At 64.3% G+C, this 113,750-nt stretch carries 105 protein-coding genes and 1 tRNA gene (1 of these 106 running past the window's edge); 46 read left to right on the top strand and 60 right to left on the bottom strand.

Annotated elements, in window-relative coordinates; translation table 11 throughout:
- Positions 1-989, bottom strand: the 5' portion of a protein-coding gene (locus FJ986_RS25695) for a CoA-acylating methylmalonate-semialdehyde dehydrogenase (RefSeq protein WP_140517525.1). Its footprint begins 508 nt before the window's first position; 989 of the gene's 1,497 nt are visible here — the first part of the coding sequence; it begins with the start codon at positions 987-989; the stop codon falls past the left edge of the window.
- Positions 990-1,211: 222 nt separating this feature from the next.
- Here FJ986_RS25695 and FJ986_RS25690 point away from each other — a divergent pair, with 222 nt between their 5' ends.
- The gene (locus tag FJ986_RS25690) at positions 1,212-2,093 is read left to right on the top strand and encodes a LysR family transcriptional regulator (protein ID WP_140676242.1); all 882 of its coding nucleotides are present in this window, start codon (positions 1,212-1,214) and stop codon (positions 2,091-2,093) included.
- Between the two features lie 224 nt (positions 2,094-2,317).
- Here FJ986_RS25690 and FJ986_RS25685 read toward each other — a convergent pair whose 3' ends face one another.
- From FJ986_RS25685 to rsfS, 10 genes are all read right to left on the bottom strand, one after another.
- Positions 2,318-3,574, bottom strand: a complete 1,257-nt coding sequence (locus tag FJ986_RS25685) for a D-amino acid dehydrogenase (RefSeq protein ID WP_140493047.1) — start codon at positions 3,572-3,574, stop codon at positions 2,318-2,320.
- 122 nt (positions 3,575-3,696) lie between these two features.
- Positions 3,697-4,284: a nucleoside-diphosphate kinase gene (locus FJ986_RS25680; protein ID WP_246681835.1), complete on the bottom strand. Its 588-nt coding sequence runs from the start codon at positions 4,282-4,284 to the stop codon at positions 3,697-3,699.
- On the bottom strand, positions 4,253-4,675 hold the full coding sequence (gene rnk / locus FJ986_RS25675; RefSeq protein WP_140493045.1) for a nucleoside diphosphate kinase regulator: 423 nt from the start codon (positions 4,673-4,675) through the stop codon (positions 4,253-4,255). The genes FJ986_RS25680 and rnk overlap by 32 nt, the downstream gene beginning before the upstream one ends.
- Positions 4,676-4,950: 275 nt before the next feature.
- On the bottom strand, positions 4,951-6,090 hold the full coding sequence (alr, locus tag FJ986_RS25670; RefSeq protein ID WP_140676239.1) for an alanine racemase: 1,140 nt from the start codon (positions 6,088-6,090) through the stop codon (positions 4,951-4,953).
- Positions 6,091-6,182: 92 nt separating this feature from the next.
- Entirely contained in the window at positions 6,183-6,704 is a 522-nt protein-coding gene (locus FJ986_RS25665; RefSeq protein ID WP_140517610.1) for an RNA pyrophosphohydrolase, read from the bottom strand.
- Positions 6,705-6,734: 30 nt separating this feature from the next.
- Positions 6,735-7,910, bottom strand: a complete 1,176-nt coding sequence (locus FJ986_RS25660) for a divergent polysaccharide deacetylase family protein (RefSeq protein WP_140525019.1) — start codon at positions 7,908-7,910, stop codon at positions 6,735-6,737.
- 198 nt (positions 7,911-8,108) lie between these two features.
- The gene (locus FJ986_RS25655) at positions 8,109-9,440 is read right to left on the bottom strand and encodes a S41 family peptidase (protein ID WP_181165202.1); all 1,332 of its coding nucleotides are present in this window, start codon (positions 9,438-9,440) and stop codon (positions 8,109-8,111) included.
- 1 nt (position 9,441) lies between these two features.
- Complete coding sequence (locus tag FJ986_RS25650) at positions 9,442-10,821, bottom strand: murein hydrolase activator EnvC (RefSeq protein ID WP_140662830.1); 1,380 nt, start codon at positions 10,819-10,821, stop codon at positions 9,442-9,444.
- 167 nt (positions 10,822-10,988) lie between these two features.
- Positions 10,989-11,471: a 23S rRNA (pseudouridine(1915)-N(3))-methyltransferase RlmH gene (rlmH, locus tag FJ986_RS25645; RefSeq protein ID WP_140517517.1), complete on the bottom strand. Its 483-nt coding sequence runs from the start codon at positions 11,469-11,471 to the stop codon at positions 10,989-10,991.
- 84 nt (positions 11,472-11,555) lie between these two features.
- Positions 11,556-11,933 carry a ribosome silencing factor gene (gene rsfS, locus FJ986_RS25640; protein WP_135902362.1) on the bottom strand — a complete coding sequence of 126 codons (378 nt, stop codon included), beginning with the start codon at positions 11,931-11,933 and terminating at the stop codon, positions 11,556-11,558.
- 242 nt (positions 11,934-12,175) lie between these two features.
- On the opposite strand from rsfS, the gene FJ986_RS25635 reads away from it, so the two are divergent.
- On the top strand, positions 12,176-13,027 hold the full coding sequence (locus tag FJ986_RS25635; protein ID WP_140670702.1) for a mechanosensitive ion channel domain-containing protein: 852 nt from the start codon (positions 12,176-12,178) through the stop codon (positions 13,025-13,027).
- On the opposite strand, the gene FJ986_RS25630 is transcribed toward FJ986_RS25635, so the two are convergent.
- From FJ986_RS25630 to obgE, 5 genes are all read right to left on the bottom strand, one after another.
- Positions 13,028-14,326: an MFS transporter gene (locus FJ986_RS25630; protein ID WP_140676236.1), complete on the bottom strand. Its 1,299-nt coding sequence runs from the start codon at positions 14,324-14,326 to the stop codon at positions 13,028-13,030.
- A gap of 101 nt (positions 14,327-14,427) precedes the next feature.
- The gene (locus tag FJ986_RS25625) at positions 14,428-15,015 is read right to left on the bottom strand and encodes a nicotinate-nucleotide adenylyltransferase (RefSeq protein WP_140493506.1); all 588 of its coding nucleotides are present in this window, start codon (positions 15,013-15,015) and stop codon (positions 14,428-14,430) included.
- Positions 15,016-15,263: 248 nt separating this feature from the next.
- The gene (locus FJ986_RS25620; protein ID WP_140676233.1) at positions 15,264-16,550 is read right to left on the bottom strand and encodes a glutamate-5-semialdehyde dehydrogenase; all 1,287 of its coding nucleotides are present in this window, start codon (positions 16,548-16,550) and stop codon (positions 15,264-15,266) included.
- 3 nt (positions 16,551-16,553) lie between these two features.
- On the bottom strand, positions 16,554-17,693 hold the full coding sequence (proB, locus tag FJ986_RS25615; protein ID WP_140566918.1) for a glutamate 5-kinase: 1,140 nt from the start codon (positions 17,691-17,693) through the stop codon (positions 16,554-16,556).
- A gap of 7 nt (positions 17,694-17,700) precedes the next feature.
- Positions 17,701-18,732: a GTPase ObgE gene (gene obgE, locus FJ986_RS25610; protein WP_140580121.1), complete on the bottom strand. Its 1,032-nt coding sequence runs from the start codon at positions 18,730-18,732 to the stop codon at positions 17,701-17,703.
- Positions 18,733-18,861: 129 nt separating this feature from the next.
- Here obgE and FJ986_RS25605 point away from each other — a divergent pair, with 129 nt between their 5' ends.
- A complete protein-coding gene (locus FJ986_RS25605; RefSeq protein WP_140493018.1) occupies positions 18,862-19,731 on the top strand; it encodes an endonuclease/exonuclease/phosphatase family protein in 870 nt (289 codons plus the stop codon).
- Between the two features lie 194 nt (positions 19,732-19,925).
- Here the strand turns inward: FJ986_RS25605 and FJ986_RS25600 are convergent, their stop codons facing one another.
- The 3 genes from FJ986_RS25600 to FJ986_RS25590 form a co-directional block, all read right to left on the bottom strand.
- Entirely contained in the window at positions 19,926-20,513 is a 588-nt protein-coding gene (locus FJ986_RS25600) for a GNAT family protein (RefSeq protein ID WP_140729415.1), read from the bottom strand.
- 137 nt (positions 20,514-20,650) lie between these two features.
- Positions 20,651-20,920, bottom strand: coding sequence for a 50S ribosomal protein L27 (gene rpmA / locus FJ986_RS25595; protein ID WP_140493012.1), 270 nt, complete (start codon positions 20,918-20,920; stop codon positions 20,651-20,653).
- Positions 20,921-21,020: 100 nt separating this feature from the next.
- Positions 21,021-21,689: a 50S ribosomal protein L21 gene (locus FJ986_RS25590; RefSeq protein ID WP_140525010.1), complete on the bottom strand. Its 669-nt coding sequence runs from the start codon at positions 21,687-21,689 to the stop codon at positions 21,021-21,023.
- 574 nt (positions 21,690-22,263) lie between these two features.
- Between FJ986_RS25590 and FJ986_RS25585 the strand changes: the two genes are divergently transcribed.
- A tRNA-Ser gene (locus FJ986_RS25585) sits at positions 22,264-22,353 on the top strand.
- A 159-nt stretch (positions 22,354-22,512) separates the two neighbouring features.
- Here FJ986_RS25585 and recQ read toward each other — a convergent pair.
- Positions 22,513-24,354, bottom strand: a complete 1,842-nt coding sequence (gene recQ / locus FJ986_RS25580; protein WP_140676230.1) for a DNA helicase RecQ — start codon at positions 24,352-24,354, stop codon at positions 22,513-22,515.
- A 187-nt stretch (positions 24,355-24,541) separates the two neighbouring features.
- Between recQ and FJ986_RS25575 the strand changes: the two genes are divergently transcribed.
- Positions 24,542-25,963, top strand: coding sequence for a coniferyl aldehyde dehydrogenase (locus FJ986_RS25575; protein WP_140676227.1), 1,422 nt, complete (start codon positions 24,542-24,544; stop codon positions 25,961-25,963).
- Positions 25,964-26,201: 238 nt separating this feature from the next.
- Here the strand turns inward: FJ986_RS25575 and FJ986_RS25570 are convergent, their stop codons facing one another.
- From FJ986_RS25570 to FJ986_RS25540, 7 genes are all read right to left on the bottom strand, one after another.
- On the bottom strand, positions 26,202-26,540 hold the full coding sequence (locus tag FJ986_RS25570) for a cupin domain-containing protein (protein WP_140676224.1): 339 nt from the start codon (positions 26,538-26,540) through the stop codon (positions 26,202-26,204).
- Positions 26,541-26,550: 10 nt separating this feature from the next.
- Positions 26,551-27,315, bottom strand: a complete 765-nt coding sequence (gene kduD / locus FJ986_RS25565; RefSeq protein ID WP_140670691.1) for a 2-dehydro-3-deoxy-D-gluconate 5-dehydrogenase KduD — start codon at positions 27,313-27,315, stop codon at positions 26,551-26,553.
- Positions 27,312-28,163, bottom strand: coding sequence for a 5-dehydro-4-deoxy-D-glucuronate isomerase (kduI, locus tag FJ986_RS25560; RefSeq protein ID WP_140670689.1), 852 nt, complete (start codon positions 28,161-28,163; stop codon positions 27,312-27,314). Before kduI ends, kduD begins: the two co-directional genes overlap by 4 nt.
- A gap of 22 nt (positions 28,164-28,185) precedes the next feature.
- Positions 28,186-28,962, bottom strand: a complete 777-nt coding sequence (locus tag FJ986_RS25555) for a FadR/GntR family transcriptional regulator (protein ID WP_140670687.1) — start codon at positions 28,960-28,962, stop codon at positions 28,186-28,188.
- Positions 28,963-28,970: 8 nt separating this feature from the next.
- Positions 28,971-30,251: a TRAP transporter large permease gene (locus tag FJ986_RS25550; protein ID WP_140560745.1), complete on the bottom strand. Its 1,281-nt coding sequence runs from the start codon at positions 30,249-30,251 to the stop codon at positions 28,971-28,973.
- Positions 30,252-30,803: a TRAP transporter small permease gene (locus FJ986_RS25545; protein ID WP_140628806.1), complete on the bottom strand. Its 552-nt coding sequence runs from the start codon at positions 30,801-30,803 to the stop codon at positions 30,252-30,254.
- Between the two features lie 79 nt (positions 30,804-30,882).
- Entirely contained in the window at positions 30,883-31,860 is a 978-nt protein-coding gene (locus FJ986_RS25540) for a TRAP transporter substrate-binding protein (protein ID WP_140492983.1), read from the bottom strand.
- A 363-nt stretch (positions 31,861-32,223) separates the two neighbouring features.
- On the opposite strand from FJ986_RS25540, the gene FJ986_RS25535 reads away from it, so the two are divergent.
- Complete coding sequence (locus tag FJ986_RS25535) at positions 32,224-33,714, top strand: mannitol dehydrogenase family protein (RefSeq protein ID WP_140676221.1); 1,491 nt, start codon at positions 32,224-32,226, stop codon at positions 33,712-33,714.
- A 53-nt stretch (positions 33,715-33,767) separates the two neighbouring features.
- Here the strand turns inward: FJ986_RS25535 and FJ986_RS25530 are convergent, their stop codons facing one another.
- The 7 genes from FJ986_RS25530 to FJ986_RS25500 form a co-directional block, all read right to left on the bottom strand.
- Positions 33,768-34,175: a F0F1 ATP synthase subunit epsilon gene (locus FJ986_RS25530; protein ID WP_140492977.1), complete on the bottom strand. Its 408-nt coding sequence runs from the start codon at positions 34,173-34,175 to the stop codon at positions 33,768-33,770.
- Positions 34,176-34,287: 112 nt separating this feature from the next.
- Positions 34,288-35,874 carry a F0F1 ATP synthase subunit beta gene (gene atpD / locus FJ986_RS25525; protein ID WP_181181921.1) on the bottom strand — a complete coding sequence of 529 codons (1,587 nt, stop codon included), beginning with the start codon at positions 35,872-35,874 and terminating at the stop codon, positions 34,288-34,290.
- 70 nt (positions 35,875-35,944) lie between these two features.
- Positions 35,945-36,829 (bottom strand): F0F1 ATP synthase subunit gamma, encoded by an 885-nt coding sequence (locus FJ986_RS25520; RefSeq protein ID WP_140492974.1) that lies wholly within the window; start codon positions 36,827-36,829, stop codon positions 35,945-35,947.
- A 46-nt stretch (positions 36,830-36,875) separates the two neighbouring features.
- Positions 36,876-38,405 carry a F0F1 ATP synthase subunit alpha gene (gene atpA, locus FJ986_RS25515; RefSeq protein ID WP_140492971.1) on the bottom strand — a complete coding sequence of 510 codons (1,530 nt, stop codon included), beginning with the start codon at positions 38,403-38,405 and terminating at the stop codon, positions 36,876-36,878.
- On the bottom strand, positions 38,405-38,965 hold the full coding sequence (locus FJ986_RS25510) for a F0F1 ATP synthase subunit delta (protein WP_140492968.1): 561 nt from the start codon (positions 38,963-38,965) through the stop codon (positions 38,405-38,407). The genes atpA and FJ986_RS25510 overlap by 1 nt, the downstream gene beginning before the upstream one ends.
- Positions 38,966-39,200: 235 nt before the next feature.
- Positions 39,201-39,596, bottom strand: coding sequence for a DUF4345 family protein (locus tag FJ986_RS25505; RefSeq protein WP_140518245.1), 396 nt, complete (start codon positions 39,594-39,596; stop codon positions 39,201-39,203).
- Positions 39,597-39,691: 95 nt separating this feature from the next.
- Positions 39,692-40,387 (bottom strand): aspartate/glutamate racemase family protein, encoded by a 696-nt coding sequence (locus FJ986_RS25500; protein WP_140525000.1) that lies wholly within the window; start codon positions 40,385-40,387, stop codon positions 39,692-39,694.
- A gap of 62 nt (positions 40,388-40,449) precedes the next feature.
- Here FJ986_RS25500 and FJ986_RS25495 point away from each other — a divergent pair, with 62 nt between their 5' ends.
- Positions 40,450-40,656 (top strand): type II toxin-antitoxin system prevent-host-death family antitoxin, encoded by a 207-nt coding sequence (locus FJ986_RS25495; protein WP_140492958.1) that lies wholly within the window; start codon positions 40,450-40,452, stop codon positions 40,654-40,656.
- A gap of 6 nt (positions 40,657-40,662) precedes the next feature.
- Here FJ986_RS25495 and FJ986_RS25490 read toward each other — a convergent pair whose 3' ends face one another.
- The gene (locus FJ986_RS25490; protein ID WP_140676218.1) at positions 40,663-42,846 is read right to left on the bottom strand and encodes a primosomal protein N'; all 2,184 of its coding nucleotides are present in this window, start codon (positions 42,844-42,846) and stop codon (positions 40,663-40,665) included.
- Positions 42,847-42,936: 90 nt separating this feature from the next.
- On the opposite strand from FJ986_RS25490, the gene fsa reads away from it, so the two are divergent.
- Positions 42,937-43,593 carry a fructose-6-phosphate aldolase gene (gene fsa / locus FJ986_RS25485; protein ID WP_140518241.1) on the top strand — a complete coding sequence of 219 codons (657 nt, stop codon included), beginning with the start codon at positions 42,937-42,939 and terminating at the stop codon, positions 43,591-43,593.
- A gap of 73 nt (positions 43,594-43,666) precedes the next feature.
- Here the strand turns inward: fsa and FJ986_RS25480 are convergent, their stop codons facing one another.
- From FJ986_RS25480 to leuS, 3 genes are all read right to left on the bottom strand, one after another.
- Positions 43,667-46,228: a DNA translocase FtsK gene (locus FJ986_RS25480; RefSeq protein WP_140676215.1), complete on the bottom strand. Its 2,562-nt coding sequence runs from the start codon at positions 46,226-46,228 to the stop codon at positions 43,667-43,669.
- Between the two features lie 263 nt (positions 46,229-46,491).
- Entirely contained in the window at positions 46,492-47,070 is a 579-nt protein-coding gene (gene lptE, locus FJ986_RS25475; protein WP_140676212.1) for an LPS assembly lipoprotein LptE, read from the bottom strand.
- Entirely contained in the window at positions 47,057-49,681 is a 2,625-nt protein-coding gene (leuS, locus tag FJ986_RS25470; protein ID WP_140676210.1) for a leucine--tRNA ligase, read from the bottom strand. The genes lptE and leuS overlap by 14 nt, the downstream gene beginning before the upstream one ends.
- Positions 49,682-49,834: 153 nt before the next feature.
- Between leuS and FJ986_RS25465 the strand changes: the two genes are divergently transcribed.
- The 3 genes from FJ986_RS25465 (at position 49,835) to FJ986_RS25455 (ending at position 52,016) form a co-directional block, all read left to right on the top strand.
- A complete protein-coding gene (locus tag FJ986_RS25465; RefSeq protein WP_140676207.1) occupies positions 49,835-50,497 on the top strand; it encodes a YggS family pyridoxal phosphate-dependent enzyme in 663 nt (220 codons plus the stop codon).
- A 182-nt stretch (positions 50,498-50,679) separates the two neighbouring features.
- Complete coding sequence (locus tag FJ986_RS31000; protein WP_246681834.1) at positions 50,680-50,829, top strand: type II toxin-antitoxin system Phd/YefM family antitoxin; 150 nt, start codon at positions 50,680-50,682, stop codon at positions 50,827-50,829.
- Between the two features lie 137 nt (positions 50,830-50,966).
- Positions 50,967-52,016 (top strand): aldo/keto reductase, encoded by a 1,050-nt coding sequence (locus FJ986_RS25455; protein WP_140566741.1) that lies wholly within the window; start codon positions 50,967-50,969, stop codon positions 52,014-52,016.
- Positions 52,017-52,170: 154 nt separating this feature from the next.
- Here the strand turns inward: FJ986_RS25455 and FJ986_RS25450 are convergent, their stop codons facing one another.
- Positions 52,171-53,076 carry a LysR family transcriptional regulator gene (locus FJ986_RS25450; RefSeq protein ID WP_140492931.1) on the bottom strand — a complete coding sequence of 302 codons (906 nt, stop codon included), beginning with the start codon at positions 53,074-53,076 and terminating at the stop codon, positions 52,171-52,173.
- 124 nt (positions 53,077-53,200) lie between these two features.
- Between FJ986_RS25450 and FJ986_RS25445 the strand changes: the two genes are divergently transcribed.
- Both FJ986_RS25445 and FJ986_RS25440 read left to right on the top strand, forming a co-directional pair.
- The gene (locus FJ986_RS25445; protein WP_140560737.1) at positions 53,201-54,382 is read left to right on the top strand and encodes an MFS transporter; all 1,182 of its coding nucleotides are present in this window, start codon (positions 53,201-53,203) and stop codon (positions 54,380-54,382) included.
- Between the two features lie 58 nt (positions 54,383-54,440).
- Positions 54,441-55,475 carry an aldo/keto reductase gene (locus FJ986_RS25440; RefSeq protein WP_140676204.1) on the top strand — a complete coding sequence of 345 codons (1,035 nt, stop codon included), beginning with the start codon at positions 54,441-54,443 and terminating at the stop codon, positions 55,473-55,475.
- A gap of 231 nt (positions 55,476-55,706) precedes the next feature.
- On the opposite strand, the gene FJ986_RS25435 is transcribed toward FJ986_RS25440, so the two are convergent.
- Positions 55,707-55,979, bottom strand: coding sequence for an usg protein (locus tag FJ986_RS25435; RefSeq protein WP_140492921.1), 273 nt, complete (start codon positions 55,977-55,979; stop codon positions 55,707-55,709).
- A 304-nt stretch (positions 55,980-56,283) separates the two neighbouring features.
- Between FJ986_RS25435 and acs the strand changes: the two genes are divergently transcribed.
- From acs to FJ986_RS25410, 5 genes are all read left to right on the top strand, one after another.
- A complete protein-coding gene (acs, locus tag FJ986_RS25430; protein ID WP_140518231.1) occupies positions 56,284-58,239 on the top strand; it encodes an acetate--CoA ligase in 1,956 nt (651 codons plus the stop codon).
- An 8-nt stretch (positions 58,240-58,247) separates the two neighbouring features.
- On the top strand, positions 58,248-58,988 hold the full coding sequence (locus FJ986_RS25425; RefSeq protein WP_140676202.1) for an MOSC domain-containing protein: 741 nt from the start codon (positions 58,248-58,250) through the stop codon (positions 58,986-58,988).
- 605 nt (positions 58,989-59,593) lie between these two features.
- On the top strand, positions 59,594-60,067 hold the full coding sequence (locus FJ986_RS25420; protein WP_140676199.1) for a hypothetical protein: 474 nt from the start codon (positions 59,594-59,596) through the stop codon (positions 60,065-60,067).
- A 17-nt stretch (positions 60,068-60,084) separates the two neighbouring features.
- Positions 60,085-60,813, top strand: coding sequence for a hypothetical protein (locus tag FJ986_RS25415; protein ID WP_140676196.1), 729 nt, complete (start codon positions 60,085-60,087; stop codon positions 60,811-60,813).
- Entirely contained in the window at positions 60,806-61,555 is a 750-nt protein-coding gene (locus tag FJ986_RS25410; protein WP_140676193.1) for a hypothetical protein, read from the top strand. The genes FJ986_RS25415 and FJ986_RS25410 overlap by 8 nt, the downstream gene beginning before the upstream one ends.
- Positions 61,556-61,622: 67 nt before the next feature.
- Here the strand turns inward: FJ986_RS25410 and FJ986_RS25405 are convergent, their stop codons facing one another.
- The 3 genes from FJ986_RS25405 to FJ986_RS25395 form a co-directional block, all read right to left on the bottom strand.
- Positions 61,623-62,888: a cyclopropane-fatty-acyl-phospholipid synthase family protein gene (locus tag FJ986_RS25405; RefSeq protein ID WP_140676190.1), complete on the bottom strand. Its 1,266-nt coding sequence runs from the start codon at positions 62,886-62,888 to the stop codon at positions 61,623-61,625.
- A 365-nt stretch (positions 62,889-63,253) separates the two neighbouring features.
- The gene (locus FJ986_RS25400) at positions 63,254-64,732 is read right to left on the bottom strand and encodes a TadE/TadG family type IV pilus assembly protein (RefSeq protein WP_140676187.1); all 1,479 of its coding nucleotides are present in this window, start codon (positions 64,730-64,732) and stop codon (positions 63,254-63,256) included.
- A 291-nt stretch (positions 64,733-65,023) separates the two neighbouring features.
- A complete protein-coding gene (locus FJ986_RS25395) occupies positions 65,024-65,893 on the bottom strand; it encodes a transglutaminase family protein (protein WP_140676184.1) in 870 nt (289 codons plus the stop codon).
- A gap of 181 nt (positions 65,894-66,074) precedes the next feature.
- Here FJ986_RS25395 and FJ986_RS25390 point away from each other — a divergent pair, with 181 nt between their 5' ends.
- A complete protein-coding gene (locus tag FJ986_RS25390; RefSeq protein ID WP_140676182.1) occupies positions 66,075-66,749 on the top strand; it encodes an HAD-IA family hydrolase in 675 nt (224 codons plus the stop codon).
- A gap of 60 nt (positions 66,750-66,809) precedes the next feature.
- On the opposite strand, the gene FJ986_RS25385 is transcribed toward FJ986_RS25390, so the two are convergent.
- On the bottom strand, positions 66,810-67,028 hold the full coding sequence (locus tag FJ986_RS25385; RefSeq protein WP_140518225.1) for a DUF1674 domain-containing protein: 219 nt from the start codon (positions 67,026-67,028) through the stop codon (positions 66,810-66,812).
- 118 nt (positions 67,029-67,146) lie between these two features.
- On the opposite strand from FJ986_RS25385, the gene htpX reads away from it, so the two are divergent.
- The 4 genes from htpX to purH all read left to right on the top strand — a co-directional run bounded on the left by htpX (position 67,147) and on the right by purH (position 73,220).
- Entirely contained in the window at positions 67,147-68,160 is a 1,014-nt protein-coding gene (htpX, locus tag FJ986_RS25380; protein WP_140518224.1) for a zinc metalloprotease HtpX, read from the top strand.
- Positions 68,157-69,539, top strand: a complete 1,383-nt coding sequence (locus FJ986_RS25375) for an RsmB/NOP family class I SAM-dependent RNA methyltransferase (RefSeq protein ID WP_246681833.1) — start codon at positions 68,157-68,159, stop codon at positions 69,537-69,539. Before htpX ends, FJ986_RS25375 begins: the two co-directional genes overlap by 4 nt.
- A gap of 249 nt (positions 69,540-69,788) precedes the next feature.
- Positions 69,789-71,513 (top strand): heparinase II/III family protein, encoded by a 1,725-nt coding sequence (locus tag FJ986_RS25370; protein ID WP_140518222.1) that lies wholly within the window; start codon positions 69,789-69,791, stop codon positions 71,511-71,513.
- Positions 71,514-71,603: 90 nt separating this feature from the next.
- Positions 71,604-73,220 (top strand): bifunctional phosphoribosylaminoimidazolecarboxamide formyltransferase/IMP cyclohydrolase, encoded by a 1,617-nt coding sequence (gene purH, locus FJ986_RS25365; protein ID WP_140676176.1) that lies wholly within the window; start codon positions 71,604-71,606, stop codon positions 73,218-73,220.
- 136 nt (positions 73,221-73,356) lie between these two features.
- Here purH and FJ986_RS25360 read toward each other — a convergent pair whose 3' ends face one another.
- Positions 73,357-74,733, bottom strand: coding sequence for an MFS transporter (locus FJ986_RS25360; protein WP_140676173.1), 1,377 nt, complete (start codon positions 74,731-74,733; stop codon positions 73,357-73,359).
- 233 nt (positions 74,734-74,966) lie between these two features.
- Complete coding sequence (locus FJ986_RS25355) at positions 74,967-79,799, bottom strand: NAD-glutamate dehydrogenase (RefSeq protein WP_140676170.1); 4,833 nt, start codon at positions 79,797-79,799, stop codon at positions 74,967-74,969.
- Positions 79,800-79,935: 136 nt separating this feature from the next.
- Between FJ986_RS25355 and FJ986_RS25350 the strand changes: the two genes are divergently transcribed.
- Together FJ986_RS25350 and FJ986_RS25345 are read left to right on the top strand one after the other, a co-directional pair.
- Entirely contained in the window at positions 79,936-80,499 is a 564-nt protein-coding gene (locus FJ986_RS25350) for a peroxidase-related enzyme (RefSeq protein ID WP_140518063.1), read from the top strand.
- A 126-nt stretch (positions 80,500-80,625) separates the two neighbouring features.
- Positions 80,626-80,949, top strand: a complete 324-nt coding sequence (locus FJ986_RS25345) for a YciI family protein (RefSeq protein ID WP_140566705.1) — start codon at positions 80,626-80,628, stop codon at positions 80,947-80,949.
- A gap of 3 nt (positions 80,950-80,952) precedes the next feature.
- Here the strand turns inward: FJ986_RS25345 and FJ986_RS25340 are convergent, their stop codons facing one another.
- A complete protein-coding gene (locus FJ986_RS25340; RefSeq protein WP_140493494.1) occupies positions 80,953-81,567 on the bottom strand; it encodes a LysE family translocator in 615 nt (204 codons plus the stop codon).
- Positions 81,568-81,965: 398 nt separating this feature from the next.
- Between FJ986_RS25340 and FJ986_RS25335 the strand changes: the two genes are divergently transcribed.
- The gene (locus tag FJ986_RS25335; RefSeq protein ID WP_140676167.1) at positions 81,966-82,592 is read left to right on the top strand and encodes a DUF1062 domain-containing protein; all 627 of its coding nucleotides are present in this window, start codon (positions 81,966-81,968) and stop codon (positions 82,590-82,592) included.
- A gap of 61 nt (positions 82,593-82,653) precedes the next feature.
- On the opposite strand, the gene typA is transcribed toward FJ986_RS25335, so the two are convergent.
- Complete coding sequence (typA, locus tag FJ986_RS25330; RefSeq protein WP_140492867.1) at positions 82,654-84,483, bottom strand: translational GTPase TypA; 1,830 nt, start codon at positions 84,481-84,483, stop codon at positions 82,654-82,656.
- 199 nt (positions 84,484-84,682) lie between these two features.
- Here typA and FJ986_RS25325 point away from each other — a divergent pair, with 199 nt between their 5' ends.
- Complete coding sequence (locus FJ986_RS25325; RefSeq protein ID WP_181174415.1) at positions 84,683-84,964, top strand: hypothetical protein; 282 nt, start codon at positions 84,683-84,685, stop codon at positions 84,962-84,964.
- Positions 84,965-85,052: 88 nt separating this feature from the next.
- On the opposite strand, the gene FJ986_RS25320 is transcribed toward FJ986_RS25325, so the two are convergent.
- The gene (locus FJ986_RS25320; protein ID WP_140880322.1) at positions 85,053-86,336 is read right to left on the bottom strand and encodes an MFS transporter; all 1,284 of its coding nucleotides are present in this window, start codon (positions 86,334-86,336) and stop codon (positions 85,053-85,055) included.
- 74 nt (positions 86,337-86,410) lie between these two features.
- Between FJ986_RS25320 and FJ986_RS25315 the strand changes: the two genes are divergently transcribed.
- Together FJ986_RS25315 and FJ986_RS25310 are read left to right on the top strand one after the other, a co-directional pair.
- The gene (locus FJ986_RS25315; protein ID WP_140524978.1) at positions 86,411-87,028 is read left to right on the top strand and encodes a TetR/AcrR family transcriptional regulator; all 618 of its coding nucleotides are present in this window, start codon (positions 86,411-86,413) and stop codon (positions 87,026-87,028) included.
- A 44-nt stretch (positions 87,029-87,072) separates the two neighbouring features.
- A complete protein-coding gene (locus tag FJ986_RS25310) occupies positions 87,073-87,666 on the top strand; it encodes a hypothetical protein (RefSeq protein WP_140554860.1) in 594 nt (197 codons plus the stop codon).
- A gap of 115 nt (positions 87,667-87,781) precedes the next feature.
- On the opposite strand, the gene FJ986_RS25305 is transcribed toward FJ986_RS25310, so the two are convergent.
- Positions 87,782-87,949 (bottom strand): hypothetical protein, encoded by a 168-nt coding sequence (locus tag FJ986_RS25305; protein ID WP_140492852.1) that lies wholly within the window; start codon positions 87,947-87,949, stop codon positions 87,782-87,784.
- Positions 87,950-88,257: 308 nt separating this feature from the next.
- On the opposite strand from FJ986_RS25305, the gene FJ986_RS25300 reads away from it, so the two are divergent.
- Positions 88,258-89,175, top strand: a complete 918-nt coding sequence (locus tag FJ986_RS25300) for an SMP-30/gluconolactonase/LRE family protein (protein ID WP_140518068.1) — start codon at positions 88,258-88,260, stop codon at positions 89,173-89,175.
- A gap of 23 nt (positions 89,176-89,198) precedes the next feature.
- A complete protein-coding gene (locus FJ986_RS25295) occupies positions 89,199-89,405 on the top strand; it encodes a 4-oxalocrotonate tautomerase family protein (RefSeq protein WP_013892236.1) in 207 nt (68 codons plus the stop codon).
- Positions 89,406-89,408: 3 nt separating this feature from the next.
- Here the strand turns inward: FJ986_RS25295 and FJ986_RS25290 are convergent, their stop codons facing one another.
- From FJ986_RS25290 to FJ986_RS25255, 8 genes are all read right to left on the bottom strand, one after another.
- The gene (locus FJ986_RS25290) at positions 89,409-89,939 is read right to left on the bottom strand and encodes an NADPH-dependent FMN reductase (protein WP_140492845.1); all 531 of its coding nucleotides are present in this window, start codon (positions 89,937-89,939) and stop codon (positions 89,409-89,411) included.
- A 30-nt stretch (positions 89,940-89,969) separates the two neighbouring features.
- Positions 89,970-90,590, bottom strand: coding sequence for a pyridoxamine 5'-phosphate oxidase family protein (locus FJ986_RS25285; RefSeq protein WP_140676164.1), 621 nt, complete (start codon positions 90,588-90,590; stop codon positions 89,970-89,972).
- Positions 90,591-90,614: 24 nt separating this feature from the next.
- Positions 90,615-91,289 carry a septation protein A gene (locus FJ986_RS25280; RefSeq protein ID WP_140559284.1) on the bottom strand — a complete coding sequence of 225 codons (675 nt, stop codon included), beginning with the start codon at positions 91,287-91,289 and terminating at the stop codon, positions 90,615-90,617.
- 51 nt (positions 91,290-91,340) lie between these two features.
- On the bottom strand, positions 91,341-93,176 hold the full coding sequence (gene ftsY, locus FJ986_RS25275; protein WP_140676161.1) for a signal recognition particle-docking protein FtsY: 1,836 nt from the start codon (positions 93,174-93,176) through the stop codon (positions 91,341-91,343).
- A gap of 12 nt (positions 93,177-93,188) precedes the next feature.
- On the bottom strand, positions 93,189-94,514 hold the full coding sequence (gene mtaB / locus FJ986_RS25270) for a tRNA (N(6)-L-threonylcarbamoyladenosine(37)-C(2))-methylthiotransferase MtaB (RefSeq protein ID WP_140524972.1): 1,326 nt from the start codon (positions 94,512-94,514) through the stop codon (positions 93,189-93,191).
- Positions 94,514-95,398 carry a diaminopimelate epimerase gene (gene dapF, locus FJ986_RS25265; protein WP_140676159.1) on the bottom strand — a complete coding sequence of 295 codons (885 nt, stop codon included), beginning with the start codon at positions 95,396-95,398 and terminating at the stop codon, positions 94,514-94,516. Before dapF ends, mtaB begins: the two co-directional genes overlap by 1 nt.
- A 72-nt stretch (positions 95,399-95,470) precedes the next feature.
- Complete coding sequence (locus tag FJ986_RS25260) at positions 95,471-95,632, bottom strand: DUF1328 family protein (RefSeq protein WP_140492827.1); 162 nt, start codon at positions 95,630-95,632, stop codon at positions 95,471-95,473.
- Positions 95,633-95,721: 89 nt separating this feature from the next.
- Complete coding sequence (locus tag FJ986_RS25255; RefSeq protein WP_140676157.1) at positions 95,722-96,741, bottom strand: MBL fold metallo-hydrolase; 1,020 nt, start codon at positions 96,739-96,741, stop codon at positions 95,722-95,724.
- 129 nt (positions 96,742-96,870) lie between these two features.
- Here FJ986_RS25255 and FJ986_RS25250 point away from each other — a divergent pair, with 129 nt between their 5' ends.
- The 3 genes from FJ986_RS25250 (at position 96,871) to zapE (ending at position 99,277) form a co-directional block, all read left to right on the top strand.
- Positions 96,871-97,314, top strand: a complete 444-nt coding sequence (locus FJ986_RS25250) for a hypothetical protein (protein WP_140676155.1) — start codon at positions 96,871-96,873, stop codon at positions 97,312-97,314.
- 136 nt (positions 97,315-97,450) lie between these two features.
- The gene (locus tag FJ986_RS25245) at positions 97,451-97,990 is read left to right on the top strand and encodes a protease inhibitor Inh/omp19 family protein (protein ID WP_140676152.1); all 540 of its coding nucleotides are present in this window, start codon (positions 97,451-97,453) and stop codon (positions 97,988-97,990) included.
- Positions 97,991-98,017: 27 nt separating this feature from the next.
- The gene (zapE, locus tag FJ986_RS25240; RefSeq protein WP_140676149.1) at positions 98,018-99,277 is read left to right on the top strand and encodes a cell division protein ZapE; all 1,260 of its coding nucleotides are present in this window, start codon (positions 98,018-98,020) and stop codon (positions 99,275-99,277) included.
- Here the strand turns inward: zapE and FJ986_RS25235 are convergent.
- Complete coding sequence (locus FJ986_RS25235; protein WP_246681832.1) at positions 99,213-99,725, bottom strand: GNAT family N-acetyltransferase; 513 nt, start codon at positions 99,723-99,725, stop codon at positions 99,213-99,215. The genes zapE and FJ986_RS25235 overlap by 65 nt on opposite strands.
- 234 nt (positions 99,726-99,959) lie before the next feature.
- On the opposite strand from FJ986_RS25235, the gene mdh reads away from it, so the two are divergent.
- From mdh to lpdA, 12 genes are all read left to right on the top strand, one after another.
- The gene (gene mdh, locus FJ986_RS25230) at positions 99,960-100,928 is read left to right on the top strand and encodes a malate dehydrogenase (RefSeq protein WP_140492808.1); all 969 of its coding nucleotides are present in this window, start codon (positions 99,960-99,962) and stop codon (positions 100,926-100,928) included.
- A gap of 30 nt (positions 100,929-100,958) precedes the next feature.
- Positions 100,959-102,152 (top strand): ADP-forming succinate--CoA ligase subunit beta, encoded by a 1,194-nt coding sequence (gene sucC / locus FJ986_RS25225; protein WP_140676147.1) that lies wholly within the window; start codon positions 100,959-100,961, stop codon positions 102,150-102,152.
- Positions 102,153-102,156: 4 nt separating this feature from the next.
- Positions 102,157-102,528: a cupin domain-containing protein gene (locus FJ986_RS25220; RefSeq protein ID WP_140518078.1), complete on the top strand. Its 372-nt coding sequence runs from the start codon at positions 102,157-102,159 to the stop codon at positions 102,526-102,528.
- A gap of 4 nt (positions 102,529-102,532) precedes the next feature.
- Positions 102,533-103,030, top strand: a complete 498-nt coding sequence (locus FJ986_RS25215; RefSeq protein WP_140518079.1) for a DUF1579 family protein — start codon at positions 102,533-102,535, stop codon at positions 103,028-103,030.
- Positions 103,031-103,113: 83 nt separating this feature from the next.
- Entirely contained in the window at positions 103,114-103,419 is a 306-nt protein-coding gene (locus FJ986_RS25210; RefSeq protein WP_140492797.1) for a hypothetical protein, read from the top strand.
- The gene (locus FJ986_RS25205) at positions 103,346-103,762 is read left to right on the top strand and encodes a PIN domain-containing protein (protein ID WP_033838548.1); all 417 of its coding nucleotides are present in this window, start codon (positions 103,346-103,348) and stop codon (positions 103,760-103,762) included. The genes FJ986_RS25210 and FJ986_RS25205 overlap by 74 nt, the downstream gene beginning before the upstream one ends.
- A gap of 26 nt (positions 103,763-103,788) precedes the next feature.
- Positions 103,789-104,691 (top strand): succinate--CoA ligase subunit alpha, encoded by a 903-nt coding sequence (gene sucD, locus FJ986_RS25200; RefSeq protein ID WP_140676144.1) that lies wholly within the window; start codon positions 103,789-103,791, stop codon positions 104,689-104,691.
- A 137-nt stretch (positions 104,692-104,828) separates the two neighbouring features.
- Positions 104,829-107,813 carry a 2-oxoglutarate dehydrogenase E1 component gene (locus FJ986_RS25195; protein WP_140662759.1) on the top strand — a complete coding sequence of 995 codons (2,985 nt, stop codon included), beginning with the start codon at positions 104,829-104,831 and terminating at the stop codon, positions 107,811-107,813.
- Between the two features lie 47 nt (positions 107,814-107,860).
- On the top strand, positions 107,861-109,147 hold the full coding sequence (gene odhB, locus FJ986_RS25190; protein WP_140676141.1) for a 2-oxoglutarate dehydrogenase complex dihydrolipoyllysine-residue succinyltransferase: 1,287 nt from the start codon (positions 107,861-107,863) through the stop codon (positions 109,145-109,147).
- An 86-nt stretch (positions 109,148-109,233) separates the two neighbouring features.
- Complete coding sequence (locus FJ986_RS25185) at positions 109,234-109,692, top strand: hypothetical protein (protein ID WP_181181922.1); 459 nt, start codon at positions 109,234-109,236, stop codon at positions 109,690-109,692.
- A complete protein-coding gene (locus tag FJ986_RS25180; RefSeq protein ID WP_140676135.1) occupies positions 109,689-110,444 on the top strand; it encodes an SDR family oxidoreductase in 756 nt (251 codons plus the stop codon). The genes FJ986_RS25185 and FJ986_RS25180 overlap by 4 nt, the downstream gene beginning before the upstream one ends.
- Positions 110,445-110,470: 26 nt before the next feature.
- Complete coding sequence (gene lpdA, locus FJ986_RS25175) at positions 110,471-111,874, top strand: dihydrolipoyl dehydrogenase (RefSeq protein ID WP_140518085.1); 1,404 nt, start codon at positions 110,471-110,473, stop codon at positions 111,872-111,874.
- Positions 111,875-112,436: 562 nt separating this feature from the next.
- On the opposite strand, the gene FJ986_RS25165 is transcribed toward lpdA, so the two are convergent.
- Positions 112,437-113,504, bottom strand: coding sequence for a TraB/GumN family protein (locus tag FJ986_RS25165; RefSeq protein WP_140559275.1), 1,068 nt, complete (start codon positions 113,502-113,504; stop codon positions 112,437-112,439).
- Positions 113,505-113,750 lie beyond the last annotated feature (246 nt).

The raw sequence follows: 113,750 nt of genomic DNA, 5'->3' as shown, positions 1-113,750 counted from the left end.
AGCGCCTGAGCGGTGACCAGCGGGCCAAAATCGGCGGCGGAATCCGTCGAGGGGCCGACCTTCAGGCTTTCGACGCGCGGCACCAGTTTTTCCATCAGCCGGTTGGCGGTGTCGTTGCCGACAGGGACCGCCACCGAGATCGCCATGCAGCGCTCGCCGGCCGATCCGTAGCCCGCGCCGATCAGTGCATCGACGGTCTGGTCCATGTCGGCGTCGGGCATGATGATCATGTGGTTCTTGGCGCCGCCGAAGCACTGCACGCGTTTTCCCGACGCAGTGCCGCGCGAATAGATGTAATGAGCGATCGGCGTCGAGCCGACGAAGCCGATAGCCTTGATATCGGGGTCGTCAAGGATGGCGTCGACGACTTCCTTGTCGCCGTTGACGACGTTGAGGATACCGGCAGGCAGGCCCGCCTCGATGAACAGCTCGGCGATGCGGATCGGCACGCCCGGGTCGCGCTCGGAAGGCTTCAGGATGAAGGCGTTGCCGCAGGCGATCGCCGGCGCGATCTTCCACAGCGGGATCATCGCCGGAAAGTTGAACGGCGTGATGCCGGCGACGACGCCGAGCGGCTGGCGCATCGAATAGACGTCGATGCCGGGGCCGGCACCGTCGGTGAATTCACCCTTCATCATGTGCGGCGCGCCGATGCAGACCTCGACCACTTCGAGGCCGCGCTGGATGTCGCCCCTGGCATCGGCGATCGTCTTGCCGTGCTCTCGCGCCAGGATGTCGGCCAGTTCGTCATAGTCGCGGGCGACCAGTTCAAGGAACTTCATAAGGACGCGCACGCGGCGCTGCGGGTTGGTCGCGGCCCATTTCGGCTGCGCCGCCTTGGCGTTCTCGACCGCCGCGCGCAGTTCCGCCTGCGAGGCCAGCGCCACCGTGCCGCGCACAGAGCCGTCCATCGGCTGCATCACGTCCTGCTTGCGACCGCTGGTGCCGGCGACACGCTTGCCGCCGATGAAATGACCGTATTCGATCATGATGTCTCTCCCTGGGTTTGTGATGGTGCATTGTCCGCCTTTGGCACGCCGATGGCAACGCGAGGGAGAACGCAACCGTTGTGCGGAAAATAGACAACGGTTGACGGGAGAGCATCAATTCTCGCAAATGGGAAGGATCACGAAGACGACGCCCAAGGATTGGCAGGTTGAGTTCCTTCACCACAGAACGCGACATTGAAAATTGTCATCCGGACCATCCCCATGAACTGGGATGACGTCCGCATCTTTCTCGCCGTGGCGCGCGCCGGGCAAATCCTTGCCGCGGCGAGGCGCCTGGAACTCAATCACGCCACCGTCTCGCGCCGCATCGCCGCACTTGAAGACGCGCTGCGCACGAAACTCTTTCGCCGGCTGACCACCGGCAGCGAGCTGACGCCCGCCGGCGAGCGCTTCCTCGACATTGCCGAGCGCATGGAGGGCGACATGATCGCCGCCCGCTCGACAATATCAGGCGAAGGCGACGACGTTTCGGGCACGGTGCGGATCGGCGCGCCGGACGGGTTTGGCGTCGCGTTCCTCGCCCGGCGCCTCGGCGCACTGACCGCGCTGCACCGTGAATTGACGATTCAGCTCGTACCGGTGCCGCGCTCCTTCTCCCTGTCTCGCCGCGAGGCCGACATTGCCATCACCGTCGAGCGCCCGACCGAGGGCCGGCTGGTAGCGGGCAAGCTGGTCGACTACTCGCTCGGCCTGTTTGCCTCACGTGCCTATGCTGAAGCCCACGGCCTGCCCCAGACCGCTGCCGAGCTGGGACGGCACACATTGATCGGCTATGTGCCGGACCTCATCGTCAGCCCATCGCTCGACTACGCCGCCGAATTCAGCGCGGACTGGCGCACCAGCTTCGCCATTTCCTCCGCGCTCGGGCAGGCCGAAGCGGTGCGGTCGGGCGCCGGCATCGGCATCCTGCACACTTTCGTCGCCCGCTCGATGCCGGAACTGGTGGCCGTCGACGTGGTGGCGCCCATCCGCCGTGCCTACTGGCTGGTCTATCACGAATCGGTCAGGCCGCTGCGCCGCGTCCAGATCGTTGCCTCCTTCATCACAAAGGCGGTGGAGCGGGAGAGAAATCTTTTCGTCTGACGCATGTCGGCCATCGCAGCTTCTTCCACGACACCGAGAACGGCATGATGGTGCTCGACCCCGCCTTCTTCGCCAGATGACGAGTATCTCCCCCATTCCAATCGGTCGCCACCGAAGTGACCATCCGGTGGGCTTACCGGCTGCTGTTCGACGAGGGCTGGGTGAAACAGGCGTTCTGACGCGATATCCGCTGGCCGCGCCCGCCGATGGCGAGCGGGCGGCGTCTATTTCAGATAGCGCTCCTGTGCCAGCGCGCGGGCGTCGATATCGGGCACTTTGTTCGAGATGATGTCGGCCAGCACCTTGGCCGAGCCGCAAGCCATGGTCCAGCCGAGCGTTCCATGGCCGGTGTTGAGGTAGAGATTGGAAAGCTCCGTGCGCCCGATCAGCGGCGGCCCGTCCGGCGTCATCGGCCGCAGGCCGCACCAGAACGTCGCTTCCCGCATGGCGCCGGCTCCTGGGAACAGGTCGCCGACCGAGTGTTCGAGCGTGCGCCGTCGCGATTCGTGCAGCCTGAGGTCGAAGCCGGAAATCTCGGCCGTGCCGCCGACGCGGATGCGGTCGCCGAGCCTCGTGATCGCGACCTTGTAGGTTTCGTCCATCACCGTCGACACCGGCGCGGCGGCGGCATCCTTGATCGGCACCGTGATCGAATAGCCCTTGACCGGATAGACCGGGATCGGCCGCTTCATCCGGCGCATGAAGTCCGACGAATAACTGCCCAGCGCCATCACATAGGCGTCGGCGGTCAGCCAGCCCTTGCTGGTGCTCATATTGTTGACGCGGTTGCGGCTGCGGATGACGCGCCATATCGTCGTGTCGTATTCGAACTTGACCCCGCGTGCCACGCAAAGCTCGGCCAGCCTGTCGGTGAACATCTTGCAGTCACCGGTCTCGTCGCCCGGCAGCCTCAGGCCGCCGACGAATTTTTCGCGCACCGCGGCCAGCGCCGGTTCCGCCGCGATGCAGCCGTCCTGGTCGAGAATTTCGTAGGGCACGCCATATCTCTTCAGCACCTCGACATCGCCTGATGTGCCGTCGAGCTGCTTTTGCGTGCGAAACAGCTGCAGCGTGCCCTGCGTCCGCTCGTCATAGGCTATGCCGGTCGCCTCGCGCAGCGCCTTCAGCGTGTCGCGGCTGTATTCGGCCAGCGGCACCATGCGCGATTTGTTGACCGCGTAGCGTTCGGCAGTGCAGTTGCGCAGCATCTTGACCAGCCACGTCCACATATGCGGATCGAAGGCCGGCCGCACCACCAGCGGACCATGCTTCATCAGCAGCCATTTGATCGCCTTGAGGGGGATACCGGGCCCGGCCCAAGGCGAGGCATAGCCGGGCGAAATCTCGCCGGCATTGGCGAAGCTGGTTTCCAGTCCCGGCCCTTTCTGGCGGTCGATCACGGTCACCTCGTGGCCAGCCTCGGCGAGATAATAGGCCGTGGTCACCCCGATCACGCCACTGCCCAGCACCATGATTTTCATTCATTCACTCCTTGCCGCGCCGAGCGTCCTCAGGACGCCCGTGGACGCGGCCGTATTTCGATTTGCGCATGATCCCGAGCGAAAATCGATGTCGATTTTCGAGACCACGCGCCGTTGCCCATTCACGCCGCCGAGGGACCGGGGTCGTCTTCTTCTGTCTGCCGCATTCCGGCCGTCTCGCCAAGAGGCCGCCAATCGGCTGCGGCACTGTAGACGAGCCTGAGCCCGTGCGGTCGCCGCTCGTCAGCTTGGTCTGTTTGCCTGACCGTGCGCCGGGCAGCTTCGGGCTGGTAGAGCACGGCCTTGATCAGGATCGACTCCCGCCTGCCGTCGGCGTGTTCGACCGTTGCCGTCTGGCCTTGCGCCATGCCAAGCATGCAGAGCCCGCGCCTCGTTGCGACCGACAGGCTGGAGCCGACCGGCCCGCGCACCTCGTGCTGCACCAGGGTTCGCGTTTCGGCGGGACCGGCATCGACGCCGAACACCACCCTGCTGTTCAGCGTAACGATGTCGGGGCCGACCGAATCGATCGGCACGACATCGGCGCCTGAAAGCTTGTGTTCGAGCATGCGCACGATCGGATCCGCGAACGCCCGTCGGCGCTCCAGCATGACTTCGAGAACGGCGAAGTCCTTCGTCGTCAGGCAACAATTCGTGCTCGTCATCACCGCCTCGCCATCAAGCTCGTTGCGGGCCGGAAGCCGGCGCATCTACGGCCTCGACGGTCACTGACAGTTCCCGACCGCCACGACCGTTCCAGCAAACCGCCTGCCCAACACTCGCGCCAATGAGCGCGGTTCCCATCGGCGTCAGCACCGAGATGCGGTTCTCGGCTATGTCGGCCTCACCCGGGTAGACCAGCATGATGCGCTGGGCGTCGCCGCTTTCGCCGCGCACGATCACCGTCGAACCCATTCGCACCACACCGGCCGGCATCGCCGCCGCGTTCGTGACGACGGCCCTGTCCATTTCCGAAAGCAGCTCCTCGGCCGTCTCGGGCGCGCGATCGAGCAAAGCCCTGGCCAGGCCCGTCAGCCTGTCATGGTCGGCGTCGCTGATCAGAAGATGGCTGTTTGGACGCAGTTCTTTCGCGTGTTGCATGGCAAACCTCATGGACCGGCGCATCGAGCGGATGCGCGCCTGCCGGCGCGCTGGCGGCGGCGTGATGAAAGGCCGGCAGCCGCGAAGGGCTGTTCGGCTTGATGGCGATTGTGGATGTATGGATGCCCCGGTACGGACGGACGCCGGAAGGCGGCCGCGCCGGGGCTACGATCCCGCGATCGGGCAGACCCTGAAGAAGGTTTTGATATAAGCGAGCTTGCTCATGTGCCAAAGCTTGCCGAATGGCGCCCGCTTGTCAAGCGCGGCCAAACCGCTCAACCGCCCAGATAGCGCCGGTGAAAACGCGTTCCGAGGCTGGCCAGGATTTCATACCCGATGGTGCCGGCATGGTCGGCAGCATCGTCGACGCTCTGTGAGGGCCCTAGCAACTCCACCAGGTCGCCCTCTCCGAGCCGGCCGGGCGGCAAGGCGGAAATGTCGAGAATGATCGAATCCATCGACACGCGCCCGAGGAAAGGCAGGCGCACCGCCTCGAACCATGCGGCCGAAGCGGAGCGGCGCAGCCAGCCGTCCGCATAGCCGAACGAAATCGTCGCCAGGCTGAGCGGGCCCTGCGCATGGTAACTGTGGCCATAGCCGACGCCAGTGCCCTTTTGGACACTGCGCGTCTGCGCCACCTTGGCCTGCAGCCCGACCACGGGCAGCATCGGGTTGGCTTGGCCAGGCGTCGGGTTGATGCCGTAGAGGGCGGCACCGGGCCGGGCGAGATCGCAATGATAAAGCGGGCCTAGAAAGATGCCGGAGGAGTTGGCAAGCGAGGCCGGCGCCACGGGTAGCATGGCACGCAACCGCGCGAATGCCAGCCTCTGCTGTTCATTGGCCGGGTGGCGCGGTTCATCGGCGCAGGCCAGGTGGCTCATCACATATCTGACGTCGATGCCATCGAAAGCGCCGACATCCCCGGCCGCCGCCTCGACCTCGGCTGGGGCCATTCCAAGCCGCGACATGCCGCTGTCGACCTGGACGGCAGCCGGGAGCCGGCGCCCGGCGCGGTGTGCCGCTGCGCGCCAGGCTTGCAACTGTGCGCCACTGTTGATGACAGCGCACAAGCCAGCCGCCACCGCTTCCGGCTCGGAACCCGGCGGCAGCCCGTTCAGCACGTAGATGTCCGGTCCGGCCCCCACCGCCTTGCGCAGCGCGATGCCTTCGGACAGCAGCGCGACGAAGAAGATGTCGCAGCCTTCCTTCATCAGCGCCGATGCCACTTGCGCGGCGCCGAGACCGTAGCCGTCGGCCTTGACCACGCCCGCGCAGCGCACGCCGCCCAGCCGCGCCTTCAGCCGCCGGTAATTTTCGCGGATCGCGCCAAGGTCGATGGTGAGGATGGCCCCGGCAGCAGCCTCGCTTGTGGCGTCGGCTTCCTCGGGCAGCGATCTTTTGGGGGCGTCGTGCATGGCGGCCCTTCTTGTGGCGGATGGACATCAATAAGACGGTCGAACCGGCGCGGCAACCGCTGGCGTTTGAACCGCGGCCGCGGCCCGTCCGGCTATGGCACAAGGTGACGGAACGCCGTCACCACGTCTTCATAGACCTTGCGCTTGAACGGCACGATCAGGTCGGGCAGCTCCTGCATCGGCCGCCACGACCATTTGTCGAATTCGGCGGTGTGGCCGCCGGGCGGCGGATTGATCTGGATCTCGCTGGTATCGCCATGGAAGCGGAAGGCGAACCATCGCTGCGTCTGACCCCGATAGCGCCCCTTGAAGGCGACGCCGACCAGGTTGTCCGGCAGATCATAGTTGATCCAGTCCGGCGCCTCGGCGAGCAGCGAGACGCTGCGCATGCCAGTCTCCTCATAGAGCTCCCGCTCCGCCGCCTGCAGGGGCTCCTCGCCCTTGTCGATGCCGCCTTGCGGCATCTGCCAGAGCTGCGTGGTGCCGGCGAATTCGCTGTCCGGCTCGGCTATGCGATGGCCGACCCAGACCAGGCCCTCGGCGTTGAGGATCATCAGCCCGACACAGGGACGGTAGGGCAGCGTCTCGCGGTCGACCTTCTTCGTCTTCGGCATCATTCAGTCTTTCAAGCTGTTTCCCGGTGGCTAGCCCTTTTGCGGATCGATCGCCACCGCTGAAATCGGCACGATCTCGATGCCGCGTTTCTTGGCCTCGGCCGCCCATGACGACACCGTGTCGACCGTCAGGTCGAAAGCGGAGCCGATGCCGACCGCGGTTCCCTTGGCACGGGCGGTCGCCTCCAGGCTGTCCAGTTTCTTCAGGATGGCGCCGCGATCCTGCACGGCGTCGATCGCCGTGTCGCCGGAGACGAAGGGCACGCCGTCCTTCAGCGCCAGATCCGGCGCCAGGCTACGCGCCGACGAGCCGTCGTCGATATAGGCGAGCCCGCGTTTGCCGAGCTCGGCCATGAAGGGTTCCATTGCCGCCGGGTCGGCGGAAAACCGCGCGCCCATATAGTTCATGACACCGGTATAGTTCGTCGTCCGCGACAGTGCCCAGCGCAGGTTCTTAAGGTTCTCTTCCGCGCTCGCCGCCACCGTCAGCGTGTTGCGCCCGGGGTTGACATTGGGATAGTCGAACGGTTCGAGCGGCACCTGCATGACGATCTCGTGGCCGCTCTGCCGGGCGGCCTGCATCCAGCGGCCGATGCTGTTGCCTTGCGGCGCGAACGCCAGCGTCACTTCCGCCGGCAGCTTGGCGATGGCCGCCTGGGTGCCGGTCTGTGAAACCGCGAGCCCGCCGATGACGATCGCCACGCGGGCGCCGCGCGCGCCTGACCACGGCCGCGCGTAGACATCGAAGGGCCGCCGGCCGTCTGCGGCGCGCACCGGCAAGGGGCCGGCATCGCCGGCCTCGATCAGCGCCCTGTCGGGAATATGCGCGATCTTCAGGTTTTGGCCGATGGTCGACGGATCGCGGATGACGATTGCCGCCTTGGGCGGACCATCGCCTTCCTCTGTCTGCACATGGATGATCTGCGGGCCCCCAGCCTTGGCCGGCATTTCCGCCTTTGGCGTCGTGACCGGCGCCAAAGCGGACGGCGCAGCGGTCGGCTCCGGCACCACTTTCGGCGTCGAAACCGCGACTTCCTGCGGCTTGCGAAACGGCTTGTCCCTGAGCGCGATCGCGCCGGAGACGCCGACAACGGCCAGCACGACGAACGCAGCCACGAGCGCACCCACGCTGACCTTGCCGGCGGCGCGCGGCGGACGGACAGTCAGTCCGAGCGGTCGTTCGATGTCCTTGCCGATATCAGCCAAGCCCTGTCCCCGTCCGCATGGCTTCGAACATGGAACCTTTCGAAGAGACATGCGCGAATTCTTCAACCCCGGCGCACCCCTGGCGCCCTGTATCGAGGGATTCGCGTTACCCCCGAATCAAACTGCCGGAACCTTTCGGTCCCGGCAGCATCGCATTGCTTCCATCGGGCGGCCAGACCCGTTGTTGGCCGCCACCTGTTACTGGTTGAGGACAGCCTTCTGCGGATTGGGCGGGAAGGACGGATCGGTCTTCTGGCCGCGCAGAAGCTGCTCGGCATAGATGAGCTGGAGGTCGTTCTTCGGATCCGGCGGCACATAGGCTGCCGAGCCCGAACCGGTCGAGCTCTCGTCGGCACCCTTGATGTGGCCCTTGAGGTCGGATTCGCCGCGCGTCAGGTCCCTGCCCTGCAGTTCCGGCGGCAGCGGCTGGTCGACCTTGATGTCGGGCGTGATGCCCTTGCCCTGGATCGACTTGCCGGACGGCGTGTAATAGAGCGCCGTCGTCAGCCTGAGCGCGCCGTTCTCGCCAAGCGGGATGATGGTCTGCACCGAACCCTTGCCGAAGGACTGCGTTCCGACCACCGTGGCGCGGCGCAGGTCCTGCAGCGCGCCAGCGACGATTTCGGACGCACTGGCCGATCCGCCATTGACCAGCACGATCAGCGGCTTGCCGCCGATATCGTCGACCTGCTTGGACTTGGCGTCGAAGCGGGTAACGTCCTTGGGATCGCGGCCGCGCGTCGAAACGATCTCGCCACGGTTGAGGAAGGCGTCCGATACGCTTACCGCCTGATCGAGCAGACCGCCGGGATTGAGGCGCAGATCGAGCACATAGCCCTTGAGCTTGTCGTTCGGCACCTGCTTCTTGATGGTGTCGATGGCATTCTCGAGGTCGTCATAGGTCTTTTCGGTGAAGGAGGTGATCTTCATGTAGCCGATGTCGTTTTCGACCCGGAACTTGACCGCCTTGACCTTGATGATGTCGCGCACCACCGTCAGCTCGATCGGCTTGTCGGCGCCCTGGCGCAGGATGGTGAGCTTGATCGGCGTGTTGACCAGGCCGCGCATCTTGTCGACCGCGTCGTTCAGCGTCAGGCCACGAACCTCCTCACCGTCGATCTTGGCGATGTAATCGCCGGCCAGCACGCCCGCCTTGGCGGCCGGCGTATCGTCGATCGGCGTGATCACCTTGACCAGATCGTTCTCCATGGTGACCTCGATGCCGAGGCCGCCGAACTCACCCTTGGTCTGTACGCGCATGTCCTGCGCCTGCTCGGCGTTCATGTAGGAGGAGTGGGGGTCGAGCGAGGCAAGCATGCCGTTGATGGCGTTCTCGACCAGCGACTTGTCGTCGGGCGGCGTCACATACTGCGCCCGCACCCGCTCGAAGATATCGCCGAAGATCGCCAGTTGCTTGTAGGTCTCCGACCCCGCAGCGTTCGCTGCCGAGCCGGGCGCGCCATAGACCAGGCTCATGGCGGACGCGCCCATCAGCGCACCGGCAAACAGAAGCGACAGTTTCCGCATCATTTCACGTCCTTCCAGAAAAACGGTCCGCCCACCATGGGGCCGGATCGACGGGTTTTCCATCCTTGCGGAACTCGACATAGAGCTCCGGCGTGGCATTTCCATTCTTCGAAGCCGAGGTGCTTGCCACCCGGGCCTCTCCCATCGCACCGACCGGCTCTCCTGCGAGCACTGATTGGCCGGTTGCGACGCTGATTCTGCTCATCCCCGCCAAGACGACATGATAACCGTCGCCGGCATTCAGGATCAAGAGTTGACCGTAGGAGCGAAACGGCCCTGCATAAAGCACATTCCCATCCGCCGGTGCGGTGACGATGGCGCCCGATTGTGTCGCAACCATGTCCCCAAGCATCACCGCGCCGTTACCGTCTTCGGCGCCGAACCGGCGTTTGATGCGGCCGATGACCGGCAGCGCGATCTGTCCTTGCAGCGCCGAGAAGGGTGCCGCAGCGGCAAGCCGGTTGGCCTCGGGAACCGGCAGCGACGCCGTCATATCGCCGCCCGCCTTATCCCTGCCCGCCTTGTCGCCGCCCGCCTTGTCGCCGCCGGCTTGGCCGGCCTCCGCGGCCTTTGCGGCATCCGCGGCCTTGCGGTTGCGTTCGGCCTGGGCTTCGAGCGAGGCGATCAATTCCTTCAGGCTGCTGGCCTTGGCCGCGAGCGCCTCGGAATGCTGTCGCTCGGCCGACAACTGCGCCTGCGTGTCGGCTTCGAGCTTCTGCTTGGCTTCCAGCAGCATGCCGAGCCGCTTCTTTTCCGCAGTCTGCTCGCCGACCGCCGCCGTCAGCCGTGCCCGCTCGGCCTCGATCGAGGCCGTCACTCTTGTCTGCTCCTTGAGGTCGGCCAGGAGCCTGTCGGTCTGCTGGCGCAATTCAGGCACCACGGCGCCAAGCAAGATGGCGCTGCGCACCGACGACAGCGCGTCCTCCGGCTTGACCAGGATCGCCGGCGGCGGGTTCAGCCCCATGCGCTGCAATGCGCCCAGCACCTCCGCCAGCACGTCGCGCCGCGCCATCAGCGAGGCGCGGATCTTCTGCTGCTGGGTCTTCAGCCCCTCCAGCTTGGCGCCGATGTCCTCGATATCCTGCCCAAGCTTCTGTTCGGTCATCGCCGACTGGATCAGCGCGGCGGTGATCGAGGCGTGGTCCTTCTTGACCGCGGCGATGTCGGCGGCCAGCTTGGCCAGCCGCTCGGACGACAGGCTTATCTCCTTGGAGATCTGTTCGTATTCGGCGCGGCTCTGGTCCGGATCGGGGGCCATGTCGAGCGTGTTCTCGGCCCATGCGGCATTGAGCGACAGGATGACCACCGCCGCCGCGATGCCGCAGCGCGCGCGCCAGGAGCCCGCTGTCGATGAGCCTGTCGTCGATTTCCAGCCTTCAGCCATGCGGGACGGACTCTATCTGCGGCTTCGTTAACGAACCATCAACCATATTAATGCGCATCGCCCAAAACTGTGCAGCGGTTTCGCACACCGGTGAGCAAAATAGGGAAAGCCGGCCCGAAGCCGTGATCTTGCGCGGCATTGGGGCGGAATTCGGTGCGATGCGACCTTCAGGTTCTGTGATAGGGGTGGCCGGACAGGATTGTCGAGACCCTGTAGAGCTGCTCTGCCAGCATCACCCGCACCAATTGGTGCGGCCATGTCAGCGCACCGAAAGACATCACCAGCTCAGCCTGGGCGCGCAACGACGGATCATGGCCATCGGCGCCGCCTATGGCCAGCGCCAGCGCCTTGCGGCCGGCGTCGCGCAACTGGCCGATGCGGCCGGCGAAATCTTCCGAGGACAGGTTCTTGCCGCGCTCGTCGAGCAGGATCAGCGCCGAGCCGGGCTGCAACTGCGCCTGCAGCCTTGCGCCTTCATCGCGCCGGCGTTCATCGGCGTTCTGGGCGCGGCCTTCGGCGATCTCGGCGATGCCGGAGAATTCGAGGCCGACAGCCGGGCCGCTCTTGGAGAAACGCTCGAAATAGCGGTCGGCGAGTTCTCTCTCGGGGCCGCTTTTCATCCGGCCCACGGCATGAACGGTAATCTTCATCCTCGCCTCAGAGGGCGGCCGATGCGTGTCGCCCGAAAATCGTCAATGGGCCAGGAACCACGGCACGCATCCAAACCAACCGGCTCAGTGCAAGGTCTCTTCCTCGAGGTCCGGCGCCTGCCACATCTTTTCGAGATTGTAGAATTCGCGGACTTCGGGGCGGAAGACATGGACGATGATGTCGCCTGAATCGATCAGGACCCAGTCGGCGCCGGACAGCCCCTCGACACGCGCCGTGCCGAGGCCGGCATCCTTCAACGCCTTGAGGAGATGATCGGCAACAGCCGAGACATGACGGTGCGATCGACCCGACGCGACGACCATGTAGTCGCCGAGGCTCGATTTTCCCTGAATGTCGATTGAGACGATATTTTCGGCCTTGGAGTCTTCCAGACTGGCAAGGACTGTCTTGATGGCGCGGGACACGGCGTCGTTTACGCTGATCCCGGCCGGCGAAGGCACGATGTCGGCCTTCTTCCGCAGTGCTGTTCTCAGTGTATTTCCTTTCGCAGCAAGAACAACCAAATCACCCCTGAAAGCGGGTGACACCGCTTAGATAGGCAGAGTTCCGTTGCAGTTTCAAGACGGAGCCCCGCTTCCATGCGAACTCATTGAGGCTCCGCTTGTTCCGCGCGACACGCAAAAGATCGGAACCCAGGCGTTCCGCAGGGGTTATCGGCTGATTGATCAACCGGAATCCCATTATGCCGATCGACCCGCAAAATGCCCTCCTGACCGTGCAGGCGGGGCTCTCTCAGCTCAGCGCGCTCATTGTCTCCTATTCGCTTTCGGCGGTCGGCGCCGTCATCCTTCTGGTTGTCGGCTACATCGTCGCCGGCTTTGCCGAGCGCTCAATCTTTGCCGGCCTGGGCCACATCCACGGCTTTGACCAGACGCTGCGGCACTTCTTTTCCAAGATCGTCCGCTACGCCATTCTCGTCCTCGTCGTCATCATGGTGCTCGGCCAGTTCGGTGTGCAGACGGCCTCGATCATCGCCGCGATCGGCGCCATCGGCCTGGCCATCGGCCTGGCGCTGCAAGGCACGCTGCAGAACATTGCCGCCGGGATCATGCTTTTGGCATTGCGGCCGTTCCGCATCGGCGAATCCGTCGAAGTCGGGTCCATTGCCGGCTCGATCGAGGAAATCGGCCTTTTCGCCACCAAGCTCCGGAGCGCCGAAGGCGTCTACATCCTGGCGCCCAACTCGACGCTGTGGAACCAGCCGGTGCGCAATTTTTCGCGCAACGGCGTGCGGCGCGGCGACATCACCCTCTCGATCGGCTCCTGGAACGACATCGACCGCGCCCAGAAGACGCTGCTTGCGATCGCCGCCGCCGAGCGCCGCGTCAAGCGTGAGCCGGCGCCGACCGCCTTTGTCGCAGCATTGGGCGAAAGCACCGTCTCGATCACCTTGCGCTACTGGACATCATCGGCGGATTTCTTCGCCGCCCAGGCCGACCTCACCAAGCGGGCCAAGCAGGAGTTCGACCGCGAACGCATATCGATCCCGCTGCCGCCACCGCAGGCCCCGGCCCCGGAAACCCGCCGGCAATAGTCAATCGCTCCCGTGCCGGTGCTGTTCGTCCGGCGCGAAGGCGAGTTCCACCGGCAGTGGCGCCTGCGCCGTCATCGGCGCGAAGCTGCCGGTTTCGGTTGCCGGCACCGGCCGCGTGGTGAACACGCGCAAAAGCACGAACAGGCAGAAGACGCAGGCGATGACCACTGTTACATAGATGAAGGCCTGTGTGCCGAAGACGGCCGACAGCGCGGTCACGATGCCCGGCACGATGAAGCCGGACAGCGACCAGGCAAATAACAGCGAACTCGACAGCGCCACCATGTCGTCCTTGCCGGCGCGGTCGGCGGCGTGCGCACTGGCCAACGAGTAGATCGATTCCGAGGCGCCGTCCCACATCACATAGATCACCAGCAGCACCGCCAGCGTACCGCCGTCGAAGCCGAGCGCAAACATCCCTGCCGCCGCGGCGATCGCGGATGCCGCGACCAGCACATAACGGCGATCGGTACGGTCGGAAATCCAGCCGAGCGGAACCTGCAGGATCAGTGTGCCGAGCGGCATCACCGAAAGCAGCAGCGCCACGTCGGCCTGGCTGTACCCCTTCGCGGTGGCGTGGATCGGCGCAAAACCGGAAATCGACATGGACAGGCCGCCGACCGCCAGCATGCCGGCGACGCCGACCGGCGAAATCCGCCAGGCCCGGCGCAGCGCCACCGATGCCGCCTGAGGCGCCGGCGGCTGGGCCAGCCGGGTCATCCCGACGGGCAGGATGGATAGCGCGGTGAAGGCTATGCCGATCAGCGATGCATCCGCCGTCCTGATGTCGACCAGCGCCAGCGTCGCATAGCCGATGCCGAGCCCGCCGACATAGGCGACGTAGAAGACGGCCATTACCCTGCCGCGTATGGCATTGGCCACGGCATCGTTGAGCCAGCTCTGCGCGACGATGAAAAGCCCGCATATTGCAAAGCCGTAGAGCGCGCGCGCCGCGATCCACAACAGGGGGTGCGGCCCGGCGCCGATTGCGGCATTCGACAGCGCGATCAGCGCCGACAGCACCATGAAGGCACGGGCATGGCCAACCCTGCGCACCAGCGGTCCGGTCAGGATGCAGCCGGCGAGACCACCCGCCGACAGACCGGTGACGATCAGACCGGCCCAGGTCGGATCGAAGCCTTCCACGCCGAGCCGGACGGGGATGTAGGCGAACATCAGCCCGTTGCCGATGGCGATCAGCGCCATCGACACCACGACGCTGGCAATCGCGATCAGCAGCGTGGGCGTGTCGCCGTGCCTCGGTTCCGTTTCGGTTTGGCTTTTCACGAGAGTGGTCATATCAGCGCAAGATCATCCATTCGATGACGAAAGGCCGCCGCAAAAGCGACATTGCCGGACTTGCCTTCCTCCTTGCGAAGAAAGGGCGCTGTGCGTACCGATCAGCCCTTCGCCTGCTCGCGGATAGCCGTCGACGACAGCGACGAGCGCGGGCCGTGGATGAAGGTCCACGCGGGCGCCTTCATGCGGGCGAGCCTTGGCGCATCGCCTTCGTCGATGCGGGCATAGTCGAAGGTCTTGGCCACGACCGACGACAGGAACGACAGCGTCGCGCCCGGACGATCGATGACCGCGATCGGGAAGGTCATGACGATTTCGCGCCAGCGCTGCCAGCGGTGGAAATCGCGCAAGCTGTCGGCGCCCATGATCCAGACGAAGTCGACGCCGGGATTGCGCGCCTTGACCAGCGCCAGCGCGTCGGCGGTGTAGCGCACATGATGCGCCGCTTCGAAGGCGGTGACCTTGATCTTCGGGTTCTTGGCGATCTTCTCGGACAGGCGCAGCCGTTCGGCCAGCGGCGCCAACTCGTGCGTGTTCTTCAGCGGATTGCCCGGGGTGACCATCCACCACAACTGATCGAGCGCCAGCCGCCTGAGCGCGATCTCGGCGACCAGCGCGTGGCCGGCATGCGGCGGATTGAACGAGCCGCCGAACAGGCCGACGGCAAGGCCTTTGCCGGCATGCGGCATTTTGAGGTAGCTGGACGGGATAGGTTGCTCAAGCAGGGAAAGCATTCGCTAGGCACCCCCCTCTGTCCTGCCGGACATCTCCCCCGCAAGGGGGGAGATTAGCAGCTTCGGTGAAGGCACAAATCTTGCAGCATTGAAGATCGGCGAAACCAAAAATGTCAGCCAATCTCCCCCCTTGCGGGGGAGATGTCCGGCAGGACAGAGGGGGGTGGCTGGGCGCAAGCTTCAGGCCCTTTGGACGAAAAGCGTCAAGGCCTCACCTGTCCCGAGCCGCGCACGCGGTATTTGAACGAGGTCAGTTGCTCGACGCCAACGGGCCCGCGCGCGTGCATCTTGCCGGTGGCGATGCCGATCTCGGCGCCCATGCCGAACTCGCCGCCATCGGCGAACTGCGTTGAGGCGTTGTGCAGCAAGATCGCCGAGTCGATCTCGTTGAAGAACCGTTCCACCGCCTGCGCGTCCTCGGCGACGATCGCCTCGGTGTGATGGGAGGAGAAAGTCTCGATATGCTCGATTGCGCCAGCGACACCGTCGACCAGCTTCACCGCGATGACGGCGTCGAGATATTCGGTGACCCAGTCGGCATCGGTCGCCGGCTTGGCGTCGAAGAACAGCTTCAGCACCTCGGCATCGGCATGGATCTCGCAGCCGGCGGCGCGCAAGGCGTCGAGGATCGGCACCAGGTGGGTGGAGGCAACCGCACGGTCGACCAGCAGCGTTTCGGCCGCGCCGCAGACACCGGTGCGCCGCATCTTGGCGTTGACGGCGATGCCGACTGCCATGTCGAGCTTGGCCGAGCGGTCGACATAGAGATGGCAGATGCCTTCGAGATGCGCGAAGACCGGCACCCGGGCCTCGGTCTGCACCCGCTCGACCAGGCTCTTGCCGCCGCGCGGGATGATGACGTCGAGATTGCCGCCGAGGCCTTTCAGCATTTCGCCGACGGCGGCGCGGTCGGTGGTCGGCACAAGCTGGATGGCGTCCTGAGGCAGGCCGGCTGCCTTCAAGCCGTCGACCAGGCAGGCGTGGATCACCGACGACGAGTTCAGCGAATCCGAGCCGCCGCGCAGGATCACCGGGTTGCCGGCCTTGAGGCAGAGCGCGCCGGCATCCGCCGTGACGTTCGGCCGGCTCTCATAGATGACGCCGATGACGCCGAGCGGTGTGCGCACGCGTTCGATCCTGAGGCCGTTCGGCCGCTCCCAACTGGCGATCACGTCGCCGACGGGATCGCCGAGTTCGGCAATCTCGCGAATGCCTTCGGCCATGGCGCGGATGCGGGCGGGATTGAGCTTCAGCCGGTCCATGGAGGACGCCGACAGACCGGCTTCATGCCCGTTCGCGATGTCGATGGCATTGGCGTCGAGTATGGCTCGCTCGCGGGCGATGATCGCCTGCGCCATGGCGGCAAGTGCCGCGTTCTTGGCGGCTGTCGTGGCGATGGCCAGCGGTCGTGCGGCGGCGCGGGCACGGCGGCCGAGGTCGGCCATGGTCGCCACTGTATCGTTCCGGGATTTTTCATGCAGCTTCAGCATGGCTCATCCTCCGCTCGTTACTTGGTCGCCCGCGAGGCTGACCACAAGGTCGTCGCGGTGGATCATCGCCGAACGCGCCTCGTAGCCGAGCACGGTTTCGATTTCGGTTGTCTTCAGGCCTGCGATTCTTACGGCATCCGCGGCATCATAGGCAACCAGCCCGCGGGCGATCTCGCGGCCCTCGGGCGACAGGATCGCCACCGTATCGCCGCGCGAGAAATTGCCGCTGACCAGCTTCACACCGGCCGGCAGCAGCGACTTGCCCGACGTCAGGGCCCCGACGGCGCCGGCATCGACGGTCAGCCTTCCCGCCGGTTCGAGCTGGCCGGCGATCCAGCTCTTGTAGCCTTTCACCGGATTGGCGCTCGGGCGGAAGAAGGTGGCGCGCTCGCCGCGCTCGATCGCCATCAGCGGCGAAAGCCGCGTGCCAGAGGTAATGATCATGGCGGTGCCGGCCGCGGTGGCGATCTTGCCGGCGTCGAGCTTCGTGCGCATGCCGCCGCGCGACAGTTCGGAAGCCGCGGCGCCCGCCATCGCTTCGATCTCAGGCGTGATGCGATCGACCACCGCGACGAATTTGGCCTCCGGGTCACGCGCCGGCGGCGCGGTGTAGAGACCGTCTATATCCGAGAGCAGCACCAAAAGGTCGGCGCCCATCATCGTCGCCACCCGCGCGGCCAGCCGGTCATTGTCGCCATAGCGGATCTCGGAGGTCGCCACGGTGTCGTTCTCGTTGATGACCGGCACCGCCTTCATCTTCAAGAGCGTCGAGATCGTCGCCCGGGCGTTGAGGTAGCGGCGGCGCTCCTCGGTGTCGCCAAGCGTGAGCAGGATCTGGCCCGATTTCAACCCGCCCTTGCCAAGCGCATCCGACCAGGCGCCGGCCAGCGCGATCTGGCCGACGGCTGCGGCCGCCTGGCTCTCCTCGAGCTTCAGCGCCCTTTTTCCAAGATCCAGAATGGTACGGCCCAGCGCGATGGCGCCCGACGACACGACCAGGATTTCCGCGCCGCCTTGAGCCAGCACGGCGATATCGTCGGCCAGCGAGGCCAGCCAGTCGCGCTTCAGCCCGGCGGTGCGGTCGACCAGAAGCGCCGAGCCGATCTTGACGGTGATGCGCCGGTATTTCTTCAGCGACTGCACGGTCATGCTATTTTTCCCAGCGCGTGTCGACCGGCGCCGCGATCGCGTCGCGCGCTTCGGCTACCACCGCCATCAGCGCGCGCAGCACCGCTTCGACCCCTTCGCCGGTGACCGCCGACAGAAGCATCGGCGCACGGCCGGCGGCGCGCTTCAGCGACGCGACCTTCTTCTTGCGCTCATCCGCATCAAGCGTGTCGACCTGCGAAAGGGCCAGTATCTCGGCCTTGTCGGTCAAGCCATGGCCATAGGCTTCGAGTTCGGCGCGCACGGTCTTGTAGGCCTTGCCGGGGTTCTCCTCCTGCGCCGACACCAGGTGCAGCAGCACACGCGTGCGCTCGACATGGCCAAGGAAGCGATCGCCGATGCCGACGCCCTCATGCGCGCCTTCGATGAGGCCGGGAATGTCGGCGATGACGAATTCGCGCGCATCGATGCGTGCCACCCCCAGGCCGGGATGGAGCGTGGTGAAGGGATAGTCGGCGATCTTCGGCTTGGCGGCGGTGACGGCGGCGAGAAAGGTCGATTTGCCGGCGTTGGGCAGCCCGACCAGCCCGGCATCGGCGATCAGCTTCAGCCTGAGCCAGATGTTGAGCTCCTCGCCGGGCTGACCCGGATTGGCGCGGCGCGGCGCCTGGTTGGTCGAGGTCTTGAAATGCTGGTTGCCGAAACCGCCATTGCCGCCCTTGGCCAACAGGAAGCGCTGGCCGACCACGGTGAGGTCGCAGATCAGCGTCTCGTTGTCCTCTTCGAACACCTGCGTTCCAGCCGGCACTTTCAGCGTGACGTCGGCGCCCTTGGCGCCGGTCATGTTGCGGCCCATGCCATGAGTGCCGGTCTTGGCCTTGAAATGCTGCTGGTAGCGGTAGTCGATCAGCGTGTTCAGCCCGTCGACCGCTTCCAGCCAGACGTCGCCGCCGCGGCCGCCATCGCCGCCGTCCGGTCCGCCGAACTCGATGAATTTCTCGCGCCGGAACGACACCGAACCGGCGCCCCCGTCGCCGGAGCGGACATAGACCTTGGCTTGATCGAGAAATTTCATCGGACAGCAGTTTCTTTATTGGCCTTGCGGCATTGCTCTAAACCTTGCGCCTTGCTCTAAACCAAGGCGCGGCGAAGGGCGAGGCCGTTTTGTGACAGTGGCCGCGTGGGGTTGGCCGGAGATGTCGGCATGAAGCTTGTAACCTACAACATCCAGTACGGCATCGGCCTCGATGGGCAGTACGATGTCGGGCGTATCGCCGACGCCGTGCGCGGCGCCGATGTCATCGCGCTGCAGGAGGTCACCCGCAACAATCCCAGGAACGGCGGACGCGACATGGTCGCCGAGATCGGCGAAGCGCTGCCCGACTATTTCGCCGTCTATGGCAGCAATTTCGAGGCCAATATCGGCTCGCGCATCGAAAACGGCCGCGCCATCACCACCACCTTCCAGCTCGGCAACATGGTGTTGTCGAAGACGCCCATTCATCTGTCGCGCAACCTGCTCCTGCCGCGCAGCCGCAGCTTCGAGATGATGAACTTCCAGCGCGGCGCGCTGGAGGCGCTGATCGAGACGCCGCTTGGTTTCATCCGCTTCTATTCCATCCATCTCGATCACCGCAGCCCGGTCGAGCGCGCCAGCCAGATCCAGTTCCTGCGCCGGCGCCTGTTGAACTATGCGCTTGAAGGCGGCGCGCTGTCCGGCGTCGCCGAGATCGGCCTGCCGGAACTGCCGCACCCCGAGGCCTTCGTCGGCATGGGCGACTTCAACATGCTGGCCGGATCGCCCGAATATGTCGAACTCGCCGGCCGGCCGGACCACGAATTCGGCATGCCGCTGACCGCTGATTTCGCCGTCGACGCCGCCGTGCGCCTCAATGTCGCCGGCGACGATCTCGTCAGCTGGGTCGACCCCAAGGACCCCGGCAATACCGACCGCCACAAGCGCATCGACTATATCTTCACCAGCGCCTCGCTTGCCCGGTCGCTGAAGCGCCTGTGGGTCGACCGAAAGGCTGTTGGCTCGGACCATCTGCCGGTATGGGCTGAACTGGGCTGAGCCCAAATCGATGCACGATTCTTTCCGAACCTTTGACCAGAGGCCCAGCGCCGATGTGTGCTGAGATTCAGGTCAGGCCGAGCCGAAAACGTTGGTTTTCGAGAACCGGAGCGGAGCGTACTTAAAGTACGCGAGCACCGGAAGCGCAGAAAATCAGCGTTTGCAGGCCGGCCTCACCTGAATATCGGCACACATCAAAAATGCACCCAGTTGCGCAGGCTGGTCCATGTCTTCCGGTCGAGGCGGTAACGTTCGACCGGCACCTGGCCGGCGACGATCGAGTTCAGCATGCCCTGGCCGGCGTACTGGAACCCGCATTTGTGGATCACCCGGCGCGAGGCCGGATTGATGACCCGCGTCGAGGCATGCAGCACCTGGATGTTTGTGCGCTGGAACGCGAGATCGACCAGGGCGTGCGACGCCTCGGTGGCGAAGCCGCGCTTCCAGTAGGGTTCTCCGATCCAGTAGCCGAGCTCCAGTCCGCGGTCGGTGGTGTTCAATCCGGCGCAGCCGACGAAGGTTTCAGTGCCTGCCAGCGTCAGCGCATAGGCGATGCCGGCGCGGCGCGACTTGGTCATGGCCAGGAAAGCGCGTGCCTCGGCCTCGCCATAGGGATGCGGCATGCGCGCCAGCATCTCGGCGACATGACGGTTGTCGGCGAGCTCGACCAATTGCGCGATGTCGCTTTCGCGCGGAGCCCGCATCACCAGCCGCTCGGTCACCAGCACCGGGCAATCGATCGCATAACTTTCGTCTTCTGAGTCTTCCGCTTCGGCAACCATGTCAAAGTCCTCCAGGCACAAGAAAAAAGGGAGATGGAAACCCATCTCCCCTGATCCTTTTCCTGGCTTTGCCAAACCTTCTGGCTTCCAGACACCGGTTCCCGAGATGGGCTGCCGGTGTTGTGGTGCGGAACCGGCTACTCCGCTGCTTTGGTAATCGGGTTGACCGATACGTAGGTTCGGCCGTTGGCTTTTTTGTTGAACGTCACGGCGCCGGCTTCGAGCGCGAAAAGGGTGTGATCCGTGCCCATGCCGACATTGACGCCGGGATGCCAGGTGGTGCCGCGTTGACGAATGATGATGTTGCCCGGGATGACGGCTTCGCCGCCGAACTTCTTCACGCCCAGACGCTTGGAATGCGAGTCGCGACCGTTGCGCGACGAGCCGCCAGCTTTCTTGTGTGCCATCTAACTAACTCCGATGCGCCCAAGGGCGCTTGAATGGTCTTATGAACGCGTTCGCGTTCCGTTTCAAGTCCGATCCGGCGACGTTTCGCGCCGGTTCGCCTTACTTCTTTGCCAGTTCCTTGGCCTGCTCGCGCCAGTCCTTGATCTGCTCGGCGCTGAACGGCATGTTCTCGTCAATCTTGGCCACATCCTTCTCGGTCAGCTTGGCGAGCTGGGCGAAGGTGATGATGCCCTGTTCGTTGAGATCCTTGGCGGCGACCGGGCCGATGCCCTTGATCACGGTCAGATCGTCCGGCTCGCCCTTCGGCGCCTTGAACAGCGGCGCTGCCGCGGTCTCGGCCTTTGCCTCTTCCTTCGGGGCGTCCTTCTTGGCCTTGGCTTCCTTCGGCGCCGCGTCGGCGGCTACCTCGGCCTTGGCTTCCGCCTTGGCAGCGGTCTTCTTGGCCGGCTTGGCGCCGCCCAGCAGGATCTCGGAGATCCTGACCGTGGTCAGCAACTGGCGATGGCCGATCTTGCGGCGCGAATTCTGGCGGCGGCGCTTCTTGAAGGCGATGACCGTGCGGTTCTTGCCCTGCTCGACGACCTCGGCGGTGACAACCGCGCCGTCGACGAACGGTGCGCCGAACGTGACATTCTCGCCCTCGCCATGCGCGAGCACGTGGCCGATCTCGACGATATCGCCGACATTGGCTTCGACTTTTTCGATCTTCAGGAGATCGTTGGCGGCGACGCGATACTGCTTGCCGCCCGTTTTGATGACTGCGAACATTTTTTGCCTTTCGCTGTTCGGTCGGCCTCGATGAACCGCCTGTGGCGGTTCGGCCGTCTTTTTGTCAGTCTGCGGGTTCAAAAAACAAGCGGCGCGGAAGAACCCTCCACGCCGATTGCGCGCTGTCCCTAACCGAAGGTTTGTTGCGAGTCAAGGCAAACGGCCAGATTCTCAGGGCAACGAATCCGGGCTAACGGGTTCCTTCGGAGCTTTCGTCGGCGCGCTGTTGATGGAGCCTTGAACGGAAAAACCCGCTTGTGCGGCGGGTCCCTGGCGCAACTCAGCACCATAACCAGATCTCTACCATAGTTGCCTTCACCCCGTCAAGAAAAAATTCCTATCAGGAGGTCGCCGGCACCGCCGGACTGGCGTCCCTATGCCTCGTTAATCGGAGTTCGAAATCTTGGCCGGTTTCCTGGCCGGCGCAGTGTCCGGCATCGTCTACCGCGGTCGGGACGGCGTCGCTCCGGGCCAGCCTCTGACGCAAGCTGAGTTTCCGGCCGATTTGGCCTTGTAACCTGCCCGTTCAGCCGTTATCTAGTGCGCCGCGCCGGCAACGGCTGACCATGACCGCGGAGAGGTGGCAGAGTGGTCGAATGCACCGCACTCGAAATGCGGCATGGGTGCAAGCCCATCGGGGGTTCGAATCCCTCCCTCTCCGCCATCCTGCTTCGCTCTTCGAGCTTCGCAGGATCGGTTCAGTCAGCGGGCGGGTTCGAATTTTCTCTCGTTGTCTCCGCCATTTCTGCTTCCTGTACAGCCCGGAGACATGGGTGACAGTTTGCCCGCTGTAGCCTGTGCGTGACGCGTCGACCGGTTCAGCTCAATTCGGATGATGCCCGGCAATCGCGGCGAGAAAAATTTCCCCGAATTCCCTAAGCTTTGCCGCTCCCACGCCATTCACCTCGGCGAACGCGTCGAGGTCGCGCGGGCGGCGTTCGGCCATGTCGATCAGCGTGCGGTCGGAGAACACGACATAGGCCGGCACCTGCCGCTCCTTGGCCAGCCGCAGCCGCAGCGCCTTGAGCGCGCCCAGCAGCGATGCATCCACACCCTCGGCGCCGGCGGCGGAGCCTTCCCCGGATCGCTTCCTGCCGCGCGCGAGAGGGTCCCGCATCTCGACGCGATAATGGAACGCAACCTCGCCGCGCCCGAGGGCGCGGCCGCTTTCGGAAATGGCGAGGCCGCCATGGCCGTCCGGATCCGGCACAAGGAATCCGCCGGCGACCAGTTGCCGGATAAGCGACAGCCAGACCGTTTTCCTATGCGCCGCGCCGGCCCGGAAACTGGTCAGCGTTTGATGGCCTCTCGCCAGTACTTTCTCCGTCTCGTGGCCGAGCAGTATGTCGATGATATGGGCGGCGCCGAAGCGCTCGCCGGTCTGCGCGACGGCCGTCAGGATGATCCGCGCTTCCGCTCCGCCATCGGCGCGCGGCGCCTGGTCGAGGCAGTTGTCGCAATTGCCGCAGGGCGCTGCCTGTTCGCCGAAATAGCCGAGCAGGATCTGCCGGCGGCACTGTACCGCCTCGCAATAGCCGATCAACGTATCGAGCCGGCGATGCCCGCGCCTCTTGTGCTCAGGTGATGATTCTTCGTCGTCGATGAACAGGCGCCGCATGCGGATATCGCCGAGCCCGTAGAGCATATGCGCCTCGGCTGCCCGCCCGTCGCGGCCGGCGCGGCCGATCTCCTGATAGTAGGCTTCGAGGCTGCCCGGCAGGTCGGTGTGGAAGACATAGGCGACGTCGGGCTTGTCGATGCCCATGCCGAAGGCGATGGTCGCCACCATGACGACGCCGGAGAGCGTCATGAAAGCGTTTTGGTTCGCCTCACGCGCCTCCTTGCTCATCCCGGCGTGATAGGCGAGCGCGGTGACGCCGTTCTTCTCGAGGAAGGCCGCCATCTCCTCGGTCTTCTTGCGCGACAGGCAGTAGACGATGCCGCTTTTGCCTGCGTGACGCTCGACGAAGCGCAGCAACTGGCGCTTGCTGTCCTGCTTGGCCTCAAGGGCAAGCTTGATGTTCGGCCGGTCGAAACCCAGCACCACGGTTTCCGCGCGCCCGGCGAACAGACGCGCTTCGATATCGATGCGGGTAGCCTCGTCCGCCGTCGCCGTCAGCGCGATGATCGGCACTTGCGGGAAAATGGAGCGCAGCCGCGACAGATCCTCATATTCGCGCCGGAACGCCGGACCCCATTGCGAGATGCAATGCGCCTCGTCGATGGCGATCAGGCTGACGTCGAGCCTGGCCAGCGCGTCGAGCATCCGCTCCGTCATCAGCCGCTCCGGCGCGAGGTAGAGCAGGCGCGTCTGGCCGGAGGCGACACGGCGCCATGCCGCGACATTGGCCTCGCGCTCGATCGAGGAGTTGATCGTATCGGCTGCCACGCCGGCAAGGCGCAATGCTGCGACCTGATCCTGCATCAGCGCAACCAGCGGCGAGACAACGATGGCAAGGCCGCCCAGGACCAGCGCCGGAACCTGGTAGCAGAGCGATTTGCCCGCACCCGTCGGCATGACGGCCAGCACATGGCGTCCGCCCAGCAGCGCGTCCATGATTTCGGCCTGGCCGGGACGAAAATCGTCGAAGCCGAACACGTCCTTCAACACGCGTTGCTTGGGGTCTGGTGCATCCGGCGGAACGCTCGCCGTCGATATTGGCATCTCGCAATGGTCCCCGTTTGGCTGAGGCAACGTTCTTAAAGCGAAGATCGCCGGAACGCTATCCGCGGATGCGCGGGGTGGCATGTCCACCGGCCCCAATTCGTGCCTTCCCTTCCGACATCAGCACCCCTGCTGGATTCTCACGTGCTGCGATGTAAGCTTGCCCGGGACGACCAGGGAGAGAGCGATGCTGCAGACCAGACAGGATGCTCTCGGCGAACGCTTCAAGCAGCAGCGCGCCGCCTTCGAGGCGCAGCCCTTTCCGGGCCTCGATGTCCGCAAGGATCGCCTCGCCCGGCTGCTGGCGCTCACGGAGAGGCATGAGGCCGACATCTGCGCGGCAATCGACACCGACTTCGGCGGCCGCTCGGCGCATGAGACCCGCCTTGCCGAACTGTTCGTGGTGCGGGCCGGCATCCGCCACGCACTGTCCCACCTAACAGGCTGGATGCGGGAACGCCGCGTCGCCACCACCTTGCCGTTTCTGCCGGGCAGGAACCGCCTCGTCCCGCAGCCGCTCGGTGTCGTCGGCATCGTATCGCCCTGGAATTACCCTTTCCAGCTCGCCGTCGCGCCGGTCACCGCGGCGCTCGCCGCCGGCAATCGCGTGCTGGTCAAACCCTCCGAATTGACGCCCGCCTTTTCAGCGCTGCTGGCGCGCCTGGCCGCCGAGCATTTCGCGCCGGACGAACTCAGCGTCATCACCGGCGACGCTGAGGTCGGCAAGGCATTCGTGTCGATGCCTTTCGATCACCTGCTGTTCACCGGCTCGACGGCCGTCGGCCGCCAGGTCGCATTGGCCGCCGCGGCCAACCTGACCCCGGTCACGCTGGAACTCGGCGGCAAGTCGCCGGCGATCTTCGACCCCTCATGCGACCTCGATGCGGCGGCGGCCAGCGTCGCCTATGGCAAGCTCCTCAATGCCGGGCAGACCTGCATCGCGCCGGACTACCTGCTGGTGCCCAAGGGACAGTCAGGCATCGTGGCAGAGAAACTCGCGGCGGCTATGGCGAAGCTCTACCCCAGCCTGCGCGACAATCCGGACTATACCGCCATCGTCAGCGACCGGCATTATCAGCGCCTGCGGGCCATGATCGCGGAAGCCCGCGACGCCGGCGCCGATGTCACCGAAATCAACCCGGCCGGCGAGGCGTTCGGCGCCGCAGGCCGCAAATTGCCGCCGACCCTGGTCAGGAACGCCGATCCCGACCTGCGGCTGATGCGCGAGGAGATTTTCGGGCCGGTGCTGCCGATCCTCGAATATGCCGGGATCGACGACGCCATCGCCCATGTCAACCGGGCCGACCGGCCGCTGGCGCTCTACTGGTTCGGGCGAGACGGCGGCAACCGGCAACGTATCCTGCACGAGACCATCGCCGGCGGCGTCACCATCAACGATTGCATGCTGCATCTGGTGCAGGAGAACCAGCCCTTCGGCGGCGTCGGCGCCAGCGGCATGGGCGCCTATCACGGGGAATGGGGCTTTCACACCTTCAGCAAGGTGAAGCCGGTTTTCCTGCAGTCGCGCTTGAGCGCGGGGAGCCTTCTGCGTCCGCCCTACGGCAAGACCTTCGAACGGCTTTTCGGCCTGCTCAGGCACATCACTTGAACGCCGTGCGGCGCCCGCCGCCGGCGACGCGATCACATGGCGGCGCTATCACATGGCGTCCGCGCGTTAAGCCTATCTTCACCATGATTCGGCAGGCTCCATCTCCTGCGGCCACGTTTCGAGTACCGCGGCGCGCAAGCGCCCAGGCAACAGACCCGCGCCTCTCCGGAGGCGCGGGTTTTTCATTTGGAAACAGCGCGCCGAAACGAGCGTCCATCGCTCATCGCATGGCCGCCCCTCAGGCAAGGAAATCGGCCCGGTGCGGCGTAAAGCTGTCGACGAGCCGGCCCGCCTCGAGCGCCTTGACACCGTGCACCAGGCCGGACGGCACGATGAAGCTGCCGCCCGTCTCGAGGATTTCGGTCCGGCCGCCGATGGTCACTTCGAAGCGGCCCTCGGCGACGTAGCTTGCCTGTACATGCGGATGCGAATGCAGGGCGCCGACGCCGCCCTTGTCGAAGGCGAACTCGACCATCATCAGTTCATCCGTGTGCAAGAGAACGCGCCGCCTGTTGCCATCCGGCGTCGCCGTCCAGGCGCCCGCGCCGGCCTGGGAGAAGATTTTCGTTTCGCTCATCGCAATATCCTCATCGCGCCAGCCAGCCGCCGTCCACTGGCACCACCGCGCCATGCATATAGTCCGACGCCGACGCCAGCAGGAAGGCCGCCGCATCGCCAATGTCTTCCGGCCGGCCCCAGCGGCCGGCCGGAATGCGCGCCAGGATCGAGGCGCTGCGGTCGGGATCGGCGCGCAGCGCCTGCGTATTGTTGGTTTCGATATAGCCCGGCGCGATGCCGTTGACGTTGATACCTTTCGCTGCCCATTCGCAGGCGAGCAGCCGGGTGATGCCGAGCACGCCGTGCTTCGAGGCGGTGTAGGACGCGACGCGGATGCCGCCCTGGAAGCTCAGCACCGAGGCGATGTTGACGATCTTGCCCCTGCGTCCGCCGGCAAGGACGCGCCTGGCGAAGCCTTGGCAGAGCAGAAAAGCCGTCTTCAGGTTGAGGTCGAGCACCTCGTCCCAATCGGCTTCCGAGAGATCGACGGCGTCGGCGCGCCGGATGATGCCGGCATTGTTGACCAGCCCGTCGAGCGGCCCGCTTTCGTCCCAGACGCGCTCCAGCATCGGACCTGCGGCGGATGTGTCGGCAAGGTCGGCCGCGACCGCCTCGAACCGACCGCCCGCCGCGGCGATCCTTGCGGCCGTCTCATCCATCGAGGAACGGCCGACACCGACGACCGTGCCGCCGGCGCGCGCGATCGAGACGGCAATGCCCTGGCCGATGCCGGTGTTGGCGCCGGTGACGAGGATGCGCCGGCCGGTCAGGCTGAAGGCGGAAAGATCGCTCACCGCAGGTCTTCCATCGCCACCGGATCGACATCGGTATAGTCGACATTGTCGCCGGCCATCGCCCAGATGAAGGCATAGCTGGAGGTGCCGGCGCCTGAATGGATAGACCAGCCCGGCGACAGCACGGCCTCCTCGTTGCGCATGACGATGTGTCGGGTCTCGTCCGGCTCGCCCATGAAATGGAAGACGCGCGCCGCCTCCGGCAGGTCGAAATAGAGATAGGCCTCCATGCGCCGGTCGTGCACATGGCACGGCATGGTGTTCCAGATGGAGCCCGGCGCGAGTTGCGTCATCCCGACGACGAGCTGGCAGGTCCTGGCCCCGTCGGCATGGATGAACTGGAAGATCGAGCGTTCATTGCAGGCCTCCTTGCTGCCGAGATCGAGACGCCGGGCGTCACCGATGCGGATCAGCCGGTTGGGAAAGGTTTGATGCGCCGGCGCGCTGAGCAGATAAAACTTTGCCGGCGCCGCCTTGTCGACTGAGGCGAATGACACATCCTGCGTGCCCATGCCGAGATAGAGCATGTCGCGCGCCTGCAGCTCATGGAGCTGGCCGCCGGCTTCGATCGTGCCGGCGCCGCCGATATTGACGGCGATCAACTCGCGGCGCTCGAGAAAGCCTTTCGTTCCGGTCGGCTTGATTGCCTCCAGCCGAAGCGGCGCGCCGGCCGGCATCGCGCCGCCCACGATCATGCGGTCGTAATGTGTGTAGGTCAGGCTGACGCGGTCGGGCTGGAACAGGTCTTCGATGTGGAAATTGTGGCGCAACTCGTCGGTCCCCATGGCCGCGGCGGCGGCGGGGTCGATGGCAAAACGCGATGTATAGTCGGTATGGTTCTGGCTCATTGCTGTCCTGACTTGAGATGGATCATTCGCCGCCGGCCGCCTTGACCGAGTCGGAATAATAGACCTGCCGCGCATGCAGGCGCTCGCGATAGCGCTGCTGGCTGGCCGAGAGATGCGTGCGCATCGCCTCGCGCGCGGCTTCGGCATTGCCTGATGTGATCGCGTTCAGGATCACCAGATGCTCGCGCTGCAGCCCACGCTGATAGCTGTCGGACTGCACAATCTCGGTCGACCAGGGCGAGGTCACGTCGCACGGAATGGCGCGCCGGCCGAGCACGTCGAGCATCTCGACATAGAACGGGTTGTTGGTGGCGCTGGCGATGGCGCGATGGAAGGCGAGGTCGGCCGGACCGGTCGGCTCGCTGGCGAGCAGCAGCCGTTCGAAGTCGAAGAAGGCTTCCTGGATCGCCGCCTCCTGGGCCGCGTTGCGGCGGATCGCGGCGAGCCCGGCCGATTCGATCTCGATGGCGAGCCGCACTTCGAGCACGTTGAGCGCGATCGAATCCTTGCTGCCCATATCGGCCGCGAGCGCGCCGAACATCGTCGAGATGTGCTCGGTGACGAAGACGCCGGCACCCTGCCGCGGCTCGACCAGGCCGTCGGCGGCGAGCTTGGCCAGGGCTTCGCGGATGACGGTGCGGCTGACGCCGAAGGTTTCGGTCAACTGGCCCTCGGTCGGCAGTTTGTGGCCTGGCAGGATCTCGCCGGCCTGAAGCTGCCTGCGGATTGCCGCGACGACGGTCTCCGACAGTTTGGGTTTTCTCTCGACCCTGAGGTCGGCTGCGCTATCCAATGCCATGTCGTCCTCTATTTGAACACGCTCGGCAACCAGAGCGAGATGGCCGGAATATACGTCACCAGCCCGAGAACCACGATACCGGCACCATAGAACGGCCAGATCGAGCGCATCGCTTCCCAGACGGTGATCTTGCCGACGGCGCAGGCGACGAACTGCACCGTGCCGACCGGCGGCGTGTTCAGCCCGATGCCAAGATTGAGGATGGTGATGACGCCGAAATGCACGGGATCCACGCCATAATGCGTGACCAGCGGCAGGAAAATCGGCGTGCAGATGATGATCATCGGTCCCATGTCCATGAAGGTGCCGAGCACCAGCATCAGGACATTGAGCAGCAGCAGCACGACGAGCGGATCGGTGGAGATCGCATTCATGCCGGCGATCAGCAGCACCGGCACTTTGAGATAGGCCATCAGCCAGCTGAAAGAAGCCGCCGTACCGATGATCAACAGCACCATCGAAGTGGTGCGCACGGCGCCCTTGGTGGCGTGGACGAAATCGCTCCAGCCCATCGAACGGTAAACGAGGACGGTAACAAGCAAGGCGTAGAGAATGGCGATGCACGAACTCTCCGTCGCTGTGAAGATTCCGGAGCGGACGCCGCCGAAGATGATGCCGATCAAGAGCAGTCCCGGAATAGCGATGAGCGCCAGCTGCCCGACACGCGAAAAACCGGGGAAGGCCTCGACCGGGTAGCCGCGGCTGCGGGCGACGAAATAGGCGGTGACCATCAGCGAGGCGGCGAACAAAAGGCCCGGTAGTATGCCGGCGGTGAACAGGTCGGCGATCGAAATCTTGCCGCCCCCTGCGATCGAATAGATGATCATGTTCTGCGATGGCGGCAAAAGCAGCGCGATCAGCGCCGCCATCGAGGTGACGTTGACGGCATAGTCGGCGCCATAGCCGCGTGCCTTCATCTGCGGGATCATCAGCCCGCCGACGGCCGCGGCCTCGGCCACGGCCGAGCCGGAAATGCCGCCGAACAGCGTGCCGGCGATGATGTTGACCTGGCCGAGACCGCCTCGGACATGGCCGACCAGGGAGCCGGCAAAGGAAACGATGCGCTGCGCGATGCCGCCGCGCACCATCAGATCGCCGGCATAGATGAAGAACGGGATCGCCATCAGGGAGAACGCGCTCATGCCCGATTTCATTTGCTGGAACACGACCAGGGGCGGCAGGCCGAGATAGAGGACGGTGGCGAAGGAGGCCGCACCAAGACAGAACGCGATCGGCGTGCCGCCGAACATCAGCAGCGTGAAGACGCCGAACAGGATCCAGAGCTCCATCTAGGCCTCCTGCACCGCCGGCATCTCCGGCACGTCCTCGAGATTGATGTCCTTGTCGATATCGACGCCCGACCAGCGCAGCGCGATGCGCTCGGCCGAGAACAGGCAGATCAGCACGCCGCCGGCGACCAGCGGCAGATAGTCGAAGCCGCCCGGCAGCTCGAGCGCCGGGATGATGGTGTGCCAGGTCAGGCCGACAAGCTTGCAGCCGTACCAGACCATGCCGAATCCGAAGCCGAGCGCGATCAGGTCGGACAGCGTGCGCAACGCTCCCTTGCTGCCTTTCGGCAGGATATAAAGCAGCACGTCGAACCCCATATGGTAGTTCTCCCGCACGCCGACGGCGGCGCCGAGGAAGATGAACCAGTTCATCAGCATGATGGCGCTGGTTTCGGTCCAGCTCGGCGACGAATTGAGCACGAAGCGGAAGAAGACCTGATAGGCGACGAGCGCGGTCATGGCGACCAAGCCGATGCCGGCCAGATAGAGTGCCCCGTCGCAGATCCTCGAAAGCACGACGCTGAACCGTGGCGGCGCCGCGCTGCTTGTCATTGTCGCCATCTGATCCTCCCGATCGCCGGCCGGTCACGAAGGCGCGGGACGGCGTGCATTGCCCGCCCCGCGGCCGACTTCACTTGGTTGCCTGGACGCGGGCGGCGAGGTCCTTCAGCGCCGGCGTCGACAGGTATTTGTCGTAGACCGGCTTCATCGCGTCGATCAGCGGCTGCTTGTCGATCTCGCTGACCTTGACGCCTGCCTTTTCGACGATGTCGCGGGATTTCTTCTCCTGCGCGTCCCACAGTTCGCGCATCTTGACGACGCTGTCCTTGGCCGCCTGGCGCACGATCGCCTGGTCTTCCGGCGAGAGCTTGTCCCAGCTCGCCTTCGCCATCACCAGCACCTCCGGAACGATCTGGTGCTGGTCGAGCGTGTAGTGCTTGGCGACCTCATAGTGCTTGGCGGATTCGAAGCTCGGCCAGTTGTTTTCCGCGCCGTCGATGACGCCGGTCTCAAGTGCCGAATAGACTTCGCCATAAGCCATTGGCGTGGCGTTGGCGCCCAGTGCGTTGACCATGTCGACGAACACGTCCGACTGGATGACGCGGAATTTCATGCCCTTCAGATCGGCGATCGAGGCGATGTCCTTCTTGGTGTTGTAGAAGGAGCGCGCGCCGGAATCGTAGAAGGCCAGACCGACCAGGTCATGTGCCTCGAAAGCTTTCAGGATGTCGTCGCCGATCGGCCCGTCCATGACATGGCGCATATGTTCGACCGAGCGGAATATGTAGGGCAGCGACGGCACCGCGGTTTCCGGCACGATGCCGTTGAACGGCCCCATCGAGACACGGTTGAGGTCGATGACGCCGGTCTGGGTCTGCTCGATCGTGTCCTTCTCCTCGCCGAGCTGCGCCGAATGATAGACCTCGACCGAATAGCGGCCATCGGTACGCTGCTTGATCAGCTCGCCCATGTATTTCACCGCCTCGACCGTCGGATAGCCGTCGGGGTGCGTGTCGGCCGACCGCAGCACGGTTTGCGCGTTGGCGATGCCGATCAGCAGCGAGCCGAACGCGAATGTAGCCGCCGTCAATTTCGAAAAATGCAACATGACTTCCTCCCTTTTTCAAAAATCAAGGCGCCGACTCAGAGCCGGCGCATCACCAGCCTGTCATCTCTGCTCAATCTTGGCCATTTCGGTCAGCATCCGGTGCGGGCGAGCGAGCGTGGACGCGCGTCGGTGCTAAGCAGCAAATCCGCGTCTGTCAGTGCCACGGTGATCCTCCCATGAGGCGTTATCGGTAGGGTCGCAAGGAAATAATGTCAACATACAAAAAATGGATTGTTGTATGATGACTTTGACCCGGGAACCGGCCATTGTGCCGGACGGCAGTGGATGTTACGCCGCTGCCGTTTCTCCTTCGCCGACCCTACGGGGCGGCTCCCAAAGGCCAATCGGGGACTTCGCACAGCAATGAACAGGCGTCTTTCGAAGGATACGATCGCGACGTTGCCGGCCAGGATCGCCGTGCCGCGTTTTGATCGCGCATCGGTCACGCAAGGCATCGTGCATCTGGGGGTCGGCGCCTTTCATCGCGCCCACCAGGCAGCCTATGTCGACGATTGCCTGGCTGCCGGAGAGACGGATTGGGGCATCGTCGGCGTGTCGCTGCGCAGTGCCGACACGCGCGATGCGCTTGCGCCGCAGGACGGGCTCTACACGCTGGCGATCCGCAGCGGGGGCGAGGAAAGTCTTCATGTCATCGGCTCCATCGGCGCGATGCTGGTGGCGCCGGAAGATCCCGCCGCCGTGCTGGCCGCGCTGACCGATCCGCGCACCCGCATCGTGACGCTGACCATCACCGAGAAAGCCTATCTGCGGGCCGCCGGCGGCGGGCTCGACGCAGCCCACCCTGACATCGCCCACGATCTGGCGAACCCGCATCTGCCGAAGACCGCGCACGGTTTTCTGGCCGAGGCGCTTGCACGCCGTGGCGCGGCCGGCTTGCAGCCCTTCACCGTGCTCTGCTGCGACAACCTGCCTGCCAACGGGGCGACCTTACACAGGCTGCTGGTGGAATTCGCCGCGCTGCGCGATGCCAGCCTCGGTGAGAAGGGCGCTACCAGGCTTGCCGGCCATATCGCCGACGAGGTCGCGTTTCCCTCGAGCATGGTCGATCGCATCGTGCCGGCCACGACCGATGCCGACCGGGCGCGGATCGCTCTCGAGCTCGGCGTCGACGACGCCTGGCCGGTCATGACCGAGCCGTTCCGCCAGTGGGTGGTCGAGGACAATTTTCCGGCAGGCCGCCCGGCCTGGGAAAAGTTCGGCGTCACCATGGTCGGGGATGTCAGGCCCTTCGAGGACATGAAGCTGAGACTGCTCAACGGTGCGCATTCGGCCATTGCCTATCTCGGCCTGCTCAGCGGACACGCCACCGTCGACCGCGCCTTCGCCGATCCGGCGATCAGGCGCTTTGTCGATGCGCTGTGGGCCGAGGCAATCCCGACGCTGCCCACCGATGCCGGGCTGGATACCGCGAGCTATACGGCAGAGCTTGCCCAGCGTTTCTCCAACACAGCACTTGCCCACCGCACCGCGCAGATCGCCAATGACGGCAGCCAGAAACTGCCGCAGCGCATCATGGCCTCCGCGATCGAGCGCCTCCATTCAGGCGCCGCGCCCGGACATCTCATGCTGGCGGTTGCCGCCTGGATCGCCGCCTGCGAAGCGCGCGGCAAATCCCTGCCCGACGGCCATTTTACCGACCCGCTCGACATGCCGATGACGGCGATCATTGACCGGAATCTGCCCGCTGCCGAAACCGTCGCGGCAGTGTTCGATCTCGCCGGCTTCGCGACCGGGGCGCCTGAACGGCCAGGATTGATGGACCTTGCGGCCGTCCATCTCGAGCAGTTGCGCCGTGGCGGACCGGCTCAGGCCTTCGCGGCATTGGGCATTTAAAAACAAAAAAGCGAGGCAAGGCCCCGCTTTTCAGTCGACTACTGGTGCCAGCCTCAAGCCGGCAGGATGGCGCCTTCCAGCGTGGTGAGCTGGCTGAGGAATTGTTCGGCCTTCGTGCGCGACCGATCGTCCTTGGCGTCGGCGGCGTCTTCCCTGGCTTCCTGGATGCGGCGCGCGAGATCGGCGCGGTCGACATCCTTCACCGCGACAGCCGATTCCGCCAGCAGCGTGCAGCCGGCCGGAACGATGTCGGCGAAACCGCCGAAGACGACGTAACGCTCTTCACCGCCCGATGCGGCCTTCACCGTGACGACGCCCGGCTTGATCGTGGTCATGACCGGTGCGTGATGCGCCATGACAGTCATCTCGCCTTCCGCACCCGGAATGACGACTGCCTCGACCTCTGCGGAAACCAGCAGGCGCTCCGGCGAGACCAGTTCGAACTTGAAAGCTTCTGCCATGTCGATTTAGCGAGTAGGGAATAGTGAGTAGGGAAGTAGGGGAAAGGGCAATTGCGCCCGGTCACCTGCCTGCCATTCACTACCGACTACTGACTACTCCCTATTCCCTTGATTAAGCCGCTTCAGCCGCGAGACGCTGTGCCTTCTCGACCGCTTCCTCGATGCCGCCGACCATGTAGAAGGCGGCTTCCGGCAGGTGGTCGTAGTCGCCGTTGCAGAGGCCCTTGAAGCCCTTGATGGTGTCGGCGAGGTCGACCAGCTTGCCCGGCGCGCCGGTGAACACTTCGGCGACGAAGAAGGGCTGCGACAGGAAGCGCTCGATCTTGCGGGCGCGGGCCACCGTCTGCTTGTCCTCTTCCGACAGCTCGTCCATGCCCAGGATGGCGATGATGTCCTGCAGCGACTTGTAGCGCTGGAGGATCGACTGCACCTGGCGCGCGACCCCATAATGCTCTTCGCCGACCACCAGCGGGTCGAGCATGCGCGAGGTCGAGTCCAGCGGATCGACGGCCGGATAGATGCCCTTTTCGGCGATCGAGCGGTTGAGCGTCGTCGTCGCGTCGAGGTGGGCGAACGAGGTCGCCGGCGCCGGGTCGGTCAAGTCGTCGGCCGGCACGTAGATGGCCTGCACCGAGGTGATCGAGCCCTTGGTGGTGGTGGTGATGCGTTCCTGCAGGGCGCCCATGTCCGTGGCGAGCGTGGGCTGGTAGCCCACGGCCGACGGGATACGGCCGAGCAGCGCCGACACTTCCGAACCAGCCTGCGTGAAGCGGAAGATGTTGTCGACGAAGAACAGCACGTCCTGGCCCTGGTCGCGGAAATATTCGGCGACCGTCAGGCCGGTCAGGCCGACGCGGGCACGCGCGCCCGGCGGCTCGTTCATCTGGCCATAGACCAACGCCGCCTTGGAGCCTTCGCCGCCGCCCTTCTTGTTGACGCCGGATTCGATGAACTCGTGATAGAGGTCGTTGCCCTCGCGGGTGCGCTCGCCGACGCCGGCGAACACCGAATAGCCGCCATGCGCCTTGGCGATGTTGTTGATCAGTTCCTGGATCAGCACCGTCTTGCCGACGCCGGCGCCGCCGAACAGGCCGATCTTGCCGCCCTTGGCGTAAGGTGCGAGCAGGTCGAGCACCTTGATACCGGTGATCAGGATCTGTGCTTCCGTCGACTGTTCGATATAGGCCGGGGCCGGCTGGTGGATCGAGCGCAACTCGACCGCGTCGACCGGGCCTGCTTCGTCGACCGGCTCGCCGATGACGTTGATGATGCGGCCGAGCATGCCCGGACCGACCGGCACGGCGATCGGGCCGCCGGTGTCGCGCACTTCCTGGCCGCGCACCAGGCCTTCGGTGGAATCCATGGCGATGCAGCGCACGGTGTTTTCACCCAGATGCTGGGCAACTTCGAGAACCAGGCGGTTGCCGACATTGGTGGTCTCGAGCGCATTCAGGATCGGCGGCAGGTGATCGCCGAACTGCACGTCGACCACGGCGCCGATGACCTGCCGGACCTTGCCGACGATGCCGGTGGCTTTGCTGGCCACGGCCGGGTTTTTTACCGCGGCGGCCCTGATCGGCGCTGCCGCTTTCTTGGCCGGAGCCGCCTTAGCTGCTGCGGCCGGAGCCTTTGCCGGTGCCGCCTTGGCCGGGGCTGCTGCCTTGGGAGCCGCCGTCTTGGGGGTCGCTGCTTTCGCCATCGTCTTTACCCTTTTCGTCCTTTGTTTCTCGCGCGGTCGGATCGAGGTCGTCGACCCCGGGAAACCGTGCCTAGAGCGCCTCGGCGCCCGAAATGATTTCGATCAGTTCCTTGGTGATCTGCGCCTGGCGCTGGCGGTTATAGGTGATCGACAGCTTGTTGATCATCTCGCCGGCGTTGCGCGTGGCGTTGTCCATCGCGCTCATCTTGGCGCCCATTTCGCCAGCCGCGTTTTCGAGCAGCGCGCGGAAAATCTGCACCGCGATGTTGCGCGGAATGAGCTCGGACAGGATTTCACCCGGCTCGGGTTCGTATTCGTAGACGGCGCTGGCGCCGTCAGCAGCCTCGGCCGGAGCTGACGAAGCAGCGGCCGGAATGATCTGCTGCGCGGTCGGAACCTGGCTGATCACCGACTTGAACTGCGAATAGAACAGCGTGCAGATGTCGAAGCCGCCCTCGTTGAACAGGTGGATGACCTTGCGGGCGATCGTGTCGGCATTGACGAAGCCGAGCGTCTTGACCTCGCGCAGGTCGATCCGGTCGAGGATCATCGACGCATAGTCGCGGCGCAGGATATCGAAACCCTTCTTGCCGACGCAGATGATCTTGACCTGCTTGCCGTCGGCCAGGAGCCTGCGGATGTGGTCACGGGCAAGACGGGCGATCTGCGAATTGAAGCCGCCGCACAGGCCGCGCTCGGCCGTGCAGACAACGAGCAGGTGCACGTCGTCCTTGCCGGTGCCGGTCATCAGCGCCGGGGCATCGCCGCCGCCGCCGATCGCCTGGGTGATGTTGGCCAGCACGGAACCCATGCGCTCCGAATAGGGGCGCGCCGCTTCCGCGGCCTCCTGTGCACGGCGCAGCTTCGCCGCGGCGACCATCTGCATCGCTTTGGTGATCTTCTGCGTCGCCTTGACCGAGGCGATACGGTTACGAAGGTCTTTTAATGAAGGCATGCTTCAAACCTGATCCCGTCTTGTCTCATCCGGACTGGCGCTTCGCTCAGGCGAAGGTCTTGGCGAAAGCGTCGATCTCGGCCTTCAGCTTGCCGCGCAGATCGTCCGACAGCGCCTTTTCCTTGCGGATGGCGTCGAGGACGTCCTTGCCGGCCGAACGCATGTGGCTGAGCAGGCCATGCTCGAACTTGCCGACCTGGTTGACCGGCAGCTTGTCAAGATAGCCGTTGACGCCGGCGAAGATCACCGCGACCTGCTCTTCCGTCTTCAGCGGCGAGAACTGCGGCTGCTTCAGGAGCTCGGTCAGGCGCGAACCGCGGTTGAGCAGGCGCTGCGTGGCGGCATCGAGATCCGAGCCGAACTGCGCGAAGGCCGCCATTTCGCGGTACTGCGCGAGCTCGCCCTTGATCGAGCCGGCAACCTGCTTCATCGCCTTGATCTGCGCCGAGGAGCCGACGCGCGACACCGACAGGCCAACATTGACGGCCGGACGGATGCCCTGGAAGAACAGGTTGGTTTCGAGGAAGATCTGGCCGTCGGTGATCGAGATCACGTTGGTCGGGATATAGGCCGACACGTCGTTGGCTTGGGTTTCGATGACCGGCAACGCCGTCAGCGAACCGTTGCCCATGTCGTCATTGAGCTTGGCGGCGCGCTCGAGCAGGCGCGAGTGCAGGTAGAAGACGTCGCCCGGATAGGCTTCGCGGCCCGGCGGGCGGCGCAACAGCAGCGACATCTGGCGATAGGCGACGGCCTGCTTCGACAGATCGTCGTAGCTGATCAGCGCATGCATGCCGTTGTCGCGGAAATACTCGCCCATGGTGCAGCCGGCGAACGGCGCCAGGAACTGCATCGGCGCCGGATCGGAAGCGGTGGCGGCGACGATGATCGAATATTCGAGCGCGCCGCGCTCTTCCAGCACCTTGACGAACTGCGCCACGGTCGAGCGCTTCTGGCCGACGGCGACGTAGACGCAGTAGAGCTTTTCCTTCTCGGGGCCGTTGTCGTGCACCGACTTCTGGTTGAGCATCGTGTCGAGGATGATGGCGGTCTTGCCGGTCTGGCGATCGCCGATGACCAGCTCGCGCTGGCCGCGGCCGACCGGGATCAGCGCGTCGATGGCCTTGAGGCCCGTCGACATCGGCTCATGCACCGACTTGCGCGGAATGATGCCGGGCGCCTTGACGTCGACGCGCTTGCGTTCGGTCGCCTTGATCGGGCCCTTGCCGTCGATCGGGTTGCCGAGCGCGTCGACGACGCGGCCGAGCAGGCCGGGACCGACCGGAACGTCGACGATCGCGCCGGTGCGCTTGACGGTGTCGCCTTCCTTGATGTCGCGGTCGGCGCCGAAAATGACGACGCCGACATTGTCGGCTTCGAGATTGAGCGCCATGCCGCGGATGCCGCCGGGGAATTCGACCATCTCGCCGGCCTGGACATTGTCGAGGCCGTAGACGCGGGCGATACCGTCACCGACGGACAGCACCTGTCCAACTTCGGAGACCTCGGCCTCCTTGCCGAAATTCTTGATCTGGTCTTTCAGAATTGCGGAAATTTCCGCGGCGCGGATGTCCATCAGCCGACCTCTTTCAGTGCAAGCTTGAGCGAATTGAGTTTGGTTTTGAGCGACGTATCGATCTGGCGCGAGCCCATCCTGACCACCAGCCCGCCGAGCAGCGACGGATCGACGGTGACGGAGATGGAAACGTCCTTGCCGGCAACGCTCTTCAGCGCCGCCTTGAGTTCAGTCTGCTGGGCAGCGCTCAATTGGTGAGCCGACGTTACCTCGGCGGTCGTCTCGCCACGATGTTCGGCGGCGATCTGGCGGAATGCCCTGATCATGCCGGGCACGGCGAACAGCCGGCGGTTCTTGGCGACGACGCGCAGGAAATTGCCGGTCAGGCCGGTGATCCCGGCCTTGTCGGCGATCGCCGCGATGGCCTTGGCCTGGTCCTCGCTGGAGAACACCGGGCTGTTGATCAGCCGGGTCAAGTCGGCGCTGCCCGCGAGCATCGCCTCGAAACTGTTGAGGTCGGCTTCGACCTTGGCGACGGAATTCGCCTGCGATGCCAGTTCGAACAGCGAACCCGCATAGCGTTCTGCGACACCTGAGATTGGCGATGACGATTGGGCCACGGACCGTCTTTTCTCTTGTCTGACAGGCCGCAGATTGTTGGCGCGAGCGAAAACTCTGGCTAAATCTTTGACCTTACTGCATTTTTTCAAGCACGGAGGCGCGGCTTCCGCTATCCCCGGCCGAAAGTCGATTGCCGTCTAGCACAGGCCTTTTAAGACCGCAATGCGTCGTTCCGCATGGTTTTCAGGCACTATTGTCGCATCCGGGGACGAAGTCCCTGGATTGCCTGCGGATTCAGGGCAGGAAGCCGAAGGCAAAGGCAAGCGGCAACGCCGCCAGCGCCAGTTCCACGACGATGGAAACCCAGTTGAAGGGCGTGTTGGCGCCATCCGACATCATCGACAGCAACCGGCCGAAGGCGGTGAACAGCCAGGAGAAGCCGAGCGCCATGTAGATCAGCGGCTGCGCCAGCAGGATGCAGCACAGGCCGACGCCGAGATAGAAGCCCGACATGCGGCCGCGCCCTTCGGCGATCGCCGCCGCCTTCTCCGGCTTGACCTGCAAGCGCAGAATGCGGAAGGCAAGCCCCGGCGCCAGGAAAAGCACCAGGCCGAGCAGCACCGTGACGACGGCGCTCGACCAGGCCAGCCATTCGCCCTGGCTCACCGGCCATGGAAACGCAAAATCCATAGTGTCCCCTCGTAAATGCCGCTCTGAAATCGCGGGCATTCTAGCGGAGGAAAAGCCGCGCGCCAGATGGCGGCCAGCACTTTAGGCCAAACGCATCAGGAGAGCGCGAAGGCGACCGCCGCTTCAGCATGGATGCGCGTCGTGTCGAAGACCGGAATGTCGAAATCCTGCTGGCCGATCAACATCGTGATTTCGGTGCAGCCCATGATCACGCAGTCGACATTTTCATCGCGCCGCAGGCGGTTGATCTCGGCGATATAGGCGGTTTTCGATGGCTCGGTGACGATGCCCTGGCAGAGCTCGTCATAGATGATGCGATGGACCATGTCGCGTCCTGCCTGGTCCGGCACGATCGGCTGCAATCCATATGTGTCGGCAAGCCGGCGCTTGTAGAAATCCTGCTCCATGGTGAACCGTGTTGCCAGCAGCGCCGGGCGCCGCATGCCGGCCGCCTTGACAGCGGCTGCGGTGGCGTCGGCGATGTGGGTCAGCGGGACCGATACCGAGGCCTGCACCTGGTCGGCGAGCTTGTGCATGGTGTTGGTGCACAAAAGCAGGCCTTCCGCGCCAGCTGACTCGAGCTTGCGCGCGGCATCGACCAGAAGCGCGCCGGCGCCGTCCCAGTCCCCGTGATGCTGCAGCTCGGCGATCTCGGCGAAGTCGAAGGACCACAGCAGCAATTTCGCCGAATGCAGCCCGCCGAGACGCTGCCTCACGAGATCGTTGAGCAGGCGATAATAGATCGCCGTCGATTCCCAGCTCATGCCGCCCAGAAGGCCAAGGGTTTTCAAAACGGTTTCCTTTCCTTGCAGCGACTTATGATACAGTCCAAGGCGATGTTGAGGGCTACTCGATGAAAACAAAATCCAGCAGCAAAGCACGCAGCGAACTGTGCGCCGTGGTCGCTGAAGCCAGCAAAGGCAGCCCGACAACAATCACCAAGCGGGGACGCCCCGTGGCCATAGTGATATCGATCGAGGACGCCCGTCGACTCTATCCTGAAGAGTTTAGGCAACGTCCCGAACTGAAGGACACGACCAGCAATCCGCGCGAACGCTGAGCGACCTTACAAAAAGCTCTGCGGATCGATGTCGACCTGCACCCGGACCGAGCCGCGCTGCTTCGGCCCGTTGGCGAGCATGGTCCGGATAAACCTTTGCATGTCGGCGCGGCGCTCGCCCTGGATCAGCAGGCGGAAACGGTGACGGCCGCCGAGCAGCGACAGCGGCGCTTCGGCCGGCCCGAGCACGAACAGGTCGGATGCCTCGGGCGCGGCACGGCGCAGGCCGCGTGCATGGCCCTCGGCTTCCGCCCGCGTCACCGCGCTGACGATGACGCCGGCCAGCCGGCCGAAGGGTGGCAGAGCCGCCCGCTCGCGCTCGGAAATCTCGCGCTCGTAGAACGCGTCGGCATCGCCGGAGACGATCGCCCGCATCACCGGATGGTCGGGCTGGAAGGTCTGCAGCAGGCCGAGACTCTTCTTGCCGGTGCGCCCGGCGCGGCCGGTCACCTGGCTGAGCAGCTGGAAGGTGCGTTCGGCGGCGCGCGGATCGCCATTGGCAAGGCCGAGATCGGCATCGACGACACCAACCAAGGTCATGTTCGGGAAATTGTGGCCCTTGGCGACGAGTTGCGTGCCGATGACGATATCGGCCTCGCCATTGGCGATGGCTTCCAGCTCCAGCCGCAGCCGCCGCACGCCGCCCATCAGATCCGACGACAAAACGATTGTGCGCGCATCCGGGAAATGGGTGACGACTTCCTCCGCGATGCGCTCGACGCCCGGCCCGCAGGCGACCAGATGATCGAGCGTGCCGCATTCCGGACAGGCTTCCGGACGGCGCTCATTGTGCCCGCAATGGTGGCAGACGAGCTGGCCGCGAAAGCGGTGCTCGACCAGCCAGGCCGAGCAGACCGGGCAACCGAAGCGGTGACCGCAGACGCGGCACAGCGTCAGCGGCGCATAGCCGCGCCGGTTGAGGAACAAAAGCGATTGTTCCTTCCTCTCCAGCGTCCGTCGCATATGGTCGAGCAGCACCGGCGACAGGAAGCCGCCGCGCGCCGGCGGCGCGCGCCGCATGTCGATCGCTTTCAGGTCGGGAAGTGCCGCCTCGGCGAAGCGGGCGGACAGCACCGCCCTGGCGTAGCGGCCCTGGCTGGCATTGACGCGGCTCTCGACCGATGGCGTCGCCGATGCCAGCACCACGGGGAAGCCACCTATATGGCCGCGCACGACAGCCATGTCGCGGGCATTGTAGAAGACGCGGTCTTCCTGCTTGTAGGCGGGGTCGTGCTCCTCGTCGACGACGATCATGCCAAGCTCCTTGAACGGCAGGAACAGCGCCGAGCGCGCGCCGGCCACGACCCGCACGCCGCCTTCCGCCACCTGCCGCCAGACCCGCTCGCGCATCCTCGGCGGCAGGTCGGAGTGCCATTCGGCGGGCTTGGCGCCAAAGCGCTGCTGGAAGCGTTCGAGGAAAGCATGCGTCAACGCGATTTCGGGCAGCAGGATCAGCACCTGCTTGCCCCGGTCGAGTGCCGCCGCCACCGCCTCGAAATAAACCTCCGTCTTGCCCGAACCAGTGACGCCGTCGAGCAGTGCGACGTTGAAGCCGCTGCCCGCGACATTGGCGCGCAGCAGCCGCGCGGCTTCGTTCTGGTCGGGCATCAATTCCGGCGCGGCGTAGGCTGGGTCGGGCTCCGCCACCACGGGCTGCGGCGGGATCATCACCGTTTCGAACACGCCTTGCGCCTTCAGCCCTTCGATTACCGTCGACGACACGCCGGCCGCATGGGCAAGGCCGGATCGCGTCCAGGCCAGTCCGCCTTCGGCCGTCTCCAGCACGCGGGCCCGCGCATCCGTCATCCGGTCCGGAACGGCCGCGGTTCGCTGCAATCCCTCGATCCACGGTTCCGGATCGAAGGCCTCCGGCGCCCTCAGCAGCATGCGCGCCACCATGCCCGGCGCCGACAGCGTATACTGCGCCACCCAGTCGACGAAACGGCGCATCGCCCGATCGATCGGCGGACAGTCGAAGACCTGTTCGATCGGGCGCAGCTTTTTCGCGTCGACCGTCTCGACCGCGCCGTCCCACACGATGCCGGCGACCTGGCGGGGGCCGAGCGGCACGCGCACGATCGAGCCCGGCACCACCCGCATGCCGGCGGGCACGGCATAGGTGTAGGGGCGTTCGGCCGGCATCGGCACCAGCACCGGTGCGGCTGCGACAAAGGGCGAATCTTCGATCATGAGGCGTGACCTTGCCCCGACTTTGCTCTAGATCAAAGGGCAACGCTGAACGTGCCTTCACAAGCACGAGGAAATCGTCAGGAGACCGCCATGAAATTTTTTGCCGACACCGCCGACATCAAGGAAATCCGCGAACTGATTGATCTGGGGCTGCTCGACGGCGTCACCACCAACCCGTCGCTGATTCTCAAATCGGGCGGCAAGATCTCCGAGGTCACCAAGCAAATCTGCGACATCGTCGAAGGTCCGGTTTCGGCCGAGGTCGTAGCCACCGAATACAAGCAGATGATGGCGGAGGCCGAGGTGCTGGCCAAGATCGCGCCGAATGTCGCCATCAAGGTGCCGTTGACGCTGGATGGATTGAAGGCCTGCAAGACGATCCGCACCCAGATGAACCGCATGGTCAATGTCACGCTCTGCTTCTCGGCCAACCAGGCGCTGCTCGCCGCCAAGGCAGGCGCCTCCTTCATCTCGCCCTTCGTCGGCCGCATCGACGATACCGGCTCGGACGGCATGGAAGTGATCCAGGAGATCCGTCAGATCTACGACAATTACGATTTCCAGACCGAGATCCTGACGGCTTCCGTGCGCACCGTGAACCACGTCAAGCAGGCGGCGCTCATCGGCGCCGATATCGTCACCGCGCCGCCCGCGACACTGAAGGCGCTGGTCAACCACCCGCTGACCGACAAGGGTCTTGCCGCCTTCCTCGCCGACTGGGCCAAGACCGGCCAGAAAATCGGCTGAGCGAGCTTATATCCGACACGAAAAAAGGCCGGGCAACCGGCCTTTTTTCGTGCGCTGCGGATCAAGAGGCCGGTCAGTCCGTGCCGTCATCCTCAGCTGCGGTTACCGGCGGGCGCCGGCCCATGATGATCTCGCGCTTGCCGACATGGTTTGGTGCACCGACCAGACCCTCCTTCTCCATGCGCTCGACCAGGGACGCGGCGCGGTTATAGCCGATGCCGAGGCGGCGCTGAATGTAGGACGTCGAGCACTTCTTGTCGCGCAACACCACCTTGACCGCCTCGTCATAGCTGGTATCGCCGTCCTCCGCCGCAACGGCGCCCTTGTCGAAGACCGCGCCCTCATCGCCTTCGTCTTCCTCTTCATCCTCGTCGGCCGTCACGGTTTCCAGGTATTCGGGGCGACCCTGCGCCTTCAGATGCGCCACGACATGCTCGACCTCCACGTCGGAGACAAACGGGCCGTGCACGCGGGCGATGCGCCCGCCGCCCATCATATGCAGCATGTCGCCCTGACCCAGCAGCTGCTCGGCGCCCTGCTCGCCAAGGATGGTGCGGCTGTCGATCTTGGAAGTGACCTGGAAGGAAATCCGGGTCGGGAAATTGGCCTTGATCGTGCCCGTGATGACATCGACCGAGGGGCGCTGCGTCGCCATGATCAGGTGGATGCCGGCCGCGCGCGCCATCTGCGCCAGGCGCTGGATGGCGCCTTCGATCTCCTTGCCGGCGACCATCATCAGGTCGGCCATCTCGTCGACGATGACGACGATGTAAGGCATTGGCGCGAGGTCGATTTCCTGCTGCTCGAAGAGCGGCTCGCCGGTGCCTTTTTCGAAGCCCGCCTGCACGGTCATGACGACCGTCTCGCCGTTTTCGCGGGCAGCGGCGGCGCGCTGATTGTAGCCGTCGATATTGCGCACGCCGAGCCGCGCCATCTTGCGATAGCGGTCCTCCATCTCGCGCACCGCCCATTTGAGCGCGGTAACGGCCTTTTTTGGATCGGTGACGACCGGGGTCAGAAGATGCGGGATGCCGTCATAGACGGAGAGTTCGAGCATCTTGGGATCGACCATGATCAGCCGGCATTCCTCCGGCTTCAGCCGGTAGAGCAGCGACAGGATCATCGTGTTGATGGCAACCGACTTGCCGGAACCGGTGGTGCCGGCAACGAGCAAGTGGGGCATCTTTGCCAGTTCGGCGATGACAGGCTCACCGCCGATCGTCTTGCCGAGGCAGAGCGCCAGCTTGCAGCCGGTCTTGCGGAAGCCCTCCGATTCGATCAGCTCGCGGAAATAGACGGTTTCGCGCGCCTCGTTCGGAAGCTCGATGCCGATGACGTTGCGGCCCGGCACGACGGCGACGCGCGCCGAGATCGCCGACATGGAGCGGGCGATGTCGTCGGCGAGACCGATGACGCGGGAGGATTTGACGCCCGGCGCCGGCTCGAATTCATAGAGAGTGACGACCGGACCGGGGCGAACATGGATGATCTCGCCGCGCACGCCGAAATCCTCGAGCACGCTTTCCAGAAGATCGGCATTCTGCTCGAGCCGCTCCTGCGACATGTAGAAGCCTTGTCCCTCCGGCGGCTGCTGCAACAATTCTTCTGAGGGGAGTTCGTACGTCTCGCCCGTCGCGGTCGGCACGATCCTGCCGACCAGTGGCGCTCGCGACGATGCGCGCGCAGCCGGAGCCGGTGCGGCTTGCTCCAAACTTTGCGTGACCAGTGCCGGAACGGCATTGCTTGCGACGGCGGGAATTGCGGCCGGAGCCCGGGCTTGCTGCGGCACGCGGTTCGCCGCCGGCTGAACCGCGGCCTGGTTGGAGTTGGCCGGACGGACATCCGGCACGGCGGACGGAGCTGGCGACCCGGGAAGGCATTCGATGACACGGAACAACGCGGTCGGATCGGCCGTTGGCGCGGGGCGGTTGTCGATCCGCTCGGTGACCACAGGCGCGGTCGTGCGTGCAACCGAAACGGCCCGAGGCGCGGGTGACGGGCCTTCGACCAAATAGGGCGCCATGACCTCGAAAAAGACGTGATCCGACAGATAGGGCCAGCGCACATTTTCGCGCCCCGTCGTCTTGACCGGGGCTGTCGCTGCTTGGGCGGACGCTGCCGGTGCGGATGCCCGCGCCGCCGCAGTCATCCTGTGGCCCGCAGGCGTAGCGGCGGCCCGCGCCTTTTCGCCGGCATGCCCTGACGGAACCGGCGCCGGGGCCGGTTGCACCACGGCTCTGTTGCCGACGGGCGGCCTGGCGGCGCCCGAAGAAAGGTTTCGGCTTGGTATCGGCGCCGATGAAGACGTCCCAGCCGCGGTGGATTGGCCAGGTGCCTGCGGTGCTGGTGATTCGCTTTGCTCGACGGCAATCGCCTCGTCCCGCGACCGGCGCGTGCTGGCTTCATAGTCCGGCGTGCGCGTAAACCGCACATTGGGCGCCAGGAAGAAATAGTCTTGCCAGGCAGGGCTTTCGTTGCCGCCGAGATCAATAGGGGATGGGGAAGGGCCGGCTCCTGCCGCTCTTGTCCGCTGGCTGTCGGCCTTGTTGTCCACACCCGTGAAACGCTTCACCCCGGGGTCATCGGGCGACGCTGCCTTCAATGAACTGACCCGAGGAAAACGCTTGGATTCCATGCTCAAGACTCACGCTGAAATGTCTGCTGAGCAATAGAGAGCGAGTGGTTAACAGTTGCTTCCCGTCGGCCCCTCCGGAGCGGCGAAGCGTGACTTTCACAGCGGTGTCGGACGATCGGACCCGTGCGGCCGATCGTCATCCCACGATCGTCAACACACCCGCGTGCTTCGGCTAAAGGCGAACGGAGAACCGGCTCCGGAGCCGTGGCAAAGGCGGCCTTCAGGCACCAGATTGTTATGCCACCATGAAACGGAGAGCGGCGCTAACCGGCCGTCTTGCCGTGCCGTGCGAGATCCTGGGCGATGGACAGTTGCAGCGCGTTGGCAAGCTCGCGCGCGGCGCGGTTCTCGGCATCGATCTGTGCCCGGTACGCGGCGAATTCCTGGCGCGGCCTGTCGAAGGACGAAGTGATCGCCCGCCTGCCGGTCGCGATCACCGCCCCGGTTTTGGCATCGGTCAGCCTGTAGCCGGCGGTCAGCGTCACCGAACCGGCGGTCGGCTCGTCCTGGTCGGTTCCGACCTGCACGAGCGCCGAGGATTCAACGGCTTCGGTCACGCCGAGGTCGAGCGAGTAGGCCGGCGATGCCGGTTCGCCGGCGCCGCGCCCAAATCCGAAGATCAAATTGTTGCGCACCTGCTGGCCGTAACGCGTCCTGACCGGTTTGATGGCAATCGACGCCAGTTCGGCATTGGCGCTCGAGCCGGTCGACAGCGGCGCGCTCGAGTAGAGCGGCCGCACCTGGCAGGCCGAAACGAGCGCAAGCGAGCCGACAAGGCCGGCAAGCGCGACACGGCGCAGCAAACGGCTCAGCTCTGTCTTCTCCCGATCAGGCAACGACATTGACGATCCTCTGCGGCACGATGATCACCTTGCGCGGAGCCTTGCCTTCGAGCGCCTTCTGCACGAAGTCGAGAGCGAGCACGGCTTTTTCGACCGCACCTTGGTCCGCGTCGCGGGCAATTGTCAAATCCCCGCGCTTCTTGCCGTTGACCTGGACCGGGTAGGTGACCTCATTGTCGACGACCAGCGCCGGGTCGAAGATCGGCCACGGCCGTTCTGCGACCAGATCGGCACCGCCGAGCGCCTCCCAGCATTCCTCGGCCAGATGCGGCATGATCGGCGCGATCAGGTGCACGAGCACCTCCACGGCCTCCCGGCAGGCGCCTTTGAGCGCGGTATCGGCCTTGCCTTCGGCCACGTCATTGAGCGGCGTGGTCAGCACGTTGGCGAGTTCGTAGATGCGGGCGATGGCGCGGTTGAATGCGAGTTTCTCGATGTCCTCGCCCACCGCTTTCAGGATCTTGTGCGTGGCCTTGGAAACCGCCCCGGCTTCACCGCCACCGCCCGCTATGGGTGCGATGCCGGCCAGCGATTCGGCCGCGGTCGAGACCAGGCGCCAGATGCGCTGCATGAAGCGATGCGCGCCGGCGGCGCCATCGTCGGTCCATTCGACGTCGCGTTCGGGCGGCGAATCCGACAGCATGAACCAGCGCGCGGTGTCGGCGCCGTAGCCGTCGGTGATGTCTTCCGGGCTGACCGTGTTCTTCTTCGACTTCGACATCTTTTCCAGGGAGCCGATCTCCGCCGTCTCGCCCGTGGCGATCTCGACGGCGCGGCGCTTGCCGCCGACGTCCTCCAGCCGCACCTCGGTCGGCGCCAGCCAGCGCCCGTTCGATGCCGATCCCACGCGATAGGTCTCGTGCACCACCATGCCTTGCGTGAACAGGCCCTTGAACGGCTCGGCCAGGTCGAGATGGCCGGTCTCGCGCATGGCCCGGGTGAAGAAGCGCGAATAGAGCAGATGCAGGATCGCGTGCTCGATGCCGCCGATATACTGGTCGACGGCCAGCCACTCGTTCGCCGCCTTCGGGTCGGTCGGCTCGTTCGCCCAGGGCGCGGTGAAGCGGGCGAAATACCAGGACGAATCGACGAACGTGTCCATCGTGTCGGTTTCGCGCCGCGCATCCTTGCCGCATTGCGGGCATTTGACATGGCGCCAGGTCGGGTGGCGGTCCAGCGGGTTGCCTGGGCGGTCGAACTCGACATCGTCGGGCAGCTTCACCGGCAGGTCTGCCTTCGGCACCGGCACCACGCCGCAATCCTCGCAATGGATCATCGGGATCGGGCAGCCCCAGTAGCGCTGGCGCGAAATGCCCCAGTCGCGCAGGCGGAAGTTGACCTTGCGCTCGGCCATCGGCCGGTTGCCGATCGTCTTCTGCTCCAGCAGCTTCGCCACCTCGTCGAACGCCCGCTCCGGCTTCATGCCATCGAGGAAGCGCGAATTGATCATCACGCCGTCGTCGACATAGGCTTCCTCGATGACCTGGAAGGTCTTGGGATCAGCCCCTTCCGGCATCACCACCGGGATCACCGGCAGGCCGTATTTGTTGGCGAAGTCGAGGTCGCGCTGGTCGCCGGACGGGCAGCCGAAGATGGCGCCGGTGCCGTAGTCCATCAGCACGAAATTGGCGACGTAGACCGGCAGCGTCCAGTTCTCGTCGAACGGATGCACGACACGGATGCCGGTGTCGAAGCCCTTCTTCTCGGCCGTCTCCAGCGCCGCCACCGAAGTGCCCATATGGCGGACTTCGTCGATGAAGCTCGCCAGCGCCGGATTGGTCTCGGCGGCCTTCCTGGCCAGCGGATGGTCGGCGGCGACCGCCATGAAGGAGGCGCCGAAGATGGTGTCGGGCCTCGTCGTATAGACTTCCAGCTCCTGCTCGCCGGCGACGGGAGCCGCCAGCGGCCAGCGGATCAGCAGACCTTCCGAACGGCCGATCCAATTGTGCTGCATCAGCTTGACCTTCTCGGGCCATTCGTCGAGGCGATCGAGCGAATCCAGGAGATCCTGCGCAAAATCGGTTATCCTGAAGAACCATTGCGTCAGCTCGCGTTGTTCGACCAGCGCGCCCGAGCGCCAGCCGCGCCCGTCGATGACCTGCTCGTTGGCGAGCACCGTCATGTCCTCCGGATCCCAATTGACCTTCGAGGATTTGCGCGTCACCAGGCCCTTCTCGACAAAGTCGAGGAACAGCATCTGCTGGCGGTGGTAGTAGTCGACATCGCAGGTCGCGAATTCGCGCGCCCAGTCCAGCGACAGACCCATGACCTTGAGCTGCTCGCGCATGGTGGCGATGTTCTGGTAGGTCCATTCCTTGGGATGGACCTTGTTCTGCATCGCCGCGTTCTCGGCCGGCATGCCGAAGGCGTCCCAGCCCATCGGATGCAGCACGTTGAAACCCTTGGCCCGCTTGTAGCGCGCCACCACATCGCCCATCGTGTAGTTGCGCGTATGCCCGATATGGATGCGCCCCGACGGATAGGGGAACATCTCCAGCACATAGTATTTCGGGCGCGGATCATCGTTATGCGCCTCGAACAGCTTCCTGTCGGCCCAGGCCTTCTGCCATTTGGGCTCTGACGCGCGCGGATTGTATCGTTCGGTTGCCATGGGACGTTTTTCACTTAAAAAGCATGCGGACTGCGGGCGACAGCTCGGCAGTCCATTGGATGTGGTCCGGGTGTTCACCATGGTTTGGCAAACCCGTCAACCATATGGGTATCGCGTCTGGAAAAAACGCGGTCAAAACAGCGGGATTTGGACATGGGCGATGCCGTTCAGCAGTTTTTAGCGGTCAAGGCGAAGATCGCCGCCGCCGAGCGCGAAGCCCGGCGCGAGGCTGGCGCGGTGACGCTGGTCGCGGTTTCCAAGACCTTTGACGCCGCCGACATCAGGCCCGTCATCGAGGCAGGCCAGCGCGTCTTCGGCGAGAACCGGGTGCAGGAAGCGCAGGGCAAGTGGCCGGCGCTGAAAGAGGCTTTCCCCGATGTCGAACTGCATCTGATCGGCCCGCTGCAATCGAACAAGGCCAGGGAAGCCGTGGCGCTGTTCGACGTCATCGAGACGGTCGATCGTGAGAAGATTTCCGCCGAACTCGCCAAGGAGATCGCCCGGCAAGGCCGGGCACCGAAACTCTACGTCCAGGTCAACACCGGCTCCGAGCCGCAGAAGGCCGGCATCGAGCCGCGCGAGGCCGTGACCTTCGTCGCCCGCTGCCGCGATGTCCACGGCCTCGCCATCGAAGGCCTGATGTGCATTCCGCCGGCGGACGAGAACCCCGGCCCGCATTTCGCCCTGCTGGAAAAATTGGCGCGGGAGGCAGGCGTCGCCAAACTGTCGATGGGCATGTCCGGCGATTACGAGACGGCCATCGCCTTCGGCGCCACCAGTGTCAGGGTCGGTTCGGCGATCTTCGGCAGTCGATAAAACCGTCCGCCCTGGGTTGGCCCTGTCGTCTGTGAGTTCTAAGCCTATGATACACAGACGGACTGAACACATCTTGCGAGTTAAGCGAGGAGTAGTCTTCTTGAACTGGCACCTGCGGGACGCAAGAAACAAGCTCGAAGCTGGTAAGACAGTCGCGCGAAAAAGGGCCGCAAACCATTGCGGTGCGAGGGCAGCCATCTGCCGTGGTGCTAGCGGTTGAGGACTACGAACGGTTGGTTGGCGCAAAGCCCTCTCTTGCGCAATATCTTCTCTCCGGCCCGTCTGGGATGACGAATTTGTCGAGGAGGTCAATCGCCGCCCGAACACAATGATCCGAGCGGTCCATCTCTGACAAGTTTCTGTCACCGGCAAGATGGTCCAGTTCTACCGGCTGATTATGCCAGCGCTGGAAACGAAACGTACCGTTCCTATTTGATCTGTGTCATCACAAATCTCTGGAGCCTTCGCCATGCGTTACAACCAGCTTGGAAATACCGGCCTGTTCGTCTCCGAACTCTGCCTCGGCACCATGACCTTCGGCGCCGCCGGCCAGAATGCCCAATGGGGCCTGATCGCCAGCCTCGACCAGAAAGGCGTCAACGAGATCGTCGGCCGCTCGCTCGCCGCCGGGGTCAATTTCTTCGACACGGCCGATGTCTATTCCTTCGGCGAATCCGAGCGCCTGCTCGGCCAGTCGCTCAGGGATCTCGGCGTTGACAGGTCGAGCGTGGTCATCGCCACCAAGGTCCATGGTGCCATGGGCGAGGGCCCGAACCAGCGCGGCTCCTCGCGCGGCCACATCATGGATTCGGTCGATGCCAGCCTCGAGCGGCTGCAGCTCGATCACATCGATCTCTATCAGCTGCACGGAACCGACGCGGTGACGCCGATCGACGAAACGCTGCGGGCACTGGACGATCTCGTTGCCAGCGGCAAGGTCCGCTATGTCGGCGTATCCAACTGGCAGGCCTGGCGCATCGCCAAGGCGCTTGGCATAGCCGACCGCAAGGGCTTTGCCCGCTTCGAGACCATCCAGTCCTATTATTCGATTGCCGGCCGCGATCTCGAGCGCGAGATCGTACCGCTGATCAACGAGGAGAAGCTCGGCCTGATGGTCTGGTCGCCGATGGCCGGCGGACTGCTGTCCGGCAAATACGGCCCTGGTGCGCCCGGCAATGGCGAGGGCCGCCGCGCCTCCTTCAACTTCCCACCGGTCAACGAGGACCGCGCCTGGGCGGCGGTCGCGGTCATGCGCGAGATCGCCAAAAAGCATGACGTCAGCGTCGCTACCGTGGCACTAGGCTATGTCCTGGCCAAGCCCTTCGTGATGAGCGTGATCATCGGCGCCAGCCGCATGGATCAGCTCGAACAGAACCTTGCCGCCACGAACCTCAAACTTGATACCGATGATCTCGCCAGACTGGACGAGGTGAGCGCGCTGCCGGCCGAATATCCCGGCTGGATGCTGGAGCGGCAGGCCGCCGGCCGGCGTCCGGCGCCGTTCGTGCCGAAGGCCTGATCGCTTTTCTAGCCTGCTTCGAAGCCGCGTGCCTTAGGTACGCGGCTTCTCAGTTACAGCAATTCCAAGAAAAGTGTGGGCGGTTTTCTGTCCAGAATTGCGTCAGAACAAAGAGTTAGAGCGGTTCGCCGTTTCCATGAAACGGTGAACTGCTCTAGAGGCGAACGGCCTCCGAGAGAAAATCGAGAAAAGCCCGCACCCGCGCAGGCAGATGCTTGCCCTGGCCGACATAGACGGCATGGGTGGCCTCCTCGTCGCCTGGGTTGAATTCCTCCAGCAACGGGACGAATGCCCCGGCGTCGATGTCCGGCTGGACATGCCAGCGCGCCAGCCGAGCGATTCCGCCTCCCGCCAGCGCGATCCGCCGCATCGCCTCGCCGTCGGTCAGCGTTGCGTTTCCGACAACCGGGACGATGACCGGCGCACCTGCCGCATCGACAAAAGGCCAGCCGTCTATATGCCGCGCAAAGCCGAAGGCCAGCATATTGTGACGCCCGAGATCGGCCAGCGTGCGCGGCGTCCCACGCGCTTCGACATAGGAGGGTGCCGCGACCAGCACCATCCGGCTCTGCCCCAGTTTGCGCGCTACCAGCCGTGACTCGCGCAAGGGCCCGGCGCGTATCGCCACATCGGCGCGCTCCTCCAGAAGGTCGATCACGCTGTCTGTCAGCACGGCGTCGACGGAAATCTCGGGATAACGCTCCAGAAACCGAGGCAGCAGCGACATCAGCCGGTGGTGGCCGAACGGCACGTAGCTGTTGACCCTCAACCGGCCGCGCGGCGCCGCCCCGGCGGCCGCCTCGCGCTCGGCCGCGTCCATGTCGGCGAGGATGCGCATGCCGCTGTCGTAGAAAGCAGTGCCTTCCGGCGTCAGTTGCAGCTTGCGCGTCGAGCGGGTGACCAGCCGCGCGCCGAGCCTGGCCTCCAGCCGCGCGATCAATTTGCTCACCGCGGACGGGGTCATGCGCAAGGCACGTGCCGCCGCCGAAAAGCTGCCCGCCTCGACGACGCGCACAAACACTTCGATCTCGCCGGAACGATTGATGTCGGATCTCGCCATCTGTGAATCTATTTCACAGAAAGTATGCCTGGAGCAAGTCTGGTTCACATCGCATGGCCACACGATCTTCCCGGTCGGGGCGCGGCCTGGACAGGGCGCCCGTCACCGCCGAAGTGGAAACATCATGCCTCTCGCTCTCTATGCTCTCGCCGCCGGCGCCTTCGGCATCGGCGTCACCGAATTCGTCATCATGGGCCTGCTCATCGACGTCAGCAAAGATCTCGGCGTCTCGATCTCGGCCGCCGGCCAACTGATTTCCGGCTATGCGCTGGGCGTCGTCATCGGAGCACCTCTGCTGACGATCGCCACCGGCAACTGGCCGCGCAAGACGGTGCTTCTGGCGCTGATGGCGATCTTCACCATTGGCAATCTGGCCTGTGCGCTGGCGCCTGATTATTGGACGTTGATGGGCGCGCGCGTCATCACCGCCTTTGCCCATGGCACCTTCTTCGGCGTCGGCTCGGTGGTCGCCACCGGATTGGTCGCGCCCAACAAGAAGGCGTCGGCGATCGCGCTCATGTTCACCGGCCTGACCATCGCCAACATTCTCGGCGTTCCCTTCGGCACCTGGCTCGGCCAGGCTTTCGGCTGGCGCGCCACCTTCTGGGCGGTGACCGCGGTCGGTCTCGCGGCCTTTGCCGTCATCCTGGCACTGGTGCCGCGCAATCGGACAGCTCCCGAGAAGAGCGACCTGCGCGCCGATCTCGCCGTGCTGCGCCGTACGCCCGTCCTGCTCGGCTTCGCCACCACCGTTCTCGGCTATGCCGGCGTCTTCGCCGTCTTCACCTATATCGCCCCGTTGCTGACCGAGATCAGCGGCTTCAAGGAAGCGGCCGTTTCGCTGATCCTGCTCGTCTTCGGCGGCGGCCTCATCGCCGGCAATATCGCCGGCGGCAAGATCGCCGACCGCTGGCTGGTGCCGGCGGTGCTCGGCAGTCTTGTGGTGCTCGCCCTGGTTCTGGCGACCATGAGCTTTGCTATCCACAGCCAGGTGTTGGCCGTGATCTATGTCGGCCTGCTGGGCGCCGCCGCCTTCGCCACCGTGGCGCCTTTGCAGATGTGGGTGCTGGAAAAGGCCCAAGGTGCTGGCCAGAGCCTCGCCTCGTCCTTCAACATCGCCGCCTTCAACCTCGGCAACGCGGCCGGCGCTTGGCTCGGCGGCGCGGTCATTGCCCAAGGTCTTGGCCTGGGTTCGCTCACCTGGGTCGCCGCGCTGCTGCCGGTCGCGGCACTCGCCGTGGCGGGACTGGCCCTGCGTCTCGACCGCGGCACCGCGCTCGGCGCGCCCGTCTGCGTTCGGTCGTGAAGCTCGCCGGCAAAGCCGGATCGATTCGACTTCTTTCAAAATCACAAGGAGTAAGAAAATGGACTATCGAAATCTTGGCGCATCGGGCCTGAAGGTGCCGGTGCTCTCGTTCGGAGCGGGAACCTTCGGCGGTTCCGGCCCGCTGTTCGGCGCATGGGGCAACAGCGACGCCAGGGAAGCGCGGCGGCTGGTCGACATTTGCCTCGAGGCCGGCGTCAATCTGTTCGACACCGCCGATGTCTATTCGAACGGCGCCTCGGAAGAGGTGCTCGGCGAGGCGATCAAGGGCCGGCGCGATGCCGTGCTGATCTCGACCAAGACCTCGCTGCCGATGGGCGACGGGCCGGCCGACTATGGTTCCTCGCGTTCGCGGCTGATCAAGGCCGTCGACGCCGCGCTGAAGCGGCTCGGCACCGATTACATCGACCTGTTGCAACTGCACGCCTTCGATGCCGGCACGCCGATCGAGGAGGTGCTGTCGACGCTGGACGGCCTCGTGCGCGCCGGCAAATTGCGCTATGTCGGCGTCTCCAATTTCTCCGGCTGGCAGGTGATGAATTCGCTCGGGCTGGCCGACAGGCACGGCTATCCGCGCTATGTCGCGCATCAGGTCTACTATTCGCTGGTCGGCCGCGACTATGAATGGGAGTTGATGCCGCTCGGCCTCGATCAGGGCGTCGGCGCGCTGGTCTGGAGTCCGCTCGGCTGGGGCCGCCTGACCGGCAAGATCCGTCGCGGCCAGCCCGTGCCGGAAAAGAGCCGGCTGCACGACACCGCGAGCTTCGGACCGCCGGTCGAGGACGAGCATCTCTACCGGGTCATGGAGGCCCTCGATGCGGTGGCGCAGGAGACCGGCAGGACCGTGCCGCAGATCGCCATCAACTGGCTGTTGCAGCGCCCGACCGTGTCGTCCGTCATCATCGGCGCCCGCAACGAGGAGCAGTTGCGCCAGAACCTCGGCGCCGTCGGCTGGACGTTGACGCCGGAGCAGATCGGGAAGCTCGATGCGGCAAGCGAGGTCACCGCGCCCTACCCTTATTTTCCCTACCGCCGCCAGGAGGGCTTTGCCCGGCTGAGCCCGCCGGCGGTTTGAGCGTGTCCGACCGCTAGAGCCGAAGGTTAGCGGGGCGGCGCCCGCCTCTGTCCTGCCGGACATCTCCCCCACGGGGGGAGATTGGATGTCACCTCGGCTTTCGCCAATTTCCAACGTGAAGGGATGGCGCTGTTAGCAAAGCTGCCGATCTCCCCCCTCGTGGGGGAGATGTCCGGCAGGACAGAGGGGGCGCCGTAGAGTGCCGACCTTACGGCCTCGAAGCAGCGGCCCCTAATGCAGCACGAATTCGCCGTCGACCTTGCGCCACTCGTTGGGCGCGATGAGCTTCTGGTGCGTGTAGCTGACCGAATGCAGCGGCCCCTCGAGCTTGGTCTTCCAGAACTCGATGAAGCGGATCAGCACCGGAAACTTCGGCGCGATGTCGTAGTCCTGCCATATGAAGCTCTGCAACAGATGCGGATGGTCTGGGAAATGATAAAGGATATTGGCCGTAGTCAGGCCATAGCCCCGCAGCATCAGGTCCATTTCAAGCTGGTCGCGCATTTTTGCTCCCCGGGTTGATTCTCCTTCCTCCCAACAATGGATTGTGCGCGCGGTTGCTTAACCGTCTATTGATTTTTTCTTGATCGAAACCGGCTTTAGCACGCGAAAACATGAAGTTAGCAGCGGTCCGGTGCAAGTGCTGACAGCAGCCGCGGACCCATGTGCGGCATCCCGCCGCGCAAACCCAACGTCTAATGTTGCCGTCATCGCGGAACTGTTAATAATGCGCGCGAATTCGCGGCCGCGTCGCCGCGATCCCGCTGGCGGTTCAAGCCGGCGTTAGTTTCGGGAGGAAAAGCAGGAAATGTCCGAGGTTCATGTCCACCGCGTTCAGCCGGCCTGGAAGAAGAATGCGCTGATCGACAACGACACCTATCTCAAATGGTACGCCGACAGCGTGAAGAATCCGGACAGGTTCTGGAGCAAGCACGGCAAGCGCATCGACTGGTTCAAACCCTTCTCCAAGGTCAGGAACGCCTCCTTCGACGGCAAGGTCTCCATCAAATGGTTCGAGGACGGCCAGACCAATGTTTCCTACAACTGCATCGACCGCCACCTGAAGAAGCGCGGCGACCAGACCGCCATCATCTGGGAAGGCGACAACCCCTACGACGACCGCAAGATCACCTACAATGAGCTCTATGCGCATGTCTGCCGCTTCGCCAACGTGCTGAAGAAGCACGGCGTCAAGAAGGGCGACCGCGTCACCCTCTATATGCCCATGATCCCGGAAGCGGCCTATGCGATGCTCGCCTGCACGCGTATCGGCGCCATCCACTCGGTCGTCTTCGGCGGCTTTTCGCCCGACGCGCTCGCCGGCCGCATCGACGATTGCAAGTCGACCATCGTCATCACCGCTGACGAGGGCCTGCGCGGCGGCAAGCCGATCCCGTTGAAGGAGAACACCGACAAGGCGATCGAGATCGCGGCAAAAGCCGGTACCAGGGTCGAAAAGGTGGTGGTGGTCCGCCGCACCGGCGGCAAGATCGGCTGGGCGCCGGGCCGCGACGTCTGGTACCACGAAGAGGCCGCGACCGTTAAGGCTGAGTGCAAGCCGGAGAAGATGAAGGCGGAGGATCCGCTGTTCATCCTTTATACGTCGGGTTCGACCGGCAAGCCGAAAGGCGTGCTGCACACCACGGCGGGTTATCTCGTCTACGTCTCGATGACGCACCAATATGTCTTCGACTATCATGATGGCGACATCTACTGGTGCACCGCCGATGTCGGCTGGGTCACCGGCCACAGCTACATCGTCTACGGGCCGCTCGCCAACGGCGCCACCACGCTGATGTTCGAGGGCGTGCCCAACTACCCCTCGCAGTCGCGCTTCTGGGAAGTCATCGACAAGCATCAGGTCAACATCTTCTACACCGCGCCGACGGCGCTGCGCGCCCTGATGGGCGCCGGCGACAATCATGTGAAAAAGGCGTCGCGCAAATCGCTGCGCGTGCTGGGGTCGGTCGGCGAACCGATCAATCCGGAGGCCTGGGAGTGGTATTTCAACGTCGTCGGCAACGCCAAGGTGCCGATCGTCGACACCTGGTGGCAGACCGAGACCGGCGGCATCATGATCACGCCGCTGCCGGGCGCCACCGACCTCAAGGCTGGCTCGGCCACGCGGCCCTTCTTCGGTGTCAAGCCGCAACTGGTCGACGGCGAGGGCAAGGTGCTTGAAGGAGCCGCCGACGGCAATCTATGCATCACCGAGTCATGGCCCGGCCAGATGCGCACCGTCTATGGCGATCACGACCGCTTCGTGCAGACCTATTTTTCGACCTACAAGGGCAAGTACTTCACCGGCGACGGCTGCCGCCGCGATGCCGACGGCTATTACTGGATCACCGGCCGGGTCGATGACGTCATCAACGTCTCCGGCCACCGCATGGGCACGGCCGAGGTCGAATCCGCATTGGTCAGCCACGACAAGGTTTCGGAAGCGGCCGTCGTCGGTTATCCCCACGACATCAAGGGCCAGGGCATCTACTGCTACGTCACGCTGATGGCCGGCGAGACGCCGAGCGAGGACTTGCGCAAGGAGCTCCTCGCCCATGTCCGCAAGGAGATCGGCGCCATCGCCACGCCCGACAAGATCCAGTTCGCACCGGGCCTGCCCAAGACCCGCTCGGGCAAGATCATGCGGCGCATCCTGCGCAAGATTGCCGAGGACGATTTCGGCGCCCTTGGCGATACCTCGACGCTCGCCGATCCGGCCGTCGTCGACGACCTCGTCGCCAACCGCCAGAACAAGAAAGGCTGACACCGGCCATGGCCGCGATAGGCAGGATTGCCGAACTCTGGCGCTATCCGGCGAGTTCGCTCGCCGGCGAACGCCTGGAGACGATCGCGGTCGGCACCGAGAGCATCGAGGGCGACCGCATGTTCGGCCTGGTCGATGCCTCCGACAATGAGATCGCCCGTCCCGATCGCGAGCCGAAGTGGCACAAGGTGCCGCGCATCCGCACCCGGCTGACTGGCGACCGCAGGCTCGAGATCGCGATTCCCGGCGCAGATTGGCTGGCGGCGCCCGGCGCCGAAAGCGACCGTGCCGTTTCCGACTATCTAGGCTTTCCGGCCTCGATCCGTCCGTTCGGCCTGGAGAACGCCCCGCCGGCCTATTCCGGCCCGTTGACCGAGGCGCGCTACCGCAAGGCGCCGATCCATCTGTTGACCACCGCCTCCCTGGCGCGCCTGAAGGCGCTGCATCCGCAAGGCACTCCCGACCCGCGCCGCTTTCGTCCCAACATCGTCATCGACATGGCGGCGGTCGAAGGCACTTTCCCCGAAACCGAATGGATCGGCAGGAAGCTCGCCGTCGGCGACCTGCTGTTGACCATTTCCGAGCCGTGCCGCCGCTGCGGCTTCACCATCATCGCCCAGGACGGTTTCGACAACGACCCGGCGATCCTGCGCAATCTGGTGCGTCATAACGCGCACAATCTCGGCGTCTACTGCACCGTCGACAGGCCGGCGCGCGTCGAGATCGGCGCGCCGATGCGGCTCGTCTAGACCCTCAACAGCGATATGGGCGGACCGTATACCTTGGAGATTAGCTCAAATCTTCGCGCCTTCGTCATCATGGGGTGAAGCGACCCAAGCCCTATTTGCCGAACACTGGACGAGGATCTCAAGTCCTTCCATCGAATGCCATGGCGCCTCTGCCAACGTGATTCGAATCATTCGGCATTCATTGCCCCTCGGGCAAGGCAACCGATACGGCGTTCTTTATATGCTCTGCGCAGCACCCCGTCTGGTGTTCTGCTTCGCAGGCGCTGCCCGCCGGCATGTCAGCCAAAGCGACAAAAATTAAATCACAACGTACCGAACTTCACGTCATATGTTCTAGTAGGATACCGTGATCAGAAAAACTAAACAAATTCATATATATAGACATATACAAAGTGTATGAATATAATACATAGTAGATGGTGGACCGATACATGGTGCTTATGTTCTGCTAATGTTCCATCTATGGAACCCTGGTTATGCGCCACAATATGATCATTCACGATAAGATAACCACATACGGACATTAAATCTAAATGTATGTACCTTGACATAGAAATGCTTCGCTCATAGTTAGTCCCTAAACCGCAACGATTAGGGGCGCACCTGTGCCAGAAAACGAGACTCAAGAAACATTCACGGTGTCCCTGATGGGTGCTGGAATCGACGTTAAACGTGAGGTGAGCGCCAGTAAGCTCGCACTCGTCATGAGCATTATCATGGGTAACGATCCAACCGAGGGAGTGGCCGTCGGGGTGCCTAATGTCAGCGCGCCTATTGCACCGGCTAGAGTCTCCCTGCGCGAATTCCTGGATAACGCGAAGGCGACGACAAAACCGGACCAGATCGTTGCTATCGGCCAATATATGGCCGCTCAGGAGGGCAAGGACACTTTCTCGCGCGACGATATCAAGGCGCGTTTCCAGTCTGCGCGAGAACGCCTGCCGTCCAATTTCCCCCGCGACTTCAGCGCCGCAATCGGCAAGGGCATGATTGCGGAGGACCATGCAAAGGCCGGCCAGTACTACGTGACGAAGACGGGCGCGCAGGCCATCGAGCGGCGCTTCGGCGCGCAGAACTAGTCACGGGAGTTTCTAACATGGCTCTGAAGGACCTGGTTGCAGACCGCAGCAAGCTGACAGAAGCGGCGATTGAAGAAATCGTTCGTGACTACATCCGCTATGATCCCGGTACCTATGATGTTGTGTTGACGCCCGCCGGCCTGGCGCTCAGCAATGACTCCAAAGTTCTAGTGGTCCTCGTTGCTATTGCCGGGTGGCAGTATGTGGTCGATGAAGTTCGCGCTGTCGATACCAAGCCTGCTGCACTGGAGCACATGACGGGCATCGCCGGCGGCACCCTCCGCCCGACGCTCAAGAAGCTTAAGGATGCGCACTTGGTGGTGTCCACAAGCGACGGCTACGCTATTCGTGTTGCCAATCTCGATGCCATTGGTCGTGTCATAGAGGGCGAAAAGGCGGTCGCAAAGTCCGGGCCCCGCAAGTCGAAACGCACCGCAGCGGGCGAAGAAGAAAGCACAACCAACGGCGCGGATTCGTCCCTTGGGAGCCGCATTAGTAAGGGCCGCCGGAAGACTGGTGTTCCTATTCGCAGTTCCCTAGGGCAGTTGGTTGACAATGGCTTCTTCGCGGAAGAGCGAACGCTTGGTCAAGTCGTAACGCGGCTCCATGAAATGGCGATTATCGCCAAGACGACCTCCCTATCTGGGCCGATCGCCGAGATGGTTCGGAGCGGAAAACTTGCTCGTAAGAAAGTGACTGAAGGTGGCAAGGACGTCTGGAGCTACAGGAGCGCTTCGCATGCGTGACGCGATCATTGCGGATTTATCCACGAAGGTTCCGACGTCACTAGCCACGGAGCTAGTCGAGACCTACGAGCAGCTTGTCGCCAAGCATCGCGGTGGCGACCTTGAAGCAGCGTTGACTAAGGCGGGCCGCTTCGTTGAACACACCTTCCGCTTAATCGAGCATATCCGCACTGGCACAGCGCCAGCGGAGATTAAGCAAGTAGGAGCGACCATCCGGGCCATTGAGAACGACACTACACTGCCTGATCCTCTGCGTATCCTCATTCCACGAGCCGCCTACGGAATGATCTATGACCTGCGCAGCAAGCGCAACGCGGTGCACGTGAAAGAGACAGATCCTACTGCAATCGATGTCTCTCTGACTGTTGCCGCAGCCGGATGGATAACGGCAGAACTTCTTCGTTTATATCACAAGTCGGACGAGAAGTCCGTGGCAGACGCCATGCTCGCCCTTACTCGTGGGACCATCCCGATGGTGGAGTCGATTAACGGAGAGGTCTTTGTAGGCAGGGCAGTTCCGGCAAAGTTCGAGATGCTGCTACTGCTCGCCCATGCCAAGCCGAAGGGTATGAATCGCACCGCTCTTGGGAATGCAGCGAAATGCAGTCAACCGTCCGTATCCACAGCCTTGAAGGCGCTTGGGTCAGATCGGATGGTTCATCTCGGAGCCGACCAAGCCTACTATATTACTAGCAATGGTGAGCAGACGCTTGGCCAGTGGCTGATTAGCGGCGGTCGTTAGGCGTTCGCTCGAATAAAGAAGTCGCGGACAATAACGGCCTAGATCCTCGTCCACGACACTCGGCATCCTATTCCCGGTACAAATCCGCCCGAGTCGGCGGCAAGCCGCTCGGGCCCCGCGTCCGCTTGGTGGCGACCGTCTGGAAAATCTGCGCCGAGGCACGATCGAAGGCGATCGAACAGCCGGTCAGGTAAAGCAGCCACAGCCGCGCCTTGGCTTCTCCCACTTCGGCGATGGCCTCGTCGAAGCGCGCATGCAGGCGCTCTGCCCACAGCCGGCAGGTGCGGGCATAGTGCTCGCGCAGATTCTCGACGTCGTGGACGAGGAAGCCATGTGCTTCCAGATTGCCGCACGTCATGCCGATCGTGTCGATCTCGCCACCCGGGAAGATGTATTTGATCAGCGCCTTGTATTCCGAGCCCTTGCGCAAGGTCTTCTTCATGCTGCCCTTGCTGCGCCTGGTGATGGCATGATGCAGATAGATGCCGCCCGGCTTGAGCAGGCGATGGACGGTCGAGAAGTAGGCGGCGTGGTTGGCCAGCCCCAGATGCTCGAACATGCCTATCGAGGATATCTTGTCGAAGCTTCCGGTGAGCTCGGCATAGGATTTTATCTCGACGGTGATCCGGTCCTCCAGCCCCTCGGCCCGAATGCGTTCGCGGGCGAGTCCGGTCTGGGCCTCCGACAACGAGACGCCATGGCCGACGACGCCATGATGCTTCGCCGCATGGATCAGCATCGCGCCCCAGCCGCAGCCGATATCGAGCAGGCGGTCGCCAGGCTTCAGCCGGAGCTTGCGGCAGATATGCTCGAGCTTGTCGGCCTGGGCCTGGTCGATGTCATTGGCGAAATCCTTGAAATACCCGCAGCTGTAGACCATGCGCTCGTCGAGGAAGAGCCGGTAGAAGGCATTCGATATGTCGTAATGATGCTGGATCGCCTGCTTGTTGGAGCCGCTGACAAAGGGATTTTGCCCGGCGAGGTCGGCGCGTTGCGTCATCTGCCTTCGCGAGAACAGCACGGCCGGCAGGTCGCGCATGATCGCGAGCTTCGGCAGCGCCTTGAACCGCAGCTTGCCTCGTGAAGGCAGCGCGTAGAGGTCAAACAGCGACCCCTCCTCCACGTCGACCGCCTTGGAAATCCACATCTCGACCAGCGTCGAGAAATTTGGCCGGCGGGCCAGTTGCCAGACGATGTCCTGGTCGTTGATGGCAAGCACCGGGCCGCCGGCCGGACCGACGCGCTCGCCGGTCCAAAGCCTGACGGCAAAGCCCGGCTTCAACGCCTCGACGACCGTGCGAACGATGCGTGCTGCTCTTTCGGTAGCGTCCATGCCGTCCCCCCTGCATTCGGTAGGCCGATCTTGTCCGCTTGAACCCCTGGCCGCAACCCGATTGCACGAAAGGACGCGGCCAAGCCGGAAAAACGTCTTTTTCCATCCGGCGTCTTGTCTTTTGCTGCAACGCACCCCATCATCAGTGCGTGTTCAACAAACTGAAAGGAGGTGATCCGATGTCGAGTGATTTCGTTTTCCAGAACGTGGCCTCAGCGGATTGCACTTTCGGGAAGCAGTCTTCCCGTTAAGGCGCGAGATGCGCGGCGGGCGACCCCTCGGGTTGCCGCCAGGAGCCGCGCCATGGACGGAAACACGGAAGGCCGCCGGCTTCGAAAGAAGCGGCGGCCTTTTCCTTGTGCGACTTACTGCGTCAGCGCGACCTTTTCGGTGTTGCGGATGATTTCCTGAAAAGCGGCGTCCAATTCCACCCCGGTCGACACTTCGAAATAATGTTTTTGAGCGGTGGAGGCATCTTTCGACGAACAGTCCTTCAGCACCGCCTTTGCCTGATCCCGCTCGGTTGCCGACATGTCCTTGTTGTTCAGGTCGAAGCCGATGGTGAAAATCTCGATGCCGTCATTTTTCATGTTGCCGCACAGCGTTTCGGCGTTGCCGCGCGCAAGATTGCCCTGGCTGTTGTAGCGGCCCCCGGTACCGGCGAAGGCGGTATTGAACTGGCCATCGGTCATCAGGATCGCGACCTTGGCGATCCTCTTCGCGTTGACGTCCGAGGCGCCGTTGCCGAGGCCGGCATTCTTGATCGCTGCGCGCCATTGCGGCGACAGCATATAGTAGGTCCACTGAATGGCGATCGCGCCGGCGGTATAACCGTCAGCCTGGAAGTCGTCGATCGAATCAAGCAATGCGCCGGAATCGGCGGTCAGCGGGATCACTTCCGCATCGGGGCACTTGTTCATTCCGCCGCCATCGAGATGATCATCCCGGTTGACCAGGGCGTAGTACTTCTTGCCGTTCTTGTCCGTGCGAACCGTATCTGGGCCGTCGGCAGTCAAATCCGCATCGCCATTTTTGTCCTTGCGCTCCGTGGCGCAATTATCGGGGCGTGGCATCGCCGCGCCGACAATGGAAATGTAGTCGCTGAAGGACGGCAGCAAATTTTTGCCCGTCTTGGCGACAAGAAGCGAACTGCCGGCCACGGGTGGCAGCTCAGAGCTCGCCGGCTTCTCGGCATAGACGTTTTCGGCCAGCTTGCCGGCATTCACGCCGGATGCGTAAGGCACAATCGCGACGCGGATGCGGGGGTTCTTCGGATCCTGGTTCCGGAGCATCGTCCGAACAGCGTTTTTCGCTGCTGCTTTCAGATCGCCGATCTTGTCGACCTTGCCCCGCTTCGCCATCGAGCCTGTGATGTCGAGCATCATAGCCACCTCGATCTGCTTGTCCGAATAGAGCGCCGTCGTCGAGGCGGGAACGCGCTGCATGTCGCGCGTGCCAAACAGCGGGAAATAGAAGGCGACGTCGACATGGGCCTCCGCCTGCACCGTCCTGGCGGTCCTGTCGACCGTCAGCCTGTCGAGCACGATCTGGTTGGCCTGCAGGATGCCGGCCGTACTGTTGGCGTCGAGGAAGGCCTGCACCGATTTGTTGGCGTCGGCCTCCTTGATCACGCCGGTCGTCAGATCCCGCGCCGTCGACGTCACCGCGGCGTCGACCACGCTCTGCAGGCTCGATTTGGCGTTGTAGAGCTGGGTGATGTTGACGGCGAAGCCGACGCCCAGCGCCAAGACCGAGGCGGCGAATCCGAACAGGATGGCGAAATTCCCGCCGCGATGCCTGGCAAAGTCGCCGGCCGCGTCCACAAGACCCCCGAAAATCCGCATCGTTCTCTCTCCGCTCGCCCCGGCCTCGTCGCCGGGCAAACGGATCGATGCAGGATTCCGGCCGGGCGCGGCCAGCGGCCGCGCACCAGGGACTAGACTCTTGTTTTTGCTTCGCTTTCAAGGATGGAAAGGTGAATGACCAGTAAACGCCGATGCTGCGTTCGGGTGGCATTTACCAAGCGCTTACCACGATCTTGCACGTCGCGGCACAGGGCGCGCGGCCGTGTCCCGCCACGGCACAGCGGCTCGTGTGCCAGAGCGAGGCAGTATGGGGATGCATGGAAACCCGGCTCAGGCCAGCATCTGCGCGGTGACCGTCCTGTCGATGGCGTGGTAGGGCGGGTTGAACAGATTGTTCTCCTGTTCGTAGGTCCATACCTTGAACAGGCTGAGCCGATGCGGCCCGAAACTGTGCAGCAACGGCACGTCGGTGGCATCGCGGCCGCGCGCGATGACGATGCGGCCGATCCTCGGAACATTGTGGCGGGGGTCGAACGTATACCACTTGCCGTCGAGAAACACTTCCATCCAGGCCGAGAAATCCATCGGCGCCGGATCGGCCGGCACGCCGATGTCGCCGAGATAGCCATTCACATAACGTGCCGGAATGTTCATGCAGCGGCAGAGCGTGATCGCCAGATGGGCGAAGTCTCGGCAGACGCCGACCTGCTCCTCATGCGCCTGCGCCGCGGTGCGGGTCGAGCGGGCATAGCCATAACCGAAGGACAGGCGGTTGTGGACGTAATCGACGATCGCCTGCACCCTCGCCCAGCCGGACGGCAAACGGCCGAAAAGCTCCCAGGCGAGTTGGCTCAGGTGATCGGTCTCGCAATAGCGGCTGCCCAGCAGATAAAACAGCACCTCGTCGGGCAGCTCTGCCACCGGCACCTCGCGTGCCAGCGTGTTGACCTCGTCCGTCTCGCCGCTGTCCTCGACCACGGCATCGTAGAGGATGCGAAAAGTGCCGGCGGGTGCGGTAAAGCGGCGGCACGAATTGCCATGCAAATCGCTGTAGAGCCTGGTCGAAACCGCGGGCGACGTCAGCATGCGCGTCTGCCGCTTGATGTCGGCCTGCCTGTCCCTGTGGATCTCGAGCATTGAAATCACCGGCGTGGCTCCAGCGCATTCAATGGCCATTTCGTAGCCGAGCCGAATCAGCATCGCGTCCCCCTTCGATGGTCGTGGAAAAGCAGCGAAGTTGAAACGCCGGAGGCGGATCACGGTTCCCTAACTTGCGGAAAAGGGGACTGGCCGAAAAGGAGGCCGCGCGGCTTCCAATGCCGGCGCAGGGACGTTACCATCGGCGCTCCCTCGAAAGACCTCCCCGAAATCAAGGAAAATCATGTACGCAGGCAGAAAATTCGCCGCCTTCCTCTTCGATATGGACGGCACGCTCATCAATTCCATTGCCTCGGCCGAACGGGTGTGGAGCGACTGGGCGCGGCGGCAAGGGCTCGACGTCGCCGCCTTCCTGCCGACGATCCATGGCGTGCGGGCGATCGAGACGATCGCCGGTCTGGCGCTCCCCGGCGTCGATCCGGCGCATGAGGCCGACCTCTTGCTCAAGGCCGAAGCCGCCGATCTGGAGGGCATTGTTCAGATCGCCAACGCCGCGGCGTTTCTCAACGCGCTCCCGCCGGAGCGCTGGGCGATCGTAACCTCGGCGCCGCGGGAACTGGCGCTCTTGCGCATGAAGGCTGCCGGCATCCCCGTCCCGGCCGTCCTGGTCGCGGCGGAAGATGTTTCACGCGGCAAGCCGGCGCCCGACTGCTTTCAGCTCGGTGCAACGCGGCTCGGCGTCGATGCGCGTGATTGCCTCGTGTTCGAGGATGCCCCGGCGGGCATCACGGCGGCCGAGGCGGCGGGCGCAGCGGTCATGGTCATAAACGCCACGCACCGACATCCCCTGGCGACGCAGCATGCCGCGATCGCTGGCTACGACGCCATCGGCGTCACCGTCGACGAGCGCGGCTGGATCGCGCTCGAGCCGCAGCGGGCGGCGGCAACGGCCTTCTAGGCTGTGGGGACAGTCAAACACCCGATTGCCGGCAAATGAGCTGTTTGCTGGGCCGGCATATTAGAAATCGCTGGTCAGGCCCTTAATCTCCCAGTCGCCGTAGCGGCCGGGCTCCTTGCCGCCGCGGCCGCCGACTTCCTTCGGCACCGCGGCTTCCTTGCGGCGGTAGTCCTCGCGCCGCGCCGCGGCCTCTTCAAGCGCGCGGCGGGCGGCGGGCGTCAGCGTCTTCAGCCGCGCTTCGTCATCAGTGGCAGGTGTTTTACTGGTCTCGTCGTTCATGCGATATTCCGGCGGATTGAAACAGGCCGATTGAAACGGGTACCGGCGTTTCCCATCATATAGCGATGAGCCCACGAGGATCGACCCCCTTACATCACGACCAGGACGGGAGCAGACGATGAACACACTTCGCACCGCCATGCTTCTTGCCGCGATGACAGCGCTGTTCATGGGCGTCGGCTTCCTGATCGGCGGCACGGGCGGCATGATGATCGCCTTCCTGATCGCCGCCGCCACCAATCTGTTCAGCTATTGGAACGCCGACAAGATGGTGCTGTCGATGAACCGCGCCGTCGAGGTCGACGAGAAGAACGCGCCCGAATATTACGCCATCGTGCAGGCACTGGCCGAGCAGGCAGGCCTGCCGATGCCCAGGACCTACCTGATCGACAATCCGCAGCCCAACGCCTTCGCCACCGGCCGCAACCCGCAGAACGCGGCTGTCGCCGCTTCCACCGGCCTTTTGCAACGGCTGACGCATGAGGAAGTGGCCGCGGTGATGGCGCACGAGCTCGCCCACGTCCAGCACCGCGACACCTTGACCATGACGATCGTCGCCACCTTCGCCGGCGCCATCTCGATGCTTGGCAATTTCGCCTTCTTCCTCGGCGGCAACCGCGACAACAACAGCCCGTTCGGTTTTGTCGGCGTGCTGGCGGCGATGATCGTGGCGCCCTTTGCGGCGATGATCGTGCAGATGGCGGTCAGCCGCACCCGCGAATACGAGGCCGACCGGCGTGGCGCTGAAATCTGTGGACACCCGCTGTGGCTGGCCTCGGCGCTTGACAAGATCGCCCGGGGCGCCGAACGCATACCCAATCCGGATGCCGAGCGTAACCCGGCGATGGCTCATCTCTTCATCATCAACCCGCTGCACGGCGAGCGCATGGACAGTCTGTTCTCCACCCACCCGAGCACCGAGAACCGCATCGCCGCGCTGCAAGCGATGGCGCAGCGCATGGACGGTGGTGTATCGCGGTCCCCGCAGCGCCAGGCGCCAGTGCCGCCGCAGGCCGACGAGCCGCAATCGGCAGGACCGTGGGGCAAGCCGGCCGCGCCGGAACCGCCGGCAGAGCCCAAATCCAATCCATGGGGTCGCAATCCGACCGGGCCCAAGGGCCCGTGGTCGTGAGCGTGGCGGGCAGAGCACCTCGACGCACAGGTGGTCAGGAAGACAAAAAGGACGGCGAGTTCGTTGCCGGCCTTGCCGCCCGCAAGGCGGCGGCGCGCCTGCTGGCAGCTGTCATCGATGCGAGGACGCCGCTCGACGGCCTGACCGACCATGAAAACGGCCACCCGCAATACAAGGCGCTAGATCTGCGCGATCGCGGTCTTGTGCGCGCCATTCTGGTCACCGCGCTGCGCTATCGCATGACCATTGCCGGGCTGCTGGCGCGGCGTCTGGAAAAACCGCTGCCGGCCAATGCCACCGCGCTGTCGCATATTTTGCATGTGGCGGCCGCGCAGATCCTGTTCCTCGACATTCCAGACAGCGCCGCGGTCGACCTCGCCGTCACCCATGCCAAGTCCGATCCCCGCACATTGCGCTTTGCCGGCCTGGTCAACGGTGTGCTGCGCACGCTCGCGCGGATCAAGGAATCTGAACTTCCAGAGGCCCTTGCTACCACCGACGAAGCGCCGAAATGGTTTTCCGACCGTTTGAAGGCCGCCTATGGCGTGGACGAGGCCGGACGGATACTCGCCGCCCACCGCCAGGAGGCCCCGGTCGATTTCTCGGTCAAGGCCGATCCGGAGCACTGGGCCGAAAGGCTCGGCGGCATTGCCCTGCCGACCGGCACGATTCGGGTGGAGAAGCTTGCCGGCCCGGTCACCGAACTGCCTGGCTTCGCCGAAGGCGCCTGGTGGGTCCAGGATGCCGCAGCCGGCCTGCCTGCCCGGTTGCTCGGTGATGTCGGCGGGCTTCGCGTCGCCGATCTCTGCGCCGCGCCCGGCGGCAAGACCGCCCAATTGATCGTGGCCGGCGCACGCGTCACCGCGATCGACACCTCGAAGAACCGGCTGGCGCGGCTGGCGCAGAATCTCGAACGCCTCCGCCTGTCGGCGGATATCGTGCAGGCCGACCTCCTCCAGTACGAGCCGGACGAGCTGTTCGACGCCGTCCTCCTCGACGCGCCCTGCTCCTCGACCGGCACAGTGCGGCGGCATCCCGACGTGCCATGGACCAAGACTGTGGCTGATGTCGAGAAGCTCGCCGATCTCCAGCGCCGGCTGCTCGCGCGCGCCGTCACCCTGGTTAAGCCGGGCGGAAGGATCGTCTTTTCGAACTGTTCGCTCGACCCACTCGAAGGCGAGGAGCTTTATCGTGGCTTCCTCGCCGCGACGCCTGGCGTCGTTGCCGACCCGTTTCGCGCCGGCGAGATCATCGGCATCGATCCCTTCCTGACGCAGGAAGGCACGCTGCGCACCACACCTGTCGACCTCGATCTCGGCTCGCCGCAACGTTCCGGTCTCGACGGCTTTTTCGCCGCGCGCATGCGTCGCGCCAGCTAAGGCAAGTCCACGAAAGCTGCGTGACGATTCTCCGTCCGGAATTGCGTGGAACAAGGATCTGGAGCGGAGTATGGATGCCCATCGGGCGCTGAACCGCTCCGGGGTTTAAGCATAGGAAGTTGCTGACTTTTTTGGGGAGCATCCGCGGCCAAGCCAGGCGGAGCGTCACCGCTCGCGGGAATTCGCCTTCGCATGAATCGTTGAATCAGATAAGCTTGCCCTTGGGATAGAGGACGATCAGGAGGGGTTTTGGCACTTGCTGCCGGCAACACGACGCGTCTGTGGGCGCTTGTCGCGAAGGAGTTTTGGCGCAAAACGCGCCGGCGCCTGCGTGCCGGACCGGTTTATCGCTGGCGCTATTCCGGCCGCACGCCCGAACGGGTGCTGATCGCGCCGCCGGACCTGCGGCTGGCCGACCCGCAGATCGCGCTTGAGATCTACTATGGCCGCTATCCCTTGTCGGGACATATGGTCGAGACCGGCGGCAAGTCGCCCTTCCAGATCAGCGTTCCCAATTACGGCTGGCAGAAGACGCTGCATGGCTTTCGCTGGCTGCGTCACATGCGCGCCGCCGGCACCGAGCTTGCCGCCGCCAATGCGCGTGCGCTGGTGTCCGACTGGATCGCCACGCATGGAAACAACATTTCCGGCATTGCCTGGGAGCCCGGCACGGCCGCCAAGCGCATTATCGCCTGGCTGCAGCATTCCTCGATCGTGCTGCAAGGCGCTGAATTCCCGTTCTACCGCGCCTTCCTGAAATCGCTGGCCGTCCAGATCCGCTACCTCAGGTCGATGGCACGCGAAATGCCTGACGGCAAGGACAGGCTGCGCGCCCGCATCGCCCTCGCCTTCGCCGCCCTGTCGCTGCCGGCGCCCGCATCGGCGCTGCGCGGCGCCACCCGCAATCTCGCCGAGGAACTGGACCGCCAGATCCTTCCTGATGGCGGCCACATCTCGCGCAACCCAATGGCGGTGCTGGAAATCCTCGCCGACCTTTTGCCGCTGCGGCAGACCTACGCCAACCAGGCGGAAGCGCCGCCACAGGCCCTGATCGGCGCCATCGACAGGATGCTGCCGGCGCTGCGCTTCTTTCGCCACCAGGACGGCAGCCTCGCCCGCTTCAACGGCATGGGCGCCACCATCCATGACCGCATCGCCAGCATCCTGCGCCACGACGACACCGCCGGCTCGCCGTTGCTGCACGCACCGCATTCGGGCTATGAGCGGCTGTCCATGGGTGGCGTCACCGTCATCGCCGACACCGGCCTGCCGCCGCCCGTCCACGTCTCCAATGCCGCCCATGCCAGCTGCCTTGCGTTCGAGCTGTCGTCGGGCCGCCAGCATTACATCGTCAATGCCGGCATCGACACCTATGGCGCCGCCGAATTCCGGCCCCTGGCCCGCGCCACCGCCGCGCATTCGACCGCCACCATCAACGACACCTCGTCGGCGCGGTTCAGCCATTCGCTGCGCATCAACGATCTTCTGGGGTCGCCTTTGATCGGCGGCCCGCAGCATGTGCAGTGCAAGCGTATCGACCAGAAGGGCGTTCAAGGCTTCATCGCCCGCCATGACGGCTATATCCAGCGCTTCGGTTTCCTGCACGAGCGCGAGCTGAAACTGTCCTCGAACGGCAATGTGCTGACCGGCAGGGACCGCTTCCAGCGTCCTGGAGGTGCGGCGATCCGCAACAATGGCCGCGATTTCGTCACCGTGCGCTTCCACGTCCATCCCGACATCAACCTTTTGCAGGACGAGCATGACCGCCTGGTGCTGACCGCCGAGCAGGCCGACAGCTGGGTGTTTACCTGCACCGAGATGGTGCCGGAGGTCGAGGAATCGATCTACTTCGCCGGTCTCGGCGGCCCGCGCCGAAGCCGGCAGATCGTGCTTGCCTTCAAGCCGTCCGACATCGCCGAAGTCCACTGGCAGCTCACCCGCACCTCTATCGCCGGCTATCCCGAAAACAACTGACCGCGCCTGCGCTGACCGAGCTTGCGCCTTGATTTCCTGATCTCATATGATACGGCGCGGGCCTGCCCCTCCAGCCGTGAAAGCACGCCCATGGCCGTCGCCGCCAAGAACATTCCCGCTCCCGACCTCGTTCCCGTGCGTCGCGCGCTGCTCTCCGTCTTCGACAAGACCGGCCTCATCGATCTCGCCAGGGCGCTCGCCGCTTCCGGCGTCGAGCTGGTGTCGACCGGCGGCACGGCAAAAGCGATCGCCGATGCGGGCCTGGCGGTCCGCGACGTCTCCGAGCTCACCGGCTTTCCCGAGATCATGGATGGCCGCGTCAAGACCCTGCACCCGTCGGTGCATGGCGCCCTGCTCGGCGTTCGCGATGATCCCGATCACGCCGCGGCGATGCACAAATATGGCATCGAGCCGATCGACCTGGTCGTCTGCAATCTCTATCCGTTCGAGGAAGTCCGCCGCTCCGGCGCCGACTACGCGGCGATCGTCGAGAACATCGACATTGGCGGCCCGGCGATGATCCGCGCCTCGGCCAAGAACCACGCCTATGTCGCCATCGTCACCGATCCCGGCGACTATGCCTCCGTGCTCAATGCGCTGGAGATGAATATCGGCTCGCTTTCGCTGGATTTCCGCAAGAAGCTCGCGGCCAAGGCTTTTGCCCGCACCGCCAGCTACGACGCGGCAATCTCGGGCTGGTTCGCCGAGGCGCTGGAGATCGAGCACCCGACCTGGCGCACCTTCGGCGGCAGGCTGGAGACCGTGATGCGCTATGGCGAGAACCCGCACCAGGGCGCCGGCTTCTATGTCAATGGCGACAAGCGGCCGGGCGTGGCCACCGCGCGCCAGCTCCAGGGCAAGCAGCTTTCCTACAACAACATCAACGATACCGACGCCGCCTTCGAGCTGGCCGGCGAGTTCGACCCGGCGCGCTCGGCCGCCGTCGCCATCATCAAGCATGCCAACCCGTGCGGCGTCGCCGAGGGTTCGACGCTGAAGGCGGCCTACGCCAGGGCGCTGGCCTGCGACCCGGTCTCGGCCTATGGCGGCATTGTCGCTGTCAATCGCATCCTTGACGCCGAGGCCGCCGAAGAGATCGTGAAGACCTTCACCGAGGTCATTATCGCGCCCGGCGCCACCGACGAGGCGGCAGCGATCGTGGCCGCGAAGAAGAACCTGCGCCTGCTGGTCGCGGGCGGCCTGCCGGATCCGCGCGCGATCGGCACAACCGTCAAATCCGTCGCCGGCGGCCTGCTGGTGCAGGGCAGGGACAACGCCGTCGTCGACGACCTCGAACTGAAGGTGGTGACGAAACGGGCGCCGACGCCGGCCGAACTGGCCGACCTGAAATTCGCCTTCCGCGTCGCCAAGCACGTCAAATCGAACGCCATCGTCTACGCAAGGGACAGCGCCACGGTAGGCATCGGCGCCGGACAGATGAGCCGCGTCGATTCCTCGCGCATCGCTGCCCGCAAGGCACTCGACGCTGCGGAAGCGGCGGGCTGGGCCGAGCCGCTGACCAAGGGCTCTGTCGTCGCCTCCGACGCCTTCTTCCCCTTCGCCGACGGCCTGCTGTCGGCCATCGAGGCCGGCGCCACGGCGGTGATCCAGCCCGGCGGCTCGATGCGCGACGACGATGTGGTTGCCGCCGCCGACGAGCATGGCATCGCCATGGTGTTCACGGGCGTGAGACACTTCAGACATTGAGCGCCTCACCCTCCCCCTTGTGGGGAGGGTCGGCGAGCGATGTTTGCGAAGCAAAGCTCGTGAGACGGGGGGGCAGCGCCGTCCCCCACCCCGCTCCGCTTCGCGGATCGACCCTCCCCACAAGGGGGAGGGTAAATCACTCCGCCGCCCGGTCCGCCGGATACGGCGTCCTGATCAGGATCGCCATGCCTATGGCCAGGAACAGGATGATAACCGCCATGCCGAGCCGCGCCGAATCGCTCACCGCCGTGATGGTCGCCACCAAGAACGGCGCCAGGAAACTGGTCGCGCGCCCGGCCAGCGCATAGATGCCGAAATAGCGGCCGGATTCCGACGCCGTAACGCTGCGCGCCATATAGGACCGCGATGACGCCTGCACCGGCCCGAAGGCGAGCCCGATCAGCAATCCATAGAGGATGTAGGCCTTTTCCGCGGCGGTGCCGAACAGGCCCCCGGAATCGGTGGTCGAGAGCTGGATAAGCCCGAGCAGCGTGAAGCCGGGGCCGGTCGAGACGACGCCGATGGTGGCGACCGAAAGCATGACCAGCGCGATCATCACCACCGCCTTGGAGCCGAGCGCGGTGTCGAGCCGCGCAGCGATCCAGCAGCCGAAGATGGCGACGACGTTGAGGATGATGCCGAACATGCCGATCTCGGTGATCGACCACTGGAACATGCCGGCCGCGAAGGTGCCGCCGAGCGCCAGCAGCGCATTGACGCCGTCCTGATAGATCATGCGGGCGACGAGGAAGCGGAAGATGCCGCCGCGCCTGCGCACCTCGACCAAGGTCGACTTCAGCTCCGACAGGCCTTCGCGCACCGCAGGCCTGATCGGGATGCCTTTGATGGCATCGGGAGTGAAGAGGAACATCGGCAGGATGAACAGGAAATACCAGCCGGCCGACAGCGGCCCGGTGGCGCGGGCATCCTCGCCGAGCTTCGGGTCCAGCCCGAACAGCGGGTCGAGGCCGATGATGGTCTTGCCGGTCTCCTGCGATCCGGCCAGGAACAGCACGACGAAGATCAGCGCGATCATACCGCCGAGATAGCCAAGCCCCCAGGCCATGTTGGAGATGCGGCCGATCTCGCTCTTCGGCACCAGGCGCGGCATCATGGAATCGTTGAAGACGGTGGAGAATTCAGCCGCCACCGAGGCCAGCGAGAACAATGCCACGATCAGGAACAGGTTCGAGCCGGGCGCGGCGAGCCACAGCAGCGCCAGGCTGGCGATCTTGATCGCCGCGAAGAAGGCGATCCACGGCTTGCGCGGCCCGGTCTGGTCGGCGATCGAACCGAGGATCGGCGACAGCATGGCGATGACCAGTCCGGCCGCGGCGATGCCGTAGCCCCAGACGGCCTGGCCGGTGGTCGGATCGCTGGCCATGCGCGAAACGAAATAGGGGCCGAAGATGAAGGTGGTGACGACCGTGAAGAAGGGCTGCGCCGCCCAGTCGAACAACATCCACCCCCAGATGCCGCGCCCGGACGCCCGCTGCACTGCTACTTCGGCCATGTCCCCTCCGGTCGCCTTCGTTTCGTTGGGCGGTTCACCCCATGTCTGCATGTTTTCCGCTGGTCATGCAAACGAACACGAGTCGCGCCGCCGTTCTTTGGCCTACCCGCCTTCATTCAGATTAACGGAGCAAGGGCGCCAACCCTATGCCCCTTGTGCGACGGTCGGACCGAAGGTCCGGGTGAGGGCCGGCGCCGCCTCCCCGCCTAGGCGAGGGTAAGTCAGGCGATGGCTCACATCCCCGTCAGATCGCTCATCAGGCCCGATGCCACCGACAGCCGCGACACGGTGATGTCGCCGCCCTCGGTCAGCGCCTGCAGCCGTTCGCGGGTGCGGCCGATCCTCTCCCCGCCGGCCTCCAGCCACGCCGCCACCGGGTCGGCTGCCCCGGCGTGGTTCACGAGTGCCGCAACCGCGATGCCGCGCCGCGCGGTCCCGATCGTGTCGGTGGCGCGCGACAGGGCGAGCTGGTCGTAATAGTCCGCCGGTGTGATGGAGCGGGCCGCCTCCTCGACGCGCGGAATACGGAAGGCGTCGCTGACCGCGAAGAAGGCCTTCGCCGCGGCGACGATGTCGGCGCCTGCCGTTCGCGCCGTCAGCGCGATGTCGGGGATCAGCTCCGCCACATCGGCCAGCGCCAGTTGCGCTGCCAGCCTGTCCGGCGCCCCGGCCTTGAACAGTCCATGCCGCTTCTCGTCGATCCGTTCGCGCGAATAATCGGGGAGCAGCGAAACGAGTTTCGGCTCCAGCGCCTTGCGAGCCTCCTGCAATTCGGCGATGCGCTGGGCAAGCGGCGCCGTGCCGGCGTCGTTCTTCAAGTACCAGCCGCTGGTCACGTAGATCAGCCGGCTGACCGCCTGGTAGAGATCGAGCTGCATCTGGCCGTCGATCTGATTGTCGAGCGCGTCGATCTCGCGGTAAAGCGCCGGCAAGGCAAAGCCGTCGCGCACCACGGCGAAGGTGCGCACCACGTCGGCGGCGGTGCGCCCCGTCGCTTCCCGCAACCGGTTGACGAAGGAGGGACCGCCGCGGTTGACCAGCTCATTGGCGACGACGCGGGCGATGATCTCGCGGCGCAGGCGATGGCCGTGGATCTCGGCGGCATATTTCTTCGCCATCCGGTCGGGGAAATAGCCCATCAGGTCGCGGTCGAAATGCGGCTCGTCAGGCACGTCGCTTGCGACGATGTCGGAAAACAGCACGATCTTGGCATAGGCGAGCAGCACGCCGAGCTCGGCCCTGGTCAGCGGCTCGCCGCGCGTCTCGCGCTCGGCAAGGGCCGCCGGCGAGGGCAGCGTCTCGACCGTGCGGTCGAGCAGGCCGCGTGCTTCCAGCGCCGACATGAAGCGGGCCTGGTGGGCGATGTCGGCGAGGCCGCGCTTGCGGGCGATGGAGAGCGCCAGCGTCTGCTGGTAGTTGTTGGACAGGACCAGCTCGCCGACCTCGCCGGTCATCTCGGCGAGAAGCTTGTCGCGCGCAGGCCGGGTCAACGACCCTTTGCGCATGGCGGACGCCAGCGCGATCTTGATATTGACCTCGACGTCGGAACAGTTGACCCCGCCCGAATTGTCGATGGCGTCGGAATTGCAACGCCCGCCATTCATGCCGAATTCGATGCGCGCGCGCTGCGTCACCCCGAGATTGGCCCCCTCGCCGATCACCTTGGCGCGCACGTCGAGCGCGGTGATGCGGACGGCGTCGTTGGCGCGATCACCGACCTCGGCGTTGGTCTCGGTCGAGGCCCGCAAATACGTGCCGATGCCGCCGAACCACAAGAGGTCGACGGGCGCCTTGAGGATGGCGCTCATGATCTCGACCGGCGTGGCGGTCGTCTTGTTGAGGCCGATCGCAGCAGCAGCAGCGGCCGGCAAGGTGATCGATTTCTGGCCGCGCGAGACGATGACGCCGCCCTCGGAGAGCTTGCTCTTGTCGTAGTCCTGCCAGCTCGAACGGGGAAGAGCGAACATGCGCTGGCGCTCGGCCATCGATGCCGCCATGTCGGGATCGGGATCGATGAAGATGTCGCGGTGGTCGAAGGCTGCGATCAGCCTTGTCTTCGGTGACAACAGCATGCCGTTGCCGAACACGTCGCCCGACATGTCGCCCACCCCGACGACGGAGAAGGGCGTGGTCTGGATGTCGCGGTTCATCTCGCGGAAATGCCGCTTGACCGCCTCCCACGCGCCCTTGGCGGTGATGCCCATCTTCTTATGGTCGTACCCGGCCGAACCGCCGCTGGCGAAGGCATCGTCAAGCCAGAAGCCATGGCTTTCACTGATGGCGTTGGCGGTGTCCGAGAAAGTTGCCGTGCCCTTGTCGGCGGCAACGACGAAATAGGGATCGTCCTGGTCGCGCCTGACAACGCCGGCCGGCGGGATGACGCCGTCGAGGCCGATATTGTCGGTGATCGACAAAAGGCTGGAAACGAAGTTCTTGTAGGCCGAGGTGCCGGCTTCGAAGATGGCGTCGCGGCCGGCGCTCATCGGCAGCTTCTTCGGATAGAACCCGCCCTTGGCGCCGACCGGCACGATGACCGCGTTCTTGACCTGCTGTGCCTTGACCAGGCCGAGCACCTCGGTGCGGTAATCCTGGGCGCGGTCCGACCAGCGCAGGCCGCCGCGCGCCACCGGACCGAAGCGCAGATGCACGCCCTCGACCTCAGAGCCGTAGACGAAGATTTCCCGCCACGGTCGCGGCTCGGGCAACCCGTCGACCGAACGCGAATCGAGTTTGATCGCCAGCGACTGGCCCTTGGCTTTCGTATCGGCAACGAAATGATTGGTGCGCAGCGAGGCTTCGATGAGATTGAGGTAGCGGCGGATGATGGCGTCGTCGTCGATGTTGGGAACGTCTTCCAGCGCGTCCTTGATCTTGGCCTTGAGATGCTTTGCCGCCACCACGCCTTCCGTCTCGGCTGTCGGGCCGAGCCGGGCGATGAACAGCGCGTGCAGGCCGCGTGCGATCTCGGGATAGCGGTTGAGGGCCGCGGCGATGAAATCCTGGCTCTGCGGAATGCCGGCCTGCTGCAAATAGCGACCATAGGCGCGCAGGATGGTGATTTCGCCCGACCACAGGCCTGCGGTCTGGGCAAGGCCGTTGTAGCCGTCATTGTCGACGTCGCCGCGCCACACCGAGAGGAACGCGTCCTCGAACAGCGCGCCGCCATTGCTGAGGTCGATCGGCTTTCCGTAGCTGTTCTCCAGCTCCATGTCGTGGATGAAGACGGTGCCGGGCTGATCACTATTGATCATGCCGGGCTGGCCGCTATTCCCGGCTTTGTCGTCGCCGACCTCGAAGGTGCGCTCGCTGATGACGCGGAAACCGATGTTTTCCAGCACCGGCACGCGCCGCGACAGCGCCACCGGGCTGCCATGGTGATAGATTTTCAGCGCCGCCTGGTGCGGCTTCTGCTCGGCATGGCGATAGTAATCGATGGCGATCGGATTGCTGGCGCTGATCTTGGCGATACGCCCGGCATCGACCAGCGCCACACCGGCGCTGAAGGAGTCCCGGTAGCTTTCCGGAAATCGTGCCGCGATCCTCTTCAGCGCCGGGTCGCTGCCGCTGGTTTCCGCCGCCTCGGAAAGGGCGTCCTCCCAGGTGCGCACGATGTCGCGGATCGCCGCCTCGATCGTCGCCTGTTCGACCTTCGGCGTCTTGCCGCCGGAGCGGCCGATGATGAAATGCACGCGCGCCAGCCCGCCTTCCGGGAAGGCCGGGTAGTAGGCCGACAGCCGGCCTTCGAACACCGTCTTGAGGTAGGTGCCGACCTTCTCGCGCACGACGCTGTCGTAACGGTCGCGCGGCACGAAGACGAGGATGGAGACGAAGCGGTCGAACTGGTCGGCACGCACCAGTGCCCGCACGCGCGGCCTCTCGACGAGGCCCAGAATGGCCGCGGCATGCTTCCTCAGGATCGGCACCGGCACCTGGAACAGCTCGTCGCGCGGATAGCTCTCCAGCACGTTGATCAGCGCCTTGCCGGAGTGGTCGTGCCGGTCGAAACCGGATTTGGCGATGACGGTTTCGGCCTTCGACCTGAGATAGGGGATCTTCATCACCGAGCGCGTGTAGGCGGTCGACGTGAACAGGCCGACAATGCGCAGTTCGCCCGCCAGAGCGCCCTTGGCGGTGTAGGTCTTGATGCCGATATAATCGAGATAGATGCGCCGGTGCACGGAAGACTTGGCATTGGCCTTGGTGACGATCAGCGGCTCCGGCCCATGCAGGAAGGCTCGAATCTCCGGCGTTGTCGTCACCGCTTCGGTGCCGCGCCGCAGCACCAGCACGTCCAGGTCGGACAATATGCCCAGGCCAGGCTTGTCGGCACGCTCCAGCGTGCCGCTTTCCTCGCCGCCGACATATGTGAATTCGCGCATGCCGAGGAAAGTGAAATTGTCGTCGCGCAGCCACTCCAGGAAGGCGATCGCCTCGGCCACGCTCTTCTTGTCCAGCGGCACCGCCGAATAGCGGAACTCCGAGATCGCCTGGTCGAGGCGGGCCAGCATCGGCTTCCAGTCGCTGACGGCTGAATGGACCTGGCCGAGGATCTTGCGCAGCCGCTCTGCCAAGCCGTTCGCCTGCTCCGGGGTCAGCCGGGGAATATGGACATGGATGACGCTCAGCCGGTCGTGGCTGCCGTCGTCCCTGGCGAAATTGCCGTCGCCGAGAATTTCCTCGACGCCGTCCTTGCCATGGCGGACGGTGATGACGGGATGGGTGACCAGGGTCGGCTCGCCGGCACTCTCGGTGATCTCGCCGAGTATGGAATCGAACAGGAAAGGCATATTGTCGTTGACGACGGTGACGATCGTGACGGGTCGGCCCTCGCGAACGACGCCGGAATCGGTGTCGACGGCGACGGCGCACGCGCCCTTCTTGTGACCGGCGACCGCGCGGCCGGCGAGATCCGCGGCGCGTTCGAGGTCGGCCACCTCATAGGCGGCAATGTCTTCCGCCGGCGCGCGGGCGAGCAGGTAGTCGGCAAGCCTGGCCGGCCTTTCCTGCGTCTTCGGCATCGCCGTGGCTTTCTTCTTCGACCTGCTCGCCGATTTCACGCTGGCCATGACGCTTCTTTCCTCCCGTCGTATGCTTTTGCGGACATCTGTAGCAGATGACCGCTATTTGGCGACAAAGGTTTGACGGCGTGCCAAGAATTATCGCAATTCGGCGGCAGCCGGCGACAAACGAGGAGGAATGCCCATGACCGACAAGATCACCGCGCTCGATCTCGCCGCCGCTGAGCTGAGCGATGCGACCAGGACCTATTTCGCCAAATGCGAGGAGAAGCTCGGCCTGGTCCCCAACGTGTTGCGCGCCTATGCCTTCGACGACAAGAAGCTGCGTGCCTTCACCGACATGTACAACGATCTGATGCTGGGCGATTCAGGCCTGTCGAAGCTGGAGCGCGAGATGATCGCGGTCGCTGTCTCCTCCATCAACCATTGCTACTACTGCTTGACGGCGCATGGCGCCGCCGTGCGGCAGCTGTCGGGCGACCCTTCGCTCGGCGAGATGATGGTAATGAATTTCCGCGCCGCCGATCTTTCATCGAAGCAGGTCGCGATGCTGGAATTCGCGGTCAAGCTGACAGAGGAGCCGGCCAAGATCGTCGAAGCCGACCGAGCGGCCCTGCGTATGGCCGGCTTCACCGACCGCGACATCTGGGACATCGCCTCCACGGCCGCCTTCTTCAACATGTCGAACCGGGTGGCGGCGGCAATCGATATGCGCCCGAACCCCGAGTACCACGCCATGGCAAGGTGACGAGCAGGCTACCTGCTCATATATTAGCCACCTCTCATTCTCATTGCTTGTTTGCCGGTTTGGTCCGATGATCGCCGGGCGGCATGACCGCATGCCGGTTCGATGCCGCCAACAAGGGAGGAGAACATGGCGAAATTTCTCTATGTCTATCACGGCTCCGGCAAGATGCCGACCGAGGAGGCCGAACGCAAAGCCGCGATGGATGCCTGGAACGGCTGGTACGGCAAGCTCGGCTCGGCCGTGGTCGACGGCGGCAATCCGGTCGGCATGTCGAAGACGGTGCTGCCCGACGGCAAGGTCGAGAACAATGGCGGCAGCAACCCGACCGCCGGCTACACGATCGTGGAAGCCAGTGACATCGACGATGCCGTCGCCAAGGCCAGGGATTGCCCGATCCTGATGAACCCGGCCTTCAGCGTCGAGATCGCGCCGATCGTCGAAATGATGTGACGGTCACGAGCGCGCCGCGATCGCCGCGGCTGCACCGGCCATGGTGGTGGCGCTGACGCGGTTGGCAATTCTCATGGCGCGCTTGCTCTTCAGGAGCTTGCGCGCCTGGGCGGCGGCAAGCACCCAGGCAAGGTCGATGATAACAAGCACCACCGCCATGGTCGCCGTCAGCTCGATCCAGCCAACCACCGTCACCGAAGCAAGGTCGATGATGGTCGGCAGCAAGGCCAGGTAGAACATCATGATCTTGGGGTTGCCGAGCGTCACGGCCATGCCGGCGAAGAACAGTTTGCCGGGCGAGTCCTCGCGCGGCATCTCGCCTTCTTTCGCTTCGACAGGCGCGGTCCACATCTGCCAGGCGAGGTAAGCGAGATAGGCGACGCCGACCCATTTGACGATGACGAAAGCGAAATGGAAAGTCTGCGCCACCACCGCCAGCCCGAACACCGCCAGCGACAGCCAGATGCCCTCGCCGATCCACATGGCGAGCAGGAACGGGAACACGTCGCGAAATCCCTTGGCGATGACGCGGGCGACGAGTGCCGCGATCGAAGGACCCGGCGAACCGGCGGCCACGAAGAGCGCGGCGGCGAAGATCAGGAGCGAGGTGAGGTGCATGGCGAGGATCTCGGCTTGAAAACCTTCAATGCCAGACATTAGCAATGCCAGACATTAGCGCAAGCGATCGAGCTTCGGTAGCATCAACATGCTTGCCGGCCCGGCATCTCGCGGCTAGATAGATCGCCGCGAAACAATTTCGAGCTTCAGTTTGCCTACGTAACCGCCGGTCTCGTCAACTCCCCCGACACAATGCATGGCGCCGCCACAACGGTGCCTTTTCCATTTCATGTGTTCCTCTGGGCGGCGGTTCGAGACCGGTTTGGCACTGCTGAACCGCTGTCGCATGCGCCGCGACGCCTGATCCCAAGAACCGCAGCCTACCGCCACGCCGCGCCCGCCTGGGCATCTCGACATTGCCGACCTGATGAACTTCCCGACGGGAAGGGCATATCGGCATGTCTTCTATTCTGCGCATCCGCTGGACGGTCGCGCCTCAAACCGCACCACGTCCCCTGATCACCTGCAATCGCTGCGGCGACATCAAAGCCTATCGCAGCAACGGAAAGTTCCGCGTCAACGCCAACGGCAAGCGCATTGACGTCTGGCTGATCTATCGTTGTATCAACTGCGACAATTCCTGGAATTTCGGCATTTTCGAGCGCCGCAACCGCCGCGACATCGAGCCGGCGCTGCTGCGGGCGCTGGAGAGCAACGATGCAGCACTTGCCCGGCGCCATGCATTCGATGTGACCGCACTGCGCGGCCAGGTGGGGCGTGTCGAGGAGTTTCCCGACGTCGACGTGCACAAGACGGCGCTTGGCGGGACAAGCGAAGCTGCAAGCGTGCTGGAGCTCCGGCTCGGGCTCGAAATGCCGATATCGCTGCGGCTCGATCGTTTGCTCGCCAACGAACTCGGCATCTCACGTTCGCGGCTTCAAGCCCTGGAGGAGAAAGGCCTGTTGGTTGTCGATTGCGACGGGGCCAAGGCTTTGCGCAAGCCGGCACGCGACGGGACGACGGTCCGCGTCGATCTGGCCGGCGAACCCGACCGGCAGGCCATCATATCTGCCGCCAGGGGATGAACGGCAGAGGGGCGAAGCACCTGGTGCTCCGCCCCTCCCGGATACGATCAGAAAGCAGAAATTACGCGGCGCCGACGGCCTTGGACGATTTCTCGAAGCGCTTGCGCTCGTTGGGATCCAGATAAAGCTTGCGCAGGCGGATGGTCTTCGGTGTCACCTCGACCAGCTCGTCGTCCTGGATCCAGGCCAGCGCGCGCTCCAACGTCATGCGGATCGGCGGTGTCAGCTTGACCGCCTCGTCCTTGCCGGCGGCGCGGATGTTGGTCAGCTTCTTGCCCTTCAGCACGTTCACTTCCAGGTCGTTGTCGCGGGAGTGGATGCCGATGATCATGCCCTGATAGACCTTGACGCCCGGATCGATGACCATCGGGCCACGATCCTCCAGGTTCCACATGGCGTAGGCGACGGACTCACCCTGCTCGTTGGAGATCAGCACGCCGTTGGTGCGGCCGGGCAGTTCGCCCTTGTAGGGCTCATAGGCATGGAACAGCCGGTTCATCACGGCGGTGCCGCGCGTGTCGGTCAAGAGTTCCGACTGGTAGCCGATCAGGCCGCGCGTCGGCGCGTGGAAGACGAGGCGCTGGCGGTTGCCGCCGGAGGGGCGCAATTCGACCATCTCGGCCTTGCGCTCGGACATTTTCTGCACGACGACGCCGGCATGCTCCTCGTCGACGTCGATGACGACTTCCTCGACCGGCTCCAGCAATTCGCCGTTCTCGCCCTTCTGCATGACCACGCGCGGCCGCGACACGGCGATTTCAAAGCCCTCGCGGCGCATGGTCTCGATCAGCACGGCAAGCTGCAATTCGCCACGGCCCGACACGAAGAAGGAATCCTTGTCAGGCGATTCCTCGATCTTGAGCGCGACATTGCCCTCGGCTTCGCGCAGCAGGCGGTCGCGGATGACGCGGCTGGTCACCTTGTCGCCTTCCGTGCCGGCCAGCGGCGAATCGTTGACGAGGAAAGACATGGTCACGGTCGGCGGATCGATCGGCTGCGCGTGCAGCGGCTCGCTCACGCTTAGGTCGCAGAACGTGTCGGCGACGGTGCCTTTGGACAGGCCGGCAATGGCCACGATGTCGCCCGCCTGCGCTTCCTCGATCGGCTGGCGCTCGAGGCCGCGGAAGGCCAGTATCTTGGAAATGCGGCCGGTTTCGATCTGGGTGCCGTCATGATGCAGCACCTTGACCGCCTGGTTGGCCTTCAGCGTGCCGCTCTCGATGCGGCCGGTGATGATACGGCCGAGGAACGGATTGGCTTCCAGGATGGTGCCGATCATGCGGAACGGGCCGGGATGCACGGTCGGCGCGGGCACATGCTTGAGGACGAGGTCGAACAGCGGCGACAGGCCCTGGTCCTTGGGACCTTCCGGATTTTCCGAGACCCAGCCGTCGCGCCCCGAACCATAAAGGATCGGGAAGTCGAGCTGCTCGTCGGTGGCGTCGAGCGCGGCAAACAGGTCGAACACCTCGTTGACCACCTCGACATGGCGGGCGTCCGGCCGGTCGATCTTGTTGATGACGACGATGGGCTTCAAGCCGACCTTGAGCGCCTTGCCGACGACGAACTTGGTCTGCGGCATCGGGCCTTCGGCGGCGTCGACCAGCACGATCGCCGAATCCACCATCGACAGGATGCGCTCGACCTCACCGCCGAAATCGGCGTGGCCGGGGGTGTCGACGATGTTGACGCGGGTGCCCTTCCAGTCGACCGAGGTCGCCTTGGCCAGGATGGTGATGCCGCGTTCCTTTTCGAGGTCGTTGGAATCCATGGCGCGTTCGGCGACGCGCTGATTGTCGCGGAAGGCGCCGGATTGTTTCAGAAGCTGGTCGACAAGGGTGGTCTTTCCATGGTCGACGTGCGCGATGATCGCGATATTGCGGAGGTTCATGATCTGGTCTCGGGAGCGTTGCAGGCAGCAGGCCAAAAGGCGCCGCCTCTTTCGTGTTGCGCGGCTCATACAGGGTTTTTCGCATTTGCGAAAGAGGAAGCGCGACACCAAATAATCATCAAATCTTAAGCATCGCCATGTGAAATGGTTTTGTTAACCAAGGTGGGAACCTTTTGCGGGCCCGGGCAGTTCGAACACCATGACCAATGCAGTCGTCAAATTTCGGCCGATTCTCGCAACTGCGGCCCTCGCCGTGTTGCTGGCCGCCGGCGCCGCTCAATCCGCGGCGACGCTCAAGGAAGCGCGGCCCGCTCTGCCGAACGATGTCCCGAGCGCCGAACAGGTCTTTGCGGATGCGCCCGATGGGGTCGATCCGGTGGTGACGGGGCCCGTCAGCGCGGCCTTCAAGCAAAGGCAGGAAAGCGCCAATTGCGATAGTGCGGTTTGGCCCAACGTCCCGTTGGTCTGCTATCCCGACTGATCGGCTGCGCGCCGTCGGCGAACTGCCGATCTCCCCTTTATCGAAAAGATCGCCAATCTGACCGACGGCACACTCGTTCGAAGGCGCACTATGCCGCTTGCGGCTCCGGGTCGAACGCCGGCCGGCTGGTGTTGATCAGGAGCGAGATACAGGCGGCGGCAATCGCGGTCATGCCGGCGATCAGGAAGGCCAGTTCGTAATTGCCCTGCAGTTCGCGCATGGTGCCGCCGAAGAAAGCGGCGGTTGCCGCGCCCACCTGATGGCCGGCGACGATCCAGCCGAACACGATCGGGCCGCTGCGGTCGCCGAAGGCTTCATTGGCGAGCCGCAGCGTCGGGGGCACGGTGGCGATCCAGTCGAGACCGTAAAGCACGGCGAAGATGATCAGACTGGTCGCCGAAAAGCCGGAATAGGGCAGATAGATCAGCGAAAGGCCGCGGATCGCATAATAGACGCCGAGCAGCTTGCGCGGATCGAAACGGTCGGTGAGCCAGCCCGACAGCGTGGTGCCGATCAGGTCGAAAATGCCCATCATCGACAACAGGCCAGCCGCCTGCACCTCGTTGATGCCCATATCGCCGCAAAATGCGATGAGATGCGTGCCGACCAGCCCGTTGGTGGTGAAACCGCAGACGAAGAAGGTGGCGAACAGGTACCAGAAGACGCGCGTGCCGGCGGCGCGACGCAGCGTGGTCAGCGTGTGGGTCAGGAAATTGCCTTGTGCCGCCGGCGGTACCGGCGGCACGTCGTCGGCTTCCGCGCCATAGCGCACCATGCCGATCGATGCCGGGCGTTCCGGCACCAGCAGCAGCACCAGCGGCACCAGACAGGCCGTTGCGACGGAGATGGCGGTGACGACCGGCTTCCAGCCGCCTGACTGCGCCAGCGAGGCCAGCAGCGGCAGGAAGACCAGCAGACCGGTGGCGCTGGAGGCCGACATCAAGCCCATGACGAGACCGCGGTTGGTCTTGAACCAGCGGTTGACGATGGTGGCGCCGAGCACGGTGGCGACCGCGCCGGAGCCGACGCCGGAAAACACGCCCCAGGTGATCAGCAGATGCCATGGCTTGGTCATCAGCAGGCTGAGCGCGGTGGAGGCCGACATCACCACAAGCGCGGCAAGCAGCGTGCGCCGCAGCCCGATCCGCTCCATCAGCGCAGCGGCAAACGGTCCGGTCAGGCCGTAGAGGAAGATGCCGACCGCGGCAGCCAGCGACACCACGTCGCGCCGCCAGCCAAAACTTTCCTCCAGCGGCAGCATCATGACGGCTGGCGCGGAGCGCAGGCCGGCCGCGATCAGCAGGCAGAGAAAGATGACGGCGACCACGACGAAAGCGTAGCGCTGGCCAAATGGACGGGATTGAGCTAGCATGTTACTGACCGGTACGTTGCAGGATGGAAACATGTATACGTACCGATCGGTAACAGTGTCAACCGAGACCGCGAATGCCACCAGACAATAAAATTGAACCGTCCATCAGCAGCGCTCACGCGTCGGCTCCGCCAAAGGCGGCGGAAAAGATACTCGGCGTGGCGCGCGATCTGTTTTACCGGCAAGGCATCAGGGCAATTGGCGTCGATGAGATCGTCAGGCGCGCAGGGGTCACCAAGCCCAGCCTCTATCGCAGCTTTCCCTCCAAGGACGAATTGGCCGCCTCTTATCTGCGCCGATACGACCTCGAATTCTGGGAACGCTTCGACGAGGCGGTGAACGCCCATCCCGGCGATCCGCGCGCGCAAATCCGAGCCTTCCTGACCCGCGTCGGCAAGCGCACGCAGAAGCCTGACTATCGCGGCTGCGGCATGACCAATGCGGCCGTAGAATATCCCGAGCGCGGCCATCCGGCGCGCGTGGTGAGCGAGGACAACAAGCAGGAACTGCGCCGCCGCCTGCGCGCCATGGCCGCCGCGATGAATGCCGCCGACGCCGACACGCTGGGCGACGGTCTGCTGCTTCTGATCGAAGGCGCCTATATCAGCGGCCAGTTGTTCGGCGCCGGTGGCCCGGCGGCGTCGGTGGCGATCAACGCCGATCTGCTGATCGAGGCGAGCTTGAAGAAATAGTGTTTGGCGATAGGCTGCTGCGACCTTCAACGGAGATGTCCGCGATGCGCAGCCTGGTTCTTCCGCTCGTTCTCGCCAGCGTCTGCCAGGCAGCGCATGCCGGCGAGATATCGAGCGCCTACACCGATCTCGACTGGAAGAACGACTGCGTCACCTATGCGCAGGCCGGGGACGGTGATGGCGACTGGGCCGACCTCGCCTGTTCGGGCTATCGTGGATATCCGGTGCTGATCGCCTATGACGATGCGCGCGAATCGCTGTTTTATGGTTTCCCGCCCGGCGGCGACATGACATCGGTCTGGGAAAGTTTCTCCGGCTTCAATTCCTCAGGCGCCAGGATCGAGTGGCGCATCGAGACCGACGGCGACAAGGCGGTGCCGTTCGCGGTCATTCACCGCCGCTCCATCAGCAATCCGGAAGACGAAAAGAAACCCACCGACGTGCTGCTCGTCTCCAAGGTCGCGCAAATGGATGCGCGCGACGGCTGCACGGTCGCACTGGTGCTGGCTACAGGAAATCCTGCCGCCAACGATCAGGCGCGCAAGCTTGCCGACGAGAAAGCACGGTCCTTTGCCTGCGGCAAGGACCGGCGCACCGTCATCGGCGAGGTGCCGGCTTTCGGGCGCGTCGACAATTGAAGGACAAGCGTTCGCCGCTCGCCGACGCGTCAAATGCTTCGATTTTCACGCGCCCTCGTCATCACCGTTGAGGAACAGCAATGTCTCGGAGCGCGCGGATCTGCTTGTTGTGGGCTCAGCCGTAGATCTGCTTGTGGACCTGATAAAGCATTTCCGAGCGGTCGGCGCGCATGTCGGCCAGATCGCGGCTGGAGAAGCTGTCGATTTCAGCGACGAGGCGGTTGTAGTTCTTGCGCTTGGCGATGCTGCTGCGGGCGCGGGTCAAGAGGCTGTCGAGGATCATAGCGAGTTTCCTTCTGGGCCGCATTTGGCGGCCGGTTTCTTCCTCCCTTGATCGATACGGAGCATGACATAGGAATGGTGCATCGCAAAAAGAAGATGTTGCAATGCACCATTGCGCTATGTGCATAGCCGGTTAATGGCGCCTGAACGCCACCCCCGGCGCCGGCGCATTGCCCTTCCGTGATGGGAATGCCGGTTCCTGTCGTTTTGTCTTACAAATTGCGGAAATGTCATCGCCGCCGACCTTGCCATATCGATCTCCTGCTGGCTTGATCGCCGCCGGATTGCCAACGTTACCGGGAGGAAAGAATGGCCGCCGCCGACTACGAAATTCTCGATCCGCGTTTTGCGCGGCTGTTCAACGGCAATGCGCAAGTGGATAAGCTCTTCACCGGCTGCCGATGGGCGGAAGGGCCGGCCTGGTTCGCCGCCGGCCGCTATGTCGTCTGGTCCGACATCCCGAACAACCGCATGATGCGTTACGACGAGACCGACGGCAGCGTCAGCGTGTTTCGGCAGCCATGCGGCAATTCCAACGGCAACACCGTCGACCGGCAGGGCCGGCTGGTGACCTGCGAGCATTCGGGGCGCCGCGTCAGCCGCACCGAGTTCGACGGTTCGGTCACCACCATTGCCGCCAAATGGAAGGGCAAGCGGCTGAATTCGCCCAATGACGTGGTGGTCAAGTCGGACGGCTCGATCTGGTTCACCGATCCAACCTACGGCATCGACACCGATTACGAGGGCGACAGGGCCGAGAGCGAGATCGGCGCCTGCCATGTCTACCGGGTCGATCCCGGTACCGGCGATGTCGAGGCTGTCATCACCGACATGGTCAGGCCGAACGGGCTGGCTTTCTCGCTCGACGAGAGCAAGCTCTATGTCGTCGACACCGGCCGCACGCATGGCGCGCAGAACCCGGCGCATATGCGGGTATTCAATGTCGGCGAGGGCGGCAAGAAGGTCTCGGGTGAAAAAGTCTTCGCCGACTGCACCGCAGGCCTGTTCGACGGCTTCAGGCTCGACGATGCCGGGCGCATCTGGACCAGCGCCGCCGATGGCATCCATTGCTACGATCCGGACGGAACGCTGATCGGCAAGGTCAAGGTGCCCGAGGTGACGGCCAATTGCGTGTTCGGCGGCGCCAAGCTGAACTGTCTCTACATTGCCGGCACCACCTCGCTCTACATGGTCCGGCTGATGGTGAACGGCGCCAAGACCTACTGAGCTGAATTAAAGGGAGGATCGTCATGCCATTCGTCAACATCCGCATCGTCAAGGAAGTGATCGCCGCCGATCCGGCCGGCAAGAAAGCCGACATCGCCAAAAAAGTCACGGCGGCGATCATGGACGCCACCGGGCTCGGCAATGACGATGTCTGGGTGGTCTTCGAGGAGGTCAACGCCCGCGACTGGTACGTCGGCAAGACCGATGTCGAGACGCTGAGAAAAGGGTAGGCGCTAACGCGCGCGAATGAAATCCGCGAAAGCGGACAACGCATCGCGCATTGCCAACGCGTTCGCCTGCTCCCCCAGGACGGCCTCCACCTCAGCTGGCTTCTTGCCGAGCAGCCCGATCTCCAGCCCGCCGTCATGAAGCGCGAAGGACATGGTGCGCATGATCTCCGCCAATGCGGCGCGGGCATAGAGCGAGCGCGGCGAGGCGTGCACCAGCATGGCCGGCTTGTCGACGGCGGCATCGCGCGAGACCAGCCAGTCGAGCGCATTCTTCAGGCCGCCCGGCACGCCATGCGCATATTCCGGGCATGAGATGATGACGCCGTCGGCGGCGGTGACGGCATCGATCAGCCTGGACGCTTCGGACGGCGTCCGCTCACCCTCGTCGTCGGGGTTGAAGATCGGCAGCAGGCCGAGTCCTTCATGGATGGCGACGCGGCAGCCCTCTGGCGCGTTCCACGCCAGTGCCGCGACCAGGCCCGAATTGGTGGAGGCCGCCCGCAGGCTGCCGGAAATGGCAAGGAGGTTCAGCAAGGCGACGCTCGGACGAATCTTCCGCGCAGGCTACCACATCGTCTGCTTGTATTCGTCGTCCAGCCAGCGGTCGGTCGCCTCGGCCGAATCGGCGAGCGCCAGCTGGTCGCGCAGGATCTGGCCGAGCGTCGGCAGCGTGGCGCGATCGTGCCAGCTCTCCGGCTTCCAAAGCTCGGAGCGCATGAAGGCCTTGGCGCAATGCATGTAGGCGGCCTTGACGGCGACCACGACGACGCTCTGCGGCTCCTTGCCGTCGACGGCCAGCCGTTCGCGCAAACCCGCGTCGACGGTGATGCGGGCGTCGCCGTTGACGCGCAGCGTCTCGTTCATGCCGGGAATGAGGAACAGCAGCCCGACCGACGGGTTGAGCAGGATGTTCGCCAGCGTATCCAGCCGGTTGTTGCCGGGCCGGTCGGGGATGGCGATGGTCCTGTCGTCAAGCACGGCGGCGAATCCTGGCTTGTCGCCTTTGGGCGTCACATCGGCATTGCCTTCGCCGTCGGAGGAGCCGATCAGCACGAAGGGGCTCTTGCCGATGAAGGAGCGGCAATGGCCGTCCAGCGCCTTCAATTCTTTGCGGATCGAACCATCCGTCGGACGCGGCGTCTTGTAGATCGTCCGCAGCTCTTCGCGCGTGGTGACGAATTCCATGGCACTCCCCCCAATTTGCAGGCCTTACTTGCCGGCCTTCTCTTCGCCGCCGGTCTTGTCGTCCAGCGAATGGCGCAGGATCAGCGGCATCTGGCTGAAGGTGAACAGAAGCGTGATCGGCATGATGCCCCAGACCTTGAAGGTAACCCAGGCATCGGTCGAAAAATTCCGCCACACCACCTCGTTGACGAGGGCCAGGAACAGGAAGAACAGGCCCCAGCGAAAGGTGAGTTTTCTCCAGCCCTCGGCATCGAGCCTGAAGGCGGAATTGAAGACGTAGCCGAGCAGAGATCTGCCGAAGAACAGCCCACCGAGCAACACGCCGCCGAACAGCGTGTTGACGATGGTCGGCTTCATCTTGATGAAGATGTCGTCCTGCAGGTAGAGCGTCAACGCGCCGAAGATGAAGACGACGACGCCCGACACCATCGGCATGATCGGCAGGGTGCGGGTGAGCAGCCAGGACGCGACCAGCGCGATCGCGGTGGCGGCCATGAACAGGCCGGTGGCGACGAAGATCGGGCCGCCGAATTCCGCCAGCGCCGGGAATTTCTGCGTCAGCCATTCGCCTCGCGCATTGGCGAAAAAGAACACCAGCAGCGGCCCTAGCTCGAGAACGAGCTTGAGCAGCGGGTTGACGCCTTCCTTCTTCTCTTTCTGCGGGTCGGACGGATCGCGTTCGAGAATGGGTGGGTTCATATCTTCCTTCTTACGCACGATCCGGTTGAAGCAACTTCCGGGATCATGCCGTTAGGCAACGCCAGCGATCGCCCTGGCGAATTCGCTTGCCGAGAACGGTTCGAGGTCGTCGACCTGTTCGCCGACGCCGATGAAATAGACCGGCAATCTGTGTTTTGCCGCGATCGCCACCAGAATACCGCCACGCGCCGTCCCGTCCAGCTTGGTCATCACCAGGCCGTTGACGCCGGCGATGTTGCGGAAGATCTCCACCTGGTTGAGCGCGTTCTGGCCGGTGGTGGCGTCGACCGTCTGCAGCACGGTGTGCGGCGCTTCCGGATCGAGCTTGCCCAGCACGCGCACGATCTTCTCGAGTTCCGCCATCAGCTCGGCCTTGTTCTGCAGGCGGCCGGCGGTATCGATGATCAGCACGTCGGAGCCTGCTTCCTTCGCCTTCTCGAAAGCATCGTAGGCGAGGCCGGCGGCATCGGCGCCGAGCTTGGAGGCGATGACCGGCGATTTCGTCCGCTCGCCCCAGATCTTGAGCTGCTCGATGGCGGCGGCGCGGAACGTGTCGCCGGCGGCGAGCATCACCGACAGGCCGCCATCGGTCAGTTTGGCCGCCAACTTGCCGATGGTCGTGGTCTTGCCGGTACCGTTGACGCCGACCACCAGGATGACATGCGGCTTGTGGCTGAGATCGAGTTCCAGCGGCAGGGCGACGGGGGTCAGCACCTTCTCGACCTCCTGCGCCATCACGGTGCGGACCTCGGCGTCGGAGACATCCTTGCCGTAGCGGCTGGCGGCCAGCGAATCGGTGACGCGCAAGGCGGTCTCCAGCCCGAGATCGGCGCGGATCAGCACGTCTTCCAGGTCCTGCAGCGTGTCGTCGTCGAGCTTGCGCTTGGTGAAGACGCCGGCAATGTTGCCCGACAATTCGCGCGAGGAGCGGGCAAGCCCGTCCCGCATGCGCTGGAACCAGGAGCGCCGCGGCGCCGGCACCGGCGCCTTCTGCGGCTCGGCCTTCTGCTCCACCTTTCTGGCGACCGTTACCTTTCCGGGGGCGGGCGCAGGCTTCGGCGGGACGGGAACTGCCTCAGGTTCCGGCGCGATTTCGGCGCGTACAGGCCGCGGCTCGATGGGCGCAGGCTGGCGAATTGGCGGCGAGATTTCGGCGGCGGTTTCGGCACTGGGTGCCAGGTTCTCGATAGGCTGGCGCTGCCCCTCACCCTTACCCTCTCTCCGTGAAGGACGGGGAGAGGGAGGCGTTGGCGTTGCAGCTTCTTCCTTCTCCCCGTCACTATACGGGGAGAGGGTGCCGGCAGGCGGATGAGGGGCGGCGCCGGCCTGTGAAGGCTGCGCGGAAGACGGTGTCGCAGGAATCTCGATTGGCGCCGGCGTCTCGACCGGAACTTCGGCGGGCGTCGGTACTTCGGCGGGTGCCGGTTCCGGCAGCGGCTCCGGGCGCGACGGGACAATTTCCGGCTCGGCGGGCGCTGGTTGCGGTACCTCCTGCGGCCGCGGTTCGGGCGCAGGCTCCGGAATGGCCGGGGGTGTCGGAATTTTCTCAGGGGCCGGCGGCTCCGGGCGCTCTGGCGCCGGTGCCGGTTCCTCCTCCGGCAGCGGCTCCGGCAGCGGTTCCGGCTCGGGCGGAATGGTCGGCTCCGGCACCGGCGGAATGGCCGGGGCAGGCTTGGGTGTCGGCTCCTCGGGCGGCGCGGGCTCGACGGGAGGCTGAGCCTGGGTCTCCTCCCGCTTCAGGAATTCCGGAACGGCCTGCTCGGCCGCCGGCTTCAGCGTGTCGAGCTGATCCCATTTGATCGGCGGCAGCGGGGCGGTCTCGTCGACGCGCTCCTCGACGACCTCCTTCTTGCCGAACGAAAATATCTTCTTGAAGAACCCGGCCATCTCTTGCGTTTCTCAGGCGGCACGGGCGGCAAGCGGAGCCGCGATCAGCCGGGCGCCGTCATGACCGGTGACTGTTGCTTCGACGATCTCGCCCGGCGCGCCGGTGGCGAGCGCGGCGAGCGTAAACCCTTCGGTGCGGCCGAGCCCGTCGCGCTCGATCAGGATCGACTGGCGCGTTCCGGAGAGCGACGACAGATGGCGGCGATATGCCGTCTCGCCGGCGGCGCGCAGGCGGGCTGCCCTCTGCTTGATCACTTCGCGGCGGACCTGCGGCATGCGCGCGGCGGGCGTGCCTTCGCGCGGCGAAAACGGAAAGACGTGCAGGTGGGTCAGCCCGCATTCCTCGACGATCTTTGCCGAATTTTCGAACATCGCCTCCGTCTCGGTCGGGAAGCCGGCGATGATGTCGGCGCCGAAGACGACGTCAGGGCGCAGCTTGCGCACGTCTTCGCAGAAGCGGATCGACTGATCGCGCAGATGCCGACGCTTCATGCGCTTCAAAATCATGTCATCGCCGGATTGCAGCGACAGATGCAGATGCGGCATCAGCCGCGGCTCGGTGGCGATGGCGTCGAGCAAATCGTCGTCGGCCTCGATGGAATCGATGGAGGAGAGGCGCAGGCGCTTCACGTCCGGCACCTGGCGCAGGATCGTCTTCACCAGCCTGCCGAGTTTCGGCGCACCCGGCAGGTCGGCGCCGAAACTGGTCATGTCGACGCCGGTCAGCACGATCTCGGCATAGCCGTTGCCGGTGAGCCGCTTGACCTGTTCGACCACGGCGCCCATCGGCACCGAGCGTGAATTGCCGCGGCCATAGGGGATGATGCAGAAGGTGCAGCGGTGGTCGCAGCCATTCTGCACCTGCACGAAGGCGCGTGCCCTGCCCTCGATGGCATCGACCATATGGCCGGCGGTCTCGCGTACGGAGAAGATGTCGTTGACGCGCGCCTTCTCGCTGTCGTTGACGCCGAAATCCGGCAGCGCGCGATAGGAATTGGCCTTCAGCTTCTCCTCATTGCCAAGGACGAGATCGACCTCGTCCATGGCCGCGAAATTCTGCGGCTCGGTCTGCGCCGCGCAGCCGGTGACGATGATGCGAGCTTCGGGGTTGTCGCGGCGCGCCTTGCGGATCGCCTGTTTGGCCTGGCGGACCGCTTCGCCGGTGACGGCGCAGGTGTTGAAGATGACGGCGCCGCCAGCCAGCCCACCGAGGCCCGCAGTTTCGGCCTCGCGCCGCATCACCTCGGATTCATAAGTGTTCAGCCGGCAGCCGAAGGTCACCAGTTCGATGCGATTGGGGCCCTTCCCCACATCGCCATCCTTGAAAGGAGCGGGCATCAGGCCGCGCTTTCGGTGTCGCGCGCCCAGGCGCCGCTCGAGGGATCGAAGCTGCCGGAAAACTCCCATTCGGCCGCACCGGTCAGGATGACATGGTCGTTTTCAAGCCATTCGACGTGCAGCGAGCCGCCGCCGGGGGTCAGTAGATTGACGCTGCGCCCGGTGCGCCGGGTGCGGGCCGCAGCCACGACGGCGGCGCAGGATGCCGTGCCGCAAGCCTTGGTCAGGCCGGCGCCGCGTTCCCAGGTGCGGATGATCATGCTGTCGGGCGAGGTCACCTGCGCGATGGTGATGTTGGCGCGCTCGGGGAAGATCGGATGGTTTTCGAGCAGCGGTCCGAAGCGGTCGAGTTCGTAGGACCAGACGTCGCGGTCGACCCAGAAGATGGCATGCGGATTGCCCATGGAGACGACCGAGGGCGAATGCAGCACCGGGGCGTCGATCGGGCCGACCTGCAATTCGATCATGCGGGTATCGCGAAACTCCTCAGCGAGCGGAATGTCCCGCCAGCCGAAGCGCGGCGTGCCCATGTCGACCGAGATCGAGCCGTCGGCATGTTCCTGCGCGTTGAGGATTCCGGCGACGGTCTCGAAGGTGAATGTCTTTTGTCCGGTCTCGGCCGCCAGCGCCTGGACGACGCAGCGCATGCCGTTGCCGCAGGCCTGCGCGCCCGAGCCGTCCGAATTCAATATGTCGATGAAATAGGCCGTACCCGGCGTCCGCGCGTCATGGATCGCCATGATCTGGTCGAACCGCGTCGAGGCATCGGCGTTGAGCGCGATCGCCGCTGCCGGCATCACCCGATCGGCACGGCCGCGCATATCGGCAACGATGATCTCGTTGCCGATGCCGTTCATCTTGGCGAAGGGGGCGGTGCCTGCCATTTCTTCCGGTCATTCCGTGCTGTTTGCCGCTATATGGCGGAAAAGGGCAGGAATTACCAGTGCATCGCGCCTTCAGGTGACGGCGAAGACGCCGAGCACGATCAGCAGGAAGATGATCAGCACGATACCGATCAGGATGCGCGCGCCGGTGGCCGCCGCACCCGCTAATGCAGGCATGCCGAGCAGGCTCGCAGCGGCGGCGATAATCAGGAGAATGATGATCCATCTGAGCATGGAAATGCCTCGCAAAGCGATAGAAATCGAAGCCCCTTCAACAAACGCGCCGGTGGCGCTCGGGTTCCGCCTGCCGCGGCAGGCCCCGGTCAGAGCGCCGCTTCCTGCGGCACGTCCCAGACCTCGCCCGGCCGCAAGGCGCGAAAACGTTCGCGCGGCAGGCCCTCGGCCTCCAGCGCCTCGTCGAGCTTGCGTGCGGGCTCGTCGATCGGCTCGTCGGTGAGCTGGAACGTGCCCCAATGGCAACCGGCCGCATAGGCGGCGTTGCACAATTTCATGCCTTGCACCGCCTCCTCCGGGTTCTGATGCTGCGAGGCCATGAACCAGCGCGGCTCATAGGCGCCGATCGGCAGGATGGCGAAGCGGAAGCCGCCGTGCTTGTGAGCTATGAGCCGGTAGTTGATGCCGTCATGGAAGCCGGTATCGCCCGCGAAATAGATCCGGCCGGCCCGCGTCTCGATGACGAAGCCGGCCCACAGCGCCATGCGCCGGTCGCGTGTGCCGCGCGCCGACCAGTGATGCGCCGGCTCGACATGGACGGCCACGCCATCCCCGATGTCGACCCTGTCGCCCCAGTCATGCGCCGAGAGCCGCATGCCGGGAACCGCCCCGCCAATCAGGACGTCATTGCCGAACGGGGTCACCACCAGCGGGTCGTGCCTGGCCTTGAGCTGCTTCAGCGTCGCGATGTCGAGATGGTCGTAGTGATTGTGACTGATCAGCACGAGATCGATCGGCGGCAGGTCGGCCAGGGCGATGCCCGGCGCGTTGACGCGTTTCGGCCCGACGAAGGAGAACGGCGAGGCCCGCAGCGACCATACCGGATCGGTGAGGATGTTCAGGCCCGCGGTCTGGACCAGCAGCGTGGAATGACCGACCATGGTCACGGTCAGGCCGGCGCCCTCGACACGCGCGGGCGGCTTTGCCTGCGGAAAGGGGCTCGGATTGGTGGCCGGCCATTTCGAGCGTTGGCCGTTGAACTGCCATTTCAGCAGATCGGCGAAACGCGCCGGCGGCTGGCCGCCGGGATTGAAGAACAAGGTTCCGTCGAAATGATCGCTGGGCGGGCCGTTATAGTAGCGATTGGCGGCTTTCGGTCTCGCAGCCAATTTGCGGCTCCAGCGAACTTCGTCTTGATAGACATAGCCCTTGTGCCGGCTGGCGCAAGCGTTTGCCGGCCGAATGCCAACGGCCCGGGCGGCCGGCTTGAGTAGGATCGGATTGGGGAGGACGATGCCATGGCGATGAAGCGGACCAGGACACCATGGATGAAGGCCGGGGATTTCGGCCGCTCGCTGGCGCGCGGCATCGGCGTCAACCTGCTGGTGAGCGACATGGCGGCCATGGAAGCCTTCTGCCGCGACGTGCTCGGCGCCGATATCATCTATGCCGACGAGGATTTCGCGGCGATCGAGCTGCTGGGCTCGGTGTTCATGCTGCACGCCGACCATTCCTATCTCGACAATGCCATGACAGGGACGATCGCCGGCGCCGAGACACGCGGCGCCGGCATCGAACTGCGCCTTTACGACGCCAATCCGGATGCGGTCGAGGCCGCCGCGCGCGATCACGGCCACATCGTGCTGGCCGGAGCGATCGACAAGCCGCACGGCCTGCGCGAGAGCTATGTCGTCGGACCGGACGGCTATATATTCGTGCCGAGCGCTCCGCTGGCCGGATGATAGCGACAAATTTGCAACAATTCTTGGCGCAAACCCTATTTTAACCATATCGGGTTGAAATTTCGCCACCTTCTCCATCTTGGTGGAGGGCGACATTGTGCGGACGGCAGCCCCGCCGGATCCGACGGAGGTTGGAATGACTTTTTCGAAAACAGCCCTGGTGGCCGTATCGCTGGCGGCGCTCGTTGCGAGCGGCTGCTCAACCTCACGGTTCTCCTCGATGGACGACCAGCAGCCGGCGCCGCTGCAGCCAGCACCGTCCGGGCAAGTGACGGCCAACCAGTTGCCGCCTCCGGCCTCTCCCGGCACCACCGATCCCTCGCGATTCCCGACCGCGCCGCAGAACAGCCAGGTCGCCTCCTTGCCGCCGGACGGTTCGGCGCCGGCGGGTGCGCCGGACCTGACCGCGGCCAGTGTCGCCGGCGTATGGAACGCCAGCGTTTCCGGTCAGAGCTGCAAGGTGGCGACGCCGCAGACCAAATTCGGCGCCGGTTTCCGCGCCGGACCGCTGCATTGCCCGGCGCCGATCGACGGCATCAAGTCGTGGAACGTCGCCGGCAAGCAGTTGACGCTTTACGATGAGAATGGCGGCACGCTGGCACGGCTATATTCCTCGGGCGGCTCGAAATTCGACGGCCAGACTTCCAATGGCCTGCCGATCTCGCTTACAAGGTAAGCCAATCCCTCGACAACGACGTGACCTATGCATCTGCGTGACGGCCTCCAGACCCATGTGACCGTCAGGCAGCGTTACGACCATCTGGTCGACACCGGTGCCATCGAGCGCGATCCGGCGCAGGAGCGGATCGTCACCGCTCTCGACCGGCTGGTATCAGAGATTTCGGTGAAGCGGCTGGCGCACAAATCGAGCGCGCTTGGCTGGCTCTTCGCCCGCAGGCGCGAGACGCACGAGGCGGTCAAGGGCCTCTACATCCATGGCGGCGTCGGCCGCGGCAAGACCATGTTGATGGACTTGTTCTTCGAGCTGCTGCCGGTGCGGCGCAAGCGCCGCGTGCATTTCAACGACTTCATGGCCGAGGTGCAGGACCGCATCCAGAAGCACCGGCAGGAGCGCAAGGACGGCACGGTGAGGGAAGACGATCCGATTCCGCCGGTGGCGCGGGCGCTTGCCGAACAGGCCTGGGTACTGTGTTTCGACGAGTTCTCGGTCACCGACATCGCCGATGCGATGATCCTGTCCCGGCTGTTTTCGGCGCTGTTCGCCAGCGGCGTGGTGCTGGTGGCGACGTCGAACCTAGCGCCGGAGAACCTCTATCGCGACGGGCTGAACCGTCAGCTTTTCCTGCCCTTCATCGGCATATTGGAACGGCATGCGCAGGTGCTCTCGCTCGATGCCGACAAGGACTATCGGCTGGAGAAGCTTGCCCGTACGCCAGTCTATGTGACGCCCGCCGATGCGGCGGCCGATGAGGCGCTGGACGCGGCTTGGCAAACGATGACGCGCGGCGCGCCGACGGCCGAGGCGTCGCTTGCCGTCAAGGGCCGGCAGTTGGCCGTTCCGCGCGCCGCCGGCGACGCGGCGCGTTTTTCCTTCGCCGATCTGTGCGAGAAACCGCTCGGCGCGCGCGACTATCTGGCCCTTGCCGACCGCTTCTCGACCATCTTTATCGACCACATTCCGGTGCTGGGTGAAGGCCAGCGCAACGAGGCCAAGCGCTTCATCCTGCTGGTCGACACGCTCTACGACCATCACATCAGGCTGGTGGTAAGCGCGGAAGCGCCGCCGCAGCAACTCTATGTGGCCAAGCGCGGCGTCGAGGTGTTCGAGTTCGAACGCACGGCTTCGCGGCTGATCGAGATGCAGAGCCGCGACTGGCTGGAGGATTGGGCGGAGCGGCGGAAGGCGAAGACGACGCCGGAGGCGCGGCAGGCGCCGGCTACGCCGCCTTCGTCCCAGGGCGGAGCGACGCAAAGCGAAGCGCGCACCCTAGGACGAAGATAGGCCGAACTCCTGTCAGCCTCGCTACAGTTGATAAACATACATGACGAAGCTCTCTGCTGACTCGTGCGTCTCCTTGCGCGACTCGTAAAGCGCGGGCGGCACGGTTGTCCGGCTCGGTGCCGACCCAGGCTTCTTCGCAGCCATTCTCCCTGCCGATCGCAAACATCGCGTCGAGCATCTTTCGCGCGATGCCCTGGCGCTGGAAGGCCGGCGATACGCCGACCTCGTCGATGTAGAGCTCCGTCGCCTTGTCGGGATGACGGTGGATGATGGCGGCGCATTGACCGACGGTCACGCCGTCGGCGAGCGCCACGACCATGAAGTGGCCGGGTTCCCTGAGATAGACTGCCAATCGATCTGGCCTGACCGGTTCGTCGAACACATCCTCGGCGACCCGCATCACAAGGGCGTCATTGCCGGCATCAAGTCTTACGACCTCCATCTTCATCGTGTAGATTTTCCCAGTCGAGTTTCAAACTTTTACGTTTACGTAAGTCCCAGTCACTCTAACCGATTGAAAACGCTCGCTCCAAAATAATCGTTTGAATTTACGCGGCGCCGGGGCTATTGGGTGCGGCGAAATCTCGCGGGATCCCCGCAGCATTCCGGCCTCTTCCTCGACGCCGTCATCAGATCGTCAGCGATTTGAGCGACATCACGAACAAAGGGAAACTATCCTGACATGGCACGCAACAAGATAGCGCTTATCGGCTCTGGCATGATCGGCGGCACGCTCGCTCACATGATCGGCCTCAAGGACCTCGGCGACGTGGTTCTGTTCGATATTGCCGAAGGCATCCCGCAGGGCAAGGGGCTCGATATTGCGCAATCGTCGCCGGTCGACGGGTTCGATTCCAGGCTGACCGGCGTCAACGACTATGCCGGGATCGAAGGGGCGGACGTCTGCATCGTCACCGCCGGCGTGCCGCGCAAGCCGGGCATGAGCCGCGACGATCTGCTCGGCATCAACCTCAAGGTCATGGAACAGGTCGGCGCCGGCCTGAAGAAGTACGCGCCGAAGGCCTTCGTCATCTGCATCACCAATCCGCTGGATGCGATGGTCTGGGCGCTGCAGAAGTTTTCCGGCCTGCCCAACACCCATGTCGTGGGCATGGCCGGCGTGCTCGACAGCGCTCGCTTCCGCTATTTCCTGGCCGAGGAGTTCAAGGTCTCGGTCGAGGACGTTACCGCCTTCGTGCTCGGCGGCCATGGCGATTCCATGGTGCCGATGATCCGCTATTCGACGGTTGCAGGCATTCCTCTGCCCGATCTCGTCAAGATGGGCTGGACCTCGAAGGAGAAGCTCGACCAGATCGTGCAGCGCACCCGCGATGGCGGCGCCGAAATCGTCGGCCTGTTGAAGACCGGCTCGGCCTATTATGCGCCGGCCGCATCGGCGATCTCGATGGCTGAAGCCTATCTCAAGGACAAGAAGCGTGTGCTGCCTTGCGCGGCTCATCTTTCCGGCCAGTATGGCGTGAAGAACACCTATGTCGGCGTTCCCGTGGTGATCGGCGCCGGTGGCGTCGAGCGCGTCATCGAGATCGAGCTTTCCAAGCCAGAGCAGAAGATGTTCGATAGCTCGGTGGCGGCGGTGCAGGGCCTGACCGAGGCCTGCGTCAAGATCGCGCCGCAACTCGCCTCGAAGTGAACCCCAGCAGCTGATCCGGAGACGATCCAGATGAACATCCATGAATATCAGGGCAAGGCGCTGCTGAAGGGCTTTGGCGCGCCGGTGGCCCAAGGCGTGCCGGTGTTCAAGGCGGATGAGGCGGAAGCCGCCGCCAAGGCGCTGCCCGGCCCGCTCTATGTGGTGAAGAGCCAGATCCATGCCGGCGGCCGCGGCAAGGGCAAGTTCAAGGAGCTCGGGCCCGACGCCAAGGGCGGCGTGCGGCTGGCCAAGTCGGTCGCCGACGTCGTCGCCAACGCCAACGAGATGCTCGGCCACACGCTGGTGACCAAGCAGACCGGCCCGGCCGGCAAGCAGGTCAACCGGCTCTATATCGAGGATGGCGCCGATATCGAGCGCGAGTTCTATCTGTCTGTTCTGGTCGACCGTTCGGTCGGCCGCATCGCCTTCGTCGTCTCGACCGAAGGCGGCATGGACATCGAGGCGGTCGCCCACGACACGCCGGAAAAGATCATCACCGTCGCCATCGATCCGGAAAAGGGCGTTACCGCGGATGACGTGAAGAAACTCAATGGCGCGCTGAAGCTCGACGGCGATGCTGCCAGGGACGGCGGCACGCTGTTCCCGATCCTCTACAAGGCCTTCGTCGAGAAGGACATGAGCCTGCTCGAGGTCAATCCCCTGATCGTCATGAAGAACGGCCGGCTGCGCGTCCTCGACGCCAAGGTGTCGTTCGACAACAACGCGCTGTTTCGCCATCCGGATGTGCTCGAGCTGCGCGACACCACCGAAGAGGACGAGAAGGAGATCGAGGCGTCGAAATACGACCTCGCCTATGTCGCGCTCGACGGCAATATCGGCTGCATGGTCAATGGCGCCGGCCTCGCCATGGCGACGATGGACATCATCAAGCTCTACGGCGCCGAGCCGGCCAACTTCCTCGACGTCGGCGGCGGCGCGTCGAAAGAAAAGGTGACGGCGGCCTTCAAGATCATCACCAGGGATCCGGCGGTCAAGGGCATCCTGATCAACATCTTTGGCGGTATCATGAAATGCGACATCATCGCCGAGGGCGTTATCGCCGCGGTCAAGGAAGTGGGCCTGAAAGTGCCGCTGGTCGTGCGCCTTGAAGGCACCAATGCCGAACTCGGCAAGAAGATCATCAACGACAGCGGCCTCAACGTCGTGTCGGCCGACGATCTTGACGACGCGGCCAAGAAGATCGTGGCGGCGGTGAAGGGCTGATCAAGTGCCTCCGCGCAAGATAAATCTCGTCGAGGCGGCGGATGCGAAGATCGCGGAGGTCTTCGATCCGCATATCGCCGGCGACGTCAATGACAGCCAGGCGAAGGTCGCCAAGTTCGGCGCGGTTTTCGACTGGCACGCCCATGACAACGAAGACGAAGCCTTCCTCGTGCTGCGCGGTCGCATCGCCATCGATTTCCGCGACGGTCCGGTCGAACTCGGCGAAGGCGACTTCATCGTCGTGCCGCGCGGCGTCGAACACCGGCCGCGTTCGCTGACACCGGAACCTGTGGTGCTGATGTTCGAACCGGCAACGACGCTCAACACCGGCAATGCCAAGAGCGCTCTCACCGTCACCGACCTGAAGCGGCTGTGAACCCATGAACGCTGCGCCTTTCTCCTCGCTCTCGGCCGATCACCAGCGCCTGCAGGCTCTGGTCGGCGCGTGGCGCGGCGAGGAAGAGGTCGCGGACACACAATGGGCCGATGGGGGCTCAGCGACTTCGGAAGTACTGGCAGAGGCACAGTTCGGCGGCCTGTTCGTAGTGCAACGCTATCGCCAGCGCCGCGACGGGACGATTTCGTTCGGCGCGCACAGCGTGTTCGGCTTCGACCGGCAAAACAGCCTTGTCACCATGCATCAGTTCGATTCGATGGGCTTTGTGCCGGCCTCGCCGGCCTCCGGCACGTGGGAGGGCAACACACTGACGCTGTTGCGCTCGTCGCCGCGCGGGGCCGCACGCGTGACCTACGCTTTCGACGGCAGCGACAGCTATCGCATGCGACTGCAATTCCAGCCCGTCGGCAGCGACGGCTGGCAAGACATGATGAGCGGCCTTTACCGGCGCGTCCCGCCTTCCGTTTTGGGGGATGGCTGAGCGATGGAAATCCTGGGCAAAGCGGTTGAAGAAAGACACATAATCACACATATATTGGCTGTGCGTTTATGTGGAGACGAGCGATGAAGAACGTCACCCTGGCCATGGACGAGGCACTGCTTGAGAAGGCGCGAGGCCTTGCCGGACGTCGCAAGACGACGCTCAACGCCCTCATTCGTTCACTGCTTGCGCATGAAGTCGAGCAGGAAGATCGGATTGCCTGGGCCAAGGCGGGAATGAAGCGGCTTATGGACGAGGCTGCGAAACGGAGCGACAGCGCCGACACCCCCTACAAGTGGGATCGAAGGGACGCCTATGCCGACCGGGAAGATCGACTGCTTTCTCGACACGAACGTCCTGATCTACGCGGCTTCGGAGAAGAATCGTGACCCACGTCGCGCGCCAATCGCAGAAGACCTGGTATCGAGCACTGTCTTTGGCGTGTCGGGGCAAACCTTGGCCGAATTTACAGCGGTGGCGCGAGGAAAATCCCTTCTGGGGGATGATCTGCTCGACCAATGGCTGGTCCTCCTCGGCACTTGTCCGCTGGTGCCTGTCGACGAAAGCTATGTTCGCGCAGGACTGGACCTCGCACGCCGCTACGGAATTCACTACTACGACGCCGCGCTTCTTGCCGCGGCCGGATATCTCGGCGCGCCGATTTTCTACACCGAAGATCTCAACCACAACCAGGTTTATGGCTCGGTGCGAGCCGTCAATCCTTTCTTGTAATCGCTGAATTCAGAGGCGTTCTCACCATGTCCATTCTCGTCGACAAGAACACCAAGGTGCTCGTGCAGGGGCTGACCGGCAAGACCGGCACCTTCCACACCGAACAGGCGCTGGCCTATCACAGGACCAAGATGGTCGGCGGCATCCATCCCAAGAAGGGCGGCGAAACCTGGACCGGCGCCAAGGGCGAGAACCTGCCGATCTTCGCCACCGTCGCCGAGGGCAAGGCCAAGACCGGCGCCAACGCTTCCGTCGTCTATGTGCCGCCGGCGGGTGCTGCCGAAGCCATCATCGAGGCCATCGAGGCCGAAATCCCGCTCATCGTCTGCATCACCGAAGGCATTCCCGTCATGGACATGATCAAGGTCAAGGCGCGGCTCGACCGTTCGACGTCGCGGCTGATCGGCCCGAACTGTCCCGGCGTGCTCACCCCCGACGAATGCAAGATCGGCATCATGCCCGGGAACATCTTCCGCAAGGGTTCGGTCGGTGTTGTTTCGCGCTCGGGAACGCTTACCTATGAAGCCGTGTTCCAGACCACCAATGTCGGCCTCGGCCAGACCACCGCCGTCGGCATCGGTGGCGATCCCGTCAAAGGCACCGAATTCATCGACGTGCTCGAAATGTTCCTCGCCGACGACGAGACCAAGTCGATCATCATGATCGGCGAGATCGGCGGCTCGGCCGAGGAAGACGCCGCGCAGTTTCTCAAGGACGAGGCCAAACGCGGCCGCCGCAAGCCGATGGCGGGCTTCATCGCCGGACGCACGGCGCCGGCCGGCCGCACCATGGGCCATGCGGGCGCGGTCATCTCGGGCGGCAAGGGCGGCGCCGAAGACAAGATCGCGGCAATGGAATCGGCCGGGATAAAAGTTTCGCCATCGCCGGCCCGGCTGGGCACGACGCTGGTCGAGGCAATTAAGGGCTAGTGAGTAGTCAATAGTGAGTAGTGAAAAGGGAAGAACGGGTGAGTAGCAGCTGAACGGGAAAGTCTTCATTTTCCTACTCCCTACTGACTACTCACTATTCCCCTCGAAAGGAGACGGAGCCAGGCTCCGCAGACAAAATGGCACGACAAGATCAGGCCAACGACCAATTTTCGCTCACCTCTTTCCTCTATGGCGGCAATGCCGATTATATCGACGCGCTCTATGCGGCGTATGAGGACGATCCAGCCTCGGTCAATCCCGAATGGCAGGAGTTCTTCGCCGGCCTGAAGGACGATGCCGGGGATGTCCGCAAGAACGCCAAGGGCGCCTCGTGGGCCAAGCCCTCCTGGCCGCTGCAGGCCAATGGCGAGCTGGTATCGGCGCTCGACGGCAATTGGGGCCTGGTCGAAAAGCACATCGAAAAGAAGGTCAAGGAGAAGGCTGCCGCCAACGGTGCCGCCCCTTCCGACGCCGACGTGCACCAGGCGACGCGCGATTCCGTGCGCGCCATCATGATGATCCGCGCCTATCGCATGCGCGGCCATCTGCACGCCAATCTCGACCCGCTCGGCATCGCCACGCTCGAGGACTATAACGAGCTGTCGCCGGAGAATTACGGCTTTACCGAAGCCGACTACGACCGGCCGATCTTCCTCGACAATGTGCTCGGGCTCGAATTCGGCACCATCCGCCAGATGCTCGACATCCTGACCCGCACCTATTGCTCGACGCTGGGCGTCGAGTTCATGCATATCTCCGATCCGGAAGAGAAAGCGTGGATCCAGGCGCGCATCGAGGGCGCCGACAAGGAGATCTCCTTCACCGCGACCGGCAAGAAGGCGATCCTACAGAAGCTGATCGAGGCCGAGGGCTTCGAGCAGTTCGCCGACGTCAAGTTCAAGGGCACCAAGCGCTTCGGCCTCGACGGCGGCGAAGCGCTGATCCCGGCGCTGGAGCAGATCGTCAAGCGCGGCGGTCAGCTCGGGCTGAAGGAGATCGTGCTCGGCATGGCGCACCGCGGCCGCCTCAACGTGCTCTCCCAGGTGATGGCCAAGCCGCATCGCGCCATCTTCCATGAATTCAAGGGCGGCTCGGCCGCACCCGACGAGGTCGAGGGCTCGGGCGACGTCAAATACCATCTTGGCGCCTCGTCGGACCGCGAGTTCGACGGCAACAAGGTGCATCTGTCGCTGACCGCCAATCCCTCGCATCTGGAAATCGTCGACCCGGTGGTGATGGGCAAGGCGCGCGCCAAACAGGATTATCTGTTCGGCCGTGGCCGCGAGGAGATCGTGCCGCTGGAAGAGCGGGCCAAGGTGCTGCCGCTTTTGCTGCATGGCGACGCCGCCTTTGCCGGCCAGGGCGTCATTGCCGAAATCCTCGGCCTGTCGGGCCTGCGCGGCCACCGCGTTGCCGGCACGCTGCATTTCATCATCAACAACCAGATCGGCTTCACCACCAATCCGCGCTTCTCGCGCTCGTCGCCCTACCCGTCCGACGTCGCCAAGATGATCGAGGCGCCGATCTTCCACGTCAACGGCGACGATCCGGAGGCCGTGGTGCACGCCGCCAAGGTGGCGATCGAATTCCGCATGAAGTTCCACAAGCCTGTCGTGGTCGACATGTTCTGCTACCGCCGCTTCGGCCACAATGAGGGCGACGAGCCGGCCTTCACGCAGCCGATCATGTATCGCAACATCCGCACCCACAAGACGACGGTGCAGATCTATGCAGACCGGCTGATCGCCGAAGGGCACATGACGCAGGCCGAGTTCGACAAGCTCAAGGCCGACTGGCGGGAGCATCTGGAATCCGAGTGGGAAGTCGGCCAGCACTACAAGCCCAACAAGGCCGACTGGCTGGACGGCGCCTGGTCGGGCCTGCGCACGGCCGACAACCAGGACGAACAGCGGCGCGGCAAGACCGCGGTGCCGGCCAAGACACTGAAGGAGATCGGCAAGAAGCTGACTGAGGTGCCGAAGGATTTCGAGGCGCACAAGACGATCATCCGCTTTCTCGAAAACCGCCGCCAGGCCATCGAATCCGGCGAAGGCATCGACTGGTCGACGGCCGAGGCGCTGGCTTTTGGCGCCATCCTGCTCGACGGCAACCCGATCCGCCTCTCCGGGCAGGATTCGGAGCGCGGTACCTTCTCGCAGCGCCATTCCGTGCTCTACGACCAGCGCGACGAGACCCGCTACATCCCGCTCAACAATCTGTCGGCGGCGCAGGCCGGCTATGAGGTCATCAACTCGATGCTGTCCGAAGAAGCCGTGCTCGGCTTCGAATATGGCTACAGCCTGGCCGAGCCGAAGGCGCTGACGCTGTGGGAAGCGCAGTTCGGCGACTTCGCCAATGGCGCCCAGGTGGTGTTCGACCAGTTCATATCCAGCGGAGAGCGCAAGTGGCTGAGAATGTCGGGCCTCGTCTGCCTGCTGCCGCATGGCTATGAGGGCCAGGGGCCGGAACATTCGTCTGCCCGGCTTGAGCGTTTCCTCCAGCTCTGCGCCGAAGACAACATGCAAGTGGCCAACTGCACGACGCCGGCCAACTACTTCCACATATTGCGTCGGCAGTTGAAGCGCGACTTCCGCAAGCCGCTGATCCTGATGACGCCGAAGTCACTGTTGCGCCACAAGCGGGCGGTGTCGACGCTGCCGGAAATGTCGGGCGAAAGCTCGTTCCACCGGCTGCTGTGGGACGATGCCCAGCTCTTGCCCAACCAGGCCATCAAGCTGACCAAGGATTCCAAGATCCGCCGTGTCGTGCTGTGCTCGGGCAAGGTCTATTACGACCTCTACGAGGAGCGCGAGAAACGCGGCATCAACGACATCTATCTGCTGCGTGTCGAACAACTCTACCCGTTCCCGGCCAAGGCGCTGATCACCGAATTGTCGCGCTTCCGCAATGCCGAAATGGTGTGGTGCCAGGAGGAGCCCAAGAACATGGGCGCATGGTCGTTCATCGACCCGTATCTGGAATGGGTGCTGGCGCATATCGACGCCAAGCACCAGCGGGTGCGCTACACCGGCCGGCCGGCATCCGCCTCGCCGGCGACCGGGCTTATGTCCAAGCATCTCGCCCAGCTCGCCGCCTTGCTCGAAGACGCGCTCGGCGAGTAGGCAGAGTTGAGCGAATAGAACAGACAGACAACAAACGGACAGGCACAATGGCTACCGAAATCCGCGTTCCCACTCTCGGCGAATCCGTCACCGAGGCGACCATCGGCAAATGGTTCAAGAAGGTGGGCGATGCCATTGCCGCCGACGAGCCGCTGGTCGAGCTCGAAACCGACAAGGTGACGGTCGAGGTTCCCTCGCCGGGCGCTGGAACCTTGGGCGAGATCGCGGCCAAGGAAGGCGAGACGGTCGGGGTCGGCGCGCTTCTGGGCTCGATTTCGGCCGGTGGCGCCGCCGCACCGGTCACCAAGCCGCAAGCCGTGGCGCAGGCATCCAGCCCCGATGCGGCGCAGACCACCAAGCAGGCTGCCGCCGAGACCGCCAAGGTCGCCGGCGACGCCGGTCCGGTCGAGCCGCGCAGCATGCCGCCGGCGCCCGCAGCGGCGAAACTGATCGCCGAGAACAATCTGTCGGTCGACCAATTGTCCGGCTCCGGCAAGCGCGGCCAGGTGCTGAAGGGCGACGTGCTCGACGCCGTCTCCAAGGGTGCGCCGTCGCAGCCGGCCGAAACGCCGAAGGCGGCTCCGGTCTCGGCGGCGCCTGTCTCTGCCCGTGCGCCGTCCTCAGGCGACGATGCGGCGCGCGAGGAGCGCGTGCGCATGACCAAGCTGCGCCAGACCATCGCGCGCCGGCTCAAGGAAGCGCAGTCGACCGCCGCCATGCTCACCACCTTCAACGAGGTGGACATGTCAGCGGTGATGGCGCTCAGGACCAAGTACAAGGACGTGTTCGAGAAGAAGCACGGCGTGAAGCTCGGCTTCATGGGCTTCTTCACCAAGGCCGTCACCCATGCCTTGAAGGAAATCCCCTCGGTCAACGCCGAGATCGATGCCACCGATATCATCTTCAAGAACTACGCCCATATCGGCGTCGCCGTCGGCACCGAGAAGGGTCTGGTCGTTCCGGTGGTGCGCGATGCCGACCAGATGTCTATCGCCGAGATCGAGAAGGAGATCGGCCGGCTCGGCATCGCCGCGCGGGACGGCAAGCTGTCGGTTGCGGACATGCAGGGCGGCACGTTCACGATTTCCAATGGTGGCGTCTACGGGTCGCTGATGTCGACGCCGATCCTCAACGCGCCGCAGTCGGGCATTCTGGGCATGCACAAGATCCAGGATCGGCCCGTCGTGGTCGGCGGCCAGATCGTGATCCGGCCGATGATGTATCTGGCGCTGAGCTACGATCACCGCATCGTCGACGGCAAGGAAGCGGTGACTTTCCTGGTGCGCGTCAAGGAAAGCCTGGAGGATCCGGAACGGCTGGTGCTTGATCTGTGAGGCGGTCGGATGGCGGCTCGCGGTCGGAGTAGCCAATAATGGCCCTGTTCCCTGGGCCTGCCGGACCGATAGCGCTGGCGGCCGGTATGGCATTCGCCGCTGTCCACGCTAATGCCGCATGCCCGACCGAACTCGCCGTCTACGGCGATGCCCAGAGCGGCAGTGAGATCAATTTTACGCCGACCGGCACGTCGGCGACCGTCACCAACACGTTCCGCTTGATCCTCGACAACAATGTGGTGCTGAACGGCATCGTCCAATGGAACGAGGGTGTTTCGCGGCCGAACGGGGCGCTGATGTACAAATGCCCGGGAGGCGACGTTACCGGCACCAAGCTTGCCGCCTGCACCTTGTGGAACGGCGTCATCTATACGTCGGATGAAAAGGGCAGCATCGGCCTGTTGCCGGCCGAAGGCGTCGAAGCACCGAAGACGCTGATCCTGCCCGATCTCGGTCCGGTGTTGCATCAATCCACCGCCCATGGCGGCGCCGGGTTTTCGAAAGTGCCGTCGGACGTGTTTGCCTTGAAGGGATGCCAGGAATGAGCGGGACGCAAAAGGTGCTGCTGGTCACCGGTGGCAGCCGCGGCATCGGCGCCGCGATCTGCCGGCTCGGGTCGAAGGCTGGCTATCGCGTAGCGGTCAACTACACCTCCAACCAGACCGCCGCCGAGGCACTGGTCGGCGAAATCAAGGCCGCAGGCGGCGAGGCCTTTGCGGTCAGGGGCGATGTCGGCGTCGAATCCGATATCGTTGCCATGTTTGAAGCCGTCGACCGCGGCTATGGCCGGCTCGATGCTTTCGTCAACAATGCCGGCATCGTCGACGTCAAGGCGCGGGTCGATCAGATGGATGTTTCACGGCTGGAGCGCATGATGCGCATCAATGTCGTGGGGTCGTTCCTCTGCGCCCGCGAAGCGGTGAAGCGGATGTCGAGCCGTCACGGTGGGTCGGGTGGATCCATCGTCAACATCTCGTCGGCTGCGGCAATTCTGGGCTCGCCGGGCGAATATGTCGACTACGCCGCGTCCAAGGGCGCGATCGACACCTTCACCATGGGGCTCGCCCGCGAGGTGGCGCTGGAAGGCATCCGCGTCAATGCGGTGCGGCCGGGCATCATCGATACCGAAATCCATGCCTCGGGCGGGCAGCCGGACCGGATAGAGCGGTTCCGCGATCTTCTGCCAATGAAAAGAGCCGGCACCGCGGATGAAGTCGCGGGCGCGGTTCTCTACCTGTTGTCCGATGCCGCGTCCTATACGACCGGCGCGATCCTGAATGTCAGCGGCGGCCGCTGAGCGCCCCAAGAAAAAGGGAAACAAACATGGCTTATGACGTCGTAATCATCGGCTCGGGACCGGGCGGCTATGTCTGCGCCATCAAGGCGGCGCAGCTCGGGCTGAAGGTCGCGGTGGTCGAGAAGAACCCGACCTTCGGCGGCACCTGCCTCAACATCGGCTGCATTCCGTCCAAGGCGTTGCTGCATGCCTCCGAGATGTTCGCCGAAGCCGGCCACTCCTTCGACACACTGGGTGTCGAAGTGACACCGAAGCTCAATTTGAAGAAGATGATGGCGCACAAGGACGCCACGGTGACGGCGAACGTCAACGGCGTCGCCTTCCTGTTCAAGAAGAACAAGATCGATAGTTTTCGCGGCATCGGCACGGTGGTCGCGGCGGGCAAGGTGTCGGTGACGAGCGAGGACGGCAAGGTCGAGGAAATCGAGACGAAGAACATCGTCATCGCCACCGGCTCGGATGTCGCCGGCATTCCTGGCGTCACGGTCGACTTCGACGAAAAAGTCATCGTGTCCTCGACCGGCGCGCTGTCGCTGGACAAGGTGCCCGGCCATCTCGTCGTGGTCGGCGGCGGCGTCATCGGGCTCGAGCTCGGCTCGGTCTGGGCGCGGCTCGGCGCCAAGGTCACCGTGGTCGAATTCCTCGACACCATCCTCGGCGGTATGGACGGTGAGGTCTCCAAGCAATTCCAGCGGCTGCTCTCCAAGCAGGGCTTCGAATTCAGGCTCGGCGCCAAGGTCACCGGCGTCGCCAAGGCCAAGAAGGGCGCCAGCGTCACTTTCGAGCCTGTGAAAGGCGGCGCGGCCGAGACGATCGAGGCCGACATGGTGCTGATCGCCACCGGCCGCCGAGCTTTCGCCGACAGCCTGGGCCTGAAGGAAGCGGGCGTCGAGGTCGATGAGCGCGGCCGGGTCAAAACCGACGCGCACCTCAGGACCAACATACCAGGCATCTATGCCATCGGCGATGTCATCGCCGGGCCGATGCTGGCGCACAAGGCCGAGGATGAGGGCGTGGCAGTGGCCGAGACCATTGCCGGCCAGGCCGGCCATGTGAACTATGACGTCATTCCGAGCGTCGTCTACACCAGCCCGGAGATCGCTTCGGTCGGCAAGACCGAGGAGGAATTGAAGAAGGCCGGCATCGACTACAAGGTCGGGAAATTCCCGTTCACCGCCAATGGCCGGGCGCGCGCCATGCTGCACACCGACGGCTTCGTCAAGATCCTGGCCGACAAGGCCACCGACCGCGTGCTCGGCGTTCACATCGTCGGCTTCGGCGCCGGCGAGATGATCCACGAGGCGGCGGTGCTGATGGAATTCGGCGGCTCGTCGGAAGATCTCGCCCGCACCTGTCATGCCCATCCGACCATGTCGGAAGCAGTGAAGGAAGCGGCATTGGCGACGTTCTTCAAGCCGATCCATATTTAGAACGATCCAGGAAAATCATGAAACGGTTTTCCCGGGCAAGCGCGTAACGCTTCCCTTGAGGGAATTGCCTCCTTGCCTGCCCCAAACAGAACGGCCCACCGGAAGGCGGGCCGTTCTTCGTTGAAAGCCGTGGCCCGATTACTGGGCCGGTGCGGGAGCTGGGGCCGGCGCAGGAGCCGGTGTCGCCGGTGCAGGGGCCGGCGCGGGTGCTGGGGCAGGGGCAGGGGCAGGAGCCGGTTCGGCGGGCTTCATCGGCTCCGCGGGCGCTGGCGCCGGGGCCGGTGTGCTCGCGGCGGGCGGTTCGGTCGCCGGATGCTCACCACTTCTTCCGAAAACATAATACGCGACAATCGCCAGAATAACGACGACCAATGCAATCAGCCAAGGGCTGCCGCCGCCACCTGATCTGGGCGTGTCGTTTGATGGATTCGCCATAAAAGTGTCCTCCGTGGATGAAAATGATCAATCAACAGCCATCAACGCGCAACCGTTGATGGGGTTTCACGCTAGGGAAGGAAAGCGCCGAAAACGCGGCGCCTGATTCCTCCGCTGCCCACGCGACTCAATCGACAGCGGTGACAGTATAGCCGGCTTTGCGGAAATCCTCGACCAGGCCCTCGGGACCGGGCAGATGCAGCGCGCCGACGGCGATGAAGGCACTGCCTTTGGCGAGGAATGGTCCGGCATGATCGACCATCGCCTTGTTGCGGCTGGTGATCATGGTCTGCTCGAACGCCGCGTAGCCTGTCGCGTCGCCCGTCTCGCCGGGCAGCACGGCGCGAAACAGCGGCCAGAACATGCCGGTCTCGCCGCGCTGGTAGAGCACGATCATGGTTTCGTTGACGTCGTTCATCTTGTCGCCGAGCTTCAGTGTGTCGACCAGTCCCTTCATGTGGAACGCCATCGGCAGCGAAGCCATGGCGCGCAGCTGGTCGGCGACGGTCTCCAGCCCTTCGACGGATTTTCCGGAGGCCTTGGCATCCTCGGCAAGCTTGACGTCGAGCACCGGCGCGCCGCCCGCCTTGCGGGCGAGCTCGCAGGCTGGAAGCGCCACCATGGCCGACAGCATCCACGGCTTCATCTTGGCGACGGTTGCCGGCGGGATGCCGCGTTCGTCGAGCGCCTTGTCGACCGCCGCGGCGTCGTCGGGCGACAGCAGCGACGACAGCGTGGTGCTGTCGGTGAACATCATCAGCTCCGGCTGCTTGAGCAGGGCCGCCATCATCTTCTGCTGGTCGAGCACTTCGGTGGTCTCGATGACGATGGTGCCGGCGCCGTCATAGGCCTTCTGCGCGGCCGGCGGCAGCGCTGTGACGCGCGGGTCGGTCATATGCATGGTGCCGAACAGGAAGGACGGCTGTTCGCCCGTCTTCTCCAGCTTCCACAGCAGGCCCTTGCCGTTCGGCGTTGCGGCGGCTTCCGCCTCGATCTTGCGGTAGGTGGACGGGTCACTTTTCTGCAACGCCGACAGCATGTCGGCGCCGGTGCAGGACGGGATTTCGGCATGCGCCTTGCCCGCCGCGAACAACAGGACGGCGAGCAGAGACAGGAAGAACAGCACATGGAACGCCAGGAGCAGCTTCAGCGAGAAGAGCGCAGCGCGGTCGGCGATGACGATGACCCGTTTCATGGTCCTTTCCTAAGCTGGAAAAACGGCAAAACGGTTAACCCGGAGAACGAAATTGTCTTCGGTTCAATCAGTTTTGACTATCGCTCGAATTACTGAACGGCTTGCGGTTGGTTGAGCCGCCCACCCCTCATCATCCCATGGCGAAGTCCGGAAGCCTCGCGCAACCCCAATACTTCACGCCCTCGGGTGAGCCGATTCATAGATCTCCAACAGCCTCGCCGTATCGACGCCGGTGTAGATCTGCGT

The sequence above is a fragment of the Mesorhizobium sp. B1-1-1 genome, from assembly GCF_006442955.1.
GTDB lineage: Bacteria > Pseudomonadota > Alphaproteobacteria > Rhizobiales > Rhizobiaceae > Mesorhizobium.
Note: the sequence above shows the minus strand (reverse complement) of the source record. Positions and strands in the feature narration are given on the sequence as shown.

Excerpts from the sequence above, each read along its gene's own strand:
- FJ986_RS25205 (WP_033838548.1), top strand. The coding sequence starts at position 103,346 with ATGCCGACCGGGAAGATCGACTGCTTTCTCGACACGAACGTCCTGATC.
- FJ986_RS25620 (WP_140676233.1), bottom strand. The coding sequence starts at position 16,550 with ATGCTGAAGCTGCATGAAAAATCCCGGAACGATACAGTGGCGACCATG.
- FJ986_RS25310 (WP_140554860.1), top strand. The coding sequence starts at position 87,073 with ATGCGCAGCCTGGTTCTTCCGCTCGTTCTCGCCAGCGTCTGCCAGGCA.
- FJ986_RS25630 (WP_140676236.1), bottom strand. The coding sequence starts at position 14,326 with ATGACCACTCTCGTGAAAAGCCAAACCGAAACGGAACCGAGGCACGGC.
- fsa (WP_140518241.1), top strand. The coding sequence starts at position 42,937 with ATGAAATTTTTTGCCGACACCGCCGACATCAAGGAAATCCGCGAACTG.
- acs (WP_140518231.1), top strand. The coding sequence starts at position 56,284 with ATGTCCGAGGTTCATGTCCACCGCGTTCAGCCGGCCTGGAAGAAGAAT.
- FJ986_RS25435 (WP_140492921.1), bottom strand. The coding sequence starts at position 55,979 with ATGCGCGACCAGCTTGAAATGGACCTGATGCTGCGGGGCTATGGCCTG.
- FJ986_RS25320 (WP_140880322.1), bottom strand. The coding sequence starts at position 86,336 with ATGCTAGCTCAATCCCGTCCATTTGGCCAGCGCTACGCTTTCGTCGTG.
- FJ986_RS25250 (WP_140676155.1), top strand. The coding sequence starts at position 96,871 with ATGGCGATGAAGCGGACCAGGACACCATGGATGAAGGCCGGGGATTTC.
- lptE (WP_140676212.1), bottom strand. The coding sequence starts at position 47,070 with ATGTCGTTGCCTGATCGGGAGAAGACAGAGCTGAGCCGTTTGCTGCGC.
- zapE (WP_140676149.1), top strand. The coding sequence starts at position 98,018 with ATGCATCTGCGTGACGGCCTCCAGACCCATGTGACCGTCAGGCAGCGT.
- FJ986_RS25245 (WP_140676152.1), top strand. The coding sequence starts at position 97,451 with ATGACTTTTTCGAAAACAGCCCTGGTGGCCGTATCGCTGGCGGCGCTC.
- FJ986_RS25605 (WP_140493018.1), top strand. The coding sequence starts at position 18,862 with ATGAAGCTTGTAACCTACAACATCCAGTACGGCATCGGCCTCGATGGG.
- ftsY (WP_140676161.1), bottom strand. The coding sequence starts at position 93,176 with ATGGCCGGGTTCTTCAAGAAGATATTTTCGTTCGGCAAGAAGGAGGTC.
- FJ986_RS25350 (WP_140518063.1), top strand. The coding sequence starts at position 79,936 with ATGACCGACAAGATCACCGCGCTCGATCTCGCCGCCGCTGAGCTGAGC.
- FJ986_RS25590 (WP_140525010.1), bottom strand. The coding sequence starts at position 21,689 with ATGTTCGCAGTCATCAAAACGGGCGGCAAGCAGTATCGCGTCGCCGCC.
- FJ986_RS25425 (WP_140676202.1), top strand. The coding sequence starts at position 58,248 with ATGGCCGCGATAGGCAGGATTGCCGAACTCTGGCGCTATCCGGCGAGT.
- FJ986_RS25520 (WP_140492974.1), bottom strand. The coding sequence starts at position 36,829 with ATGCCTTCATTAAAAGACCTTCGTAACCGTATCGCCTCGGTCAAGGCG.
- leuS (WP_140676210.1), bottom strand. The coding sequence starts at position 49,681 with ATGGCAACCGAACGATACAATCCGCGCGCGTCAGAGCCCAAATGGCAG.
- htpX (WP_140518224.1), top strand. The coding sequence starts at position 67,147 with ATGAACACACTTCGCACCGCCATGCTTCTTGCCGCGATGACAGCGCTG.
- FJ986_RS25360 (WP_140676173.1), bottom strand. The coding sequence starts at position 74,733 with ATGGCCGAAGTAGCAGTGCAGCGGGCGTCCGGGCGCGGCATCTGGGGG.
- lpdA (WP_140518085.1), top strand. The coding sequence starts at position 110,471 with ATGGCTTATGACGTCGTAATCATCGGCTCGGGACCGGGCGGCTATGTC.
- FJ986_RS25355 (WP_140676170.1), bottom strand. The coding sequence starts at position 79,799 with ATGGCCAGCGTGAAATCGGCGAGCAGGTCGAAGAAGAAAGCCACGGCG.
- FJ986_RS25390 (WP_140676182.1), top strand. The coding sequence starts at position 66,075 with ATGTACGCAGGCAGAAAATTCGCCGCCTTCCTCTTCGATATGGACGGC.
- FJ986_RS25535 (WP_140676221.1), top strand. The coding sequence starts at position 32,224 with ATGAACAGGCGTCTTTCGAAGGATACGATCGCGACGTTGCCGGCCAGG.
- FJ986_RS25455 (WP_140566741.1), top strand. The coding sequence starts at position 50,967 with ATGCGTTACAACCAGCTTGGAAATACCGGCCTGTTCGTCTCCGAACTC.
- FJ986_RS25415 (WP_140676196.1), top strand. The coding sequence starts at position 60,085 with ATGGCTCTGAAGGACCTGGTTGCAGACCGCAGCAAGCTGACAGAAGCG.
- mdh (WP_140492808.1), top strand. The coding sequence starts at position 99,960 with ATGGCACGCAACAAGATAGCGCTTATCGGCTCTGGCATGATCGGCGGC.
- FJ986_RS25185 (WP_181181922.1), top strand. The coding sequence starts at position 109,234 with ATGGCATTCGCCGCTGTCCACGCTAATGCCGCATGCCCGACCGAACTC.
- FJ986_RS25235 (WP_246681832.1), bottom strand. The coding sequence starts at position 99,725 with ATGAAGATGGAGGTCGTAAGACTTGATGCCGGCAATGACGCCCTTGTG.
- FJ986_RS25495 (WP_140492958.1), top strand. The coding sequence starts at position 40,450 with ATGAAAACAAAATCCAGCAGCAAAGCACGCAGCGAACTGTGCGCCGTG.
- FJ986_RS25650 (WP_140662830.1), bottom strand. The coding sequence starts at position 10,821 with ATGGCTGAAGGCTGGAAATCGACGACAGGCTCATCGACAGCGGGCTCC.
- FJ986_RS25215 (WP_140518079.1), top strand. The coding sequence starts at position 102,533 with ATGAACGCTGCGCCTTTCTCCTCGCTCTCGGCCGATCACCAGCGCCTG.
- FJ986_RS25305 (WP_140492852.1), bottom strand. The coding sequence starts at position 87,949 with ATGATCCTCGACAGCCTCTTGACCCGCGCCCGCAGCAGCATCGCCAAG.
- atpA (WP_140492971.1), bottom strand. The coding sequence starts at position 38,405 with ATGGACATCCGCGCCGCGGAAATTTCCGCAATTCTGAAAGACCAGATC.
- FJ986_RS25165 (WP_140559275.1), bottom strand. The coding sequence starts at position 113,504 with ATGAAACGGGTCATCGTCATCGCCGACCGCGCTGCGCTCTTCTCGCTG.
- FJ986_RS25295 (WP_013892236.1), top strand. The coding sequence starts at position 89,199 with ATGCCATTCGTCAACATCCGCATCGTCAAGGAAGTGATCGCCGCCGAT.
- FJ986_RS25480 (WP_140676215.1), bottom strand. The coding sequence starts at position 46,228 with ATGGAATCCAAGCGTTTTCCTCGGGTCAGTTCATTGAAGGCAGCGTCG.
- FJ986_RS25315 (WP_140524978.1), top strand. The coding sequence starts at position 86,411 with ATGCCACCAGACAATAAAATTGAACCGTCCATCAGCAGCGCTCACGCG.
- FJ986_RS25540 (WP_140492983.1), bottom strand. The coding sequence starts at position 31,860 with ATGTTGCATTTTTCGAAATTGACGGCGGCTACATTCGCGTTCGGCTCG.
- alr (WP_140676239.1), bottom strand. The coding sequence starts at position 6,090 with ATGCACGACGCCCCCAAAAGATCGCTGCCCGAGGAAGCCGACGCCACA.
- FJ986_RS25570 (WP_140676224.1), bottom strand. The coding sequence starts at position 26,540 with ATGAGCGAAACGAAAATCTTCTCCCAGGCCGGCGCGGGCGCCTGGACG.
- FJ986_RS25340 (WP_140493494.1), bottom strand. The coding sequence starts at position 81,567 with ATGCACCTCACCTCGCTCCTGATCTTCGCCGCCGCGCTCTTCGTGGCC.
- FJ986_RS25410 (WP_140676193.1), top strand. The coding sequence starts at position 60,806 with ATGCGTGACGCGATCATTGCGGATTTATCCACGAAGGTTCCGACGTCA.
- FJ986_RS25195 (WP_140662759.1), top strand. The coding sequence starts at position 104,829 with ATGGCACGACAAGATCAGGCCAACGACCAATTTTCGCTCACCTCTTTC.
- FJ986_RS25385 (WP_140518225.1), bottom strand. The coding sequence starts at position 67,028 with ATGAACGACGAGACCAGTAAAACACCTGCCACTGATGACGAAGCGCGG.
- rlmH (WP_140517517.1), bottom strand. The coding sequence starts at position 11,471 with ATGAAGATTACCGTTCATGCCGTGGGCCGGATGAAAAGCGGCCCCGAG.
- FJ986_RS25680 (WP_246681835.1), bottom strand. The coding sequence starts at position 4,284 with ATGCGCCGGCTTCCGGCCCGCAACGAGCTTGATGGCGAGGCGGTGATG.
- FJ986_RS25325 (WP_181174415.1), top strand. The coding sequence starts at position 84,683 with ATGACCAATGCAGTCGTCAAATTTCGGCCGATTCTCGCAACTGCGGCC.
- FJ986_RS25555 (WP_140670687.1), bottom strand. The coding sequence starts at position 28,962 with ATGGCATTGGATAGCGCAGCCGACCTCAGGGTCGAGAGAAAACCCAAA.
- FJ986_RS25335 (WP_140676167.1), top strand. The coding sequence starts at position 81,966 with ATGTCTTCTATTCTGCGCATCCGCTGGACGGTCGCGCCTCAAACCGCA.
- FJ986_RS25405 (WP_140676190.1), bottom strand. The coding sequence starts at position 62,888 with ATGGACGCTACCGAAAGAGCAGCACGCATCGTTCGCACGGTCGTCGAG.
- dapF (WP_140676159.1), bottom strand. The coding sequence starts at position 95,398 with ATGGCAGGCACCGCCCCCTTCGCCAAGATGAACGGCATCGGCAACGAG.
- sucD (WP_140676144.1), top strand. The coding sequence starts at position 103,789 with ATGTCCATTCTCGTCGACAAGAACACCAAGGTGCTCGTGCAGGGGCTG.
- FJ986_RS25395 (WP_140676184.1), bottom strand. The coding sequence starts at position 65,893 with ATGCTGATTCGGCTCGGCTACGAAATGGCCATTGAATGCGCTGGAGCC.
- FJ986_RS25665 (WP_140517610.1), bottom strand. The coding sequence starts at position 6,704 with ATGCCGAAGACGAAGAAGGTCGACCGCGAGACGCTGCCCTACCGTCCC.
- FJ986_RS25260 (WP_140492827.1), bottom strand. The coding sequence starts at position 95,632 with ATGCTCAGATGGATCATCATTCTCCTGATTATCGCCGCCGCTGCGAGC.
- FJ986_RS25440 (WP_140676204.1), top strand. The coding sequence starts at position 54,441 with ATGGACTATCGAAATCTTGGCGCATCGGGCCTGAAGGTGCCGGTGCTC.
- FJ986_RS25625 (WP_140493506.1), bottom strand. The coding sequence starts at position 15,015 with ATGCCGCATGCCGGCAAAGGCCTTGCCGTCGGCCTGTTCGGCGGCTCG.
- FJ986_RS25345 (WP_140566705.1), top strand. The coding sequence starts at position 80,626 with ATGGCGAAATTTCTCTATGTCTATCACGGCTCCGGCAAGATGCCGACC.
- mtaB (WP_140524972.1), bottom strand. The coding sequence starts at position 94,514 with ATGCCCGCTCCTTTCAAGGATGGCGATGTGGGGAAGGGCCCCAATCGC.
- FJ986_RS25550 (WP_140560745.1), bottom strand. The coding sequence starts at position 30,251 with ATGGAGCTCTGGATCCTGTTCGGCGTCTTCACGCTGCTGATGTTCGGC.
- FJ986_RS25180 (WP_140676135.1), top strand. The coding sequence starts at position 109,689 with ATGAGCGGGACGCAAAAGGTGCTGCTGGTCACCGGTGGCAGCCGCGGC.
- sucC (WP_140676147.1), top strand. The coding sequence starts at position 100,959 with ATGAACATCCATGAATATCAGGGCAAGGCGCTGCTGAAGGGCTTTGGC.
- purH (WP_140676176.1), top strand. The coding sequence starts at position 71,604 with ATGGCCGTCGCCGCCAAGAACATTCCCGCTCCCGACCTCGTTCCCGTG.
- FJ986_RS25400 (WP_140676187.1), bottom strand. The coding sequence starts at position 64,732 with ATGCGGATTTTCGGGGGTCTTGTGGACGCGGCCGGCGACTTTGCCAGG.
- FJ986_RS25300 (WP_140518068.1), top strand. The coding sequence starts at position 88,258 with ATGGCCGCCGCCGACTACGAAATTCTCGATCCGCGTTTTGCGCGGCTG.
- FJ986_RS25445 (WP_140560737.1), top strand. The coding sequence starts at position 53,201 with ATGCCTCTCGCTCTCTATGCTCTCGCCGCCGGCGCCTTCGGCATCGGC.
- FJ986_RS25285 (WP_140676164.1), bottom strand. The coding sequence starts at position 90,590 with ATGGAATTCGTCACCACGCGCGAAGAGCTGCGGACGATCTACAAGACG.
- odhB (WP_140676141.1), top strand. The coding sequence starts at position 107,861 with ATGGCTACCGAAATCCGCGTTCCCACTCTCGGCGAATCCGTCACCGAG.
- FJ986_RS25545 (WP_140628806.1), bottom strand. The coding sequence starts at position 30,803 with ATGACAAGCAGCGCGGCGCCGCCACGGTTCAGCGTCGTGCTTTCGAGG.
- FJ986_RS25655 (WP_181165202.1), bottom strand. The coding sequence starts at position 9,440 with ATGATGCGGAAACTGTCGCTTCTGTTTGCCGGTGCGCTGATGGGCGCG.
- FJ986_RS25465 (WP_140676207.1), top strand. The coding sequence starts at position 49,835 with ATGGGCGATGCCGTTCAGCAGTTTTTAGCGGTCAAGGCGAAGATCGCC.
- FJ986_RS25530 (WP_140492977.1), bottom strand. The coding sequence starts at position 34,175 with ATGGCAGAAGCTTTCAAGTTCGAACTGGTCTCGCCGGAGCGCCTGCTG.
- kduI (WP_140670689.1), bottom strand. The coding sequence starts at position 28,163 with ATGAGCCAGAACCATACCGACTATACATCGCGTTTTGCCATCGACCCC.
- recQ (WP_140676230.1), bottom strand. The coding sequence starts at position 24,354 with ATGCCAATATCGACGGCGAGCGTTCCGCCGGATGCACCAGACCCCAAG.
- FJ986_RS25600 (WP_140729415.1), bottom strand. The coding sequence starts at position 20,513 with ATGGTTGCCGAAGCGGAAGACTCAGAAGACGAAAGTTATGCGATCGAT.
- FJ986_RS25280 (WP_140559284.1), bottom strand. The coding sequence starts at position 91,289 with ATGAACCCACCCATTCTCGAACGCGATCCGTCCGACCCGCAGAAAGAG.
- FJ986_RS25210 (WP_140492797.1), top strand. The coding sequence starts at position 103,114 with ATGAAGAACGTCACCCTGGCCATGGACGAGGCACTGCTTGAGAAGGCG.
- FJ986_RS25505 (WP_140518245.1), bottom strand. The coding sequence starts at position 39,596 with ATGGATTTTGCGTTTCCATGGCCGGTGAGCCAGGGCGAATGGCTGGCC.
- FJ986_RS25450 (WP_140492931.1), bottom strand. The coding sequence starts at position 53,076 with ATGGCGAGATCCGACATCAATCGTTCCGGCGAGATCGAAGTGTTTGTG.
- atpD (WP_181181921.1), bottom strand. The coding sequence starts at position 35,874 with ATGGCGAAAGCAGCGACCCCCAAGACGGCGGCTCCCAAGGCAGCAGCC.
- rpmA (WP_140493012.1), bottom strand. The coding sequence starts at position 20,920 with ATGGCACACAAGAAAGCTGGCGGCTCGTCGCGCAACGGTCGCGACTCG.
- FJ986_RS25635 (WP_140670702.1), top strand. The coding sequence starts at position 12,176 with ATGCCGATCGACCCGCAAAATGCCCTCCTGACCGTGCAGGCGGGGCTC.
- FJ986_RS25685 (WP_140493047.1), bottom strand. The coding sequence starts at position 3,574 with ATGAAAATCATGGTGCTGGGCAGTGGCGTGATCGGGGTGACCACGGCC.
- rnk (WP_140493045.1), bottom strand. The coding sequence starts at position 4,675 with ATGCAACACGCGAAAGAACTGCGTCCAAACAGCCATCTTCTGATCAGC.
- typA (WP_140492867.1), bottom strand. The coding sequence starts at position 84,483 with ATGAACCTCCGCAATATCGCGATCATCGCGCACGTCGACCATGGAAAG.
- FJ986_RS25690 (WP_140676242.1), top strand. The coding sequence starts at position 1,212 with ATGAACTGGGATGACGTCCGCATCTTTCTCGCCGTGGCGCGCGCCGGG.
- FJ986_RS25575 (WP_140676227.1), top strand. The coding sequence starts at position 24,542 with ATGCTGCAGACCAGACAGGATGCTCTCGGCGAACGCTTCAAGCAGCAG.
- FJ986_RS25490 (WP_140676218.1), bottom strand. The coding sequence starts at position 42,846 with ATGATCGAAGATTCGCCCTTTGTCGCAGCCGCACCGGTGCTGGTGCCG.
- obgE (WP_140580121.1), bottom strand. The coding sequence starts at position 18,732 with ATGAAATTTCTCGATCAAGCCAAGGTCTATGTCCGCTCCGGCGACGGG.